The 112,092-nt window shown below is 58.1% G+C and carries 116 protein-coding genes, 3 tRNA genes and 1 riboswitch (2 of these 120 running past the window's edge); of the genes, 56 read left to right on the forward strand and 63 right to left on the reverse strand.

What is annotated here, in order from left to right; translation table 11 throughout:
• Positions 1-872 carry the 3' portion of a DMT family transporter gene (locus AC2FGE_RS07690; RefSeq protein WP_496818623.1) on the forward strand. Its footprint begins 31 nt before the window's first position, so only the last 872 of its 903 coding nucleotides appear in the window; the start codon falls outside the window, past its left edge; it ends in the stop codon at positions 870-872.
• On the opposite strand, the gene glmM is transcribed toward AC2FGE_RS07690, so the two are convergent.
• From glmM to AC2FGE_RS07735, 9 genes are all read right to left on the reverse strand, one after another.
• Positions 869-2,212: a phosphoglucosamine mutase gene (gene glmM / locus AC2FGE_RS07695; RefSeq protein ID WP_496818624.1), complete on the reverse strand. Its 1,344-nt coding sequence runs from the start codon at positions 2,210-2,212 to the stop codon at positions 869-871. The genes AC2FGE_RS07690 and glmM overlap by 4 nt on opposite strands.
• A gap of 33 nt (positions 2,213-2,245) precedes the next feature.
• Positions 2,246-3,244, reverse strand: coding sequence for a dihydropteroate synthase (folP, locus tag AC2FGE_RS07700; protein WP_496818625.1), 999 nt, complete (start codon positions 3,242-3,244; stop codon positions 2,246-2,248).
• Positions 3,241-4,161, reverse strand: a complete 921-nt coding sequence (locus AC2FGE_RS07705; RefSeq protein ID WP_496818626.1) for a dihydroneopterin aldolase — start codon at positions 4,159-4,161, stop codon at positions 3,241-3,243. Before AC2FGE_RS07705 ends, folP begins: the two co-directional genes overlap by 4 nt.
• Before the next feature lie 101 nt (positions 4,162-4,262).
• The gene (locus tag AC2FGE_RS07710; protein WP_496818627.1) at positions 4,263-5,633 is read right to left on the reverse strand and encodes a multicopper oxidase family protein; all 1,371 of its coding nucleotides are present in this window, start codon (positions 5,631-5,633) and stop codon (positions 4,263-4,265) included.
• Between the two features lie 73 nt (positions 5,634-5,706).
• A complete protein-coding gene (locus AC2FGE_RS07715) occupies positions 5,707-6,348 on the reverse strand; it encodes a cell wall hydrolase (RefSeq protein ID WP_496818777.1) in 642 nt (213 codons plus the stop codon).
• Positions 6,349-6,534: 186 nt separating this feature from the next.
• Positions 6,535-9,075: a putative PEP-binding protein gene (locus tag AC2FGE_RS07720; RefSeq protein WP_496818628.1), complete on the reverse strand. Its 2,541-nt coding sequence runs from the start codon at positions 9,073-9,075 to the stop codon at positions 6,535-6,537.
• 64 nt (positions 9,076-9,139) lie between these two features.
• Positions 9,140-11,359, reverse strand: a complete 2,220-nt coding sequence (gene glyS / locus AC2FGE_RS07725; RefSeq protein WP_496818629.1) for a glycine--tRNA ligase subunit beta — start codon at positions 11,357-11,359, stop codon at positions 9,140-9,142.
• 9 nt (positions 11,360-11,368) lie between these two features.
• Complete coding sequence (gene gltS / locus AC2FGE_RS07730; RefSeq protein ID WP_496818630.1) at positions 11,369-12,580, reverse strand: sodium/glutamate symporter; 1,212 nt, start codon at positions 12,578-12,580, stop codon at positions 11,369-11,371.
• Between the two features lie 9 nt (positions 12,581-12,589).
• Positions 12,590-13,111 carry a DUF6446 family protein gene (locus tag AC2FGE_RS07735; protein WP_496818631.1) on the reverse strand — a complete coding sequence of 174 codons (522 nt, stop codon included), beginning with the start codon at positions 13,109-13,111 and terminating at the stop codon, positions 12,590-12,592.
• Between the two features lie 75 nt (positions 13,112-13,186).
• Between AC2FGE_RS07735 and AC2FGE_RS07740 the strand changes: the two genes are divergently transcribed.
• Complete coding sequence (locus AC2FGE_RS07740; RefSeq protein ID WP_496818632.1) at positions 13,187-13,819, forward strand: MarC family protein; 633 nt, start codon at positions 13,187-13,189, stop codon at positions 13,817-13,819.
• Positions 13,820-13,827: 8 nt separating this feature from the next.
• Here AC2FGE_RS07740 and AC2FGE_RS07745 read toward each other — a convergent pair whose 3' ends face one another.
• Positions 13,828-14,757, reverse strand: coding sequence for a glycine--tRNA ligase subunit alpha (locus AC2FGE_RS07745; RefSeq protein ID WP_496818778.1), 930 nt, complete (start codon positions 14,755-14,757; stop codon positions 13,828-13,830).
• Between the two features lie 207 nt (positions 14,758-14,964).
• Here AC2FGE_RS07745 and AC2FGE_RS07750 point away from each other — a divergent pair, with 207 nt between their 5' ends.
• A complete protein-coding gene (locus AC2FGE_RS07750) occupies positions 14,965-16,704 on the forward strand; it encodes a serine protease (RefSeq protein ID WP_496818633.1) in 1,740 nt (579 codons plus the stop codon).
• A 54-nt stretch (positions 16,705-16,758) separates the two neighbouring features.
• Here the strand turns inward: AC2FGE_RS07750 and AC2FGE_RS07755 are convergent, their stop codons facing one another.
• A complete protein-coding gene (locus AC2FGE_RS07755; RefSeq protein ID WP_496818634.1) occupies positions 16,759-18,333 on the reverse strand; it encodes a 5-guanidino-2-oxopentanoate decarboxylase in 1,575 nt (524 codons plus the stop codon).
• Positions 18,333-19,781 (reverse strand): TrkH family potassium uptake protein, encoded by a 1,449-nt coding sequence (locus AC2FGE_RS07760; protein WP_496818635.1) that lies wholly within the window; start codon positions 19,779-19,781, stop codon positions 18,333-18,335. Before AC2FGE_RS07760 ends, AC2FGE_RS07755 begins: the two co-directional genes overlap by 1 nt.
• An 11-nt stretch (positions 19,782-19,792) precedes the next feature.
• Here AC2FGE_RS07760 and AC2FGE_RS07765 point away from each other — a divergent pair, with 11 nt between their 5' ends.
• Positions 19,793-20,434: a hypothetical protein gene (locus AC2FGE_RS07765; RefSeq protein ID WP_496818636.1), complete on the forward strand. Its 642-nt coding sequence runs from the start codon at positions 19,793-19,795 to the stop codon at positions 20,432-20,434.
• A 415-nt stretch (positions 20,435-20,849) separates the two neighbouring features.
• Here the strand turns inward: AC2FGE_RS07765 and folE2 are convergent, their stop codons facing one another.
• Positions 20,850-21,950, reverse strand: coding sequence for a GTP cyclohydrolase FolE2 (gene folE2, locus AC2FGE_RS07770; RefSeq protein ID WP_496818637.1), 1,101 nt, complete (start codon positions 21,948-21,950; stop codon positions 20,850-20,852).
• Positions 21,951-22,149: 199 nt separating this feature from the next.
• Positions 22,150-23,340, reverse strand: coding sequence for an O-succinylhomoserine sulfhydrylase (metZ, locus tag AC2FGE_RS07775; RefSeq protein WP_496818638.1), 1,191 nt, complete (start codon positions 23,338-23,340; stop codon positions 22,150-22,152).
• Between the two features lie 65 nt (positions 23,341-23,405).
• Positions 23,406-23,483: riboswitch (SAM riboswitch) on the reverse strand.
• Between the two features lie 132 nt (positions 23,484-23,615).
• Here metZ and AC2FGE_RS07780 point away from each other — a divergent pair.
• The 5 genes from AC2FGE_RS07780 to AC2FGE_RS07800 all read left to right on the forward strand — a co-directional run bounded on the left by AC2FGE_RS07780 (position 23,616) and on the right by AC2FGE_RS07800 (position 27,458).
• Positions 23,616-24,551, forward strand: coding sequence for an alpha/beta hydrolase (locus tag AC2FGE_RS07780; protein ID WP_480827570.1), 936 nt, complete (start codon positions 23,616-23,618; stop codon positions 24,549-24,551).
• 23 nt (positions 24,552-24,574) lie between these two features.
• Positions 24,575-25,264 (forward strand): glutathione S-transferase N-terminal domain-containing protein, encoded by a 690-nt coding sequence (locus tag AC2FGE_RS07785; RefSeq protein WP_496818639.1) that lies wholly within the window; start codon positions 24,575-24,577, stop codon positions 25,262-25,264.
• A 61-nt stretch (positions 25,265-25,325) separates the two neighbouring features.
• Complete coding sequence (locus AC2FGE_RS07790; protein WP_496818640.1) at positions 25,326-26,153, forward strand: creatininase family protein; 828 nt, start codon at positions 25,326-25,328, stop codon at positions 26,151-26,153.
• 259 nt (positions 26,154-26,412) lie between these two features.
• Positions 26,413-26,736 carry a 2Fe-2S iron-sulfur cluster-binding protein gene (locus AC2FGE_RS07795; RefSeq protein WP_209504265.1) on the forward strand — a complete coding sequence of 108 codons (324 nt, stop codon included), beginning with the start codon at positions 26,413-26,415 and terminating at the stop codon, positions 26,734-26,736.
• The gene (locus AC2FGE_RS07800) at positions 26,736-27,458 is read left to right on the forward strand and encodes an FG-GAP repeat domain-containing protein (RefSeq protein ID WP_496818641.1); all 723 of its coding nucleotides are present in this window, start codon (positions 26,736-26,738) and stop codon (positions 27,456-27,458) included. Before AC2FGE_RS07795 ends, AC2FGE_RS07800 begins: the two co-directional genes overlap by 1 nt.
• A 79-nt stretch (positions 27,459-27,537) precedes the next feature.
• Here AC2FGE_RS07800 and purD read toward each other — a convergent pair whose 3' ends face one another.
• A complete protein-coding gene (gene purD, locus AC2FGE_RS07805; protein WP_496818642.1) occupies positions 27,538-28,800 on the reverse strand; it encodes a phosphoribosylamine--glycine ligase in 1,263 nt (420 codons plus the stop codon).
• A 75-nt stretch (positions 28,801-28,875) separates the two neighbouring features.
• On the opposite strand from purD, the gene xseA reads away from it, so the two are divergent.
• Together xseA and AC2FGE_RS07815 are read left to right on the forward strand one after the other, a co-directional pair.
• Entirely contained in the window at positions 28,876-30,360 is a 1,485-nt protein-coding gene (xseA, locus tag AC2FGE_RS07810; protein ID WP_496818643.1) for an exodeoxyribonuclease VII large subunit, read from the forward strand.
• 3 nt (positions 30,361-30,363) lie between these two features.
• On the forward strand, positions 30,364-31,005 hold the full coding sequence (locus AC2FGE_RS07815; protein ID WP_496818644.1) for a glutathione S-transferase family protein: 642 nt from the start codon (positions 30,364-30,366) through the stop codon (positions 31,003-31,005).
• A gap of 2 nt (positions 31,006-31,007) precedes the next feature.
• On the opposite strand, the gene AC2FGE_RS07820 is transcribed toward AC2FGE_RS07815, so the two are convergent.
• On the reverse strand, positions 31,008-31,403 hold the full coding sequence (locus AC2FGE_RS07820; RefSeq protein ID WP_496818645.1) for a hypothetical protein: 396 nt from the start codon (positions 31,401-31,403) through the stop codon (positions 31,008-31,010).
• A gap of 129 nt (positions 31,404-31,532) precedes the next feature.
• Here AC2FGE_RS07820 and AC2FGE_RS07825 point away from each other — a divergent pair, with 129 nt between their 5' ends.
• The 5 genes from AC2FGE_RS07825 (at position 31,533) to AC2FGE_RS07845 (ending at position 35,782) form a co-directional block, all read left to right on the forward strand.
• Positions 31,533-32,168, forward strand: a complete 636-nt coding sequence (locus AC2FGE_RS07825; RefSeq protein ID WP_496818646.1) for a lysoplasmalogenase — start codon at positions 31,533-31,535, stop codon at positions 32,166-32,168.
• A 57-nt stretch (positions 32,169-32,225) separates the two neighbouring features.
• Positions 32,226-33,365, forward strand: a complete 1,140-nt coding sequence (gene ftsY / locus AC2FGE_RS07830; protein WP_496818647.1) for a signal recognition particle-docking protein FtsY — start codon at positions 32,226-32,228, stop codon at positions 33,363-33,365.
• An 88-nt stretch (positions 33,366-33,453) separates the two neighbouring features.
• Complete coding sequence (locus AC2FGE_RS07835; RefSeq protein WP_496818648.1) at positions 33,454-34,356, forward strand: EamA family transporter; 903 nt, start codon at positions 33,454-33,456, stop codon at positions 34,354-34,356.
• Positions 34,357-34,372: 16 nt separating this feature from the next.
• On the forward strand, positions 34,373-34,978 hold the full coding sequence (locus AC2FGE_RS07840; protein ID WP_480827579.1) for an inner membrane-spanning protein YciB: 606 nt from the start codon (positions 34,373-34,375) through the stop codon (positions 34,976-34,978).
• 135 nt (positions 34,979-35,113) lie between these two features.
• The gene (locus AC2FGE_RS07845; RefSeq protein WP_480827580.1) at positions 35,114-35,782 is read left to right on the forward strand and encodes a Crp/Fnr family transcriptional regulator; all 669 of its coding nucleotides are present in this window, start codon (positions 35,114-35,116) and stop codon (positions 35,780-35,782) included.
• Between the two features lie 195 nt (positions 35,783-35,977).
• Here AC2FGE_RS07845 and AC2FGE_RS07850 read toward each other — a convergent pair whose 3' ends face one another.
• The 8 genes from AC2FGE_RS07850 to rpiA form a co-directional block, all read right to left on the reverse strand.
• Positions 35,978-36,979, reverse strand: a complete 1,002-nt coding sequence (locus AC2FGE_RS07850; RefSeq protein WP_496818649.1) for a DMT family transporter — start codon at positions 36,977-36,979, stop codon at positions 35,978-35,980.
• A 164-nt stretch (positions 36,980-37,143) separates the two neighbouring features.
• Positions 37,144-38,613, reverse strand: coding sequence for a Do family serine endopeptidase (locus tag AC2FGE_RS07855; RefSeq protein WP_496818779.1), 1,470 nt, complete (start codon positions 38,611-38,613; stop codon positions 37,144-37,146).
• 150 nt (positions 38,614-38,763) lie between these two features.
• The gene (locus AC2FGE_RS07860) at positions 38,764-38,958 is read right to left on the reverse strand and encodes a DUF2065 domain-containing protein (protein WP_496818650.1); all 195 of its coding nucleotides are present in this window, start codon (positions 38,956-38,958) and stop codon (positions 38,764-38,766) included.
• Entirely contained in the window at positions 38,958-39,854 is an 897-nt protein-coding gene (gene hflC, locus AC2FGE_RS07865) for a protease modulator HflC (RefSeq protein ID WP_480547863.1), read from the reverse strand. The genes AC2FGE_RS07860 and hflC overlap by 1 nt, the downstream gene beginning before the upstream one ends.
• Positions 39,854-40,999, reverse strand: coding sequence for an FtsH protease activity modulator HflK (hflK, locus tag AC2FGE_RS07870; protein WP_496818651.1), 1,146 nt, complete (start codon positions 40,997-40,999; stop codon positions 39,854-39,856). The genes hflC and hflK overlap by 1 nt, the downstream gene beginning before the upstream one ends.
• Positions 41,000-41,071: 72 nt before the next feature.
• Complete coding sequence (gor, locus tag AC2FGE_RS07875; RefSeq protein ID WP_496818652.1) at positions 41,072-42,430, reverse strand: glutathione-disulfide reductase; 1,359 nt, start codon at positions 42,428-42,430, stop codon at positions 41,072-41,074.
• A gap of 61 nt (positions 42,431-42,491) precedes the next feature.
• On the reverse strand, positions 42,492-43,022 hold the full coding sequence (locus tag AC2FGE_RS07880) for a hypothetical protein (protein ID WP_496818654.1): 531 nt from the start codon (positions 43,020-43,022) through the stop codon (positions 42,492-42,494).
• A 9-nt stretch (positions 43,023-43,031) separates the two neighbouring features.
• Positions 43,032-43,820 carry a ribose-5-phosphate isomerase RpiA gene (gene rpiA / locus AC2FGE_RS07885; protein WP_496818655.1) on the reverse strand — a complete coding sequence of 263 codons (789 nt, stop codon included), beginning with the start codon at positions 43,818-43,820 and terminating at the stop codon, positions 43,032-43,034.
• 168 nt (positions 43,821-43,988) lie between these two features.
• Here rpiA and AC2FGE_RS07890 point away from each other — a divergent pair, with 168 nt between their 5' ends.
• Genes AC2FGE_RS07890 through AC2FGE_RS07905 form a run of 4 tightly spaced genes read left to right on the forward strand, consistent with a single transcriptional unit; the run spans position 43,989 to position 47,466 of the window.
• Positions 43,989-44,690 carry a glutathione S-transferase family protein gene (locus tag AC2FGE_RS07890; RefSeq protein ID WP_496818656.1) on the forward strand — a complete coding sequence of 234 codons (702 nt, stop codon included), beginning with the start codon at positions 43,989-43,991 and terminating at the stop codon, positions 44,688-44,690.
• Between the two features lies 1 nt (position 44,691).
• Positions 44,692-46,068, forward strand: coding sequence for an L-serine ammonia-lyase (locus AC2FGE_RS07895; RefSeq protein WP_496818657.1), 1,377 nt, complete (start codon positions 44,692-44,694; stop codon positions 46,066-46,068).
• A 21-nt stretch (positions 46,069-46,089) separates the two neighbouring features.
• Positions 46,090-46,506, forward strand: a complete 417-nt coding sequence (locus AC2FGE_RS07900; protein WP_496818658.1) for a GFA family protein — start codon at positions 46,090-46,092, stop codon at positions 46,504-46,506.
• A gap of 45 nt (positions 46,507-46,551) precedes the next feature.
• Positions 46,552-47,466: a DMT family transporter gene (locus AC2FGE_RS07905; protein ID WP_480547856.1), complete on the forward strand. Its 915-nt coding sequence runs from the start codon at positions 46,552-46,554 to the stop codon at positions 47,464-47,466.
• On the opposite strand, the gene AC2FGE_RS07910 is transcribed toward AC2FGE_RS07905, so the two are convergent.
• Positions 47,411-48,088, reverse strand: a complete 678-nt coding sequence (locus tag AC2FGE_RS07910) for a thiamine diphosphokinase (protein ID WP_496818659.1) — start codon at positions 48,086-48,088, stop codon at positions 47,411-47,413. The genes AC2FGE_RS07905 and AC2FGE_RS07910 overlap by 56 nt on opposite strands.
• Positions 48,089-48,239: 151 nt before the next feature.
• Between AC2FGE_RS07910 and AC2FGE_RS07915 the strand changes: the two genes are divergently transcribed.
• Entirely contained in the window at positions 48,240-49,763 is a 1,524-nt protein-coding gene (locus AC2FGE_RS07915) for a hypothetical protein (protein WP_496818660.1), read from the forward strand.
• 54 nt (positions 49,764-49,817) lie between these two features.
• On the opposite strand, the gene AC2FGE_RS07920 is transcribed toward AC2FGE_RS07915, so the two are convergent.
• The 5 genes from AC2FGE_RS07920 to nthA all read right to left on the reverse strand — a co-directional run bounded on the left by AC2FGE_RS07920 (position 49,818) and on the right by nthA (position 53,188).
• Positions 49,818-50,054, reverse strand: coding sequence for a DUF2842 domain-containing protein (locus AC2FGE_RS07920; RefSeq protein WP_496818661.1), 237 nt, complete (start codon positions 50,052-50,054; stop codon positions 49,818-49,820).
• Complete coding sequence (locus AC2FGE_RS07925) at positions 50,054-51,349, reverse strand: adenylosuccinate synthase (RefSeq protein ID WP_496818662.1); 1,296 nt, start codon at positions 51,347-51,349, stop codon at positions 50,054-50,056. The genes AC2FGE_RS07920 and AC2FGE_RS07925 overlap by 1 nt, the downstream gene beginning before the upstream one ends.
• Before the next feature lie 218 nt (positions 51,350-51,567).
• Positions 51,568-51,903 (reverse strand): nitrile hydratase accessory protein, encoded by a 336-nt coding sequence (locus tag AC2FGE_RS07930; protein ID WP_496818663.1) that lies wholly within the window; start codon positions 51,901-51,903, stop codon positions 51,568-51,570.
• Positions 51,900-52,577 carry a nitrile hydratase subunit beta gene (nthB, locus tag AC2FGE_RS07935; RefSeq protein ID WP_496818664.1) on the reverse strand — a complete coding sequence of 226 codons (678 nt, stop codon included), beginning with the start codon at positions 52,575-52,577 and terminating at the stop codon, positions 51,900-51,902. Before nthB ends, AC2FGE_RS07930 begins: the two co-directional genes overlap by 4 nt.
• A complete protein-coding gene (nthA, locus tag AC2FGE_RS07940) occupies positions 52,574-53,188 on the reverse strand; it encodes a nitrile hydratase subunit alpha (RefSeq protein WP_496818665.1) in 615 nt (204 codons plus the stop codon). The genes nthB and nthA overlap by 4 nt, the downstream gene beginning before the upstream one ends.
• A 151-nt stretch (positions 53,189-53,339) precedes the next feature.
• Here nthA and secG point away from each other — a divergent pair, with 151 nt between their 5' ends.
• The 11 genes from secG to AC2FGE_RS07995 all read left to right on the forward strand — a co-directional run bounded on the left by secG (position 53,340) and on the right by AC2FGE_RS07995 (position 62,000).
• Entirely contained in the window at positions 53,340-53,705 is a 366-nt protein-coding gene (gene secG / locus AC2FGE_RS07945) for a preprotein translocase subunit SecG (RefSeq protein ID WP_170533101.1), read from the forward strand.
• Between the two features lie 160 nt (positions 53,706-53,865).
• The gene (gene pyrG, locus AC2FGE_RS07950) at positions 53,866-55,509 is read left to right on the forward strand and encodes a CTP synthase (RefSeq protein WP_496818666.1); all 1,644 of its coding nucleotides are present in this window, start codon (positions 53,866-53,868) and stop codon (positions 55,507-55,509) included.
• A 97-nt stretch (positions 55,510-55,606) separates the two neighbouring features.
• On the forward strand, positions 55,607-56,380 hold the full coding sequence (locus tag AC2FGE_RS07955; RefSeq protein ID WP_496818667.1) for an isocitrate lyase/PEP mutase family protein: 774 nt from the start codon (positions 55,607-55,609) through the stop codon (positions 56,378-56,380).
• A gap of 75 nt (positions 56,381-56,455) precedes the next feature.
• Positions 56,456-56,749, forward strand: coding sequence for a DUF1330 domain-containing protein (locus tag AC2FGE_RS07960; protein ID WP_496818668.1), 294 nt, complete (start codon positions 56,456-56,458; stop codon positions 56,747-56,749).
• Between the two features lie 42 nt (positions 56,750-56,791).
• A complete protein-coding gene (locus AC2FGE_RS07965; RefSeq protein ID WP_170532523.1) occupies positions 56,792-57,241 on the forward strand; it encodes a tellurite resistance TerB family protein in 450 nt (149 codons plus the stop codon).
• A 20-nt stretch (positions 57,242-57,261) separates the two neighbouring features.
• A complete protein-coding gene (locus tag AC2FGE_RS07970) occupies positions 57,262-57,699 on the forward strand; it encodes a tellurite resistance TerB family protein (RefSeq protein WP_496818669.1) in 438 nt (145 codons plus the stop codon).
• A 5-nt stretch (positions 57,700-57,704) separates the two neighbouring features.
• Positions 57,705-58,433, forward strand: a complete 729-nt coding sequence (locus tag AC2FGE_RS07975; protein ID WP_496818780.1) for a phosphate/phosphite/phosphonate ABC transporter substrate-binding protein — start codon at positions 57,705-57,707, stop codon at positions 58,431-58,433.
• Between the two features lie 140 nt (positions 58,434-58,573).
• Complete coding sequence (locus AC2FGE_RS07980; RefSeq protein WP_496818670.1) at positions 58,574-59,350, forward strand: ABC transporter ATP-binding protein; 777 nt, start codon at positions 58,574-58,576, stop codon at positions 59,348-59,350.
• A gap of 33 nt (positions 59,351-59,383) precedes the next feature.
• Positions 59,384-60,133, forward strand: coding sequence for a transporter substrate-binding domain-containing protein (locus tag AC2FGE_RS07985; protein ID WP_496818671.1), 750 nt, complete (start codon positions 59,384-59,386; stop codon positions 60,131-60,133).
• Positions 60,134-60,211: 78 nt separating this feature from the next.
• On the forward strand, positions 60,212-61,099 hold the full coding sequence (locus AC2FGE_RS07990; RefSeq protein ID WP_496818672.1) for an ABC transporter permease: 888 nt from the start codon (positions 60,212-60,214) through the stop codon (positions 61,097-61,099).
• Between the two features lie 94 nt (positions 61,100-61,193).
• Positions 61,194-62,000: an ABC transporter permease gene (locus AC2FGE_RS07995; protein ID WP_496818673.1), complete on the forward strand. Its 807-nt coding sequence runs from the start codon at positions 61,194-61,196 to the stop codon at positions 61,998-62,000.
• A gap of 70 nt (positions 62,001-62,070) precedes the next feature.
• On the opposite strand, the gene AC2FGE_RS08000 is transcribed toward AC2FGE_RS07995, so the two are convergent.
• Together AC2FGE_RS08000 and AC2FGE_RS08005 are read right to left on the reverse strand one after the other, a co-directional pair.
• Positions 62,071-62,147, reverse strand: a tRNA-His gene (locus tag AC2FGE_RS08000).
• 47 nt (positions 62,148-62,194) lie between these two features.
• Positions 62,195-62,677 carry a GNAT family N-acetyltransferase gene (locus AC2FGE_RS08005; RefSeq protein ID WP_496818674.1) on the reverse strand — a complete coding sequence of 161 codons (483 nt, stop codon included), beginning with the start codon at positions 62,675-62,677 and terminating at the stop codon, positions 62,195-62,197.
• A gap of 77 nt (positions 62,678-62,754) precedes the next feature.
• On the opposite strand from AC2FGE_RS08005, the gene AC2FGE_RS08010 reads away from it, so the two are divergent.
• The gene (locus AC2FGE_RS08010) at positions 62,755-62,943 is read left to right on the forward strand and encodes a DUF6324 family protein (RefSeq protein ID WP_496818675.1); all 189 of its coding nucleotides are present in this window, start codon (positions 62,755-62,757) and stop codon (positions 62,941-62,943) included.
• A gap of 6 nt (positions 62,944-62,949) precedes the next feature.
• Here the strand turns inward: AC2FGE_RS08010 and AC2FGE_RS08015 are convergent, their stop codons facing one another.
• Entirely contained in the window at positions 62,950-63,381 is a 432-nt protein-coding gene (locus AC2FGE_RS08015; RefSeq protein ID WP_496818676.1) for an MmcB family DNA repair protein, read from the reverse strand.
• 113 nt (positions 63,382-63,494) lie between these two features.
• Here AC2FGE_RS08015 and AC2FGE_RS08020 point away from each other — a divergent pair, with 113 nt between their 5' ends.
• Positions 63,495-63,815, forward strand: a complete 321-nt coding sequence (locus tag AC2FGE_RS08020; protein WP_496818677.1) for an ArsR/SmtB family transcription factor — start codon at positions 63,495-63,497, stop codon at positions 63,813-63,815.
• A complete protein-coding gene (locus AC2FGE_RS08025; RefSeq protein WP_496818678.1) occupies positions 63,812-64,237 on the forward strand; it encodes an SRPBCC family protein in 426 nt (141 codons plus the stop codon). The genes AC2FGE_RS08020 and AC2FGE_RS08025 overlap by 4 nt, the downstream gene beginning before the upstream one ends.
• Before the next feature lie 417 nt (positions 64,238-64,654).
• On the opposite strand, the gene AC2FGE_RS08030 is transcribed toward AC2FGE_RS08025, so the two are convergent.
• The 6 genes from AC2FGE_RS08030 to AC2FGE_RS08055 all read right to left on the reverse strand — a co-directional run bounded on the left by AC2FGE_RS08030 (position 64,655) and on the right by AC2FGE_RS08055 (position 68,587).
• On the reverse strand, positions 64,655-65,125 hold the full coding sequence (locus AC2FGE_RS08030) for a hypothetical protein (protein ID WP_496818680.1): 471 nt from the start codon (positions 65,123-65,125) through the stop codon (positions 64,655-64,657).
• Between the two features lie 246 nt (positions 65,126-65,371).
• Entirely contained in the window at positions 65,372-65,677 is a 306-nt protein-coding gene (locus tag AC2FGE_RS08035; RefSeq protein ID WP_496818681.1) for a hypothetical protein, read from the reverse strand.
• A gap of 59 nt (positions 65,678-65,736) precedes the next feature.
• Entirely contained in the window at positions 65,737-66,219 is a 483-nt protein-coding gene (nusB, locus tag AC2FGE_RS08040) for a transcription antitermination factor NusB (protein WP_496818682.1), read from the reverse strand.
• Entirely contained in the window at positions 66,216-66,767 is a 552-nt protein-coding gene (locus AC2FGE_RS08045; RefSeq protein WP_496818683.1) for a 6,7-dimethyl-8-ribityllumazine synthase, read from the reverse strand. The genes nusB and AC2FGE_RS08045 overlap by 4 nt, the downstream gene beginning before the upstream one ends.
• Positions 66,768-66,769: 2 nt before the next feature.
• Entirely contained in the window at positions 66,770-67,891 is a 1,122-nt protein-coding gene (gene ribB / locus AC2FGE_RS08050) for a 3,4-dihydroxy-2-butanone-4-phosphate synthase (RefSeq protein ID WP_480547840.1), read from the reverse strand.
• A 108-nt stretch (positions 67,892-67,999) separates the two neighbouring features.
• The gene (locus AC2FGE_RS08055) at positions 68,000-68,587 is read right to left on the reverse strand and encodes a riboflavin synthase (RefSeq protein ID WP_496818684.1); all 588 of its coding nucleotides are present in this window, start codon (positions 68,585-68,587) and stop codon (positions 68,000-68,002) included.
• A 162-nt stretch (positions 68,588-68,749) separates the two neighbouring features.
• Between AC2FGE_RS08055 and AC2FGE_RS08060 the strand changes: the two genes are divergently transcribed.
• The 3 genes from AC2FGE_RS08060 to AC2FGE_RS08070 all read left to right on the forward strand — a co-directional run bounded on the left by AC2FGE_RS08060 (position 68,750) and on the right by AC2FGE_RS08070 (position 73,267).
• Positions 68,750-70,048: a capsule polysaccharide biogenesis protein gene (locus tag AC2FGE_RS08060; protein ID WP_496818685.1), complete on the forward strand. Its 1,299-nt coding sequence runs from the start codon at positions 68,750-68,752 to the stop codon at positions 70,046-70,048.
• Between the two features lie 81 nt (positions 70,049-70,129).
• Complete coding sequence (locus tag AC2FGE_RS08065) at positions 70,130-71,263, forward strand: polysaccharide biosynthesis/export family protein (protein ID WP_496818686.1); 1,134 nt, start codon at positions 70,130-70,132, stop codon at positions 71,261-71,263.
• Between the two features lie 3 nt (positions 71,264-71,266).
• Positions 71,267-73,267: a capsule polysaccharide biogenesis protein gene (locus tag AC2FGE_RS08070; RefSeq protein WP_496818687.1), complete on the forward strand. Its 2,001-nt coding sequence runs from the start codon at positions 71,267-71,269 to the stop codon at positions 73,265-73,267.
• Between the two features lies 1 nt (position 73,268).
• On the opposite strand, the gene ribD is transcribed toward AC2FGE_RS08070, so the two are convergent.
• The 10 genes from ribD to AC2FGE_RS08120 all read right to left on the reverse strand — a co-directional run bounded on the left by ribD (position 73,269) and on the right by AC2FGE_RS08120 (position 82,981).
• The gene (gene ribD, locus AC2FGE_RS08075) at positions 73,269-74,369 is read right to left on the reverse strand and encodes a bifunctional diaminohydroxyphosphoribosylaminopyrimidine deaminase/5-amino-6-(5-phosphoribosylamino)uracil reductase RibD (protein ID WP_496818688.1); all 1,101 of its coding nucleotides are present in this window, start codon (positions 74,367-74,369) and stop codon (positions 73,269-73,271) included.
• Entirely contained in the window at positions 74,366-74,836 is a 471-nt protein-coding gene (gene nrdR / locus AC2FGE_RS08080) for a transcriptional regulator NrdR (RefSeq protein WP_496818689.1), read from the reverse strand. The genes ribD and nrdR overlap by 4 nt, the downstream gene beginning before the upstream one ends.
• Before the next feature lie 120 nt (positions 74,837-74,956).
• Positions 74,957-75,370 carry a secondary thiamine-phosphate synthase enzyme YjbQ gene (locus AC2FGE_RS08085; protein WP_496818690.1) on the reverse strand — a complete coding sequence of 138 codons (414 nt, stop codon included), beginning with the start codon at positions 75,368-75,370 and terminating at the stop codon, positions 74,957-74,959.
• Between the two features lie 20 nt (positions 75,371-75,390).
• Entirely contained in the window at positions 75,391-75,789 is a 399-nt protein-coding gene (locus tag AC2FGE_RS08090; RefSeq protein WP_496818691.1) for a hypothetical protein, read from the reverse strand.
• A 77-nt stretch (positions 75,790-75,866) separates the two neighbouring features.
• Positions 75,867-76,409, reverse strand: a complete 543-nt coding sequence (locus tag AC2FGE_RS08095) for a DUF4166 domain-containing protein (RefSeq protein ID WP_496818692.1) — start codon at positions 76,407-76,409, stop codon at positions 75,867-75,869.
• 5 nt (positions 76,410-76,414) lie between these two features.
• Entirely contained in the window at positions 76,415-76,900 is a 486-nt protein-coding gene (locus AC2FGE_RS08100; protein ID WP_496818693.1) for a thiol-disulfide oxidoreductase DCC family protein, read from the reverse strand.
• Between the two features lie 102 nt (positions 76,901-77,002).
• Positions 77,003-78,991 carry an RNA polymerase sigma factor RpoD gene (rpoD, locus tag AC2FGE_RS08105; RefSeq protein WP_496818694.1) on the reverse strand — a complete coding sequence of 663 codons (1,989 nt, stop codon included), beginning with the start codon at positions 78,989-78,991 and terminating at the stop codon, positions 77,003-77,005.
• A 113-nt stretch (positions 78,992-79,104) separates the two neighbouring features.
• On the reverse strand, positions 79,105-81,054 hold the full coding sequence (gene dnaG, locus AC2FGE_RS08110) for a DNA primase (protein WP_496818695.1): 1,950 nt from the start codon (positions 81,052-81,054) through the stop codon (positions 79,105-79,107).
• A 78-nt stretch (positions 81,055-81,132) separates the two neighbouring features.
• A complete protein-coding gene (locus AC2FGE_RS08115; RefSeq protein WP_496818696.1) occupies positions 81,133-81,429 on the reverse strand; it encodes a hypothetical protein in 297 nt (98 codons plus the stop codon).
• 121 nt (positions 81,430-81,550) lie between these two features.
• The gene (locus tag AC2FGE_RS08120) at positions 81,551-82,981 is read right to left on the reverse strand and encodes a Glu/Leu/Phe/Val family dehydrogenase (protein ID WP_496818697.1); all 1,431 of its coding nucleotides are present in this window, start codon (positions 82,979-82,981) and stop codon (positions 81,551-81,553) included.
• Between the two features lie 327 nt (positions 82,982-83,308).
• Here AC2FGE_RS08120 and AC2FGE_RS08125 point away from each other — a divergent pair, with 327 nt between their 5' ends.
• From AC2FGE_RS08125 to AC2FGE_RS08135, 3 genes are read left to right on the forward strand one after another with little or no spacing between them, the layout of a single operon-like run.
• The gene (locus AC2FGE_RS08125) at positions 83,309-85,204 is read left to right on the forward strand and encodes a Tad domain-containing protein (protein WP_496818699.1); all 1,896 of its coding nucleotides are present in this window, start codon (positions 83,309-83,311) and stop codon (positions 85,202-85,204) included.
• Positions 85,201-85,788, forward strand: coding sequence for a TadE/TadG family type IV pilus assembly protein (locus AC2FGE_RS08130; RefSeq protein WP_496818700.1), 588 nt, complete (start codon positions 85,201-85,203; stop codon positions 85,786-85,788). Before AC2FGE_RS08125 ends, AC2FGE_RS08130 begins: the two co-directional genes overlap by 4 nt.
• A complete protein-coding gene (locus tag AC2FGE_RS08135; RefSeq protein WP_496818701.1) occupies positions 85,775-86,368 on the forward strand; it encodes a TadE/TadG family type IV pilus assembly protein in 594 nt (197 codons plus the stop codon). The genes AC2FGE_RS08130 and AC2FGE_RS08135 overlap by 14 nt, the downstream gene beginning before the upstream one ends.
• Here AC2FGE_RS08135 and AC2FGE_RS08140 read toward each other — a convergent pair.
• Complete coding sequence (locus tag AC2FGE_RS08140) at positions 86,365-86,841, reverse strand: hypothetical protein (RefSeq protein WP_496818702.1); 477 nt, start codon at positions 86,839-86,841, stop codon at positions 86,365-86,367. The two genes, AC2FGE_RS08135 and AC2FGE_RS08140, sit on opposite strands and share 4 nt — an antisense overlap.
• Positions 86,842-86,999: 158 nt before the next feature.
• On the opposite strand from AC2FGE_RS08140, the gene AC2FGE_RS08145 reads away from it, so the two are divergent.
• Positions 87,000-87,911 (forward strand): pirin family protein, encoded by a 912-nt coding sequence (locus tag AC2FGE_RS08145; protein WP_496818703.1) that lies wholly within the window; start codon positions 87,000-87,002, stop codon positions 87,909-87,911.
• 23 nt (positions 87,912-87,934) lie between these two features.
• On the opposite strand, the gene AC2FGE_RS08150 is transcribed toward AC2FGE_RS08145, so the two are convergent.
• Positions 87,935-88,522, reverse strand: coding sequence for a TetR/AcrR family transcriptional regulator (locus AC2FGE_RS08150; protein WP_496818704.1), 588 nt, complete (start codon positions 88,520-88,522; stop codon positions 87,935-87,937).
• Between the two features lie 98 nt (positions 88,523-88,620).
• On the opposite strand from AC2FGE_RS08150, the gene AC2FGE_RS08155 reads away from it, so the two are divergent.
• The 6 genes from AC2FGE_RS08155 (at position 88,621) to AC2FGE_RS08180 (ending at position 93,452) form a co-directional block, all read left to right on the forward strand.
• Complete coding sequence (locus AC2FGE_RS08155; RefSeq protein WP_496818705.1) at positions 88,621-88,875, forward strand: hypothetical protein; 255 nt, start codon at positions 88,621-88,623, stop codon at positions 88,873-88,875.
• A 118-nt stretch (positions 88,876-88,993) separates the two neighbouring features.
• Positions 88,994-90,280, forward strand: a complete 1,287-nt coding sequence (locus AC2FGE_RS08160; RefSeq protein WP_496818706.1) for a homoserine dehydrogenase — start codon at positions 88,994-88,996, stop codon at positions 90,278-90,280.
• Positions 90,281-90,351: 71 nt separating this feature from the next.
• Entirely contained in the window at positions 90,352-91,335 is a 984-nt protein-coding gene (glpX, locus tag AC2FGE_RS08165; RefSeq protein ID WP_496818707.1) for a class II fructose-bisphosphatase, read from the forward strand.
• 91 nt (positions 91,336-91,426) lie between these two features.
• Positions 91,427-93,169 carry a single-stranded-DNA-specific exonuclease RecJ gene (gene recJ, locus AC2FGE_RS08170; protein ID WP_496818708.1) on the forward strand — a complete coding sequence of 581 codons (1,743 nt, stop codon included), beginning with the start codon at positions 91,427-91,429 and terminating at the stop codon, positions 93,167-93,169.
• Positions 93,170-93,277: 108 nt separating this feature from the next.
• Positions 93,278-93,352 (forward strand) — tRNA-Glu (locus AC2FGE_RS08175).
• A gap of 25 nt (positions 93,353-93,377) precedes the next feature.
• Positions 93,378-93,452: transfer RNA gene (locus AC2FGE_RS08180), tRNA-Glu, on the forward strand.
• 50 nt (positions 93,453-93,502) lie between these two features.
• On the opposite strand, the gene AC2FGE_RS08185 is transcribed toward AC2FGE_RS08180, so the two are convergent.
• On the reverse strand, positions 93,503-94,285 hold the full coding sequence (locus AC2FGE_RS08185; RefSeq protein ID WP_496818709.1) for a DeoR/GlpR family DNA-binding transcription regulator: 783 nt from the start codon (positions 94,283-94,285) through the stop codon (positions 93,503-93,505).
• A 403-nt stretch (positions 94,286-94,688) separates the two neighbouring features.
• Here AC2FGE_RS08185 and AC2FGE_RS08190 point away from each other — a divergent pair, with 403 nt between their 5' ends.
• The 8 genes from AC2FGE_RS08190 to AC2FGE_RS08225 all read left to right on the forward strand — a co-directional run bounded on the left by AC2FGE_RS08190 (position 94,689) and on the right by AC2FGE_RS08225 (position 102,239).
• A complete protein-coding gene (locus tag AC2FGE_RS08190; protein WP_496818710.1) occupies positions 94,689-96,428 on the forward strand; it encodes an ABC transporter substrate-binding protein in 1,740 nt (579 codons plus the stop codon).
• A gap of 74 nt (positions 96,429-96,502) precedes the next feature.
• Positions 96,503-97,552: an ABC transporter ATP-binding protein gene (locus AC2FGE_RS08195; RefSeq protein WP_496818711.1), complete on the forward strand. Its 1,050-nt coding sequence runs from the start codon at positions 96,503-96,505 to the stop codon at positions 97,550-97,552.
• Position 97,553: 1 nt separating this feature from the next.
• A complete protein-coding gene (locus AC2FGE_RS08200; protein ID WP_496818712.1) occupies positions 97,554-98,630 on the forward strand; it encodes an ABC transporter ATP-binding protein in 1,077 nt (358 codons plus the stop codon).
• Positions 98,627-99,490: a carbohydrate ABC transporter permease gene (locus tag AC2FGE_RS08205; protein WP_085807799.1), complete on the forward strand. Its 864-nt coding sequence runs from the start codon at positions 98,627-98,629 to the stop codon at positions 99,488-99,490. Before AC2FGE_RS08200 ends, AC2FGE_RS08205 begins: the two co-directional genes overlap by 4 nt.
• A complete protein-coding gene (locus AC2FGE_RS08210) occupies positions 99,487-100,284 on the forward strand; it encodes a carbohydrate ABC transporter permease (protein WP_496818713.1) in 798 nt (265 codons plus the stop codon). The genes AC2FGE_RS08205 and AC2FGE_RS08210 overlap by 4 nt, the downstream gene beginning before the upstream one ends.
• 8 nt (positions 100,285-100,292) lie before the next feature.
• Positions 100,293-100,694, forward strand: a complete 402-nt coding sequence (locus AC2FGE_RS08215) for a DUF2160 domain-containing protein (RefSeq protein ID WP_496818714.1) — start codon at positions 100,293-100,295, stop codon at positions 100,692-100,694.
• A gap of 65 nt (positions 100,695-100,759) precedes the next feature.
• Complete coding sequence (locus AC2FGE_RS08220; protein ID WP_170533094.1) at positions 100,760-101,155, forward strand: BlaI/MecI/CopY family transcriptional regulator; 396 nt, start codon at positions 100,760-100,762, stop codon at positions 101,153-101,155.
• On the forward strand, positions 101,142-102,239 hold the full coding sequence (locus AC2FGE_RS08225) for a M56 family metallopeptidase (protein WP_496818715.1): 1,098 nt from the start codon (positions 101,142-101,144) through the stop codon (positions 102,237-102,239). Before AC2FGE_RS08220 ends, AC2FGE_RS08225 begins: the two co-directional genes overlap by 14 nt.
• A 5-nt stretch (positions 102,240-102,244) precedes the next feature.
• Here the strand turns inward: AC2FGE_RS08225 and AC2FGE_RS08230 are convergent, their stop codons facing one another.
• The 11 genes from AC2FGE_RS08230 to AC2FGE_RS08280 all read right to left on the reverse strand — a co-directional run.
• Positions 102,245-103,648 carry an MATE family efflux transporter gene (locus tag AC2FGE_RS08230; protein WP_496818716.1) on the reverse strand — a complete coding sequence of 468 codons (1,404 nt, stop codon included), beginning with the start codon at positions 103,646-103,648 and terminating at the stop codon, positions 102,245-102,247.
• A gap of 94 nt (positions 103,649-103,742) precedes the next feature.
• Positions 103,743-104,870, reverse strand: coding sequence for an alpha-hydroxy acid oxidase (locus AC2FGE_RS08235; RefSeq protein WP_496818717.1), 1,128 nt, complete (start codon positions 104,868-104,870; stop codon positions 103,743-103,745).
• Positions 104,870-105,424 carry a sulfopyruvate decarboxylase subunit beta gene (comE, locus tag AC2FGE_RS08240; protein WP_496818718.1) on the reverse strand — a complete coding sequence of 185 codons (555 nt, stop codon included), beginning with the start codon at positions 105,422-105,424 and terminating at the stop codon, positions 104,870-104,872. The genes AC2FGE_RS08235 and comE overlap by 1 nt, the downstream gene beginning before the upstream one ends.
• Positions 105,421-105,927, reverse strand: coding sequence for a sulfopyruvate decarboxylase subunit alpha (comD, locus tag AC2FGE_RS08245; protein WP_496818719.1), 507 nt, complete (start codon positions 105,925-105,927; stop codon positions 105,421-105,423). The genes comE and comD overlap by 4 nt, the downstream gene beginning before the upstream one ends.
• A 50-nt stretch (positions 105,928-105,977) precedes the next feature.
• A complete protein-coding gene (locus tag AC2FGE_RS08250) occupies positions 105,978-106,388 on the reverse strand; it encodes a universal stress protein (protein WP_496818720.1) in 411 nt (136 codons plus the stop codon).
• A 23-nt stretch (positions 106,389-106,411) separates the two neighbouring features.
• On the reverse strand, positions 106,412-107,389 hold the full coding sequence (locus tag AC2FGE_RS08255; protein WP_496818721.1) for a zinc-dependent alcohol dehydrogenase: 978 nt from the start codon (positions 107,387-107,389) through the stop codon (positions 106,412-106,414).
• Positions 107,386-108,147: an SDR family NAD(P)-dependent oxidoreductase gene (locus AC2FGE_RS08260; protein ID WP_496818722.1), complete on the reverse strand. Its 762-nt coding sequence runs from the start codon at positions 108,145-108,147 to the stop codon at positions 107,386-107,388. Before AC2FGE_RS08260 ends, AC2FGE_RS08255 begins: the two co-directional genes overlap by 4 nt.
• Positions 108,140-109,447 carry a histidinol dehydrogenase gene (gene hisD, locus AC2FGE_RS08265; RefSeq protein WP_496818723.1) on the reverse strand — a complete coding sequence of 436 codons (1,308 nt, stop codon included), beginning with the start codon at positions 109,445-109,447 and terminating at the stop codon, positions 108,140-108,142. The genes AC2FGE_RS08260 and hisD overlap by 8 nt, the downstream gene beginning before the upstream one ends.
• A 12-nt stretch (positions 109,448-109,459) precedes the next feature.
• Positions 109,460-110,788 carry a TRAP transporter large permease gene (locus tag AC2FGE_RS08270; RefSeq protein WP_496818724.1) on the reverse strand — a complete coding sequence of 443 codons (1,329 nt, stop codon included), beginning with the start codon at positions 110,786-110,788 and terminating at the stop codon, positions 109,460-109,462.
• A gap of 11 nt (positions 110,789-110,799) precedes the next feature.
• On the reverse strand, positions 110,800-111,312 hold the full coding sequence (locus tag AC2FGE_RS08275) for a TRAP transporter small permease (RefSeq protein ID WP_170532422.1): 513 nt from the start codon (positions 111,310-111,312) through the stop codon (positions 110,800-110,802).
• A 112-nt stretch (positions 111,313-111,424) separates the two neighbouring features.
• On the reverse strand, positions 111,425-112,092 hold the 3' portion of the coding sequence (locus AC2FGE_RS08280) for a TRAP transporter substrate-binding protein (RefSeq protein ID WP_496818725.1). It continues 478 nt past the right edge of the window; 668 of the gene's 1,146 nt are visible here — the last part of the coding sequence; its start codon lies off the right edge, out of view; the stop codon is at positions 111,425-111,427.

Genomic DNA, 112,092 nt, shown 5'->3' on the forward strand with positions numbered 1-112,092 from the left:
GTGGTGTGATTTCACTCGGCCTTATCTGGGGCGGTACGTTCATGGTGGTCGCCATGGCGCTAGAGGGATATGGACCCGTGACCGTCGCAACGGCACGGACGACGCTGGGGGCGATCACCTTGCTGTGTTTGATGGCTGTAACTGGTCGTCGGATGCCCGGACCGGATCGCAGCCTTTGGGGGGCGATTGTCATCATCGGGTTGCTGTCGACCGCTCTGCCCTTCATGCTGCTCAGTTGGGGTCAACAATATGTTCCATCGGCTTTCGCAGGCCTTTCCATGGCAGCGATCCCGCTGATGGTTCTACCATTGGCCCATTTCTTTTCCGACGAACCGCTGAATGCGCGCAGAATGCTGGGGGTATCTCTGGGGTTTGCTGGCGCTTTGGTCCTGATAGGTCCGGGGCTTGCCCAGATCGGACAAGGGGCCGAGCCTTTGGCCCAGCTTGCCTGTATCACAGCTGCGCTGTGCTATTCTGTGGCCTCGATCTTCACCCGGCGCTGCCCGCCAATCGACCCGGTGACTCTGGCCGCGCTAACGCTTGTGGTCGGCGCAGTTTGCTTGTTGCCACTTATGCTGGTCATAGAAGGGCTGCCGGAATGGGAAGGCGCGCGCTCGGGTCTTGCCATCATCATCCTCGGGCTGGTTCCGACCGCCTTTGCAACGCTTCTGCGGGTCTCGATCATTCGCAGTGCGGGGTCAGTCTTTCTGACGCTGGTGAACTATCAGGTTCCGATCTGGTCGATGGTGTTCGGTGCCTGGGTTCTGTCCGAGGCGCTGCCACTGCGATTCTTCATCGCGCTGGCGATGATCCTGACCGGGCTGGCGATCAGCCAGTGGTTCAGCCTGCGTAAATTGCTGATCGGCCGCTAGCCGGCAGCCGCTTCGACCTCGGCCACGATGCCATCGACCACCTGAGACAGAAGCGCATCATCCTCGCATTCTGCCATCACTCGGATCAATGGTTCTGTGCCTGATTTTCGGATCAACAGACGCCCCTGCCCGTTCAGGCGGGCCTCAGCATCGGCAATAGCCGCTTTAACGTTTTGCGCCTCAAGCGGGGCCTGACCGGCAGCATAGCGGACGTTCTTAAGCAGTTGCGGCACGGTCTCGAACTGCTGTGCCAGGTCCGAGGCCTTGCGGCCCGACAGAACCATTTCCGCCAGAAAATGCAGGCCAGCCATCAGACCATCACCCGTGGTGGCGTAGTCACTCATCACGATATGGCCGGATTGTTCGCCGCCCAGATTGAAGCCGCCCTCGCGCATGCGTTCGACAACGTAGCGGTCCCCAACCGCCGTGCGTTCCAGCTGCAAACCCTGCGACTGCAAATGCCGTTCTAGCCCAAGGTTAGACATAACGGTGGCGACCAAAGCGCCGCCTTTCAACTGGCCAGACTTGGCCCAGGCCGAGGCCAGCAAGGCCATCAACTGATCGCCATCCGCTACTTTTCCAGTCTCATCAATAACGACGACCCGATCCGCATCGCCATCCAGGCAAATCCCCACATGCGCGCCATGCGCCACTACGGTCTCTGCAGCCAATTGCGGCTGTGTCGATCCGCAGTTGAGGTTGATGTTTTTACCGTTCGGGGCAATGCCAACGGGGATCACCTCGGCGCCCAACTCCCACAGCACCTCCGGTGCGGTGCGGTGCGCTGCACCATTGGCGCAGTCGATCACAACCTTAAGGCCATCCAGTCGCACATCGCGCGGCAGAGAGGATTTGATCCGCTCGCCATAGCGAAAACGCGCATCGTCGACGCGGCGAGCGCGGCCGATATTCTGTGCCTGGGCCGGGTTGACACCCTCTTCGATCAGGCGCTCGATCTCGATCTCTGCCTGATCAGACAGTTTGAACCCATCAGGACCAAAGAACTTGATCCCATTGTCGATGGCCGGGTTGTGGCTGGCCGAGATCATCACCCCCAGATCGGCGCGCATGGACCGAGTCATCAGACCCACTGCGGGTGTCGGCACCGGACCCAGCAGCAGCACGTTCATCCCAGTTGAGGTCAAACCTGCTGTCAGCGCGTTTTCCAGCATATAGCCGGACAGGCGGGTATCCTTGCCAATGACCACGCGGTGCACGCCTGAGGCATCGCGGCGGAAATACCGCCCAACCGCAGCCCCGATACGCAAAGCCATTTCTGCGGTCATCGGATGTGTATTGGCCGTGCCCCGCACACCATCGGTTCCGAACAACTTGCGCATCAATGACCCCTCACCAAAATCGTTGAGACCGGATTACCGGACCGCAGCCCATAGACGCAAGGCCTGAGCGGTCTCAGTCACATCATGCACGCGGATGATCTGCACACCTTGGGACAATCCGTCCAGAGCCAGAGCGATTGATCCCGGTGCACGGGCGGTTTTTTGCGGCTCTTTCCCGATGGAACCGATAAACCCCTTGCGCGACACGCCCAGCAGAATCGGGCAACCCAACCCGTGAAACAGGCTGAGATTGCGCAGAAGGTCCAGATTGTGCTGTTCGGTTTTGCCAAAACCGATGCCCGGATCGACGATGATCAGGTCCCGGTTCAGGCCCATCGCCTCAAGACGAGCGATCTGGCCTTCCAGAAAATCGTAAACGTCCAGCACGACGTTATCATATTGCGGGTCGTCCTGCATCGTGGCCGGATCGCCCTGCATATGCATCACACAAACCGGCGCGCCGAGCCCGGCGCAGAACGGAGCAAGCTTGGGGTCGAAAGTAAAGCCCGAAACATCGTTGACCAAACCCGCCCCGGCTGCGCAGGCTGCTTTGGCCACCGCCGCCTTGCGAGTGTCGATTGAAATCAAAGCATCTGTTTCGGCCCGGATCGCTTCGATCAGCGGGCGTGTCCGGGCTATTTCTTCGTCTTCTGGGATAAAATCTGCGCCGGGTCGCGTGGATTCGCCACCGATATCCAGAATGGTTGCGCCATGAGCGACCATATCAGCCGCGCCTGCACGCGCCGCGTCGACGGTGCTATGTACACCCCCATCCGAGAAACTGTCCGGCGTGGCGTTCAGAATGCCCATGATCTGTGGTTGTGCCATATCCAGGCCCGCAATGGATGCGCGAGGACGGCTGAGGCAATCCAACTGATCAGCCGGGACCTCCGCCGCCACGACGACACCTGGTGCGCGATCCCGCGACAAAACCTCGACATGGGTGAACCAAAGCGCCTGACCCGCCAATGGCACAGCGCCATCGGGCCGAGCCGCGCCATGTTGAACGAGCGGGCGATAGTATTCCCTCACAATTGTGCCTGATCGACGGCAACCGCGCGCAACGGGGTCTTGGGCTCTTTCGGCAACTCTCCTCCGATAACCATCATCTCGCTGGCCTCGAATGTCGCGGCAAACCATGCCGCCAGAGCAACCGCGTTCGAAGGCGCAGCCGACGGACCATCAACTGCATCCAACACAATCTTGGACGGGGCCCAAACACAGATTTGGCCGTTTTTCATCGCCCAATCCAACTCGGTTCGAGTTGAAACAACCACACAGCGATGATCACGTGCGGCCAAAACCCATGCGTTTTGTTCGATGGACAGCAGGTCGATCCGGCGCTGAGTCATGGCGTGGCCGGTCTGCGGCACCACCAGATCAGAGGCGCCAACACACAGGATCAGCGGGCGCTGGCGATTTTCCAACTGATCGATCCAGCCTTTCAGATTGCCAGATGCAATGGCCTCATTCGAAAGGAAAACCAGACGCGGATGCGGACGTTCCTCTTCGACGACGTCATGATGCACGGCATCCTTGCCGCGCACGATTTCGACCCCTAATGCGCCGGGGCCGCGATCCAGTTTCTCGATCCGGACAAACACGCGCACAGCTTGTGGCTCAAGCAAGATACGCTCGGCCACACGTTCGGCCAGCGTTTCTAGAAGGTTCAGACGCTCTGCCGCCAGTTCATAGGCAATCGCTTCGGTCACGCGGTCATAGGACAGGATACGATCCACGTCATCGTCAATATCCGCGGTCAGCGGGCGGACTTCGACAACGATGTTAAAGCAGATGCGCTGGGTCGTGCCGCGCTCGGCCTGAAAAGCTCCGATCTCAACTTCGACGATGTGATCGCGAAGCGAGATGCGATCCAGCGGCCCCCTGGGCGAGGTCGCCTCGGACCGTTCAGACGGGTGCGCAAAGGCAAGGCGGATTTCAGAACTCATGGATCAGGCCTTTTCCGGCTCGTAAAACAGTTTGCCCAGTTTAGGCGTTTCGAGGGCCTATAACATCCATACAAACGCCATTCCAACCGCTGATTGCGGCGTCAGGTGACGCGAAACCAGCTCATCATCCCAGCCGCGGCGTGCCCCAGCATGTGGCAATGCAGCAGCCAATCACCCGGATTATCCGCGACCAATACCACCTGTCGGGTTTGCCCACGCTCGACCAAAACCGTATCACGCCAGGGACCCAGCGACCCATCCTCCAGCACCAGACGGAAGTGGTGACCATGCAGATGCATGGCATGTGGGAAAGCGGTTTCGTTTACGAATGCAATCCGGTGAATGCTACCTCGCGCGGCGTCCAGAAACGGATCAGATGGGCGCTCGGCGATACCGTTCAACGCCCAGAACCGCCCAAGCTGCGCCAGTTCACGGCCTGACAATTCAGCACCGCCAAGTCTCGCGCTTTGCAACCAACGCATCGCCCCGCCCTGCAAAACCATCTGGTGCAACGGGGCGGTGCTGATCTGCGTCACCTCGGGCACGGGATTGCGCGGCAGGGAAGCTATGCCATCACGCGGGGCACGGGCCGCGCTTTCTTTCACATCGAACCGCACCAGACCAAAGGCGCCGTCTCGCTCGACGCTGACCAGACTTGCTGTGGTCTGGGCAAGAACATCGACAATCAAATCGACCCTCTGTGCGGGGGCCAACGGGAAAGTGTCGGCGACCCTCAGCGGGGATTCCAGAGGCATCCCATCCAGCGCGACAATCCACCCAGTCAGGCCGTCGAGGTCCAGGTCGTATATCCGGGCGTTTGATGCATTGATCAGGCGGAGCCTGAGACGCTGGTTTCGGCGCACCCGGAAGGCTGGATCAAATACGCCATTGACGGTGACGATATTCCCAAGGCGACCCGCATGGCTCAGATCATGGCCATTGTTGAAATCATCGGAAATCTGAGCTGTTTCCGGGTCCAGACGCCAGTCATCCAGCATCAGGGTCAAGTCCTGATCTACGTCGGCGGCGGCGGCTTCTTCGACAATCAAGGGCCCATAGAGCCCGCGCGCGACCTGTTCGACCGAGCGATTATGAGCATGATACCAATAAGTGCCCGCATCAGGGACGACAAAGTCATAATCGAAGGTCCCATCTGGTGCGACGGCTTGTTGCGTCAGGCCCGGAACCCCGTCCATCGCATTGTCGATACGAATGCCATGCCAATGGATCGATGTTGGCTGAGGAAGCTTGTTTATTAAGCGGCGCTGAACACGATCCCCTTGCCGAAACTTCAGTGTCTGGCCCGGAACCGTACCCTCAAATCCCCAGATTTCCGTTTCAGGAAATCCCTCTGGCGCTAGGCGCTGACGGGCAACGCGCGCTTCGAGCTGTGGGAACTCAGCCTTCACCGCACCCGGCAGCAGCGACGCTGCTGCTGCGGCTTTCAGGAGTTGTCTTCGATTGATTGGCATTGCGGGCCTCCTGACCCGCAATATAGACGGCAATTCGCCTCGCGCCATCAAGCTTCCAGCGCGGGTGCGTCAATCAGTTGCTCGCCGTCCGGTAGTTGTGACGATAGAAAACATGCACACCGATCTTGGCGGTCTGCTTGTAGACCCGCGACCAGGACGGGCTCACAGCCGTCGTGTGATAGTGGGTCGCCCCTTCGGTCAATTCCTTGGACACCCCGTCGATCGCCGCGCGCGCCACTTTTGATACGCGTTCGAACGCTTTCTGTTCGTGGATCACCTCTTTGCGGCCATCGCAGGTGTAGGTGAACTGACATTGATACTTCTTGCCAGTACCCTGACGGATCACCCCACACAGGCTGTCAGGAAAGCGGCTGCTTTTGACCCGGTTCAGGATCACTTCGGCCACGGCAAACTGACCGCGCACACTCTCACCACGGGCTTCGAAATACAGCGCCTCCGCGAGGCAGCGCCAGTTTTCATCCCCGGTGGCCTTCGGTTGCTGGTCCAGCCAGTCCTTGGAGTAGGAGACTTGAATGGGTTCAGCCGATTTGCGCGGCTTGAACAATTTAAAATAGTCACGGAAACTTTGCGCCGGCAGTTCATTGCGGGCGACAAGTTCTTGCTTAGCAGAATCGGTTGCTTCCCTCTCGGCGAAGGAAGCAGTTGGCAGCATGGTTGCTGCCAATGTGGCAACAGCCATTATGTAACGTAGCATCAGATAACCTCGCACAGGCACTTAACGCGCCAAACCCTCCCCCGGCGGGCGCGACGAGGCATTTAGCGCAGTCTGGCGCAAACGTCCAGATCAGAAGAAAAAGCAAGTGGAAAATTGCTCGTGGAGAAGAAAAAATTCTCCACAAGACTGCCTGTAACCCACTATTTCTTGGGTTTCAGGCCGCTGTCAACCCCCAAGTCTGGACGAAATCGCCAGTTGAGCGGCAGCCAGCCGAGCGACGGGCACCCGGAACGGGGAGCAGGAAACATAGTCAAACCCAAGATCACGGCAAATGGCGATTGATTCGGGGTTACCCCCATGTTCACCACAGACCGACAGGGTGACATCGGGCTTGGCCAAACGTCCGCGTTCCGCGCCAAGTTTCAGCAACTCCCCCACCCCATCCGGGTCCAGTACATGGAACGGATCTTCGGTAAACACCCCCTGCCGGACATAGGCCGACATGAACCGACCCGCATCATCGCGCGATAGGCCATACGTCATCTGCGTCAGGTCATTGGTCCCGAAGCTCAGGAAAGAGGTATGTGGTGCAATCTCCTCGGCCCGCAGACAGGCGCGCGGTGTTTCAACCATGACGCCAAGCCGATATTCAAATTCCTGCCCCTGCTCCGACGCGACTGCCGCAGCCACCGAGTCGATGCGGGATTTGACCAGCTCAACCTCACGCTTGGCCGAGACCAGCGGGATCATAACCTCGGGTACAACCGGCGCGCCGTTTTTGCGGGCCTCCAACGTGGCCTCAAAGATCGCGCGCGCCTGCATGTCGTATATTTCGGGAACGGTGACGCCAAGCCGCACACCGCGCATGCCCAGCATCGGATTGTATTCCGACATCTCCTCGACTCGGCGTTCGACGTCAGAAACAGGTAAATCCAAGGCTTCGGCCAGTTCGCGCTGGCCACTGCGTGTGGTCGGCAAAAACTCATGCAACGGTGGATCAAACAGGCGGATACAGACCGGCTGACCCTCCATGATCCGGAACAGCTGGATGAAATCCTCGCGCTGCATGGGCAGCAGCCGTTCCAGCACTGCAGACCGCCCCGACGGCGTCTGAGCAAAGATCATCTCGCGCATTACGATCAGGCGGCCGGGGTCAAAGAACATATGTTCGGTCCGGCACAGTCCGATGCCTTGCGCCTCGAAATTGCGCGCGGTTTGGGCGTCTGCCGGTGTGTCCGCATTGGCCCGGATCGCAATATCCCGCTCGGCGTCTGCCCAGCCCATAAGTGTTTGAAAACAATCGTCCAAAGCGGCTTCCAGCATCGCGGGCTGCCCCGCCAGAACCTGCCCTGACGTCCCGTCGATGGTTAGAACATCCCCGGTTTTGAACGTCCGTCCATCCGGCGCAGTCAGAAGCTTTTTCTTGGTCTGGAAGCGCATCCCCGACGCCCCGACGATGCAAGGCAGGCCCAGCCCGCGCCCGATCACCGCCGCGTGGCTGGTCATGCCGCCCTTTTCGGTCAGAACCGCGACTGCCGCATGCATCCCCCGCACATCCTCAGGCGAGGTTTCGCGGCGGACCAGAATACAGGCTTCCCCCCGTGCCGCACTGGCCTGCGCCTCTGGCGCAGTGAACACGATCTTACCGGTCGAGGCACCTGGGCTGGCCGCAATTCCGGTTGTCAGGATATCGCGTTTTGCGTCGGGATGGACCTGACGGTGCAACAGCTCGTTCAGCGCGTGCGGATCGACACGCATCACCGCCTCTTGCGGCGGGATGATCCCGTCTTCGGCAAGCCTTACAGCAATGCGCATCGCTGCACGGGCGGATCGCTGCACACGCACACCATCCAAAATATGCACATGACCGTTTTCGATCACGAACTCGACCTGCATTTCCTCGCGCAGTTTCTCGCGCATCAGCGCGGCTTGCGCTTTGAGATCGGCAAAGGCTTTGGGCGCCAGTTCTTCCAGCGACTGCCCGCGCGGGTCTTTTTCCAAGTACAGCGCCGCAACACCTTCGCCCAAAGCATCGCGTCCCTGGCTCTGGCTTAGATACCGCCCGGTAATCTGTGGCATTCCGGTTGTGATATCAACCAGTTGCAGCACGCCCGAGCCGCATTCACCCTGCCCGACACCGGGGATCATTTCCTGAATGACCAGCCCAAGCCCTGCATCCGCCGGGGCCCCTTTCGCCTGACGCAGCAACCGGGCCGACGTGCCATCCCACGCCCGCGCCATGGATCGTAAGACGCCGACCAACTGCTCTCCGCGATCCTGCGGAAAGGCCTCGTCGGTCTCATCTTCATAGGCACGCAGAGACAGCTTTAGCCCTTCGCTGCCATCAGCTTCGATGTCATCAAACACATCCGCATCCAGCCGCGCGACATGGATGGCGTAGCTTTGAACAAATCTCAGATATAGCGCGGCGGCGGCTTCGGCCCCCATCTGATCAGACAGGTCCACATAGCGCGCATCGTTCATCCCGATGTTCAGAACCGCACCCGGACCGCCCCAATCAGGGTCTTCGGAACTGGGCCGCACGCACAGCAGCGCCGTGTCGTCAAACTGTTCCAAAATCGCGGTAATATCCGGCACCTGACCATCGGCAATCTGTTGCACAAGATCAAAGGACAGCGCCACAGTGCGCGGCACTGGTAGGTCCAGCCGGACAAGGCGTTGCAAACATTTGGCCCGCCCGCCATGGGTACTGGCGGCAACGGGTGCTTGGGACGTGATGAGCGTGGTATGCGGGTTATTCTGCACTGCGGCACCTTTTAGCTTCGCCGCAGCATAAGCCCTTGCACCAACGGCGCAAGGGCGATCTGGCTTATCCTTCGATCTTGGTCAGATCAGCAACGCTGGAACAGATCGTGCGGATTTGGCTCAGCAGGTTCAGGCGGTTGCGGCGCAGGATGTCATTGTCGGTGTTGACCTGCACATCCTCAAAGAACGCATCCACCGGCCCGCGCAAGCTTGCCATGGCGGCCATGGCGGTCGGGAAATCCTCGGCTTTCAACGCCGGATCAATCTGCGCCTGCGCCTGATCCAAGGCGGCAAATAGCGCCTTTTCGCTATCCGTCTCGGCAAATTTTACATCCGCGCCGTAGGAGTATTCGACCCCGTCTTTCTCCTCGGCCTGCGTCAGAATGTTGTTGGCCCGCTTGAACCCTTGCACAAGGTTTTCCCCATCCTCGGTCGAGATCACCGCATTCAGAGCACGGGCGCGTTTGACGAGCAGGTTAAGGTCATCATTGCCGTCCATCGCGATACAGGCGTCGATGATGTCATGCCGGATGCCCTCATCGCGGAGGAAGACCTTAAGGCGGTCGTGGAAGAACGAGAGGAGATCGTCGGATGCGTCAGGAACCTTATTCTCGAGCTCCAGAAAAGCAGCCGCAGGCAATCCTACAATTTTGTCCTTAACAGTCTGGAATGCAGCGCCAAAGACGCCATGATCCGCGATTTCCTCCAAAAGGTCGCGGACACTCGCATCCGGAAGCGCCTCATTAACAGCGCTCTCCGCGCGAACCAACTGGCTATCAAAGAAGCGGTCCAATCTGATACGCAGATTGTTATCCAAGATCAGTCGAATAGCACCTAACGCCGCACGGCGCAGCGCAAACGGGTCTTTCGACCCGGTCGGCTTCTCATCAATCGCCCAGAACCCGGTCAGCGTGTCCAACTTATCTGCCAGCGCCACGGTCACCGAAAGCGGCGCAGCGGGCACGTCATCCGACGGCCCCAATGGCGAGTAATGCTCCTGCGCCACGGCGGCCACGGCGGCATCTTCGCCCGCGGCTTCGATGTAATATCGGCCCATAAGCCCCTGAAGTTCGGGGAATTCATAGACCATCTCGGAACTCAGATCGGCCTTGGCCAGACGTGCGGCTTTCTCGGCCTGATCCGCATCCGCTCCGACCACCGGGGCCAGTTCGCGGGTCAATGCGGCGATGCGATCGATCCGTTCCGCCTGCGTGCCGAGCTTGTTGTGGAAAGTCACATTCTCCAACGCGCGGGTCCATTGGGCGATGTCTGACTTGGCAACGCGCAGGTCATTCTCCCAAAAGAACTTGGCGTCGGCCAGACGGGCCGACAGCACCTTTTGGTTCCCCGCCAGAATGGTCGCGCCGTTGTCGGCGGTTTCACGGTTGGCGACAGTGATGAAGCGTTCGATCCGGCCCGTTTTAGGGTTCTTCACGGAAAAGAACTTCTGATGCTCTTTCATCGACGTCTGCAGCACCTCGGGTGGCAGTTCCAGAAACTCCTCGTCGATCTGCCCCATCAGCACCACAGGCCATTCGACAAGACCGGCGACCTCGGCCAGCAAGCCCTTGTCCTCGACTACCTCCAGACCGGCGGCAAAACCCATGTTCTGCGCGTCGTTCCAGATATGTTTGGCGCGTTCCTCAGGCGACAGCACCACAAAGGCGCGTTTCAGCTGGGCTGCATAATCCTCGTACGATGTGACCGAAAACCGGTTCGGCGCCATGAAGCGGTGGCCTTCAGTGGTGTCTCCGGCTTTGATCCCCTCGACCTCCAATGGCACAACCTGCGCGCCCGTCTCATCGCTGAGGATGCACAGGATCGAGTGCAAGGGCCGCACCCAGCGCATCGGGCCACTGCCCCAGCGCATCGACTTGGGCCATGGGAAGTTGCGAATGGTGGCCTCAAGCACTTCGGCCACGATCTCAGCCGCCGGGCGTCCAGGCTTTTCGATGGAGGCGAAATAAACAGCGCCTTTGGGCGTGTCGCGTTCTTCCAACTGGTCGCGGGTCAGACCTGCGCCACGCAAGAAGCCTTCAATGGCTTTGTCGGGTGCGCCGACCTTGGGGCCTTTGCGTTCCTCACGGATCGTCGGGCTCTCAGACAGTACCCCTTCGACCGCCAGTGTCAGGCGGCGCGGCGTGGTCAGGGCAGCGGCCCCGGCATAAGTCAAACCGGCCTCGACCAAACCATCGGTGATCCGCTTTTTCAGCTCCTCTCCAGCGCGGGTCTGCATGCGCGCGGGGATCTCTTCAGAGAACAGTTCGATCAACAGGTCGGGCATAGTCGGTCCTTAGAAATTCACAATCGTCTGAATGACGATGGCATTGGCGATATCCACAAAGAAGGCGGATACAAGGGGCAGCACGATAAAGGCAATAGGCGACGGACCATATCGCTTGGTTACGGCTGTCATATTTGCAATTGCGGTCGGGGTTGCGCCCAGGGCGAAGCCACCGAACCCCGCGGCCAGAACTGCGGCGCGGTAGTCCGAGCCCATCACCGGGAACAGAACCCAAAGCACAAAGAGAACCGCAAACAGGGTCTGCGCCGTCATGATCACTGCAATGGCCAACCCCAGTTCGGCGATTGTCCAGAGTTGCAGGCTCATGAGCGACATGGCCAGAAAGGCCCCCAGCGCGAATTCCGAGATCAGTGCCAGCGACGGGGTCCGTGACACTTTGGGCGCGCCCGGAAAGACGGCCGTGCGAAGATTAGAAATGAGAATGCCCATGATCAGGCAGGGCACGAACAGGGGCAGTTTCAGACCCGTAGCACTGATCACCTGATCCAGCCCATATCCCGTGATGATTGCCAAGTTCAGATACAGCAATACCCGCATGATCGTCAGGTGGTTGATCTGGGTTTTTGCTTCCGTGGTGTCTTCGGGAAGGCCGACGCTGTGTTCTTCCTCGGGCCTACTGGGGCTGAGGTTGCGACCTTCGATCAGCAGGCGCGCAATGGGGCCACCCACAAGTGCGGCCAGAACCAAGCCCAAAGTCGCAACAGCAACGCCTAGTTCGGTCGCACCGTCCAGCCCTGTCGCCGCGGCCACTTCGGGCGCCCAGGCAATCGCGGTTCCATGCCCACCGATCAGCGCGGCGGAACCGAACAGAACCCCCGCCTGCGCAGGATAACCAAACAGCGCCGCACCCGCAGCACCGATAACGTTCTGAAACACGATGGTCGCCAATGTCAGGATCAACAACAAAAGCAAAGGCTTGCCCCCCGCGATCAGATCCGACAGGCGCGCGTTCAGACCAATCCCGGCGAAAAACAGAACCAGCAGGAAATCACGGGCTGTCAGGCCAAATGACAGCTCAATGCCAAACAGCAGGTAGAGCAGCAGAACGACAATTGATGCCAGCAGCCCCCCTGTCACCGGCTCAGGGATGTTGAAGCTGCGCAACGCAGAAACCCGTGCGTTGATCTCGGCCCCGATCAGATAGACGGCAAAGCCCAGCGTGGCCGTCAGAAAATCGGGGATTTCGACGACATGGCTCACTGCGTTCCCCTATTCCTGCGGTCGGGGCGGGCATTCTTCACCCACCACGGTACCGTCATAAGCCTTTTCGCCGCAATTGTTGAGCGCGTGCCAGACATAACCCTTGCCGTCCTGCGTCACGGCCACGATGCGATCAACACCATAGTGAATATTCTTGGTGCCCATGAACGCCTGCGCCTGCCCGCCTTTTAGCGCATCCGCCAAGGCGGGCGCGTCATAGCAATCGAACCAACCTGGCGCAGTCAGGGGCTCGGGGTCTTCTACCGGAGTGAAAGCGGTCATCTGATCTAGCATCAGGTCCGTCTCGAAACACGCCCGATAGCGAATCGGAGAGCTATCGGCATCGATTGCCTGAAACGCAGTATAGGCAATCGCTTGGGGCTGATCCGCCCCCGTCGCCAGCAACAGCACATCCTGCCCGGGCTGCGGCTCAACCTCGTAATAGAAGCCATAGACCTGCAGATAATACATCCCTCCGCCCGCCAAAACGGCCGACAACAACAGGATCAGAGCGAGCAATTTTCCGGTCATCTATGACGCCTCTTTCATATTGGCAGAAAATAGGACAGGGTCCGCAGCTGTACAGGATGAAACGAGGCAATACGCATGGATACCACCCTTGCCGTCGGATTTTTTGGCGCGCTGTTTGCGATCATGAACCCGGTCACAAATCTGCCCGTGTTTCTGAGTGTCACACAGGATCTTCCCGTTGCGGATCAGCGCAAAGTCGCCGTGAAAACAGCGACCTACTGCCTGATCCTTGGGTCGGCCTTTGCGCTGATCGGCAATCAGGCGCTGGGACTGTTTGGCATCAGCGTCGATGACCTGCGGGTGGCAGGTGGTCTGGTTGTTCTGATGATCGGGCTGAACATGCTGAATGGGAACGAAAGCAGCTCGCATCACGGAACCGAAGGGGAGAAAAAGTCCTACCCGGCGCCCGAGACGGTGGCGTTTTATCCGCTGGCCTTTCCAATTCTGGTTGGCCCAGGCACGATCACCACGCTGATCCTGTATGCAAGCCACATCAAGAAACCCGTTGAAGCCATTGCTTATGCTGGTGTATTTCTGGTCGTCGTCGCGATGTTGTTCATTACGTTTTGGAACGCATCGGCGCTGGCCAAGCGCCTGTCCGAAAATGCCCGGGTGATCATGAGCCGTTTCATGGGCATGATCCTGTCGGCCATCGCCATCAGCATGATCGCCGACGGCCTGAAGGTGTTGCTGCCCGGATTGGCCTGAGCTGCGCATCAGGCCCCGAACCCGGCGGCCTCGGTCTGGACAAAGGCATCGGCACATTGCTTTGCCAAGGCCCGAACACGGCCGATATAGGCCTGCCGTTCGGTGACCGAGATCACCCCGCGCGCATCGAGCAGGTTGAAGATGTGGCTGGCCTTGATGCACTGGTCATAGGCCGGATGCGCCATGACGATGCGCTTGCCGGTCTTGGGATCATCGTGTTCCTGCGCCAGAATGGTGGCGCATTCTGCCTCGGCCTCTTCGAAATGACGCAGCAGAACCTCGGTATTGGCCACGTCAAAGTTCCAGCGGGCGTATTCTTCTTCGGTTTGCTTGAAGATATCCCCATAGGTCAGCGGGCTGGGGGACTGAGGGTCATTGAACGGCATGTCCATCACATGGTCGATGCCCAGCACATACATCGCCAGACGCTCCAGCCCATATGTCAGCTCGCCCGAGACCGGAGCACAATCATGGCCGCCGACCTGTTGGAAATAGGTAAACTGGCTGACTTCCATCCCGTCACACCAGACCTCCCATCCTAAGCCCCAGGCGCCTAGCGTTGGGCTTTCCCAGTCATCCTCGACAAAACGAATATCATGCAGGTCCATGTCGATCCCGATGGCCTGCAAGCTGCCCAGATACAGGTCCTGCAAATCCGGCGGGCTGGGTTTGATCAGCACCTGATACTGATAGTAGTGCTGCAACCGGTTCGGGTTTTCTCCATAGCGCCCGTCCGTCGGACGGCGTGAGGGCTGAACATAGGCCGCGGCCCAGGCTTTGGACCCCAGCGCGCGCAAGGTGGTCGCCGGGTGGAACGTCCCTGCCCCGACCTCCATGTCATAAGGCTGCAGAATCGCACAGCCTTTCGAGGCCCAATAGGTCTGAAGCCGCAGGATTATTTCCTGAAAAGAACGCGGTGCGCTGGACTGTTCGGTCATGACATTCCCTTTGGGCGCTACATGCACCCGGTTCCGGTCGGTTTCGCCCTTCCTATGCAAGGGGCCAAGGGGCGTCAACGGGCCAATCGGCACATCCTGTATCTGCACAGCCACACAGTGAAATCCGCGTATTCACGCCATGGTATTTGGACCGCGAAATCGCGTATTCTGCGCCAAACGATCAACACTGCATAAAACGGGCAGAATATGACACGAGTTTTGACGGCATTTCTTTTGTTTCTTCTATTGGGAGTGCACACCGCATCTGCACAGCAAGACCAAGGCGTTTGGGTGCAGGTTGAAGCCCAACCATCGCTGCGTGAAGCGCAAGATCGTGCGCAGGCCTATGCCAGTGCTCTGCCCGATGTAAACGGGTTCCGCCTGAACAGCGGCTGGTACGCCATCGTGATCGGCCCCTATGCCCGCAGCGACGCGGAACAGGTTCTTCGGGTCTATCGCGCCGAGGGGCAAATCCCGCGCGACAGCTTCATTGCGTTCTCCAACGATCTGGGTCAGCAATTTTGGCCCGTAGGCGTTAATCTTCTGGATCGAGGGATAGTTGCACCCCCGGTTGAGCCGGAACCACAGCCAGAACAGAACCTGTCAGAGGTTGCCCCACAGGACACAGACGAAACACGCGCCGAAGCGCTGCAGTCCGAGCGTTTGCTGACCGCACAGGAACGCAAAGACCTGCAAACTGCGTTGCAGGCCGCAGGGTTCTATAACTCGTCCATTGATGGCGCATTTGGTCAGGGCACCCGCCGGTCGATGGGCGATTGGCAGCGTTTCAATGGCTATGAGGCGACCGGCGTTCTGACAACGCTGCAGCGTAAGGCGCTGATGGATGACTATAATGCCCCGCTGATCAGTGTCGGGATGGCATCCTATACCGACGACCAGGCGGGCGCATCTTTGGACATGCCACTGGGCGCGTTGGAATTTGACCGCTACGAGGCCCCGTTTGTCCATTTCAAATCAAGCTCCGATATCGGTGCTCTGGCGCTGTTGATCTCGCAGGAAGGCGACAAATCCACCCTGCGCGCGCTGTATGAAGTGATGCAGTCACTGGAAATCGTACCACTTGATGGTGCGCGCGAGCTGCGCGGTGATCGGTTCTCGCTGGAGGGGCGCGGAAACGGCATTGTTTCGTTTACGCAGGCCACGCTGAAAGACGGGCAGATCAAAGGATTCACTCTGGTCTGGCCCGAAGGGGATGAGGCGCGTCGCCTGCGCGTTCTGGCCGCGATGGTGCAAAGCTTTGCGACCACTGATGCGGTTCTGGATTCAGCAGCCGGGGCATCGGCGGACCAGCGGATCGACCTGATCTCGGGCCTGCAGGTGCGCAAACCGCGCCTGTCGCGGTCGGGTTTCTTTGCCGATTCCAGCGGGGCGGTTCTGACCGTGTCCGAAGCCGCAGACAACTGCACCCGGATCACACTGGACGGCGATCAAGAGGTTCAAGTGGCCTGGACCGATGCCGATCTGGGCGTTTCGGTCCTGCGCCCCAGCCAAAATCTCGCGCCCATGAATGTCGCCGCCTTCAGCGCAGACACCCCGCGCATTCAGTCTGAGATCGCGGTATCCGGCTTTTCCTATCAGGGTGCGCTTGGCGCTCCGACCCTGACCTATGGGCAGATCGCGGATATCCGTGGCCTAAACGGAGAAGAAGGCGTGAAACGTCTGGCCCTGAACGCCCAGCCCGGTGACGCGGGCGGCCCTGTCTTCAACGACAGCGGTAATGTGGTGGGCATGTTGCTGCCAACTCCGACCGAAGGGCGCACCCTGCCCGCTTCGGTCAGCCTGGCCGCAACTGCCGCGCGCCTAACGGATGTGTTGACCCAGGCCGGTGTGTCTGGACAGCCCAGTCAGGAAAGCACGCAAATCTCGCCCAACGAGTTAAACCGCAGGGCGACGGGCATGACCGTTCTGGTGCATTGCTGGGATTAAGCTTACCGCATTGGTAAATCTGAAAGCGCCGCGGTTTCCTGCGGCGCTTTTTTTTCACAGGATATCGGGCGTGACGTGGATCAGCGTTGGCCCTTCGGCCTGAAACGCAGCGCGTACCGCATCCTGCAGCCCATCCAGCGTAGAGGGCGCAGCAGACCGCGCGCCAAACGCCTCGGCCAGTTTGCAAAAAACGGGATTGCGCGCCTCAACTGCGTTTGGCGCGATCTGGCTGCGGATCATGCTGTCCTCGATCTCTTTCAGCTTGCCATTGTCCCACAGAATGATGGGCAGAGGCAGGCCAAGTTCGACTGCTACACCCAGTTCCTGCATCGTGTAGTGAAACCCATAGTCACCGGCGATCACCGCCGTTGGTTTCCCCCTGCGCGCAATTGCCCCGCCGATCCCGGCAGGCAGCGCATATCCCAACGTGCCAAAGCCTGTCGGGTGGTGCCAATGGTGGGGATAGGCCATATCCCAGACTTCTTTCGCGACATAGGCGAACTGCGTCATGTCGGAATAAATCATCGTATCGGCAGGCATTGCAGCGCGCAGGGCGTCGACGACCGGCACGATGCCCGGCCGTTCGGCATCCACCTCAGCCCGCCAGCGGGCGCGCGTTTCGGCAACCTCTTCCGCGGTCCAGCCCGTGGCGGGTTTGGCATCTTCGGTGACCGCCCATAGCGCCCGCGCGAAACTTGCACTATCCGCCTGAATTTTGACGGCGGCCCGGTGATGATCCGAAAGCACCTCGGGGTCCAGATCAACGCGGATCAGGGTGGCTTTGTGCCCAAGCTCGCGCCGCCACAGATCGACCTCTCCCAGTTCCGCACCAACCGCGATCACCAGATCGGCCGAGGCGATGACATCGGCGCTGCCGGGTCGGGGCAGCATCGCGCCAAAATCCAGCGGATAGTTTACCCCCGCCATACCGCGCCCGGCATAGGTGGTGAAACAGGCCGCGCCCAGCTGTGTCAGGATTTGCCGCCATTCGTTCGACCGGCAACCGCCCCCCAGAATGAACAATGGCCGTTTGGCAAGGTTCAGCAGCGAGACAACCGGAGCCACATCGGGCGGCTGCGCCTTGGTGCGCAGCGCGGGTTGGTTCGGAAACGGGGCCGGATCAGCATCAGCCTCCAGCTGTGCGATGGGCACCTGAATATGCTTGGGCCGGGGGCGATTGAGCTCAAACTCCTCAAATGCACGTTCCACCAACCCATAGGCAGCCTGTGCCGTATTCGCCTGTGCGGACCAGTCTACGACAGTTCCCGCCGCCGCTTGCTGATCCTTCATCTGATGCAACTGGCCGCGATACTCCTGCGTCTCATTCAGACAGGATGAAAGAACCAGCATCGGCACCGAGTCGCTATAGGCTTGCCCCATGGGCGTCATGATGTTGCACAAGCCCGGCCCGGTGATCACATAGGCCACACCCGGTTTACCGGTCGCACGCGCATATCCATCCGCCATGAACCCCGCCCCTTGTTCATGCCGCGCCAGAACATGGGTGATCCCCGCCTCTTCGATGCCTCGGTACAGTTCCTGATTATGCACACCCGGAATGCCAAAGATCGCATCCACGCCTCGATCCCTGAGCATGTGCGAGAGTTGCGCGCCAAGGTGTCTTTTCATCAGCTTCTCCAGAATTGAACTGTAAAGATTGCATAGACGGCCAACAGCTCCAGCCGTCCCACGAGCATGCCGATGATCAACAGCCATTTCGCTGTATCGTTCAGCCCGGAAAAGTTGCCCGCCGGTCCGATCTGATCACCCAGCCCGGGGCCCACATTGGCCAGTGCCGTCGCCGCACCCGAAACCGAGGTGATGAAATCGAGCCCGGTCAGCGCCAGCGCCCAGGACAGAACGCCCATCGACAGCACAAAGAACATGAAAAAGCTCATGACTGAGGTCAGAACGTCCCGGCTGACGGGGCGGCCATCATACAAGGGTACAAAGACACCATTTGGTGATCTGATACGCCGGATCTGTGTTTTGATCGACGCAAACAGCAGTTGATAGCGGAACACTTTGATCGAACAGGCGGTCGAGCCCGCGCAACCTCCAATCAGGCCGATCAGGAAGAACAGCATGATCGCAAAGCTACCCCAGTTCATATAGTCGACACTGGCGTAACCTGTGCCCGAAATGATCGAGGTAATGTTGAACAGGGATTCCCTGAACGCCTGTTCCCAATGGTGTGGAAACACAGATGTCAGGAACACCGACATGACGACGACCAGAACCAATATCGTGGCTATGAATGCTCTGATCTGACTGTCACGCCACAGTGAAAGCGTATGACCGTTGGCAAGCTGCACGTAGCGCACAAATGGCAGTGCCGCCAAAATCATGAAAACCGATGCGGCATATTCCGTCGGCCCTGCAAACGTCCCGAATGAGGCATCGTAGTTCGAAAACCCGCCGGTCGAGATTGTCGTGAACGCATGCACCAACGCATCAAAAAAACCCATGCCCAGTGCTGCGTAGACCAACATGCAGACAACCGTCAGGAACACGTAGATCAAGGATATCTGGCCCGCGATCTCCTGCGCGCGTGGCAGAATTTTCCCCATGGTTTCAAACCCTTCCGAACGGAAGATTTGCATCCCGCCCACGCGTAGCTCGGGCAGGAACACCATGGCGACAACGATGATACCAATGCCGCCCAACCATTGCAGAATGCCACGCCAAAGCAACAAACCTTGGGGCAGATCATCCAGCCCTGAAATGACGGTTGAACCGGTGGTGGTCAGCCCTGACATCGCCTCGAAATACGCATCGACAAAACGCAGTTCGGTTTCACCAAACAGAAACGGGATCGCCCCGAAGACTGGCAAGGCAACCCAGACGCCCGTGGTCAGCAAAAAGGTCTGGCGAATGGTCAGGCCCTCGCCCACCCCGTTCGAGCAGCTGATGGCCAGGACCGAACCCGCCAGCATGGTAATGATGGCGCTTTCCAGAAAGACATTCCATTCGCCGCGCCCTTCGATCAGGTCGGCAATCATAGGCAGCAGCATGGTCGCCCCAAGAATGGCGACCAGCAAGCCAATCACATATCCGACCGGGCGAAGATCCATCATGAGGCGCAGCGTTGGCGCGCCGACCCGACCGTGTCAAGCAGATGATCCGTGATTATTCGTCGGAACTCTCGGTTGCCTTGGGCATCACGGGCGGTTTTGACGGCGCGCGTGTGCGGCGGGCTTGGGGTTTCGGTGCTTCAGCCGCCTGCGCTGTCTTTTCAGCCGCCGCCTGCCGCGGCTTGGGCGCCGCTTTCGGAGTAGCCGTCGTTTTTGCTGCTGTTGCAGTGGCGTTTGCAACCGCAGACTTAGGAGTAACCGGTTTTGAGGCCCGCGCTTTCGGCGCTGGTTTCACCGCGACGGGTTTCGTAGCAGCGGGCTTTGGTGTTGCAGTCTTTGCTACGGGCGTTGCGGGTTTGGTGACGGCAGCTTCAACTTTGACAGGTGCTTTGGCTACAGCGGTAGGCTTTGCCACCGGCTCGGATTTAGCAACCGGCGCGGGCTTTGCTGCAGGTGCAGGTTTAGCTGCCGTGCGCGGTTTAGCCTTGAATTTCGCTGTTGTTGCTGCTTTGGGCTTCGCTGTAGTTGCCGCCTTAGGCTTTGATGCAGCAGGTTTTTTTGCCGGGGCTGCTTGGGCACGTTTTGCGACAGGCTTTGCAGGTGCAGGCGTTTTCGTAACGGGGGTCGACCCCGTGGTCGTCGCCTGCACTGCCTGAACCTGAGCAAATGGTAACTCCATCGCCGATCGGGCAACGATTTGCATGATCTTGATTTGGCTCACCATGGCGTAACCAGCCACGCGAAATGCCGCTGCCTGAAACTCCAGCGGTTGGGTAATTGGATTCATTACATGTCTCTCCTGTAACAGCGAAGCAGCTTAAAATCTGAGGGTGAGTGTCCCTGTCCGCCCAGATCATCAGGGCAGAGGCTTGGGTATTGCAGTCCAAGGCGTGGCACGTCTCGGTGTCCTTCCGGGGCAGCACGCAGGCCAGGGCCCATCATGCGGCAGCTGCATTCCCCACTACTCTTACATCAAAACATCACGCGATTGCAGCATTTTTGCTGCAATGCGGCGATAGGGCGCTGATACGCGCCCTTTGTGATGAAAATCCAGGCGCTTAGGCGCTGTCGTTACCCGACGTGGAACAGGGTTGTGAATAGTCTGGGGTCCAGACTGACCGCCTCGAAGGTGGGCCCCTCAGTCAAAACCGAAACCGCGTCATGACTGTGCAGACTTTCTTGATGGCTTGCGATCACACGGAAATCTCCGACATGGTGATCGGCCAGCAGCTCAGCACAGAACAGCCGTGCTGCATCTTCGACAAAGATCGGATTGGCCGCGTTCAGTTCGGCAAAGGCCTGTTCATCTTCACGTTTCACCATGACCTGCGTTTCTGTCGGCACCGCTCGGCGGCACAGTTCGATCAAATCCTCGAACCACAGGCAATCTGCATCGCAATCCACAACAACGGAAATCCGCGCGACCGAACGCTGAGAGTGCGGCGTTGCAAGCTGCCCCCGCTGCGACCGGGCATGCTCGCTCAGTTCCAGTGAACAGGGGCAGGTCGAAGAATAAACATAGTCCAGATGCATGATCTTTTGACGCACACCGTTCTGTTCGACCAGTTCCAGCGCGATGTCATAATACTGATATCCTTCCAGCCCCGAGCGCAGGCTTTTGACCTTCGCCGGATAGGAAAACCGCATCTGGATGCGGGCATCGAAACTGTCGAGATCGGTCAGATAGTCGCTCAGCGCGGCCTCAATCACCTCAAAGCTGAACGTCCGTTCCGCATGCTTATAGAAGGAGCGCATGATCCGGGACATGTTGATGCCCTTCTTCTCGGCCTCAAGGCTTACGGTGCCTGTGATCGAGGTCTCAAGCGTCAGGTCGTCCCCGCCCTTGCGATGAAAGCGGATTGGCAGGCGGAAGTTGGAAATCCCGACATGCTGGATCTGCTGCTTTGCACCACGGATCAGGCTGGACGGGCCATTTTGCAGATCGGGCAGCGAGGCGCGATAGGCGGCATCCACCGCAAATTCCTCGGGATATTCCCGCGCAAGCGCCGGATAGTTCTGTGCATCGAACCCCGGGATCAGCCGCGCCACAGCAGGATCAAGCTGCGAAATCTCAAGCGATGATGCAGTTTCGGCCCATTTGCGCAGCAGCTTCAGGGCGGCGGCGGCCTCATCACGGTCCGGAGTATCAATATCGCGCGGATGAACGTTCATTGGCTTAGGGTCCTTGATTGATCATCCTTGATATAGATGACTGCAGTTCATTTGCCAGTGTAGCGTTTTACGGATGCGATACCATTCCGGATTGAAATGAAATGAAAAATACCGGCGCTTTTAGGCCGATACCGACAGCGAGCACAGGGATACGCCGCGTTTCATCATGATAATGGGGGCATTCCCGCCCCCAATCGCCTCAGGTTTGTGACGCCTGCAAAGCGTTTCGGATATCAGTCAGCAGATCATCTGCGTCCTCAAGCCCCACAGAAAACCGGATCAATCCGGGGGTAATGCCCAGCTCATCCTTCTGCTCATCACTCAGGCGCTGATGTGTGGTCGTCGCCGGATGGGTCGCAATGGATTTCGCATCGCCCAGATTGTTCGAAATCACGGGAATCGTCATGGCATTGAGAAACTTAAACGCAGCGTCCTTGCCCCCTTTGATATCCAGCGACAGAACGGTGCCGCCTTTTCCGCCCAGTTGCGACTGTACCAGAGCGTTTTGCGCGTGGGTTTTCAGCCCCGGATAGAGCGTCCGCTCCAAAGCAGGATGCCCTTCCAGTGCTTCGGCGATGTGCTGGGCTGTGGCCGCTTGTGCATTCACACGTAAAGCCATGGTTTCCAGACCTTTCAGCATGACCCAAGCATTGAATGGGCTCAAAGCACCACCGGTGTGTTTTAGGTAAGGCTCAACCGTGCCCCGAATGAAGTCGCGCGTGCCGATAATGACACCGCCCAGTGCGCGCCCCTGCCCGTCGATATGTTTGGTGGCCGAATACACAACCACATCCGCGCCCTGCTCTACCGCACGCGAAAACACGGGGGTTGAGAACACATTATCCACCACGACCAGGGCACCTGCCGCATGGGCCAGCTTGGCAACCGCCTCGATATCGATCACTTCAAGCGTTGGGTTCGACATGGATTCGAAGAATACCGCCTTGGTGTCTGGCCGAATGGCGGCCTCCCACTGCTCCAGATCGGTGCCATCCACAAATGTCACCTCAACCCCAAACCGGGTCAGGATGTTTTCGACGATGTACAAGCAAGAGCCAAATAGCGCCTTGGCCGATACGATGTGGTCCCCGGCCTTCAGCATCGAGGTCAGCGCACCATTGACAGCAGCCATACCAGACGCGGTGGCAAAGGCATCCTCGGCCCCTTCCAGCGCGGCGATGCGCTGTTCGAACATGGACACGGTCGGATTACCGTAACGGGCATAAATGAACTCATCGGGGCCACATTCCAGAAACCGGGCCTCGGCCTGCTCGGCACTGTCGTAAACAAAGCCCTGGGTCAGGAAGATCGCCTCGCTCACCTCGTTGTACTGACTGCGACGAATGCCGCCATGGACGGCCTGAGTGCGTTTGTTCCAGCTCTCGCTCATGTCATTCCTTTCGGCCTCAATCCCCGAGGCGCATCAAAAAAACCCCAGACGCGGTCAAGCGAAAGGGGCCTTTCATCCTGACCTTTTAGCGGTGTTGTTTAGCGTGGCCCGCAATCCGGTAACAAATCGCCACGTGGTGTTGTTGCCCATACGCCGCAGTTGCGAATTCGTCAAGCCCGGCGCCTGCATCGTCACGGTTCTGTAATCGTTCATTCATTGAAACGTCATAGCGTCATGACAAAGCGGCACCACAACATCTTGTATGAGGCAGAACTATGCCAGTGATCAGGATCAATGCTGTCAACGGGCGTGCTGAATTGCACGGTAGTTCCCGCCCCTTGTTCGGGGCTTTGCAAGAGGCCCAGCAATCCGACGGTCCAGTCATTATCATGACCCACGGGTACAAGTACCGGCCGGATGATGCCAATGCCTGCCCACACCGGCATATTCTGTCGCTGCATCCCAAGGCGATGCCCTGGTACAGCCCCAGCTGGCCGCAACATCTGGGCTTTGGCAGCGGGTTTGAAGACGAAGGTTTGGCCATCGCCTTTGGCTGGGACGCGCGCGGCCCGCTCTGGTCAGCGCAGCGCCGCGCCGTTGAAGCAGGTAAGGTTCTTGCGGAGGTCATTCGTCAAGTGCATCACTTGAATCCTCAGCGTCCGATTCATTTCATCGGCCATTCGATGGGCACCGAACTGGCGCTTGAGGCGTTGCATCACATTCCAACGGGTGCACTCAGTCGCATCGTATCGCTCACCGGGGCTGCATATCAATCCCGCACCATTGCCGCCCTGATCACACCCGCCGGGCGCGCGGCCGAGTTCATCAATATCATCAGCCGCGAGAACGATCTGTTCGACTTTCTGTATGAAACCGCCATTCAGCCGCCCCGCCGCGGGGATCTTAGCATTGGCGCGGGCCTGACGGCACCAAACGCAGTCACATTGCAGATCGATTGTCCGGACACGGTGGATCACCTGTCGGCGCTGATCTTCCCACTCGCTGCGCCCGAGCGACGCATCTGTCATTGGTCCAGCTACACACGCCCCGGCGTGCTGCGCGTCTACAACGCCCTGTTGCGCGACCCCGAACGCCTGTGCCTGCACACGCTTAGGCGCGGAATCCCCAAGACGCCGCACCGGCGCTGGTCACGGCTTTTTGCCCTGCCCCGGCCGCAGGCACTCTTGCCGTTTGCGCAGAAAGCTTCATGATCCCCTCAGCTTGAGGAGATATCATGATCGATCTGTATTTCTGGCCCACGCCAAATGGCTGGAAGGTCTCTATCGCTTTGGAAGAGATGGAGCTGCCTTACTCCACCCATTTGATCAATATCGGCAAGGGTGATCAGTTTGATCCTGACTTTCTGAAATTTTCACCCAACAATCGTATGCCTGCCATCGTCGACCCTGACGGCCCGGATGACGCACCCGTTTCCGTGTTCGAAAGCGGCGCGATCCTCATGTATCTGGCGCGCAAGACCGGGCGTTTCTATGGCGAATCCGAACGGGACCGCATCGCCGTCGAAGAATGGCTGATGTGGCAGATGGGCGGTGTCGGTCCGATGGCAGGACAAGCACATCACTTCTTAAAATATGCCCCGCAGATGGACCCACCCCAGGACCTGCCCTATGCCAAGGATCGCTACCGCACCGAGGTCGGGCGACTCTACGGTGTGCTCGACAGACGGCTGGCAGAAAACGAATACGTCGCGGGCGATTTCTATTCCATCGCCGATATGTCGATCTGGGGGTGGGCCAGCCTGTGGGAAGGCCAGCAACAGATGCTCGAAGACAAACCGCATTTCACCCGTTGGCTCAACGCAGTCAGCGCCCGACCGGCGGTACTGGCAGGCCGCGCCCTGCATGCAGAGCTGCGAGGCGACCACCGGGACAAGTCAGCGCAAAGCGTTTTGTTCAAAAGGTAAGTGAGCTTAGGCTGTATTTGACGATCACTCTGCCGCCACAACCATTCATCAGGGAATACGCATGCGACATAAATCAGTCTGGGCAGCCTGTATCCTTGGCACGGGTTTGGCCGCCCTTGGCTACCTCTGGACCGCATCTGGCACCGACCGTGCCCATGACCAACTGTTTCTGGAACATATGACCTGGCCCGAAGTTCATGCGGCGCTGAATGCCGGGTACAAAACTGTTATCATTCCAACCGGCGGCACCGAACAGAATGGCCCCCATGCAGCGCTTGGAAAACACAATTTCGTTGTCACATATACCAGCCGAGAAATTGCCGAACGCTTGGGCGATGCCCTTGTGGCTCCGGTCATTCAATATGTTCCTGAAGGTGATGTAGCGCCAATTCCCACGGGACATATGCGGTGGCCCGGAACGATATCTGTACCCGAACCGGTTTTTGAACAGTTACTTATCGCGACGATCCGCAGCCTGGCTACACATGGGTTCAAAGAAATTCTGCTAATCGGAGACAGTGGTGGGAATCAGGCAGCACAAGACCGGGCTGCTGCCTCGATGACCGTTGAGCTTTCGCCTGCCGGCGTATCTGTGCGGCATGTTTCCGACTACTACGCAGACAATGGGCAAATCACTTACCTGCAAAACGAAGGCTTCAGCGTCGAACAAATCGGAAATCACGCTGCCCTGCGAGACACGTCAGAGCTTCTATACGTCAAACCGGACGCTGCAGGTCGTACAGAAACATCTGCGCCCTCCGGCTGGAACACAGGTTTTGACGGCCGCCCTGATCTTGCGACCTCCAAAATCGGTGAAGCAATGATCCAACTCAAGATCAACACCGCACTAGGTCAAATACGCCGCCTTCGAGCAGAAGAAACAGATTGAACCCGGCCAATCGCGCACCTGCAGCACAATAGGCGCCCCGGCCCGAGAAGCTTCGATTCACCACGCTCGACCGCGCCAATTGCGTCACCGGACCCTCGACCCGATATCGCTGCAAACAAGCATCAAAAAATCGCGAACAAATGGCAAACATCTACCGAGAAAGCCCAGACGCGGCGCGATGCGTCGCAATTGCCACTGGAAACACTTAGCTCCCTTGACTAATGAAGAATCCGAACATCGCAAAAGGAAGACGCACGCAATGGCAAAGATCACCTATGTCGAGCATGGCGGTACCGAACACACAGTCGAGGTCGCCAACGGACTGACCGTCATGGAAGGGGCCCGTGACAACAATATCCCAGGCATCGAGGCCGATTGCGGCGGTGCCTGCGCCTGCTCGACCTGCCATGTGTATGTCCACCCCGACTGGGTCGAGAAGATCCCGGCAAAGGACGACATGGAAGAGGACATGCTGGATTTCGCCTATGAGCCCGACCCGGCCCGCTCGCGCCTGACCTGCCAGATCAAGGTCACCGATGCGCTGGACGGCCTGATTGTCCAGATGCCTGAAAAGCAGATCTGATGTCATCTTGGCCGGTGGCCGCCGTCGCAATCGCATTTGGCGTTTGTCCGTTTCAGGCTCGGTCACAGCAACCATGGCAATATGAACCACTGGGCTCGGCGGAATACGCCGAACCCACTTCGCGGTATCCACATGGCGTTCTCGGCGATCAGATCGAGTACGGCGCGTTGGTTCTGCAATACGCACCTACATGGGCAAAATATACAATCCGGCTACCCAAGGAACGGGTTTTCGAAGACATCCAACCGCGCCTTGTCGACATAGACAATGATAACCGTCGAGAAGCACTTGTAGTCGAAAGCCATCGCGACAAAGGTGCAAGGCTCGCAATCTACAACGGTGGCGGCCTTATCGCTGCAACTCCTTACATAGGTACCCGCTTCCGTTGGCTGGCCCCAATCGGAGCCGCAGATCTGGATGGCGACGGCTATGTCGAAATCGCCTATATCGACCGCCCTCATCTGGCCAAAACCCTGCGTATCTGGCGTTTCAAGGATGACCGGCTAACTGAGATCGCCGCAATCCCCGGCCTGACCAATCACAAGATCGGTGAGGGTTTTATCTCAGGCGGCCTGCGCGACTGTAAAGGTCAACCAGAGCTGATTGTTATTAACGCCAACTGGTCCCGGATCATTGCAGTCTCTTACCAAACGGATTGGGTCAAAACCGATCTAGGCCCCTTCAATGGATCCGAAAGCCTTACCCAAGCCCTGACGTGCTGATCCAAACTTCATCTGGCCCAAAATATCCTGGGGGTGAGGCCGCAGGCCGAGGGGGCAAAGCCCCCTCACCCAGCAGTGCTCAAAGCGCCCGCCAGCCAATATCGCGCCGGTAGAACCCCTCCGGCCAGTCCACCCCATCGACCATTGCATAGGCCCGATCCCGCGCCTCCTGCAATGTGTCACCACGGGCGGTGACATTAAGCACTCGCCCGCCCGACGCTTGAACCTGCCCGTCAACCGCCTTGGTGCCCGCGTGAAACACCATGTTGCTGCTGTCTTCCGGCAGGCTATCCAAACCTTTGATGACCGTCCCTTTCTCATAGGACCCGGGATAACCCTGCGCAGCCATGACCACGGTCATCGCATGATCCTCAGCCCAATTCACACGGGTATCCTCCAGCCGCCCTTCGGCCGCTGCATGCATCAAATCCATCGCTTGCGCACCCAGACGCATCATCAGCACCTGACATTCGGGGTCGCCAAACCGCACATTGTATTCCACCAAACGCGGTTGCCCATCCTTGATCATCAAACCGGCATAGAGCACCCCCTGAAACGGCGTCCCGCGCCGCTTCATCTCGGCCATGGTCGGGCGGATGATTTCAACCATCGCACGGGCCTCAACCTCAGCGCTCAGAACCGGAGCGGGCGAATAGGCGCCCATGCCACCGGTGTTCAGCCCGGTATCGCCTTCACCCACACGCTTGTGATCCTGTGCTGTGCCGATGGACAAGATGTTCTCTCCGTCACACAACACGAAGAGAGAGGCTTCCTCTCCCTCCATGAACTCCTCGATCACAACTTCGGCGCCCGCACCGCCAAAGGCGCCGCCGAACATGTCATCGATAGCCTCCAACGCGGTTTGCGCATCCATCGCTACGATCACACCCTTGCCCGCGGCCAGCCCGTCGGCCTTGACCACGATGGGCGCGCCCTGTTCGCGGATATAGGTTTTGGCCGGTTCCGCCTCAGTGAACCGTGCATAGGCTGCTGTCGGTGCGGCGGCCGCGTCACAAATCTCTTTGGTAAAGCCTTTTGAGGCCTCAAGCTGTGCCGCCGCGGCCGAGGGGCCAAAGACCAGCACGCCAGCCTCTCGCAAACGATCTGCAACGCCTGCCGCCAAGGGCGCTTCGGGGCCGACAATGACGAAATCAATCGCGTTTTCCTCGGTGAAGCTGACCACTGCGCCACCATCCTCGATATCCAGTGCAGCACAATCGGCGATCTGAGCGATCCCGGCATTTCCCGGCGCAACAATCAAGCGGTCGCATTTGGGGTTCTGCATCACCGCCCAGGCCAGGCTGTGCTCGCGCCCACCGCTGCCGAGAATAAGGATGTTCATGAAAGCTCTCCGATCTGCTTGGCCTTGCCTGCGCGGCGTTCTAAGCTGGGTGGGCATTTGACACAAGGCGCTGAAATGTCCGACCTGCTCGACGACCCGATTCCCGGCCAAAACACTCCCGAATATTCGGTTTCCGAGCTTTCTGGCGAGGTGAAACGCACGCTCGAAGGAACGTTTGGACGAATCCGCGTCCGCGGCGAAGTCGGTCGGGTGTTCAAAGCGCGCTCGGGGCATCTGTACTACGACATCAAGGATGATCGGAACGTGCTGGCCTGCACGACATGGAAAGGTCAGATCTCGGGCTTGTCGGTTGTGCCCGAAGAAGGGCTTGAGGTTGTCGTGACCGGCCGTCTGACTGCTTTTGGTGCACAGTCCAAATACAACATGAACGTGGATGAGGTCGCTGTCGCGGGCCAAGGCGCCTTAATGGCGCTACTGGAGAAGCGTAAGAAACAGCTCGACTCCGAGGGCCTGTTCGCAGCCGAACGCAAGAAGCCACTGCCCTATCTGCCGCAGATCATCGGTGTTGTGACTTCACCCTCCGGCGCGGTGATCCGCGATATCCTGCATCGGCTGCGGGATCGCTTTCCCCGCAAAGTTCTGATCTGGCCGGTTGCCGTGCAGGGTGCCAACTGCGCGCCCGAAGTGACCCGCGCTATCGAAGGGTTCAACGCGCTTACACCTGGCGGCGCGTTGCCACGCCCTGACCTGATCATCGTTGCGCGCGGCGGCGGGTCCATCGAAGATCTGTGGGGATTCAATGAAGAAAGCGTGGCACGTGCCGCTGCCGCCTCAGACATCCCATTGATCTCGGCCGTGGGTCACGAAACAGATACAACGCTGATCGATTTTGTCTCGGACCACCGGGCACCCACGCCAACCGCTGCCGCCGAACTGGCTGTCCCTGTCCGGATGGAACTGCTGGCTTGGACCAACGAACAGGGCGCACGACTTTCCCGTGCGGCCAGCGATGCGGTCCAGCGCCGCAGCCAGCGCTTGCGCGACGTGGCCCGCGCGTTGCCGCGCCCGGACAGTTTGTTGAACATTCCTCGGCAACGGCTTGATCTGATTGCAGAACGACTGACGCCCGCATTGACCCGAGGCGTACAAAACCGACGCCTGCAACTGGTCGAGATGTCGGCCCATCTGCGCCCGACAACCTTGCGCGCCGTTGTCGCATCTCGGCAGGAAAGCCTGCGCAACCTGTCTTCTCGCCTGTCCATGCGCCCGATCCAACGCGAGATCGACCAGCAGCGCCAAGCCACTGCCAGACTGGCCGAGCGACTAAACGCCGCTCAACGCACCCGATTGGACCGCTTGCGCCAACAGCTGGATGCCACAGACCGCCTGCGCGAAACGCTCAGCTACAAAGCCACGCTGGAACGCGGCTATGCCGTCGTGCGGGCCGAGGGCGACGTGATCACCACCAAGTCACAAGCCGCCAAGCACCCGGTTCTGGAAATCGAATTTGCCGATGGCCGCCTGACGACCGGAGGTTCCAGCAAGTCGCCCCCCAAAAAGACCAAAACAGATGCACCCGATCAGGGCTCGCTGTTCTAAGCTATGCTGACGATCTGGGGGCGCAAAACATCTTCGAATGTGCAGGCCCTGATGTGGTGTGTCGGCGAATTGGGGCTGGAGTATCATCGCCATGATGTCGGCCATCACTTTGGTGGGCTGGACACGCAAGCCTTTGCCAATATGAATCCAAACCTCACCATCCCTGTCCTGCAGGATGGCATCAACCCACCCCTGTGGGAGACCGGAGCTATTCTGCGATATCTCGCCGACCGCTACGCACCCGACACGTTTTGGCCCAACGCCCCGGTTCAACGCGCCGAAATAGACAAATGGGCTGAATGGGCGAAGATCAATGTCGCAATGGCATTCACGGTCCCGGTGTTCTGGCAGGTGGTGCGAACTGCTCCTGCCGATAGGGATAAGTTCAAGATCAGGAACGCCGTTGAACAGCTTGAAACAAAGCTGGAAGTTTCAGATCGACTTTTGGAGAGTCGCCAATTCCTCACCGGCCCCGACCTGACCCTGGCCGACATCCAGTTCGGCCACATCCTGTACCGATACTACGATATTGATATTTCGCGCGCGCAGTTCCCAAACCTCAAACGCTACTACGGCCGTCTTATTGAGAGACCTGCGTTCAGGCAGAATGTCATGATCAGTTACGAAGAGCTGCGGGTAAGCTGAGATCAAACCCCAACCTCTGGCCCAAGGCAGATCATCTCCTCGCCCAGATCTTCGGCCTCATACAGTTGCGTCGCCTGCGGGTCGCCTTCAAATTGAGCAACCAATCCGTCGCCCATTCGCGTAAACACCCAACATTGCGGATCTGACCTGTCTTCATAGACAAAACAAATCTGATCTTCGCGCTGATACCACACGCCTTCCTTGCAGTTTCCATCAAGAAACGACCAGATCACGCGGCGATTGGGCAAATAGCGTTCTACCCCGTAAACCTCGCCGCTGTACCCGTAGAACAGGGTCTTTCCGCGCGTATAGTCATCAAACTCCGCCCCCGACAGCGCTGTTTGCGCCCCCACCGGTTGGGTCGAAAGCACAAGAAGAATCGCAAAGAACCTCAACATGACGCCATAGTGTCAGATACATGCGGCCGTGGCTATTCGCACTGAGGGTTCACATGCCTCAACGTCACCGGTTGTACCGCAAGAGGATTTTGAAAGACAGTAAAGCCGGGAGATAGGGAGGAAACCAGAGTGACCAGCCTGATATGGATCGCCGCAGCATGTGCTTTGGCCTATCTGCCTCTGTCCCCACGCCCGGCCAGCACAATGCGTACAATGCTCAAAACCGCATCAGTCGCCCTGTTGGCCCTGTACGCCGCCCTCAGCGGCGGCGCGGCACTGCTGATCCTGGCATTGGCGCTCTGCGCCTTGGGAGACGCCCTGCTTTCGCGCGAATCCGAGACCAGCTTCATGGCCGGTATCGGCGCGTTTGCGGCAGGCCACCTTGCCTATATCGCCCTGTTCCTGTCTCATCCCAGCAGCAATGCGACACTTATATTCGACCATCCCGAATATGTCTGGCCCCTCATTTTGCTGGGCATTGTCGCCGCCACCCTCCTCGCCCCCCGCGCCGGAGACCTCAAGGTGCCGGTTCTGGCCTATATCCCGATCATCCTCGGCATGGGCATTACAGTCCTCGCCCTACCTGATACAGGCGCTCTTCGCTGGGCCCTGCCCGCCGCGATGGCCTTCATCGCCTCAGATCTGATTCTCGCAACTGAAAAGTTCCTGTTACCTGCCAACCACCCGGTCCTGAAACTGACCCCCTTTCTGATCTGGCCGCTCTATTGGGGTGCACAAGCCGGCTTCTTGATCGCTTTCACCTGACCCTTTGCAACTGCCGTAAATCCGCATTAGGTGAAAGGATCACCTGCGGAGACCAAAATGGCGTTTTTCTCAAAGCTCAAGGACAAGCTGTTCAAATCCTCTTCACGCCTAGAAGAGGGTTTGGATGCCATTGTCGAGGATGGCGGCAAGGAAACCACGCCTGACCCGGTGATCCCGCAGCCCGAGCCCGAACCGCACCCCGCCCCAGAAGTACCCGGCCCGACCCCCAGCCCCGTGCCATCCGAACCTCCTGCTCCCGCACCTGCAGACCCCACGCCTGCACCAACGCCGCCGGAGGTCGCTGAGCCAAAAGGTCTGCTAGGCCGATTGTTCAGCCGCGGCGATGCCCAAACCGTTGTCCGCCGCACGCTGGATGACGACATGCTGGAACAGCTCGAAGAGCTGCTGATCGCCTCGGACATGGGCGTCGATACCGCCCTGCGCGTCACCGCAAACATGGCAGAGGGCCGCTTTGGCCGCAAACTTTCGACAAGCGAAATCAAACAATTGCTGGCGCAGGAAGTCGCTCGCGTAATGGAGCCTGTGGCGCGCCCGCTACCGATTTATCCAAAACGCCCGCAGGTGGTTCTGGTTGTCGGCGTGAACGGATCAGGAAAAACCACGACCATCGGCAAGCTCGCCAGCCAATTCAAATCAGCAGGCAAACAGGTCGTCATCGCCGCCGGAGATACGTTCCGCGCCGCCGCCGTCGAACAACTCCAGGTCTGGGGCGAGCGCGCTGGTGTCCCGGTCCTGACCGCACCGGAAGGCTCTGACCCCGCGAGCCTCGCCTTTGATGCCCTAACCAAAGCCCAGGAAGATGGCGCCGACCTGTTGATGATCGACACGGCAGGCCGCCTGCAAAACCGCGCCGATCTGATGGAGGAACTGGCCAAAATCGTCCGAGTGATCCGTAAGGTCGACGACACCGCCCCACACAACACCCTGCTGGTGCTCGACGCCACCACCGGACAAAACGCGCTCAGCCAGGTGGAAACCTTCCGCAACCTCGCCGATGTTTCGGGCCTTGTGATGACAAAACTCGACGGCACAGCCAAGGGCGGTGTTCTGGTGGCGCTTGCGGACAAGTTCGGCCTGCCGATCCACGCCATCGGCGTCGGCGAACAAATCGACGACCTGGCCCCCTTTGATCCCGAAGAATTCGCCGCCGCCCTGACCGGCCTGGATCAAAGCTGATCCAAGTCTTCATCTGGCCATAAATATCTTCCGGGGGTCTGGGGGTGGAAAACCCCCAGCCTCTCCCTCCAGCAAAAAGATCTGATACTTGAGCGACTGGCTGATCTCACTTGAAGGCACCGAAGCGGGCCACCAGCTTGCCCTTGGGCTGGCGCTCATGGCCGCTTTTCTGCACGCGGTCTTCGGGGCACTTCAGAAAGGCCGCCATGATCCCTGGCTGTCGCGCGGAGCGATAGACGCCTGCTATTGCCTGATGGCCGCCCCTTTTGCGTTCTTCGTCGTACCCTGGCCCGAACCCTATATGTGGCCGATCTTCGCCGTCGTTTGGATGATCCACATCGCCTACAAGACTCTTCAGGCGATGGCCTATACCAAAGGATCCTACACGGTTGTTTATCCCGTCGTCCGGGGCACCGGCCCGCTGTTTACTGTGATCGGCGCCTATCTGTTGTTCGGCGAGATTTTCAGCGGCATGCAATGGTTTGGCGTCGCGGTCCTGCTGGCGGGAATATTCGGCCTTGCCCTCTACAACCTACGCTTTCTGGAAACCAACCGGGAAACCCTTGGGATCGCACTGGCGCTGGCGGTTGCAACCGGCCTCTTCGTGGCGCTCTACACTACGTATGACGCCTACGGCATCCGCGCCACTGCCGATCCATTCACCTTTCTGGCCTGGTTCTTCATGATCGACGGCGCGGCCATGCCGATCTACGCCTTCCTCAGATGGCGCGCCATGATCAACCGCCCGGCCATTGGTCCCCTCATGCTGCGTGGGCTTGCCGGCGGCATCATCGCGCCCATGTCCTTCGGTGCCATTATGTTGGCCACACGGCTCGACAAAGTGGGCGAAGCGGCCGTTCTGCGCGAGACCTCAACAGTCTTTGCGGCCCTGATCGGTTGGCTTGTTTTGAAAGAAACGGTCGGCCCCAGACGCATTGCTTTGATGGCATTGATTGCATTGGGCGCCGTAATCGTTGAAATGGGCGGGTAAGCAGCAGGAAGATACGATGACAGGCAAAAAAGACATCAACCCGTTTCTGAAACAGGTGCTCGAACTCGGCCCCCCACTGGCCTTTTTCTTCATCTATCTGCGCCTGCGCGATGACAGCTTTCTGATCGCCGGTACAGAATACTCCGGCTTTATCATCGCGACGATCATCTTTGTGCCCCTGATGCTGGCCGCGATGGGCATCCTGTGGTTTCTGACCGGTAAACTCAGCAGATTGCAGATTTTTACCGCCTTCATGGTCATCTTCTTCGGTGGCCTGACCGCCTGGTTCAATGATGAACGGTTCTTCAAGATGAAGACCACTCTGGTCTACGGCGTCTTTTCGACCATCCTGGGGATCGGTCTGCTTCAGGGAAAATCCTATCTGGCCTATGTGCTGGATGAGATGCTGCCCATGAAACACGAAGGCTGGATGATCCTCACACGCCGGCTCTGCGCCTGTTTTGCCGTTCTGGCCATCGCCAATGAACTCGTCTGGCGCACCATGTCGACCGATTTATGGGTGAAGATCGAAACCTTCGCTTTCCCGATCGCCCTGATGGCGTTTTTGATGCTGCAATTCAGCCTGCTGCAAAACTATATGGAAGATCCGGATCAGCAATGAGCGCCAACGCTGCGTTGATGCACCACCATCACACCGCGCAAGTAATCCGTAAGCTGCAAAAGAACTTGGCTTAAGCCCGAAGCTATGAAAGGTTAAGGCACCACTCAGCACCTAAATCCGGAGTTCACCGCCCGTATGACGGCCTTTCCTTCTAGTGGCTTTCTATCAGAAGCCTCTGACGAGCTTCGAGAGATGCTCTCTGATCTTGCGTCCGAACTAACCCTTGAACAGGGGGAAACCCTGTTTGAACAGGGCGACGAGGGCGACGCGCTCTACGCGATACTGTCAGGCACGCTCGAAGTGTCGTTTCTGGCCATGAGCGGGCGAAAGCTGACGCTGACCCTCATGCGGCCCGGCGAAGTTTTTGGCGAGATTGCCCTGTTTGACAGCGGCCCACGCACAGCGACAGTCGCCGCTGCCGAGCCATCGCGCGTTCTGCGTGTGCGCCGCCGCGATGTGATGGGCCAAATCCGCGAACATCCCGATCTGGCCGTTGATATGGTCCGTCTGGCCGGTTTGCGCATGCGCTGGATGGGATCACAGCTGAACGAGCAGGTCTTTCTGCCTATGCCGATCCGGCTGGCGCGCAAACTGCTTCATCTGTCCAACCTGCAGGATGACCCATCGGAACGAATCACGCTGTCGCAAAGCGAATTAGCCGAATTTGTCGGCGCCACGCGCGAGGCGGTGTCAAAAACCATCTCGACCTGGAAACGCGACAATGTGGTCGAAGCCTCGCGCGGAGGTTTGCTGATTCAGGATTTCGAAGCCCTGCGCGAATTGGCCGAATCCGATCTGATCTGACGATTTCGTAGTTTGGTGTGATCTGGTTCACAGAACGACGGGTCGAACCTGACCTAAGGTGAGCTTGTTACCGTAGGAGGTCAGAGAATCATCCCCGATATCTGTCCACTGATCTCTCCCTGTATCTGAGCCATATGTCGTCCCGGCATATGGCTCATTTTCTTTGCAAACCCAGACCTTGCATACCCACGCGTGTCAGTACCTGCGATGCACGTGCTTGCCACGGACAACCATTCGGTTCTTTTGTTTTTCCCGCAGGAAGACAAACAAACCCGCCCCCAGGATCAAGAGTATCCCCAAAACAACCGGTAGGCCCGGTAGCTCGCCCCAGATCACCCAGCCCCAAAAAATCGCCAAAGGCAGGCCCACATATTCGAACGGGGCCACCGTGGCGGCATCTGCGATGCGATAGGCCTGTCCCAGGCAATACCCAATAAGGGCTGCGTTCAGCCCCAACCCTGCGAACAACCAAAGGTCATGACCTTCGGGCCAGACCCAAGCGCGGAACAGAAACAACAGGCTTTCATTCTCGACACCCTCGGCAAGTCGCCCATCTCCGGCGACCAGCCAGAAGACAATGCTGACAACAATGAAGGCGGATTGAATATAGACCGCCATGGCAGACGCCTTGGATTTGGCGCCCAGATACCGCGTCATTACGTTGTTCAGCGCATAGGTGAAAGCGGCGGCAATGGGCAGGACATAGATCCACAGGCTGATCGTGCGCTCTGCCCCGCTTTCCCAGGGGCGCGTCATGATGATCACCCCTGCAAACCCAACCAGAACCGCACCGATGCGCATCGGGCCGACCTTTTCGCCCAGGATCGGGATGCTGAGCAAGGTGATCATCAATGGGGCAACAAAGAACACAGCCGTCGCTTCGGCCAGAGGCATAACCGCAAGCGCGGTAAAAAAGGTCAGGTTCGCAATCACTAGGAACATCGCTCGAAGAACATGCAGGCCCGGCTGATCGGTTTTCAGGATATTCCATCCACCCTCCAACTGAACCAGGGCGAGGCTAAAGCCGATCCCTATCAGTGAACGAGTGAATACCATTTGGTGCAAAGGATACCCGCCAGACAAAAACTTGATCAGCATGTCGTTGAGGGAAATCCCCAGCATGCCGATCAGGATAAAGACGATAGCCAAAGTAGGGTTTTGTAAAATCTTGTTTTCCGACACGATTTGCCCTTTCACCCGGCCCGTAACATGGGTTTCGGATCAGGTCCGCTCTGTTTGCGACATGATGTTAGACATTGATTCCAGCCCCGGTTCAGAGAGCCTGACCTAGGCTCAGCGGACAAAAAAGAGGCCCCTGATCGGAGCCTCTTAGATCATTGCTTGGCAGATCAAAACCGGTGTTATTCTTCCAGGCTGAGCGCCACAAACCGTGGGTCACCTCCACGACGCACCAGCAACAGCAGAGACTTGCGTCCGGCCACCTGTGCCTCTTCCATCCGGTCTTCCAGGTCTTCGATTGTGGCAACCTTTTGCTGGCCCGCTTCGGTGATCAGATCTCCGGCACGCAAGCCCTTGGCATAGGCTTCCGAAGCCTGATCCACATCAGAAACCACCAGCCCTTCGGCATCCGCGTCCAGCCCCAGTTCTTCGCGCAGCGTATCGGTGAGCGGAGAAATAGTCAGCCCCAGAACATCCGTGTTTTCATTGGCAGGTGTGTCTTCGGCTTCTTCTTCGCCATTCTCGGTACGTTCCGCATCTTCGCGGCGGCCCAGCGTGACCAAAACGGTCTGGGTGCTGCCATCCCGGCTCACCACGACGCGGACGGCTTTGCCCACGGTTGTTTCACCTACCTGACGGACAAGGCCGCGCGTATCCTCGACATCGACGCCGTCAAAGCTGAGGATGACGTCACCCGCCAGCAGGCCCGCCTCTTTCGCTGGACCTTCGGGCACATCACTGATCAGCGCGCCGCCCGGTTTTTCAAGGCCCATGGCTTCGGCCATATCTTCGGTCACGTCCTGAATACGGACACCCAGCCAACCCCGGCGGGTTTCCCCGAATTCGCGCAGCTGATCGACAACTTTGACAACTACGTTCGAAGCCATCGAAAAACCAATCCCGATCGACCCACCATTGGGCGAAAGGATCGCGGTGTTCACCCCGATCACCTGGCCATCCATGTTGAACAGCGGACCGCCCGAGTTGCCCCGGTTGATCGCCGCGTCGGTCTGGATGTAGTCATCATATGACCCGCTCAGTGCGCGGTTGCGCGCAGAAACGATCCCGGCCGAAACCGAGAACCCCTGCCCCAGCGGGTTGCCCATGGCAATCACCCAATCCCCGACGCGCGCAATGTCGCTGTCGCCGAATTGGACGTATTTTAGCGGGCCAGAAGCTTCGACCTTGAGCAGAGCAATGTCGGTTTTTTCATCGGTGCCGATCACTTTGGCGGGTAGCTCTTTTTTAGGCTGACCATCGCCCGGGAAGAACTCCACCAGGATTTCGTCCGCTTCGGCAATGACGTGATTGTTGGTCACGATGAACCCGTCTTCCGAGATCACAAACCCCGAGCCCAGCGCATTGCTGCGACGCGGAACGTTTTCGCCATTGTCCCCACGGTCCTGGAACTCACGAAAGAAATCCTCGAACGGTGATCCTTCGGGCACGATGCCCTGCGGGCCGGTTTGTCCTTCGATCAGGGTCGATGTGGTGATGTTCACCACAGCCGGGCTGATCTGTTCCGCAAGCGGTGCCAGGCTTTCGCCACGCGCATACGCCGCCACCGTCTGCGCAGCGATCAGAACCATTCCCGCAAATGCCAGCCACATCAGCCGCATAAAACCAAACCCTTCGTTCTGCCGAACGGACATACTGCGTGCTTGTGCCTGCACCTGGGAACTCCTTGTCGTCACTCTTGGCGAACCGCCCTATGGCCGCCCTCTTGGCATCCAATGTAGTCGGTTTGCTGCGGCTCGCAACTCAGGATCGCGGGGAAATCACCAGCGCGTGAAGCCCTAACGTTAAAACCCGACCTGATAGGCACCCCAGATCAGAGCCAGTCCACTGACCACGCACAGCAATCCTGACAGCCGTCGCGCCTGTTCCGGAAGGGACCGGAGCGCCTCGAGCATCCGTTCAATAAGCGAAGGGGCCAGCGCATAGGCCAGCCCCTCAACGATCAGCACCAGCCCAAGGGCCAGAAGGATCATCCCCATTACTCAGACGCCGGAGCAGCCGGTGCCGGACGCCCGGTAGGCGACGACAGGTAGTTGAAGAACTCGGAATCCGGGCTCAGGATCAACGAGCTGTTGCTGCCCTGCAAGGCGTTCTCGTAGGCGGTCAGAGAGCGGTAGAATTCAAAGAACTCTGGGTCCGCACCATACGCTTCGGCAAAGATCGCGTTGCGTTCGGCATCAGCTTCACCGCGAATGATCTCGGCCTCACGATTGGCGTCCGAAACCAATTCGACCACAGTCCGGTCGGCCTGCGCACGAACTCGCTGCGCCGCTTCGTTACCGCGTGCACGTTCGTCGGTGGCTTCACGTTCCCGCTCGGCCTTCATCCGGTCAAATGTGGCCTCAAGGTTGGCCTGCGGCAGATCGGTGGCTTTCAAGCGGACGTCGATCACGCTGACACCCAACGCCTGCGCTTCGGCAATCGCGCTGTTGCGGATACGCAGCATCAGTGCCGCACGATCCGAACTCAGGATATCACGCGACGAAACCGAACCCAGCACTTCGCGGGTTTCGGCCCGCAGGATGCGATCCAGACGATCCTCGGCCACGGGGATACCACCGACACCAACGGCCTGACGGAACTGCTCCAGATCCGAAATCCGGTAGCGCGCGAAAGCGTCGACAACAAGACGACGGTCATCCAGAGGTGTCACTTCAAGCGGTTGCACGTCGATCGATAGGATGCGGTTGTCGTAACGCACGACTTCTTGAATAAGGGGGATTTTGAACGCAAGGCCCGGTTCTTCTTTCACCGTAACAACGCGGCCGAATTGCAGAACCAGCGCCCGTTCACGCTCGTCCACGATAAAAATCGATGACAAACCGGCAACGGCCAGAATAGCAACGATGATCAGGATTATAGGTGACTTACGCATCAGTTGCTCTCCCCTGCAGGGCTGCGACGCAGTTCGTTCAGCGGCAGATAAGGCACAACGCCCTGCCCTGAGCCGGTCGAGTTCTCGTCAAGGATGATCTTGTCAACATCGCCCAGTACCTGCTCCATACGTTCCAGATACAGACGTTTTCGTGTCACATCAGGGGCTTTGCTATATTCTTCCAAAACCGCGCTGAAACGGCTGGCTTCACCCTGCGCGCTATTGATCTGCTGGGCGCGATAGCCTTCGGCCTCTTCCAGAACCTGCGCGGCTTCACCACGCGCCTCAGCGAGAACCCGGTTGGCATAAGCGTCAGCGACGTTTTGCAGACGGTCACGCTCCTGCGCGGCGGCCTGAACATCGCGGAAGGCTGCAATAACGTCCTGCGGCGGGTCGGCCTTGTCGAAGTTCACACGGACGATGTTCACACCGGAATCATAGCTGTCCATCGTTGACTGAATCAGCTCCTGCAGGCGGTCGGCAATGACACCACGATCCCGGTTCAGAATCGGTGCCAGCTCGCTTTGTGCAATGATCTCACGCATCGCCGATTCCGAAACGGCGCGAATCGTTTGGCGTGGGTCGCGCAGGTTAAAGAGATACTTGGCAGGGTCACTGATGTTCCACACGACCTGATAGTCGATATCGACGACATTTTCATCGCCGGTCAGCATCAGGCCATCGTCGCTGCCACGAGCACCACCCATGTCTTCGTTCTGTTCGCGTGTGACCGGAATGACTTCGGCGGTCACAAGCGGCCAAGGTGCAAAGTTCAGACCCGGATTCCCGACAGCGGAAAACTCGCCCAAAAACAGCTCTACAGACTGTTCTTCGGGTTTCACGGTGTAGAAACTGGCAGCCGCCCAAAGGCCAATGGCGACCAATGCACCAATCGCCACAGTCCCTTTGGTAAACAACGGGCCACCGCCACCGCCGCCTGAACCATTGGAGCCACGGCCACCGCCACCACGACCGCCCATCAGAACGCGCAGCTGCTCCTGGCCTTTTTTCATCAGCTCATCGATCTCGGGGATCTGCGGACCGTCGCCTTCGGGTGGCTTTCGACCATCCCCGTTATTTCCCCGATTTCCTCCACCACCTGAAGAGCCTCCGCCCCCCCAGGGGCCACCGCTGTTGCCCGCCATATGTCTCAATTCCTTTATCTTGGCCCGTGTGATCACGGAGTCCCTTGTAACTTGTGTGCGCGCAGTTGCAAATCAAGCCGTGCGTACAGGTTGCCGCATTGTCACCAATTCCTCGGCCATCACCGGATGAACGGCAACCGTGCGGTCAAAATCTTCCTTGGTGGCGCCCATTTTCACGGCGATCCCAGCCAACTGAATCATCTCACCCGCGCCGGGGGCTACGATATGACAACCCAGCACCTTGCGCGTTGCCTGGCTGACGATCAGCTTCATCAGAACCCGCTGCGTGCCACCAGCGAAGGCCTTCTGCATGGGTTTGAACGAGGTGGCATAGACCTCAATTGGTTCCTGAGCCGACGCCTCTTCTTCGCTCAGTCCAACTGTACCGAATTCCGGCTGCGTGAAAATCGCGGTTGAGATTAGCTCATGATCCACGGGTGTTGGGTTGCCTTTGAACACGGTTTCGACAAAAGCCATGCCCTCGCGGATGGCGACCGGAGTCAGGTTCACCCGGTCTGTCACGTCACCAATAGCGTAGATCGAAGGCACGCCGGTTTGGCTGTATTCGTCCACGACAATCTCACCCTTACGGCCCCGCTCGACACCCACGGCTTCCAGCCCCAGATTATCGGCATTCGGTGCGCGACCGGTGGCGTACATCACGACGTCAAACTGATCCTCGGTCCCATCCGTGGCTTTGACGCGAATCTTGTCGCCCTGTTTGGTCATCTCCAGCACATTGGTGCCCAGACGCACATCAATCCCATTCTGGCGCATCTCTTCACAGATCAGCCCGCGCGCTTCTTCGTCGAACCCACGCAGGATTTGTGCGCCGCGATAGAATTGTGTGGTCTTGACCCCCAATCCGTTCATGATGCCTGCGAACTCGCTTGCGATGTAACCGCCACCGACGATCAGAATGCTTTCGGGTAGTTTCGGCAGATGGAAAATCTCATTCGATGTGATTGCCAAATCAGAACCGGGGAAATCCGGCACCACCGGGCGGCCACCTGTTGCAATCAGTATGTGCTTGGCGGTTTTGCGGGTTCCATCGGTCAGCTCAACCGTATGCGGATCGACAAGATGGGCGCGCTGATCAAAGCTTTCGACGCCGTTGTTCTTTAGGATATTGCGATAGATGCCTTCCAGGCGGTGAAGTTCGGTGACCAGCTTGCCATGGAAGGTGTTCCAGTCGAAGGCACCGGGCTGGATGTCCCAACCATAAGCCTGTGCATCCCCGACCATGCCCGAATACTCGCTGGCAAAGACCATCAGCTTCTTCGGCACACAGCCCCGGATCACGCAGGTGCCGCCATAGCGGTCCTCTTCGGCCAGCGCCACCTTGGCACCGTTTTCTCCTGCCGCCACGCGCGCCGCGCGCACCCCGCCAGAGCCGCCTCCGATGACAAACAGATCATAGTCAAAGCTCATTTTCCGTGCCTCTTTCAGTTTTATGACAGCACCGATTAGGTGCCGCAAAGAGTGTATCTTATCACTCGACGTGGTTCAGATCGTCATTGTCAGACAGTTGATCTTGCCAAGACGCATTCAAATTGGGCCGATAGTACTCTATTGTTTTCACGAAATGCTCAGATATGGGCTTCGGCATGGATTGCAACGGAATTGGCCAACTCTCATGCGAGCCATCCGACTTTTTGAAACTGACATAAAAAACCGGGCGTTGTTTCCGCTCGATTTCGTCATACGCCTCAATGTAACGCACTTCCGACCAAGCAATGTCTTGGATTTTTCCGCTGTTTCCACGCAATTTCATTCCCTCTGCGTCAACGAGTGCCACAAGCGATGGCATGTTCTCTAAGCGTAGATAGTTCAAAAACAACCCGACGGATCCAAGGATAGCTAGCACCAAGACCAAGGCTGCTCCACCACCCCATCCCGTAGATGCAAAACCCCACACGGCCACCACGGCGGCAATCCCGATCTTGATTAGATTGCCTTTGAAGGCTCGAGTTCTTGCGCGCACATCTGCATCGGTTTCACGGTATTCTGCGGTCGGACACACAGGCACTCTTCAATCCGCCAGATCCGAAAACAGATTCTCGCGCACGCCGCTCAGCAGCTGATCCATCTCGATCGTGCCTGCGTTGATGTCCCTCAACTCGACCCGACCATCCCCATGGCCCACGATGACCTTGTCGCAAATATCGATGAACAGTCCATTCTCGACCACGCCGGGCACCTGATTGAGCACCAGCGCCATCTGGCGGGCGTTGCCGATGCGTTGCAGATGCAGGTCCAGGACATGGTTACCCTCGTCCGTCACATAGGGGGCCTCGCCATTCATCCGCAGCGCACAGTTGGTGCCCAGCACATCCATCGTATCCAGAACTTCTTCGATCAGGGTGCGCGTAGTCTGCCAGCCGAAAGGGATCACCTCGACTGGCAAGGGAAACGCACCAAGGGTTTCGACCTCTTTGCCTGCATCTGCAATCACCACCATTTGATCGCTGGCGGTCGCCACGATCTTTTCCTGAAGATGTGCCCCGCCGCCACCTTTGATCAGGTTCAGATCGCCATCGAACTCATCTGCTCCGTCAATTGTCAGGTCCAGCCACCCGGCCTGATCCAAAGAAACGACCTCGATCCCGACCTCACGCGCCAGCTGCGCCGTTCGGGTCGAGGTAGGAACACCCTTGATCCGCAAACCGTCCTGCGCCACCCGCTCGCCCAACCGACGCACCAGCCAGGCTGCGGTTGAACCGGTTCCCAGCCCGACACGCATTCCGTCTTCGACCATGTCAGCCGCGCGCCTTGCCGCGACATATTTTGCGGTATCGATTGGCGACATCTCGGCGGTCATCGGCAGCTTTCCCGAATTGTTTTTTTTTGAGTTATACGGAATGCAAAACGCAACTGCGAGACCCAATTCATGCCAGAGCCCCAGGAAAGTCTGCTGAACTACGCGTTTCCCATCGGATACGTCGCAATCATGCGTTCCCCTGCTCGCTTTGCACCATAGATACGCGCCATGACACAGCCCTATCGCCTGCATTATGCCCCCGACAACGCCTCACTGGTGATCCGGCTGGTGTTGGAAGAGATGGGCTTGCCCTATGAAACCCTACTGGTCGATCGCAGCCAGAACGAACAGGACAGCGCCGCCTATCGTGCGCTGAACCCAAACGGTCTGATCCCGGTTCTGGAAACGCCGCAGGGAGCGATTTTCGAGACCGCTGCCATCCTGCTGTGGCTTGCCGACACCCAGGCACACCTTGCCCCAGCCGCCGATCACCCGGATCGCGCGGCATTTCTGAAATGGTTGTTCTTTGCGTCGAACACGCTGCACGCCGATCTGCGCATTCTGTTCTATGCCGAGAAATACATCGCCCCATCACAGGCCGAGGCCCTGCGCGCCGGCATACGGCCCCGGTTGCAGGCACATCTGCAAAATCTCGACGTCGTCGCAAAACAAGCCCCCGATTGGCTGCATGCCGATCAACCCTCGGTCCTGACATATTACCTGGGATGCATGATGCGCTGGATGGCGCTTTATCCTGCGAAAGCCGATCGTAGCTGGTATCAACTGGCAGATACGCCCTATTTGCAGAGAATCCTGATGCAGCTGGAATCGCGTCCTGCGACCCGTGCCGCCATCGCCGCCGAAGGGCTTGGGGCCAATCCGTTTACTTCGCCTACTTACGCCACTCCTCCAGAAGGGTCAGCTGTCTGACATGTTCCTCTCGGTTTTTGATATGTTCAAGGTGGGCATTGGCCCGTCTTCCTCGCACACGATGGGCCCGATGGTGGCTGCGGCGCGTTTTCTGGACATGATGCGCGCATCGCCATTCGAATTTGCTGGCCTGCGCGGGTCGCTACACGGGTCGCTGGCCTTTACAGGGGTTGGTCACGCCACTGACCGGGCCACCATTCTGGGCCTCGCCGGATTTGTGCCCGAAACCTACGACCGAGACAAAGCCGAGGCTGCGCTGGCTTCAATCGCCGAAACCCACACGGTTTCGCCTGACAATCTGCCAACCCTGAATTTCGACCCCAAAGCTGATTTGGTCTTTGACTATGACCACACCCTGCCCGGTCACGCCAACGGGATGATCCTGATGGCAACCGACGCGCAAGGCGATGTGATTTTGCGGCAGGTGTTTTATTCCATCGGCGGCGGCTTTGTCTTGACCGAAGAGGAACTGGCCGATGGCAAAGCCACGGATGAAGGCGCCCCGCCCGTTCCGTTCCCCTTCAAATCTGCCGCTGAGATGTTGGAGATGTCCAAAACCAGCGGAAAATCCATCGCACAGATGAAGCGCGACAACGAGGTCGTGCGCGGCTGTGCAGACAGTTTCGCCAAGGGATCAGCCCGGTTGTGGCAGGTCATGAACGATTGCATCGAGCGTGGCCTGGCGACCGATGGCATTCTTCCCGGCGGCCTGAAGGTACGAAGACGGGCCAAAGGCATCTATGATGCGCTGATAGCCGAGCGTGGCATGAACCTGACCGCCCCCCACACGATCAATGACTGGATGAGCGTCTACGCGATGGCTGTTAACGAGGAAAACGCCGCTGGTGGCCAGGTTGTAACCTCGCCGACCAATGGTGCGGCAGGCGTGCTGCCTGCGGTCATACGCTACTATCTTGACCACGTACCGGGTGCATCGGAAAGCCATGTCGAAGATTTCCTTTTGACCGCCGCCGCGATCGGTGGATTGGTCAAGTTCAACGCCTCGATCTCGGGCGCCGAAGCGGGCTGTCAGGCCGAGGTTGGCAGCGCCTCCGCCATGGCCGCTGCTGGATTGTGCGCAGTGATGGGAGGCACGCCTGAGCAGGTGGAAAACGCCGCAGAAATCGCGCTGGAACATCATCTGGGCATGACCTGCGATCCCGTTGCAGGCCTTGTGCAGGTTCCCTGCATCGAACGGAACGGGTTGGGCGCGATCAAAGCGGTCTCTGCCGCGTCACTGGCGCTGCGCGGTGATGGGCAGCATTTCGTGCCGCTGGATTCGGTGATCGAAACGATGCGCCAGACCGGCCAGGACATGCACGAGAAGTATAAGGAGACATCGCTTGGCGGTCTGGCCGTCAACGTGCCAAACTGCTGACGGAATAACGGAGGGGATGTAATGCGCGGACAGTGCCTGTGTGGCAATATCAGCTACCACGTCGACCCTCCGGTTCTGTCCTGCGTCACTTGCCATTGCGACAGCTGCCGCCGTCAATGCGCCGCACCGATGACCACATATTTCGGGATCCGCGACGGTCAGTGGCGCTGGACCGGTGAAGAGCCCAAGCGCTTCAACTCTTCTCCCGGAGCAGAGCGCAGCTTTTGCCCCCATTGCGGAACCCCGATCTCATTTCGATCGCGCAAGATGTCCGATGTGCTGCATCTATATGTTGCAACCCTGGACAACCCCGAGGCGTTGCAGCCGACCCTGCATGTGGCGCATGAGGAAAAGCTGAACTGGCTCAAGCTTGGTGATGGTCTGCCCACCTGCATCGGACCGGATTACACAAAAGTTCAACCTCTGCCCGACGCCTGAGAACAACGCTTTCCACAGTGATCCGAAACGGTTAGCGTCGCGCCCATGACACAGGATCGTCCCGTTTTCGGCATCGTTCTGATGCTTGGTTTCTGCGTGCTCGCACCGCTTGGCGATTCAATCGCCAAGCTGCTGGGCGAATCCACTCCGCTGGGGCTGCTGGTGCTGGTCCGCTTTGCGATTCAAGCGGTGATCCTGATCCCGCTGGTGGCCGCAACGGGCCGACCCTGGCGCATGCGGGGGCGCGTGCTTCGTCTGACCGTGTTCCGCACCGGTCTTCATATCATCGGCATCACAGCGATGTTCAGCGCGCTGCAATTCCTGCCACTGGCAGATGCGGTCGCTATTGCATTCGTGATGCCCTTCATCATGCTGCTGCTTGGAAAGTATGTGTTGAATGAAGAGGTCGGCCACCGGCGTCTGATCGCATGTGTTGTCGGATTTGCTGGCACTTTGTTGGTGATCCAGCCAAGCTTTGCCGAAGTAGGATTGCCCGCCTTGCTACCACTGATCGTTGCCGTGGTTTTTGCGCTGTTCATGCTGGTCACCCGACAGATCGCTAAGGAAACCGATCCGGTATCCTTGCAGGCGGTTTCGGGAGTGATGGCTACGATCTTTCTGCTCCCCCTCATACTGTGGGGAACCCAATCCGGAATTTGGGAGCTGTCTTTGGTCATGCCAACCGGCAACGCCCATTGGTTGTTGCTGGCCATCGGCATTCTAGGAACCGTCGCCCATCTTTTGATGACATGGTCGCTACGCTTTGCGCCATCGGCAACGCTGGCCCCAATGCAATATTTGGAAATCCCGGTGGCAACCCTGTTTGGTTGGCTGATCTTCTACGATCTGCCCAACGGGATCGCAGCGCTTGGCATCCTGATCACCATGGCCGCCGGGCTGTATGTCATTCTGCGAGAGAGGGCCACCGCCCGGTCTGCCCCGACAGAAACACCTGCATGACCTGATCCAGTGCGGCGCGCGGCACCATGACCAGCAGCCCGGGCCCATCCAGGCTCAGCTGAACCTGCGACACCACTTGGTTCGAGGTTCCAACTTGCCCATCCGGCTCAAAAACCAGCTTATCGATGGACCATTCCAGACCCTGGCTTTGTCCCGTCACTCGGCGCAGCGGGAACAGAGAGATAACATCGCCCGGCGTCAGATCCAGAATGATCGATGGAGGCGCGTGAAACACCACCTCATGTTCCCCCAACAAGATACAAACCGGGCTGGGTCGTGTGACCAGAGCATTGAGCACCGCCAGTTGGTGATCCAGACGTCCGCCCAGAAAACCAGCCCCAATCACAAGCGGGGCGTCGATGCTGCGCAGGGCTTTATCAAAATCCGTGCTGTCCTGTTCATCAATCTGAAACAGACGGTCCGCGGGTATATGCCCGCGCGTAGCCATGCTTATTGAATCAAAATCACCGATCACGGCCTCGGGCATAACGCCCGAATCAACCAGAATCGATGCGCCGCCATCCGCAGCGACCACTGAATTGACACGTTTCAGCACCAAACTCAGGTCGGAAACCCCAATTTGCCCCCCTCCAACCAGGCCAATTGGGCCGTTTGAACGCACAATTGGCTTATTTTTTCTCAGATTGATCATTTTTTCCGGATTTGGACACATTGAGACCACAAATTGATAGGTTCATGTAGAGCTGTAAGCCAATGTGTGCGCCCGATTCTGGGTAAGTTGGCTTTGTTAGTTTGTAGAGGACGTGTGTCTGATGGTACAGAATAAGAAGGTGTTAACTGTTTCTTATGGGGCCTTTTCCTGCACTTTAGAAGGGTTCGACAATTCGTTTGAAACACTCAAAGCCATTGCAGACTACTTCCGCGAAATCGCAGCAGATGATCGGTACTTCGGTTCGGAACCCCCACGACTGGATGCTGAAATGCTGTCGCGCATTGCCCAAGGCGACAAAGCCCAACACGTAGAGGCCCGGCAAGATGAAACCGGCCTGCTTCTGCGCGCCACAAAAACCGCGCCGGACACTGCGCCCGAGACTGCCACAAAGGATGCAGCCATGTCCTCGCCCCGCCCGCCATCGCCTTCGACCGTTGCCGCCCCCTCTTCGGTTGAACACCCCGCAACTGACGTTGAGCCCCTTGCGGCTGACAGCATCTCAGCCAAGTTGCAGCGCATCCGCGCTGTGGTCACGCATTCGAACACAGCCCCGATGACTGATGCCGAAGACGATGATAACTCTCTGCTTGGCGCAAACCCGGCCCCTGTCGATGCGGTAGCAGCCGCGTTTGAAGCCGGCGCTCTGACCGAGGAGGATTTGGAGCCAGCACCGGCAGCAGCGAAACCTGCGGCGAAAGAAGATGCTCTTTCCGCCGTTGCCGAGTTCTTCGAAGACGAAGCGGTAGCGGATGTCCAACCCGGCGATGCTTTGCAAATTGAACCCGAAACCACCACCCAGGATGACACGGTCACCGATGACATCCTGAACATCATGAAAGATCAGAGCGCGGCAGAGCAAGCAGAAGAGACCACCGCCCAGGGTGTTCTGTCCGCCGAGGATGAGAGAAACCTTCTGGATGATATCTCAAGCGTTGAAGCCGAAATGGCAGGCGGCACAGATGCCAAATCCAAAGAAGAAAGCACGTTGGATCAGGACGTTCTTCGCCTGATGGAAAAAGCCGACCAGCAGATGGGCACTCCATCGGCCAGCGACACGCGCGAAACCTATTCGCACCTGCGCAATGCTGTTGCGGCTGCCGAGGTTGATGGCAAGACCGATATGGCAGCGGCAGATCAACCCTATCGCGGCGATCTGGCCTCGGCCGTCAGCCCGCGCCGCCCCGAAATTCAGGTCACCAGCATGCGCCCCGAATCCGATGCAGCGGCGCCTTTGAAACTAGTTGCAGAACAGCGCGTCGATCAGAGCGAGGCGATTTCGGGCCCGGTTGCCCCCCGTCGGGTCAAAACTGATCAAGAGGGCAGCACGGCAGAGGAAAGCGGGTTCGCCCAGTTCGCACACGAACAAGGGGCACAATCTTTGCTGGATCTGCTTGAAGCAGCGGCATCTTATCTGTCCTTCATCGAGGGTCAGGAACAATTCTCGCGCCCACAATTGATGAACAAGGTCCGTTCGTTGAAACAGGATGAGTTCAATCGCGAAGAAAGCCTTCGCTCTTTCGGTCAATTGCTGCGCGATGGTAAAATCCAGAAAGCCGGAGGCGGTAGGTTTGCCGCCTCGAACCTGATCGGATTTCGACCCAACAATGAACGCGCAGTAGGCTGATCACCCCCTAAACGCAAGGGGCCGAGACATGTCTCGGCCCTTTCTCGTTTCGGATCAGTGGTCTTGCGTGTCTTCCTTGCCGACCCCGCGGAAGACAAATTTGAAGGGCAAGGCCCAGACGATCCCCAGGACGACATAAACCAGCAACTCGGCCAGAATAGACGGGCGGTCCAGCCAGTTCACAACTGTCACCACCGCCACGATGTAAAGCGGCAGCCCCACCAACAAGATTACCAAGGACCAACGGCGGCGGGCCTTGTAGCTAAGGCCAGGGGCTTTATCGTCGCTCATCAGTCTGCAAACGGGTCGGTCACCAGAATGGTGTCATCCCGCTCCGGACTGGTGGACAGAAGGGCCACTGGACATTCAATCAGCTCTTCGACCCGACGCACATATTTAATCGCATTGGCGGGCAAATCCGCCCAGCTGCGTGCACCTTCGGTGGATTCGCTCCACCCCGGCATTTCTTCGTAGATCGGCTTGCAGCGCGCCTGTTGATCGGCAGCAGTGGGCAGAAAATCCAAACGGTCCCCGTCCAAGTCATAGCCGGTGCAGATCTTGAGTGTCTCAAATCCGTCCAGAACATCAAGTTTGGTCAGCGAGATACCATTGACGCCGCTGGTGGCACAGGTCTGGCGAACGAGGCAAGCGTCGAACCAACCGCAGCGGCGTTTACGCCCGGTGGTCGTTCCGAATTCATGACCACGTTCACCCAAGCGCTGTCCATCCATGTCTTCCAGTTCGGTCGGGAACGGGCCTTCGCCAACACGGGTGGTGTAAGCTTTGACAATCCCAAGTACAAAATCAATCGAGCCCGGCCCAATGCCCACCCCCGTCGCCGCCTGCCCGGCGATCACATTCGATGAGGTCACAAACGGGTAGGTCCCGAAATCAATATCCAGCAAAGCGCCTTGGGCGCCTTCGAACAGGATGCGCTTACCCGCTTTGCGCTTTTCATTCAGCACTTTCCAGACGGGTGCTGCAAACGGCAGAATCTCCTGCGCGATCTCCTTCAGTTGCGAAATCAGCGCATCACGGTCGACGGGTTCAATGCCCAAGCCTTTGCGCAGCGGATCATGGTGCTGCAACGCTCGATCGACCCGGGCCTCTAGCGTTGCTTCATCCGCCAGATCAGCGACACGCACGGAACGCCGCCCGACCTTGTCTTCATAAGCTGGGCCGATTCCTCGACCCGTCGTCCCGATCTTGGTGCCCTTGCTGGCGGCTTCCTCCCGCGCCCGGTCTAATTCTCCGTGGATGGGCAATATAAGAGGCGTGTTTTCGGCGATCATCAGCGTTTCTGGTGTAATCTCAACGCCCTGCGCTTGGATCGTCCCAACTTCCTTGAGCAGGTGCCAGGGGTCCAGCACGACGCCATTGCCAATGACGCTCAGCTTACCTCCACGAACGACACCCGAAGGCAGAGCGTGCAGTTTGTAGACCTCACCATCGATCACCAGCGTGTGACCGGCGTTATGCCCGCCCTGAAAACGCGCGATCACGTCCGCCCGTTCGCTGAGCCAGTCGACAATCTTGCCTTTTCCCTCGTCGCCCCACTGAGCGCCGACAACAACCACGTTGGCCATATCCGGTCCTTTTCGTGCTGAGTAATCAAACTCGGCTCGTATACCGGGGCTCTGGCGGCAGGGAAACTGGTATTTCGCCGCAGATGAAAATCTCGCTGACGCGCGATGCCTCCGGCGGGGATATTTTTAGCCAGGTGAAGACTGGACCCCTGTTCATCTGGCCAGAAATATCCCGGGGGAGTCGCCCGGAACGGGCGGCGGGGGCAGCGCCCCCTTTTCTAATCTTGCCGCAAATGCACCGGCTGCCCATGAGGCGTGGTCATATAGGCCTGTTCCCACTCCCGTTCAAGGCTACACAGATCATCAGGCACCGCCGCGCCGCGTTCTGTCAGCAGAACTTCGAGTGTTTCAAGCCAGGCGTGAAAATAATCATCCCCACCATCCAATTCGCGGCTCAGACCGTTGCGTTTCAGCGTATCCGAAAAGCGCCCTGCCCAGTCGGGCCAATCAAACCAGCCAGCTTCATTCAACGCCACGGTCACGGCAAAGACCTGTGCGTGCCACGGTTCGGCAAAGACCGGTTCGGGAGCAGTGACTTCTAGGCATGTGTTCATGCGGGCTCCAGATAACTTTGCCAGAGGTCCAGCACCACTTCATCCTCGGGATGTTCCAGGTTGGCCCAAAGTTCTGACGAAGGAAACAGAACGGCATAGAGCGGCTCGGGGGCCTCACCCAATCCATGCGCGTTTGAATCGGGCAGGACATGGGCCCCGTGCAGGCGCAGGATTCGTCCCCGTGCTCCTGAAGCGTAGACAGGCAGACGGGTATGGCCGCCTTCAACCAGACGATTGGCTGATGGATGTGCAGTGACAACATTCTGCCCCGGCGCAAAGCGTGGGGCGATGGTCGAAGGACGATCTGCTGGCCCACCTTTGGCCAGTGCCGCTGCAACCGCATCCTTCCGCAAGCATTTCACGGAAAGAGGATGCGGTTGGTCCCCGCTAGCGCTTTTCAGATCGTCCAAGGACAGCACGCCTTGTTCAACCAACAGATCGGCGAGACCGGATATCCATTTCTCATAGTAAGAAAACCGCGCGTAGTCCTTGGGCGAAAGACGCTCACGCGCGTGGCGCGAGATATCTATGTTCCACTGCCCCAGAAACCCTGCCGCCAAAGTGACCGCCAGAGCCCGGGCGTGCCAGTCTTCGGCAAAAACCGGGGTGTTTTCGCCGTCCGGCTGGATTGGCCCATCTCCGAAGCGCCCGCCCATATCGTGAACGCGGGTCATGATGGCACCTTTGCCAGCCCCGTTCCGACCATGCTGTCACGCGTGACCAGTGCCGCCAGTTCTTGTTCATTCAAGTCTTCCGAGCCCGCAGGCCGCATGGGTAGAACAAGATAGCGAATCTCGGCCGTCGAATCCCAGACCCGTACCGCAGTGCCTTCGGGTAGTTTAACGCCAAACTCAGCCAGCACTTTGCGCGGTTCGCGCACGGCGCGGGCGCGATAAGCGTCGGATTTGTACCAGCCCGGCGGAATGCCAAGCAGAGGCCACGGATAACAACTGCATAGGGTGCACACGACCATGTTGTGCCGTTGGGGCGTATTCTCGACCACTACGATATGTTCGCCCTGCCGCCCGTAATAGCCGAGATCCGCAACTACGGAGGTGGCGTTTTCCAACAGCGCAGTTTTGAAGTCAGGATCGCTCCAGGCCTTTGCGATCACATGCGCGCCGTTCTGTGGGCCGATCTTGTTCTCATAAGTATCAATGATCTCATCCAGCGCAGCCGGGTCGATCAGCCCTTTGCGGGTCAGAATCGTTTCAAGCGCTTTGACACGCAAAGCAGGTTCAGGCGGCAATAAGGCATGCGGGTGGTCAGGATCGTCATGGGGCATGGGCCGCAGCCTGCGTCACGTACCAGCGTTCTGTCCAGTCCCTTTGCCGTGATATGAGACATCACGCAGGGTGATGCGAACTCCTGACTTGCCCCCGCTGGCAAACTTGCATAAGTACCACGCGATACACGCTACGCTGTTCGGGACCACCATGGAAAACGTCGTTCTCATCATCCACCTTCTGTTGGCTTTGGGCCTGATTGCCGTTGTGCTGATGCAGCGGTCCGAAGGCGGTGGCCTTGGGATGGGTGGCGGCGGTGGTGGCGCCATGACCGGGCGTGCAGCGGCGACCGCGTTGGGTAAGCTGACCTGGATCTTGGCTGCCTGCTTTATCGTGACCTCGATCACGCTGACGATTCTGGCGGCGCAGAAGTCTTCGGGCAGTTCGGTGATTGACCGTTTGGGTGTTCCGGCCCCGGCCGCGACTGAAGAAAGCACACCGGCGGTTCCGTCGGCGGATGACCTACTGCCCCCCGCACAGGGCGACAACGCACCGCTGATCCCGCAAGCCGACTGATACACAAAACCTAGAAATCTTAAAGAGAACTGCAACAGCATCTTGCGGTTCTCTTGCGCTATGGGCGCGAATCCTTTATATGTGAAGTCCCGTGGTGCTGCGGTTTTTTTCAAGCCGCCGGGCAGCTGATAATGACGTCTCACGGGAGCAGCCGAAAAACATGGCGCGATTTATTTTCATCACTGGTGGTGTGGTTTCATCCTTGGGCAAAGGGCTGGCTTCGGCGGCTTTGGGTGCTTTGCTGCAAGCCCGGGGATATTCGGTGCGTCTGCGCAAGCTGGACCCCTATCTGAACGTAGACCCGGGCACGATGTCGCCGTTCGAGCATGGCGAAGTCTTTGTCACCGATGATGGGGCCGAAACCGATCTGGACCTTGGTCACTACGAACGTTTCACCGGTGTGGCCGCGCGCAAGACCGACTCGGTCAGTTCGGGGCGGATTTATTCCAACGTGCTGGAGAAAGAGCGCCGCGGAGACTACCTCGGCAAGACCATTCAGGTGATCCCCCACGTCACCAATGAGATCAAGGATTTCATCGCCATCGGTGAGGATGAGGTTGATTTCATGCTGTGCGAAATCGGTGGCACCGTAGGTGACATCGAAGGCCTGCCTTTCTTTGAAGCCATCCGTCAGTTCAGCCAGGACAAACCGCGCGGCCAGTGTATTTTCATGCACCTGACGCTGCTGCCCTACATCAAAGCCTCAGGTGAGTTAAAAACCAAACCAACCCAACACTCGGTGAAAGAGCTGCGCTCAATCGGTCTGGCCCCCGACATTCTGGTTTGCCGGTCCGAGGGGCCGATCCCGACCAAGGAACGCGAGAAGCTGGCGCTGTTCTGTAACGTGCGCCCCGATAGCGTGATCGCGGCCCAAGACCTGTCCACAATCTATGACGCCCCGCTGGCCTACCACCGTGAAGGTTTGGATCAGGCGGTTCTGGACGCGTTCCAGATCAGCCCCGCCCCTAAGCCCGATCTGGCGAAATGGGAGGACGTCAGCGACCGCATCCACAACGCCGAAGGTGAAGTGAAGGTCGCAATCGTCGGCAAATACACCCAGTTGGAAGATGCCTATAAGTCGATTGCCGAGGCGCTGACCCATGGTGGTATGGCCAACCGGGTTCGGGTCAAAGTCGAGTGGGTCGATGCCGAGATTTTCGATACCGAAGATGCGGCCCCGCATCTGGAAGGCTTCCACGCGATCCTCGTGCCTGGCGGGTTTGGTGAGCGTGGCACCGAAGGCAAGATCAAGGCGGCGCAATATGCGCGCGAGCACAAAGTGCCGTATCTGGGTATCTGCCTCGGCATGCAGATGGCGGTGATCGAAGCCGCGCGGAATGCAGCAGGCATCACAGAGGCCGGTTCTGAGGAATTCGACCACGAAGCCGGTAAAAAGCGTTTTGAACCCGTAGTTTATCACTTGAAGGAATGGGTTCAGGGCAACCATAAGGTGGAACGCAAAGTCGGCGACGACAAGGGCGGCACCATGCGTCTGGGAGCGTATAACGCGGTTTTGGCCGAAGGTTCGAAAGTGGCCGCGGTTTACGGTGGCACTCAGATCGAGGAGCGGCACCGCCACCGCTATGAGGTGGACATAAAATATCGCAAACAGCTTGAAGGTGCTGGCCTGAACTTCTCGGGCATGTCGCCGGATGGACGTCTGCCGGAAATCGTTGAATGGACAGATCACCCGTGGTTCATCGGGGTTCAATATCACCCTGAACTGAAATCCAAACCCTTTGATCCGCATCCGCTGTTCCGCGACTTTGTACGCGCGGCCAAGGACACCTCACGCCTGGTCTGATGCGGCCGTTGCAAAGTGATGTATTGACACAATTAAGCGCTTAGCGATTGCCCGGCATGGGGTTAACTGTTGAACAAGCTTCGACAGGAGAACCCCCATGACCACCCAATCCCAACGCGCCGAAACTTTTTCCAGCCTGCACAAAAAGGGTGATCCCGTCATCCTGTTCAACATCTGGGATGCCGGCAGCGCCGGTGCGGTGCGTGACGCCGGTGCGCAAGCGATCGCAACAGGTAGCGCACCTGTCGCCATGGCGCGAGGCTATTCCGATGGGCAGGATTTCCCTATGGAAGCTGCCTTGGATAATGTCAGACGCATTGTCAATGCGGTTGACCTGCCCGTGACGCTGGATTTCGAATCCGGCTATGCCGTTGATGCGGAAGCAATTTCAGACAACGTTGCCCGCGCGCTGGACTGCGGCGTGGTCGGGTTCAACTTCGAGGATCAAATCATTGGCGGAGATGGTCTTTACCCCATCGCAGTCCAAACCGCTCGGGTCGAAGCTGTACGCAAAGCCTGCGACGGGGCTGGTATACCGGCCTATATCAACGCCCGCACCGATATATTCCTGAAAGCCCCGGCTGAAACCCATGACGCAGCCATGCTGGACGATGCAATCGCACGTGCCGCCGCGTATCAATCCGCTGGGGCCAGCGGTTTCTTTGCCCCCGGCCTGAAGGATGAGGCGATGATTAGACAGCTTTGCGAAGCAACCGACCTGCCCGTCAACATCATCGCCCTGCCCGGCACGCCGGACACCCCACGCCTTGCAGAACTTGGGGTCGCGCGGGTCAGCTATGGCCCTGTGCCCTACCGGCAGATGATTGCGTGGCTGACAGAACAGGCGCGCGCGGCAATCAACTACGGCTGATCCCTCTTACGGATCGGGATTGCTATTTTCGTCAATTCTAAGCACCTTTCCCGGGAAACTGGGCAGGAGGCTTTGATGAGCAAAGGCTATTGGGTGGCCCATGTCGATGTGGACGACATGGAGAGATACAAAGACTATATCGCAGCAAATGGTGAGGCATTCGCCGCCTATGGCGCCCGATTTCTGGTGCGCGGCGGCACGCGCGAGCTCAAGGAAGGCGGCGCACGTGCCCGCACTGTAGTAATCGAATTTCCCAGCTATGAAGACGCGCTCGCCTGTTATGAAAGCGAAGGGTATCAATACGCCAAAAGCCTGCGTGACCCGGTGTCGAACGGCGATCTTGTGATCATTCAGGGCTATGACGGGTAGTCATCGCTTGGCGTGCCACAAAATATGGGATAATCTGCGCTTATGTTGAAGAAGTTCTTTCAGGCGTTCCGACCGCCCCAAACCGAGCATTTGCCCGATCCTGATGCTGAATTGGCGTTGGGCGCTTTGATGGTGCGCGTGGCTCAGGCGGACCGGGACTATAAGCTGGAAGAAATCAGCCTGATCGACCGGATTCTGGCACGCCTGTACGAACATAATGCTATTGAGGCCGCCAAAGTGCGTGCCACCTGCGAAAAACTCCATGCCGCCGCGCCAGAAACGGATACGTTTGGCAAACTGATCCGCGAAACTACCGATCTGCAGGAACGCCTCGCGGCGCTTGATGCGTTGTGGGAGGTCGTGCTGGCCGATGGAGATTCGGATGAGGGTGAGATTAAGATCGTAGAAGAAGCGCGCGCAGCGATGGGCCTTAGCTTCAACGACAGCAAGGCAGCACGCGAACGGGTGCAAAGCCGCTTGGAAGCCAGCTAACCCGCGTCTATATCTATGTCATGTTTAGTGATTTTCTGTCCCGGCTGACACAGCCCGCTCCCGACCCGCTTCCCGATCATGATGCCCGTCTTGCGCTAACGGCTTTGCTGGTGCGCATCGCCCGGTCCGACAATGATTATGCCGATTCCGAGATGGCACGGATCGATAAGATCTCGACCCAACGCTATGGTCTGTCCCCGTTCGAAGCGGCCGGACTGCGCGCACGTGCCGAAGATCTTGAGGCTGAAGCCCCCGATACCGTTCGCTTTACCCGTGCCATTAAGGAGGCCGTTGCCTACGAGGATCGGCTGGCCGTCGTGCAGGCCATGTGGTCAGTCGCCTTGGCTGATGGGCAGCGCACAGGCGAAGAAGATTCCCTGCTGCGCCTTGTGGTTAGCTTGCTGGGCGTTAGCGATGTGGATTCGGCGCTGGCCCGGCAAAAGGCTGCACAATCGTGACAGCGATGCTGGGCATGTATGACATGCCTGCCCTGCAGGCCGCCAATGATCGATTCTGGTCACTGATCCGCACCCATCTTGGATTTGGCTGGGCGCAACTGGATCGGCATCGAGATGTTTGGGAGATCTGGCAGGACCCTGGTCTGGTATTCGCCCAGACCTGCGGCATGCCCTACCGCACCCGCCTTCATGGCCACGTTCAACTGGTCGGAACGCCGGACTATGGATTGCCGGGCTGTCCGGCTGGTCACTATTGCTCGGTCTTTGTGGCGCGATGCGACGATCCGCGCGACCTTGCCGACCTAGTGATGGGACGTTTCGCCTATAACGAGGCGCTGTCGCAATCCGGTTGGGCTGCGCCGATCACCCATCTGGATGATTTGGATTTGAAACCCGCCGAGCTCATCCAAACCGGCGGGCACGCCCTGGCCGCCCAAGCCGTTGCCGACCACGACGCTGATTTTGCCGCCTTGGATGCACTGACATGGGCGCTGTTGAAGAAGCATACGGATCTGGGCCGGTATCTGCGCGACGTTGTCCACACATCACCAACCCCCGCGCTGCCCTACATAACATCGCTTACCCAGGACCCGGATCAGATTGCAGATGCCGTTCGCGCAGCCATCATCGCTCTCTCAGAAGAAGACCAGCGCCTCCTTCACATCCGTGGGTTGATCAATATTCCCGCCGAAGAATATCTGGCCGTTCCCACACCCCCTCCACCTGCAGCCTGATTGCACAGTCTCTACTCATTTTGACAATAACCTCTGGTCAATTCGGCAGATTCGATCCCTGATTCTGTGATTTGCGCATTGCATTGTGCCGGATTTTCCGTCCTATTAGCGCATCAATACCAGCAACAACGGGATCCTTCGTGTCAGACCCATCAGCCGTCATCGAGATCAAGAACCTTCATAAAAGCTTCGGCAATCTCGAGGTGCTCAAGGGTGTCGACATCACCGCAAGGCGCGGGGATGTAGTCTCGCTCATCGGATCATCCGGATCGGGAAAATCAACCCTGTTGCGTTGCTGCAACCTATTGGAAGACAGCCAGCAGGGCGAAATATTGTTCAAAGGCGAACCCGTGCAATGGGCTGGCAAAGGCCATGCCCGCCACCCCGCAGACCCAAAGCAGGTTCTGCGTATTCGGACCAACCTGTCCATGGTGTTCCAGCAGTTCAATCTTTGGGCACATATGACCATCCTGCAAAATGTCATGGAGGCCCCGGTCACCGTTTTGGGCCGTGACAAGGCCGAAGTCGAAGACAGTGCGCGAAGGTACCTTGATAAGGTTGGCATCGGTGACAAATGCGACGTCTACCCGGCACAGTTATCCGGTGGTCAGCAGCAGCGTGCCGCAATCGCGCGCGGATTGTGCATGGAACCCGAGGCATTGCTGTTTGACGAGCCAACTTCAGCCCTGGACCCCGAACTGGAACAGGAAGTGATCAAAGTGATCAAAGACCTGGCCGCCGAAGGCCGGACCATGATCATCGTAACCCATGACATGCAGATGGCTGCCGATATCTCAAGCCACGTGGTATTCCTGCATCAAGGGCTGATCGAAGAAGAAGGCACGCCCGAGGATATCTTTACCGCCCCTGAATCCAAACGACTTCAGGGTTTTCTGTCTGCTACCAAAGCGGCATAATTTCGAAAACAGAACCAAACTGGGGAGTAACCAATGAAAAACCTGATTCTGTCCACCGCAGCACTGGCGCTGACCGCCGGTATCGCCATGGCCGACACTGTGCGCATGGGTACCGAGGGCGCCTACCCTCCGTATAATTTCATCAACGATGCCGGCGAGATCGACGGGTTCGAGCGTGATGTAGGCGACGAGCTGTGCAAGCGCGCCGGTTTGGATTGCGAATGGGTCAAGAATGACTGGGATTCGATCATTCCAAACCTGGTTTCGGGTAACTACGACACCATCATCGCGGGTATGTCGATCACCGACGAACGCGATGAGGTCATCGACTTTACACAGGACTATTACCCGCCAACCGCGTCGGCCTATGTCGCGACCTCTGACGCAGCCGATGTGACCGGCGGTGTTGTTGCTGCGCAAACCGCCACCATTCAGGCGGGCCACGTCGCCGAAACCGGCGCGACTCTGGTTGAATTCGCGACCCCGGAAGAAACCATCGCAGCCGTCCGCAACGGCGAAGCCGATGCCGTTCTGGCCGACCGCGACTATCTGGTGCCGCTGGTCGAAGAATCGAGCGGTGAGCTGGTCTTTGTCGGCGATCCGGTTCCACTGGGCGGTGGCGTCGGCATGGGCCTGCGTGAAAGCGACGGTGAACTGCGCGGCAAGTTCGACGAAGCCATCACGTCGATGAAAGCTGACGGCACACTTAACGAGATGCTAATCAAGTGGTTCGGTGAAGGCACCGCCACATACGGAGCTGACGGTTCGGTCGTCACCAACTGATACTGACCTGTTACGGCCCGGCGTCCTTGCGCCGGGCCCATTCCGGCCTTGCCGGACCAGACGTTCGAAAGACGCCTTATGTTCTCCTACTGCGCTGATCCTGACACGCTGGGCACGTTCCGCTGGTTCTCGTGCTATCTGACCAATGGCGTCCACTGGTCGTTCTACGTCTCATTCATCAAAGTTCTGGCCTTGCTGGCTGTGACCGCACCCGTCGCGCTCGGATTTGGCTTTGCAGGCGCGATGGCCGCACGGTCTCACTTTCCGCCTCTCAGTTGGCTGGGCAAGGCCTATATCGCGATTGTGCGCGGTGTGCCTGACATTGCCTTTTTCCTGTTCTTCGTCATCGCGCTGGATCAGGGGTTCGAATGGATCCGCCACAAGATCCTCTGCCCCGACTGGACAGATCCGATCCGTCAAGGCAACGACTTTCTGGTGTGTCAGGCCGCCAAGTTGCCGCTTGGGACCTCGCCAGAATGGGTGCATGAGACCTACGGCTTCTTCCTTGCGGTAATCACATTCTCCATCGTGTTCGGCGCTTTCGCTGCCAATGTCCTGTTCGGCGGAATGCGCGCTGTGCCGCATGCGCAGCTTGAAACGGCCGAGGCTTATGGCATGACCCGCAGCCAGACCTTTTGGCGCATCCTTGTTCCGCAAATGTGGGTATACGCGCTGCCCGGCCTGTCAAACCTGTGGATGGTTCTGATCAAGGCCACGCCGCTTCTGTTCTTACTGGGTGTCGAAGACATCGTCTATTGGGCCCGCGAACTGGGCGGCACCAAAACATCGCGCTTCACCGACTATCCCCATGGCGACTGGCGTATGTGGTACTTCCTCGCCCTGCTGGTCTTTTATCTTAGCATGACCCGCGTGTCCGAAATCGGGCTCGAAAGACTGATGCGCCGCCTGTCCCACGGTCAGGCCACCTCGGGCGGAGAGCTTCTGCGCAAGGAAACCACGGCATGACACTCGCGCCTCAAGACACCAACCGGGTGGTGCAGCACGCCATTGCGCTGCAATCGTTTTCTCGCGCGCCGTCTCCTTTTGAGGGAGCCCGAGCATGAGCTGCATCCAGACCATTCAGGACTATGGCCTGCGTTCCCTTGGATATGGCGAACGCCTGCTGCCCAAGACCGATTTCACACTATGTGAGCACTTCACCCTGATCGGTTCAGGCATGATCTGGAATATCTATTTCGGCATCATGGCAATGGTGACAGGGTTCTTTCTGGCTACCGCGCTGGCGGTCGGAAAAGCATCGCCCAACAAATGGCTGCGCAAACCGTCCGAATGGTTCATCTTTTTGTTCCGGGGCTCACCGCTCTTTATCCAGTTCTTCTTCGCCTATTTCTTCTTCCTGTCGTTGAAGAAACCCTATCCGATGTTCGACGCGTTCACCTCGGCCTGGTTGGGGGCTTTGATCGTGCTGTTCCTGAACACCTCCGCCTATTCGGGTGAGATCTTCTATGGTGCACTCCGCTCCATCCCAAAGGGCGATCTTGAGGCTGCAGATGCCTACGGCATGTCCGGCTGGGCCCGGTTCCGCCGCATCGTCTGGCCGACCATGTTGCGGCTAGCATGGCCTGCCTACACAAACGAAGCGATCTTTGTGTTCCAGTCAACAACACTGGTCTTTTTCTCGGCCTTCCCGGCTTGGCAGCAGCGTGGAGACGCCTTGTACTATGCCAGCTACTTTGCCGACAAAACCTTCAACCCGTTTGTACCCTACCCGATTTTGGCCTTTTATTTCATCCTGTTGACACTAGTCATCGTGTGGGGCTTTGGACAGGTGAACAAGCGCCTGAACCGCCATCTGCCCGTCGCAAGACAGAGCAAGATGAAATTCAGATTAAATCTGGCGCGCTGACCAAACGCGCTGGACTCTGTAGATCAAACAGGTTTGATCACGCAGCAATTTGCTTGCTATGTGGGGGAGATGGTACCGCCTCCCTGGCTTGAACAGGGGACCTCTGGATCCACAATCCAGCGCTCTAACCAACTGAGCTAAGGCGGCACTCGTGAAGGGCGATGTACCGAACGCGTCCGGGGATTGCAAGAGGATTAAAGCTGAATTTTCCAGCTTTGTTCGACAAGATCGACCCCAAAAGAATGCACCGGTTTACTGCCCGTCAGCTGCCATCCATTGGCCCGATACAGCGCACAGGCAGCCCGGTGGCTTTCATGGGTCCAAAGCTGCATTTGCTGGTATCCGGCCTGTTTGGCAAAGCCCATACAGGTTTCCAGAAGCCGCTTACCCAACCCCAGCCCGCGCGCCTCGGGCACCAGCAGGAACAGCCGCAGTTTCGCAGTCTGTGCGTCCAGCCTGACACAGAAGATACTGCCCAGCCTTTCACCTGCGCGTTCGGCGATCCATCCAGTTTCACAGGATGGATCGTGATCAGCAATGAAATCGCGAAGGATGTTGGCGACCAGCGGTGCAAAACTGTCGTCGAAGCCTTCGTCGCGCGCATAAAGCGTGCCGTGCCGTTCGACCAGCCAGGGCGCATCATCGGCCCGAAACGATCTGAGAACTACTTCTTCCATTCCTTATCTGACAGCAAAGGCGGCTTGATTCTCAACCCTTTGCGCGCTAGCACAAATGCTCAGTCCCGGAGGCGAGTATGGGTATCAACACCGAACGCGAGATTCAGGCCAACCTGCAGATCGGTCCAACCGATCAGGGTATGGTGCGTCTGTTCATCGAGGCTGATGGCCTTGAAGTCCCCATGGATTTCGACCCGGAAGAGGCTGAGGAAATCGCCGAGGAACTCCGCGCCGCAGCGCAAGCCGCCCGCGCCGTTGGTGGCTGAACCTTTTTAAAGTCGCGGATCACGCAGCATGTGCAGACGCCGTGCCGCATCGGTTGCAAATTTCTGGATCATCTTCTTACGCCGCGCCGGGGCCAGTTTGTCTTCTGGCGCCATTCGAATGATTTCGGCGTCATAGGCATCAGCAATGATCAGGCCAGTTTCGTCCGGCAATAGTTCCGTCGGAAAATCTGTATCAACGGCCCAAAAGAATCGATCACACCACTCCAGATACCCCTGCCACTTTGCGTCTGACTGATAGTCCGCGCGGCTGGACTTGCACTCGATCACCCAAAGCTCACCTTTGGGGCCCAGCCCCATAACATCGACCCGCAAACCACGGGCTGGCACGAATTCCTCAACAGAAACAAACCCATGCGCCGCAAGGTGGCGCGCGACGCCGCGTGCGAGTTTCTGTCCAGGTTGCAAATCCAAAGTCATGAAAAAAATGTGAACAATCAGTGAACAAATGTAAAGCACAGATCCAGACTTGACATGATACCTTTTGGTATTCAATTAATATAACACCGAAAGGTACTACTTATGAGGCACCGATGGAGAACCTAACTCAAAACGCGTTTCGTGCGCTGGCCGATCCAACCCGTCGAGACATCGTCAAACTGCTGGCGTCCGAGGACATGACGATCGGCCAGTTGACCGACCGGTTCGACATGACCCGCGCCGCCGTGAAAAAGCACCTGACAGTCCTGTCTGATGGCGGGTTGATCACGGTGGAAGCTCGCGGCCGGGAACGCATCAACCGAATAGAACCACAGGGCATGGCGCCTGTTCTGGACTGGTTCAGCTATTTTGACCAGTTCTGGGATGATCGCCTTAGCTCTCTTAAAGAAGCAATTGAAAGGAAAGACAAATGAGCAATGCTGTGTTGAAAAAATCCATTTTCCTGCGGGCCGAGCCGGACACGGTCTGGGCCTACCTGACCGAGCCCGAACGGCTTGCCGAATGGTTTCACAAACCCGAACGAAAACTGACCAAAGGCCAGAAGCTTGAGATGTTCGGAACCACCAGCGGCGATCTGCTGATCTGGGGTGAGGTCCGGGAAGCGCGCGCGCCAGAATATCTGGAATACACGTTCACCGTCAAACCGATGGGCGATGCTGTCAGCGTAGTCAAATGGACACTGACACCCGTTGCGGGCGGCACGCGCCTGAGCCTGTTACATGAAGGCCTACCCCAAACCGCCGAGGCCTTTGGCCTGATCCTGGCGTTGGACAATGGCTGGGACGAGCATTTTGGCAAGATGCGCGCTGCCCTGCACGAGCCGGTCGACGCCTGATCTGTCCACAAACCCCTTGTACGAACCCGCCCGACGCCCTAACTAAGCGCTTGGCGGGTTCTGCCCTTCTTGTGACTGGTAGCATTCTGGTGGCCTTAAGCAATTCCGAGGGGGCTGGCTCTGTTCAGGTCCTGGCCTGATTACCTGGCGCCCACCTGTACATACAGGTCCTCGGGAATCAAACCGCACGGTTGACTGGTGGTCCCGCCGCATACCAGAACTGGCTCAGAACGCCACCCACGTTCGCCTTCTAGGGTTCGGATTTCAGACTGAATTAGCGGCAGGTTCAACGATTACACTCTGATAGCCTAGTACTTCCTACCTCAACAATCGCTTTGCGGACAAACCGGACTTACATCGTCTCTGATACAATGACCGCTTTGCGAGCAGGAGCTTCGTGCCGATCAGATTTAATTGTTATCGTCGCTGACGACTTGAATAACGACGCCACCCAAAAAAGGTGAAGCCAAGTAGCGCAAAAACTCCACCGATCCTCATAAAACCGCTACCCATGAATCGGGACTGTTTCAACATTACATCACTACGGATTACGCCCGATGCTTGATCATAGTAAGCAGGTACGATGTCTCCAGCTTCATGCGGCTTTGGCGCGACCCACGTGTTTCCAACATATTGAATTCGATTTCCGTTGTGCGCTGCTTCAAAGGTCGGTCTGTAGACTATCCCGTTGTCTCCACGACGTTCTTCTACAGTAACGACCAGAGCTTCTACTGCGAACGAATTTGCCGAGAAATTGGCGGCAGAGTAACTCATCCACAGACCAATGCAGAAGAACAACGGGCCCATCGTCACCGCTAAGTACGGAAGCGTCTTGATGCTTCGGACAAGAAAATCTGAAAAACTTGTTGGCATCGAAAACATCGACATTCTATGAGTTTACCTAAGTTGACATAGCTAGATTAACTGGTGAAGCGCACGGCCCATCAACCGGCACTCCTTTATGCCAATTTCCCAAGGCATTTGGAAGATACACCAGGCTTCGTCAAACCGGACATTCGCAGAAGCCGCAGCATCCGACACTCAGGGCTCACAACGGTCAATTCCAGTGCCATCGTCTACCTCTCGATCAGAAAGAACATGAGGGGCTCAGGGTGATTTGGCCTAACACCCGATTCAGCGTGAAACACTCGCCTCTTGCTTGATCACGACCGGCTCAAATTCATGTACAACCGGCTTGCCCCCGCGTGGGCCTTTGGGTTTCTCGGCCATGCTCATGATCTTGTAGCCAAACTGGACGCCCGCGAAGACGATCCCGTTCATAAACCAGATCATCAGCAAGGCGATCAAGCCGACATCTGAGCCAATCATCAGGCTCCGCAGATTGGCCACGTTGAATGCCAGCAACACCCCGACAAACACCGCCGAGATTACAAATCCCCAGACAACCTGCGTGATATATAGACGGATCAGTTTGGGCATGGCAGACCTCCTTGCGCTGTGGACATGATTCTAGCGCCTCTCAGCCTGCGGTAAAGGCGTCAGAACGCCTCGGGCTGGGCCTCGCGCGCCATGTGATCCAATACGGCGTTGACGAATTTGGGCTCTTTGCCGTCTGGGAAAAAGGCGCGCGCCACGTCGACGAATTCGGTGATGACCACTTTGGGGGGTGTGTCGCTTTGGGTCAGCTCGGCCCCGGCGGCGCGGAACAGGGCCCGTAAGGTCGGGTCGATGCGCGCAATCGGCCATTTGGCGACCAGCGCACGGTCGGTCATCTGGTCAATCTGGGCCTGATAGTTCACCGCATTGTCGACCAGCGACCGGAAGACGCCGATATCGCCATCCAGCATCTCGTCCCCTTCATAGACAGCGCCAAACCGGTGATCCAGAAACTCGGTCACGACCGCCTCAGTGGTCTGGCCCGATTGCTCCATCTGGAACAGCGCCTGCACGGCATAAAGCCGGGCCGCGGATTTCATCAGGCGTTTCTGGTTGGCCGGTTTCGGCGCGTTAGTCTGGTTCATGCTGTCGTGGGTCCGTTGCTGTCGCCCGCCACAAGGATGGACTCGGACGGCGGCTTGAATCCGACGCCCTTTTTGGAAGAGCCCCACTTACGGCTGAGCGCGATCAGATGCAAGGCCGCAGCAGCCGCGCCACCGCCTTTATTCATCTTTTCTGGATTGGCGCGCACCTCGGCCTGTTCGTCATTCTCGACCGTCAGGATACCGTTGCCGATGCACAGGCCTTGCAGGCCCATCAACTGAATGGCACGGCTAGAGTCGTTGCAAACGGTTTCGTAATGCGTGGTCTCGCCTCGAATGACACAGCCCAGCGCAACATAACCATCGAAATTGCAGTGGCGATCAGCCATGGCGATAGCGGTAGGAATTTCCAGCGCACCAGGAACCTCGACAACCTCGCAGGTCCCGCCAGCCGCTTCGATTTCGGCCATGGCGCCTGCGATCAGGTTGTCGGCAATCGCACGGTAGAAAGGGGCTGCCACGATCAGAAGTTTGACCGGCTTGTCAAATTTGGGTGTCGGCAGGATGCCATGTTCGTCTTGAGCAGCCATGATCAGTCTTCCTTCAGGATCGAGCGGGTGCCGACGATGGACAGGCCAAACGCGTCGAGCCCCAGATATACGGTTTCAGGTGAATCTGTCAGCAGAACCAGTTCCTGAACGCCCAGCTTGGACAGGATCTGAGACCCGAGACCCGTTTGCTTGATTGTCCGTGGACCTTCATCCTCAACCGCGTAGAGCGAATTGCGCGGCTGGCGGAACAGGCAGACGACCCCCCGACCCTCTTCCGCGATCTTCTCCATCGCGCGCGGCAATTCACGTGAAGACTTGGGGCCGAGGCCCAGAATATCCGGCGCTTCGTGCAAAGCGTGGGTGCGGGTCAAAACGGGCTCGGGCGTGGTGATGTCACCTTTGATCATGACGACATGTTCGATGCCGTAAAGCTGATCGGTGAACAGGCGCATTTCCCATTCGCCGCCATATTCCGAGGTTACGGTTTCGCGTGAGGTTTCAACCACCAGATTATCATTGCGCGACCGGTACGCGATCAGATCACTGATGGTGCCGATCTTCATATCATGTTCTTGCGCGAATTCGACCAGATCCGGCAGGCGCGCCATGGTGCCGTCAGCCTTCATGATCTCACAGATCACGCCCGACGGGTTCAGCCCCGCCAGGCGCGAGATATCGACAGCAGCCTCAGTATGGCCCGCGCGCACCAGCACCCCGCCCCGCTTGGCCCGCAGCGGGAAGATGTGGCCCGGGGTGGCAATATGGGCCATCGTATTCTGTTCGTTGATCGCGGTGGCCACGGTCAGCGCCCTGTCGGCGGCAGAGATACCCGTCGAAACTCCCTCGCGCGCTTCAATCGATACGGTGAACGCAGTTTCGTGACGCGATGAATTGTTCACCGCCATCATCGGCAGGCCCAGATTGTCGATCCGTTCCGCCGTCATCGGCAGACAGATCAGCCCGCGTCCATGGGTGGCCATGAAGTTGATCGCCTCGGCATCCGCGAATTCAGCGGCAATCACCAAATCGCCTTCGTTTTCGCGATCCTCGTGATCGACCAGTATATACATCCGGCCTTTGCGCGCCTCTTCGATGATCTCTTCAATCGGGCTGATCGCGTCGCGTAGCTGGGCCTCGACCGGACCGGGGGTTTCAAAGCTCATGGGGCAGCCTTTCACAAGAGCATTTCTGCAACGCGGAATAGACCACACCGCGCCCAAAGACCAGAGCGCAAACGGCGTGCGCGGGTCAGGACGCGACGTATATTTACCTCAGGACATCTCGGCCAAGCGTGCGACATAGCGGGCCAGCGTGTCGATCTCAAGGTTGATCTGATCCCCAACGGTGACATCACCCCAGGTGGTCACTTCTTTGGTATGAGGGATAAAGTTGATGCCAAATTCGCACCCCTCAACATCGTTCACGGTCAGAGATGTTCCGTTCAGAGCAACCGACCCTTTGGGGGCTATGAAGCGTGCCAATTCCTTGGGCGCGCGCAATGTGACCCGCGTGCTGTCGCCCTCATCCTGAACCGCTACAACCTCGGCCACGCCATCCACATGGCCCGAAACGATATGGCCACCCAGTTCGTCGCCAACCTTCAGAGCGCGTTCCAGGTTGACACGTTTGCCAGGCGTCCAGCTGTCCAGATTTGTTTTCGACACCGTCTCGGCGCTGACTTGCACATCATACCAGTCATCGCCCAGTGCAATCACTGTCAGGCAGACACCGTCGCTGGCAATAGAGGCACCGATATCAATGCCAGCGGTTTCATAAGCCGTCTGAATGCGCGCTCGCAGATCGCCTTGCTGCTCTAACTCGGTAACGGTGCCGATATCCGTGACGATCCCTGTAAACATTCTGTTAACCCTCGATCCCTAACCTGATCCTGACTTTAATCGCTGGGGTACGACCTTCACCAAGCGCGGGCAAGGACCGACCGCTCAATTAAGGCACAAATGAGTAAAAAACTGAGACAATCAGGCATAGTTTCGCCCAAAAGATTGGATAATATGTCAGGGATGACCCACTCCGCCACTTCATCAAGCGACCGCGTTTTTCTGTTTCTACAGGGGCCACATGGCCCGTTCTTCAGCGCGCTTGGGCGCATGCTGCAAGATGCCGGCGCGCAGGTCTGGCGGGTCGGGTTCAATGCCGGGGATCGGGCGTTCTGGTCTGACACATCTACCTATATTCCGTTCCGCTACAAGCCAGAGCTTTGGCCCGAGACCCTGATCGATCTGATCATCCGCAAGGACGTAACCGATATCGTTCTGTACGGCGATACACGCCCGGTTCATGCCCGTGCTGTTGAAATCGCGCGATCCCGTGGCATAACGATCCATGTCTTTGAGGAAGGGTATCTGCGGCCCTGGTGGGTAACTTATGAGCGTTGGGGGTCCAACGGGAACTCCAGACTGATGTCGCTGGACGTCGCGGATATGCATCAGGCGCTGGAGCAATCCGATACGGCATCACCGCCGCCACCTTCGCATTGGGGAGATATGCGCCAGCACATCTTCTATGGCGCGCTATACCATTGGTTCGTTCTGTTCATGAACCGCCGCTACCGCAACTTCCGCCCGCATCGCGACCTTTCGGTCGCCAAGGAATTCAAATTGTATTTCAAGCGCTTGGCCCTGATGCCGTTTCACCGCCTCCAGCGCGGCTGGTCCACTTTGCGGGTACGCCGGGGTGCGTTCCCCTACCATCTTGTGCTGCTTCAACTGGGTCACGACAGCTCAGTCCAGTCGCATTCCGACTACGCAAGCATGAGCGCGTTTCTGGAACAGATGATCGAAGGTTTCGCCAAGGGCGCACCGGGCCATCACCGATTGGTGATCAAGGAACACCCGCTGGAAAACCATCGTGAACCGCTGCGCCGTCGGGTTCGCGATCTGTCCCGCAAGCACGGGATCGAGGGGCGCGTTCACTATGTGCCTGGAGGCAAGCTGGCCAAGTTGCTGGATGAAGCAAACTCGGCCGTCACCATCAATTCAACTGCAGGTCAGCAGGTACTGTGGCGCGGCATTCCGCTGCGGATTTTCGGCAGATCGGTTTACGACAAGCCTGAATTTGTATCGCAACAACCGATTGAAGACTTCTTTGCAGACCCCGAAATGCCGGATGCAAAAGCCTATCGCATCTACCGTCAGTTCCTTTTGGAAACCAGTCAGGTTCCCGGTGGCTTTTATTCGCGGCGGGGGCGCCGACAATTGCTCCGCCGTGCCGCGGATATGGTCCTGCGCGCGCATGATCCCTACCAGGCGGTTCTGAGGAACAACGAGGCACGCACGCCACAGTTGCGACTTGTCGAGTGAAATAAGGCATCCTCTGCTGGATGTTGCTGCCCAATCCGGGTAGTTTGCCCCCAACAAAAAGAAGTTTGAGGATCAGAGGCAGTGCAACGCTTTTCTACCCGAGCACTACGGGGGGTTACCCTTTTGGTTCTTTGCGGCCTTGTCGCCGCATGCCAGCTTCCCAAATCCGGCCCAAATAAATCAGAGATTTTGGCGGGCTCAGTCGAAAACGGCGGCAACGCCTTTGTGGTCGAAGTGGATGACCGCGTCACCAAGGCCACCTCCAGCATCCCGCAATTTGGGTTTTCTTCATCCTTCCGCAGCGCATCGAACGTGGCAGCAGATACCGTGCGCCCGGGCGATGTTCTGGGCTTGACGGTATGGGAAAACGTGGATGATGGCTTGCTGTCAGGAGAAACCGGTGCCGCCACCGCCCTGGAAGAGGTGCAGGTCGACAGTGACGGGTTCATATTCGTCCCCTATGCGGGCCGTCTGCGCGCGGCGGGCAATACGCCTGAACAATTGCGCGTGCTGATCACAAACGAGCTGAAAGAACAGACCCCTGATCCACAGGTCGAAGTGCGCCGCGTTGCCGGTGACGGTTCGACCGTGTCTCTGACCGGAACAATCGGCGCGCCCGGTATTTACCCGATCGAACGCCCGACCCGCACGTTGCTGGGTATGTTGTCCCAGGCAGGGGGAGTAGCCGTTGGATCGGACATCGCACTGGTGACGCTGATCCGAGGCGACCAGAAAGGCACTGTTTGGTACGAAGACCTGTTTAAAAATCCCAATCTGGATGTCGCGCTTCGCGGTGGTGACCGCATCCTGGTTGAGGCTGACAGCCGCTCTTACATCGCGCTGGGTGCGACGGGTGGGCAGTCGCGGATTGCGTTTGACAGTCAAGATCTTTCGGCGCTGGAAGCGCTGGCGCAGGTGGGTGGTTTGCAGGGCCTCTCCTCAGATCCGACGGGGATTTTCATCCTTCGGAAAGAAGGTCAGGACATCGCCCGCAGCGTAACAGGTCGCGCGGAATTGCAAGGGGATCAGCGCATGATCTACCTGCTGAATCTGACCGCGCCCAACGGTCTGTTCATCGCCCGCGACTTTGTCATCCGCGATGATGATACGATCTATGTGACCGAAGCCCCCTATGCACAGTGGAGCAAGTCGATCTCGCTGATCGCGGGTGGTCTGACACCGGTCGCAAACGTCGCCACACTGACCGGAAACTAACCCGTGTATCCAGAAACGGACACCGCAGCCGGGGCAAATCGCACCCGGCTGTTTGTTTATAATGGGGGGTTTCTGACCAACCGTCGCATACGGCGCATCCTGTCGTTGACCGGCTATGACATTCGCCTTGGCCTACCCAAACAGGCCGATACCGTTGGGGTCTGGGGCAACAGCCCAACCGCCCATCGCGGCCTGAGCATGGCCGAAAAATACGGCTCCCCGGTCCTGAGGGTTGAAGACGCCTTTCTACGCTCTCTAAATCCCGGGCGCGCGGGCGAGCCACCTTTGGGGTTGCTACTGGATCAAACCGGGCTGCATTTCAACCCGTCCGCTCCCTCAGACCTTGAAACGCTACTGGCGACACATCCTCTGGACGATACCGCGCTGCTGAACCGCGCGCGCGGTGCTATTGCGCGGATAAAGGACCTTCATCTCAGCAAATACTCGGCTTTTGACACTGACATCGCGCCGCCTGATCCCGGATATGTTCTGGTCATTGATCAAACGCAAGGCGACGCCGCCGTGACAGCGAGCGGAGGCGACTATGCCCGGTTCCGCGAAATGCTGGTGATCGCGCAGGAGGAAAACCCGGGCGCGCGTGTCCTGATCAAGGCCCATCCTGAAACCCAAGCGGGCCATCGCCCGGGATACTTCAGCGATCAGGACCTCTCTGATCGTGTCTCGTTTTTGCATGATGCGCTCAGCCCGTGGTCCCTGTTGGATGGCGCGGTTGGTGTTTACACGCTGTCCTCGCAGCTGGGGTTCGAGGCAATACTGGCCGGTCACAAACCCAGGGTTTTCGGGCAGCCCTTTTACGCCGGTTGGGGTTTGACGCTAGATGAGGTGCCGATCCCGCGCCGAACCCGGAACCTGACGCGCGCGCAGTTGTTTGCAGCGGCCATGCTGCTGTATCCCACATGGTACGATCCTTATCGGGACAGGTTGTGCGAGTTGGAAACTGTTCTGGACACGCTGGAGGCCACGACGCGCGCTTGGCGTCAGGATCGGCAAGGTTGGACAGCCTCAGGCATGCGGCTCTGGAAGCGAAAACATCTGCAGCAAATGTTTGGCAGACATCGCAAGGTTCAATTCAAAAGCACTGTGCCCACCACCCGCGATCGGCCGCATATGGTGTGGGCCAGTCAGTCGCGAGATGCCGAGGGGGTCATTCGTGTCGAAGACGGCTTTCTGCGTTCACGCGGGTTGGGTGCAGAGTTAATCCCGCCCCTGTCGCTGGTGACCGATGATCTGGGGATTTACTACGACCCCACGCGCCCAAGCCGCTTGGAAGAACTGATTGCCCAACGCGAGACCTTGCGCCCAGACCAGGAACTGCGAGCGGAGCATTTGGTGGCGCGCCTTTTGTCGGGTGGACTCAGCAAATACAACATTGGACACCCTGCTCCGACCTTGCCCGAGGGGCATTGCATTCTGGTGCCGGGACAGGTGGAGGATGACGCCTCAGTCCTATTGGGCACCAGCAACATTCGCACCAATCTCGAACTGCTGCGTGCCGCAAGGGAAGCGAACCCGAACGCCGTTTTAGTCTATAAACCCCACCCGGATGTTCAGGCGGGGCTGCGAGAGGGGAAGGTCGAGGCTGAAGGTCTGGCCGATCTGGTTCTGGACGATTGCGATCCGGCCTCGGTGCTGGCGCATGTGCAAGAGGTCTGGACCATGACCTCGCTGATTGGATTCGAGGCCCTCTTGCGTGGGGTCAAGGTCACGACCTTGGGGGCTCCGTTTTATGCCGGATGGGGTCTGACCCATGATCTGGGCACAGTTCCCGCGCGTCGCGGTGCACGGCCATCGTTGATGGGGTTGGTCCACGCAACACTTATCGATTATCCGCGCTATATGGATCCGCTGACGGGTCAACCCTGCCCCGTCGAAGTCGCGGTTGAGCGTCTGGCTAACGGAGTACCAGCGAAAACAGGCCTGCTGAACCGCCTGCTGTCAAAGCTGCAGGGGGCTCTTGCCACGCATGCGCGCTTGTGGCGCTAAGTCACTGTGTGGATCGTCGCCAGCGGTGCAGGATATCCGCACCAATCGCGCGTGTTTCGATCAGCTCAAACCTCGGCGCGGCCTCAAGTGTCTCAAGACCCAATCGACCGACCGCAGCAAGCCCTTCGGCGCCAATGGTCAAACCAGCGGTGAAACCGACCAGTTCATCCACCATATCCGCCTCAAGCAGTGATGCGGCAAGGGCCGCACCGCCCTCGCAGAACACCCGTGTCAAACCAGCCTGACCCAATTGCTGTAACAGATCTGTGGCGTCGATATGGTGATCCCGCAGCGCGCAAGGGATCAGCCGGGCGCCGAGCCCTTCCCACGTGCGAGCGCGATCGGGATCGGGGCTTGGACCATGGCATATCCAGACGGGAACATCCTTGGCCGTGCGTGCCAGTTGGCTCATCAGAGGCAAATCCAAATGCCGCGATACGACAATCCGTGCAGGCTGATGTAAGACGCCCAAATCCCGCACGGTCAGCGAGGGGTCATCTGCACGCGCCGTCCCTGCCCCAACCATCACCGCATCATGGCGCGCGCGCATTGCGTGCACAGCGCGGCGGGCGGTTGAGCCCGTGATCCACTGGCTATGGCCGCTTTGCGTCGCGATCCGCCCATCAAAGCTGCTGGCCAGTTTCAGGGTGACAAAGGGGCGGCTTTGTTCTGTTTTTAGGAAGAACCCCGCCAAATCCTGCGCCGCCTGATCCGCCAGCACACCGGTCTCGACCTCAATCCCGGCCTCTCGTAGCATCGCGAAACCCTGCCCTGACACACGCGGATCGCTGTCTTCAAGCGCGGCCACGACGCGCGACACCCCGGCCTCGATCAAAGCGGTTGCGCAGGGGGGGGTCTGGCCGTGATGCGCACAAGGTTCCAGCGTCACATAGGCCGTGGCACCCTTGGCCGCCGATCCAGCCTGCGCCAACGCAACAGGTTCTGCGTGAGGCCGTCCACCCGGCTGGGTACAGCCCCGCCCGACAATGCGCCCTTCGCGCACGATAACACACCCGACGGCCGGGTTGGGCCAACACGACCCTTGACCACGCTGCCCCAATGACAGGGCCAGCGCCATAAATCGCCTATCTGTTTCGCTCACTCGTCCGTCAGAGGTTGCGGCGGTCGCAACTCGTGGACAAACTCCTCGAAATCATCGGCCGCCTGGAAATTCTTGTACACGCTTGCAAAGCGAACATAGGCAACGGTGTCGATCCGCGCCAGAGCTTCCATGACGATTTCGCCGATTTTGCTGGATGGGATATCCGTGTCGCCCATGCTTTCCAGCCGACGCACGATGCCCGAGATCATCTGATCGATCCGTTCAGGATCGACCGGCCGTTTCTGCATCGAGATACGGATCGAACGCTCCAGCTTGTCGCGGTCGAAATCTTCGCGCTTTCCATTGGTCTTGATCACCACAAGATCGCGCAGTTGCACGCGTTCATATGTGGTGAACCGGCCCCCGCAGGCCGGGCAAAACCGGCGTCGGCGGATCGCAACGTGATCCTCTGCCGGGCGTGAATCTTTCACCTGAGTGTCGATATTTCCGCAAAACGGGCAGCGCATCCGCCGTCTCCTCGTCCCAAGTTCGGCCTCTTTTTGTAAGCACTTTGGCTTACTTATCCACAACTATAGGGCAGCCGCTAGGATTTGGGTAGTCGGAATTTTCAACCCCTAGATAAAGGGTTATCCAAGATGCGCCGCAATCAAACGACGATGCGGTGCAGAGCGGTGTTCGAACAGGTAAATCCCCTGCCATGTCCCAAGACACATGCGACCCGCCGAGACCGGGATCGACAGCGAAACGGGCATAAGCGCGGATTTGATATGCGCGGGCATATCATCCGGCCCTTCATAGGTATGGCGCAGATAGGACATCGCGGGATGATCCGATGGCGGCACCAGTCTTTCGAAAAAAGCCTTCAGATCAGTCTGAACCTCGGGGTCGGCGTTTTCCTGTATCAGCAGCGAACATGAAGTATGGCGCACGAACAGTGTCAGAACGCCATCCTTCAAAGATGGGCCAAGCCAGCGATGCACATCATTGGTGAACTCATACAGGCCCGCGCCCTGAGTTTGGATCGCGAATTCAGTGCGCATCTATTCTGGCTCAGACCTTATTATCTAAAGAACGGGCGGGTATCGCATTTCGCATTTGCCCCTTGGACTGATATGCTGGAGCCTGCGGCAAAGCTTGATAAGACAAAACTGGGTTGTACTGGAGTCTCTGATGGCTCTTTGATTGTAAACTGTACCGCTGTTCTGCGTCCGGTGGTGACGCTAGGTCCATAGCCGCGCAGGACATAGATGCGGTCTTGCCAGCCCAAGCCCAGCTTTCGGCGCGCAAAATCTGCCGCCGCGCACCAATAGCCATCTGTGAACTGCTGAGCGCGCGGTATGACCTCAAAATCGGTGCTATTGATCGGCTCGGTTCGATACCCGTTCGGCGCCGCATTTGTTTGTGCCGCCAAGCCAAGGGTTGCGGCCACCGACAGTGCACATAAGATCGTCTGTTTCATCGTTTTGTCTTTTCGTTGTTGCCTATAGGCCTAAGATAGGCCCCGGTGGTCCAATAGCTGCTGGGTTCACGATCAATTTAGTCGATTTCATCGGCGGCGTGAACAGGCGTCAGCCAGCCGTGATAGCGGATCAGCCGCCCAAGAAACGGAACCCGAGCGGACACATCAAAGACGTACCTTCCCTGATCGTCCTGCATCTCGAACGTCGAAGAACGCGGAAGAAGAATGGTCGGTACCGGCAGCCCCAATAGAGTCAAACGCTGGATGTCGACCTGCAACTTGTCCTTTACAATCAAGGCCTTAAGCCAGATGGATACATGGCCGAACCTTTCTCGCACGCACCTCGTATTGGGGTCATAACACAAGCGAGAACGCGTGATATGGCCCGCAAAATCGCGGGTCCAAAGCCAATGTTGACCGTCGCGCATCACCGTCACCCGAACCGGCACGTCACGTCCATTCCGGGGAAACCCAGCAAGGTTCAGCACAATGCTCGCCAAACGTCCACGCCCCCGCTGGATATCACAACGCCCTTCGTAAACGCCTTCGGCACTGTGCAGCTGCCGTACCGCCTGCGGCAGATCCGATTGCGGCGGCAGCGCTTGCAGAAACGGGTCCATTCGCCTCAGAATCCGCACGCTGTAAAACGCGACTGGACATCCGCATCCGGGACCATGCAGCTGTCGGTCCGCCCAAAGATGGCATAGCGATTGCGCGCGATGGCGTGATAAAGTGGGTCCTTTACAAAGCGCGGCAAATAACGGCACAGCGACAGGGCGCGCCAAGGGCCCGGCAGCTGCGCCATCGCAGCCGCAAAGGCATCCAGACGCTGATGTACCTTTTGGTTCACGATCACCAAGTTGGTTTCGAAGTCTTCTGTGGGCAGATTTAGCTGTCGGTATAGCTTTTGGCCCAAGGGTGATTGCGCTGTTGCAAACTGAAACACTTGCGCCCGGTCATGCCGTAGCATGAACCGAAAGAAGCCCGAACACAGAACACATTCCCCATCGAACACGATCAGGTTTCCAACATCCCATTCTTTTGAAATTTCAGAACCTTGCATAGGGTGGTTTCTTTCGGTCGAACCCGGCAAGGCAACGGTGTCATGCATCCTGGCGGTGGGCAATGCGACATGAAAGAACAACGGAAGATTCCGCCCGGACGCATCTGACGGACAAAGAAAAAAGGCGCCGTGTGCTCGGCGCCTTTGACTTTACTGATCCAGGAAAGATCGCAGTTTTCGCGACCGGCTGGGATGTTTCAGTTTCCGCAGCGCCTTCGCCTCGATCTGACGAATACGTTCGCGGGTCACGCTGAACTGCTGGCCGACCTCTTCCAGCGTATGGTCGGTGTTCATGCCAATGCCAAAACGCATCCGCAGAACCCGTTCCTCACGCGGGGTGAGCGAGGCCAGAACCCGGGTCGTCGTTTCCTTGAGGTTCTCCTGAATGGCGCTGTCGAGCGGCAGCACGGCATTCTTGTCCTCAATGAAATCGCCCAGCTGACTATCTTCCTCGTCACCAATCGGCGTCTCAAGGCTGATCGGCTCTTTGGCGATTTTCATCACCTTGCGCACTTTCTCAAGCGGCATCTGCAGCTTTTCGGCCAGTTCTTCCGGCGTCGGCTCGCGGCCGATTTCATGCAGCATCTGACGGCCAGTCCGAACCAGCTTGTTGATCGTTTCGATCATGTGAACCGGAATACGGATAGTCCGCGCCTGATCCGCAATCGAGCGGGTGATGGCCTGGCGAATCCACCAGGTCGCATAGGTCGAGAATTTATAGCCGCGGCGGTATTCGAACTTGTCCACCGCCTTCATCAGGCCGATGTTCCCTTCCTGAATAAGATCAAGGAATTGCAGGCCACGGTTCGTGTATTTTTTGGCAATCGAAATCACCAGACGCAGGTTGGCCTCGACCATTTCCTTCTTGGCCTGCCGAGCTTCTTTCTCGCCTTTCTGAACCTGCTGTACGATGCGGCGGAATTCTGAGATATCAAGACCGACATACTGACCGACCTGAGCCATATCGTTGCGCAGTTCTTCTACCTTGTCGGTCGAGCGTTCTATGAACATCTGCCAGCCCCGGCCTGGCTTTTCGGCCATATCCGCCATCCAGTTCGGATCCAATTCGCGACCACGATAGGCGTCGATGAATTCACGACGGTTGATCCGCGCCTGATCCGCCAGTTTCACCATCGAGCTGTCCAGCGACATGACGCGGCGGTTGATACCGTAAAGCTGGTCAATCAGCGCCTCGATCCGGTTGTTGTGCAGGTGAAGACCATTCACGAGCTCAACAATTTCGGACCGCAACTTCTGATAAGTCTCTTCGTCCTTGGCGCTGAACGTGCCATCTTCGTTCAGGGTGGCCGAAATCCGGCTGTCCTGCATTTCCGACAACATCGCAAAGTCGGTCGAGATGCGCTCCAGCGTGGTCAGAACCTGATCTTTCAGCGCCGCTTCCATAGCGGCCAGCGACATGTTGGCCTGATCGTCTTCGTCATCATCGTCGTCATTGGCGATCGGGTTACCGTCCGCATCCAATTCCGGGCCAGTATCTTCTTTTGGCTTGGCAGCCTGTACTACAGCGGTATCAACGACGGGTTCCTCAACATCGCCGTCCTCGTCCAACTGGTTGCCAAAGGTGGCTTCCAGATCGATGACGTCGCGCAGCAAAATGTCTTCGGACAGCAATTCATCATGCCAGATGGTGATCGCCTGGAAGGTCAGCGGGCTTTCGCAAAGCCCTGCGATCATCGTGTTCCGACCCGCTTCGATCCGCTTGGCGATGGCAATCTCGCCCTCGCGGCTCAGCAACTCGACGCTGCCCATCTCACGCAGATACATGCGGACGGGATCGTCAGTACGGTCCAGTTTTTCGGTGGCGGCACCGGCCAGCGCGACTTCACGGTTGCTGTCTGTCGTGGTCAGTTCGGTCGAGCCTTTGTTTTCTTCTTCCTCGGCCTCTTCATCTTCGATGATGTTAATGCCCATTTCGGACAGCATCGACATCACGTCTTCGATCTGTTCCGAGCTGACCTGATCAGGCGGCAGAACCTGATTGAGCTGATCGTAAGTGATGTAACCTTTCTCGCGGGCCTCGGCGATCATCTTCTTGACGTTGGCCTGGCTCATGTCCAGCGAGATTTCCTGTTCCTGCTCGTCGGATTTGCGATCTTCGTTTGTATCCTTGGCGGCCATTCAATGCTCCTGCAGGGATGGGTGATTCGTTGGAACCGAATCATTAGCGCGTGAAACTGATTCGGCCACCCGTTTACCTGTTTTTCTTTTCTAGTGCCTTACGAAAACATCACTTATCGACGTTTCCGCTCGAATTTGATCCCAGACATGATTGCTTTGAACGCGTCCTTCTCGTCGCGGTTGATTCGCGCGCCGTTGTCGGCGATGTCGAAAAGGGCTTTGTCCTCGTTCTGGCTGCGGCTTGCGCGGTTACGCTCTTCGGCGGCCTGACCCACCCGATACGTCAATGACTCGTCAGCCAAGTCGGACAACTCCTCGGTCGCTTCAGCAATCTCTGCATCCAATCCCCGGAGCGCTTTGATTTTCGCGAGTTCCTCGGCCAGCGTCATCTGGGCCTTTTCAACGTCGCCTGGTTTGAACACACAAGGGATCACAGCGACATGGCGAAGGCTCAGCAGGTTTTCAAGGGGCTCGGGGCCCAAAGTTTCGATGATGTGGTCTTTCAGGTTGTCCGGATCATCGATCGCATGACGCAGAATGGCGTGGCGCAGCGCCGCGTGATCGGGATCATGGCAATCCATATCGTCCAACTGCGTTTCGAACTGCACCACCACATGCGGGTTCAGAACAGCGATGGCCAGAATGGCTGCTTCACGCATGTGGATGTCGGCATTGTCCGCAGACGCAAGGAATGACGCCCTCGCCCCGGCAGTCGCGGGCTGTTTGGGGGGCTGCCACTTGCCCCGTGGTTGCCATGTTCGGTTCTGTGGCTGGCGCTGCGGGCGGAACAGCTGCCAGCGCAAGTCTTTGATTTCCTGCCCATAGTGAGAGCGTATCGAAGGATCGCGGATCAGTTTGATCTTGTCGCGCAGCACCTTGTCCAATGCGGCCTTGCGTTCCGGGCTGTCAAAGACTTTGCCTTCGGTTTCACGCTGCCACAGCAGCTTAACCATCGGAATAGCCCCGTCCAGCACCTTTTGTACGGCCCCTGCCCCTTCGGCGCGCAGCAGGTCGTCTGGATCTTTGCCCTCGGGCATCAGCGCAAAGCGCAGGGACTTTCCGGCCTCCAACAAAGGAAGGGCCAAATCGACCGCCCGCATCGCGGCACGCAGGCCCGCCGTATCGCCATCCAAAGCGATGATAGGTTCATCAGAAATCCGCCAGAGCAGCTGCAACTGATGTTCGGTTATCGCAGTACCCAGCGGGGCCACAGACGCCCCGAAACCAGCCTCGGCCAGCGCGATAACATCCATGTAACCCTCGGCCACGATTAGCGGCTGGCCCTTCCCAGCCGCCTGCCGTGCGGGGCCGTGGTTGTACAGGCTCCGGCCTTTGTCGAATAGCGCCGTTTCAGGTGAGTTCAGATATTTCGCGTTGTCACTTGGGTCCAGCGCCCGACCGCCAAAGGCGATGCATCGCCCACGCGGGTCGCGGATCGGGTACATGATGCGGTTGCGGAACGTATCATAGGGCTTTTTGCCCTTGTTCGACGGTTTCGCCAGCCCGGCATCCAGGATCAATTCCTCTGCCACGTTCTTACCGCGCAAGTGATCCCAAAGTGCTTGCCAACCATCGGGGGCAAAGCCGATTTCCCACCGGTCCAATGCTTGCGCATCCAAACCCCGGCGCGTCAGGTAATCGCGTGCGGCACCCCCCGCCCCGGTTTTGAGTTGCAGACGGAAGAATTGCACTGCCTGCTCCATCACCTCAGCCAATTGAGACCGGCGATCCTGTTTCTCTTGCGCCTTGGGGTCGCGCGCGGGCATCGGCATCCCGGCTTCACGCGCCAAAATCTCAACCGCTTCGATGAACGAGACATTCTCGGACTCTTTCACAAAGCTAATCGCATCCCCTTTGGCGTGGCAGCCAAAGCAGTAATAAAACCCTTTCTGATCATCCACATGGAATGAGGCGGTTTTTTCATGATGGAACGGGCATGGCGCCCACATATCCCCTTTGCCCTGATTGGACTTGCGCTGATCCCACATGACCTTGCGCCCGACGACCTGAGACAGGCTGAGCCGGGTGCGCAATTCATCCAGAAATCCGGGGGGCAAAGACATCTATCAAACCTGCCAGAAATGAAAACGCGCGCCAAGGGGATGGCGCGCTTATCCACAGCGAAATGATCCGATTGTGGATTATTGCTGCAGGCAGAGCTCCAGCCAAGCCGCGCCAAGGTCCTTTTTGCGGACATCGCGCATCTTCTGTTCGTATACCCAAGGCGTGATCAATGGAACCGCAGCATTGTAGTTTTCGGGCCAGGTGGGGCTGCTATCCGCGACCGCTTGTGGAACGTCTCGCTCTTTCACCTTATCCAATCGCGCTTGCTGGATCGCGGCCACCACATCCGCCTGATACTGGCAGCTTTGTTCCTTGGTTTCTGCCGCGGCCAGAGGTGTGGCAAGAACGGCGGCAGCGATGGCGATACGCAACATTGGGGTCTCCGGGAATCGTTGAACTAGCGGTAGCTTAGCCGCCCTGCGCCAGGCCTGCCATTGCCCATTTTCGGACCGGCAGTTCAGGATGGAGCGAGACGCCCGCCCCATCCATATGCAATCAAAGGCCCTTGGCCCGATAGCTGTTTGCAACACGATCAATCGAAACGATATAGGCTGCGGTTCGCAGATCCTCGACATCGTCACGGCTGTGCCAGACTTCACGCATCGACTGATAGGCAATGCGCATGGTGTCATCGAGGCCCGACCGAACAAGCTCCAACTCATCCGCGCCTTTCAGATATTTCGACTTGAAATCCGGAGACATCGTCCAGGCATCGCCAAGATAGCGATCCAGCCGCTCCAACTCGCTGACGATCAACTCATGCCGCGCCTCTTCCTGACGCCGCTGCATCCGGCCAAAGCGAATATGGCTGAGGTTCTTGACCCATTCGAAATAGGACACCGTCACACCACCGGCGTTGGCATACATATCCGGAATGATCACCGTACCCTTCTTTCGCAAGATCTCATCCGCACCAGCGGTGACCGGGCCGTTCGCAGCCTCGATGATCAGCGGGGCCTTTATACGTTCGGCATTTTCCAGATTGATCACACCTTCCAAGGCAGCCGGGATCAGAATGTCGCACTCCGCCTCAAGCACAGCGCCTCCTTCGGCCGAATGCGTCGCATCCGGATAGTCTTTCACGCCACCATGTTTGACGATCCATTGGCGCACAGCTTCGACATTGATGCCATCGGGGTTATAGAGCGCCCCATCCCATTCGATGATGCCCACGATAGTCGAGCCGTCTTCTTCGCTCAGGAACTTGGCCGCGTGGTAGCCCACATTGCCGAGCCCCTGAACCACAACGCGCTTGCCATCCAACTTGCCCGACAGACCGGCCTTGGCCACATCTTCGGGATGGCGGAAGAATTCGCGCAGCGCATATTGGATGCCACGCCCGGTGGCCTCGACCCGCCCGGCGATTCCGCCGGCATTCAACGGCTTACCTGTCACACAAGCCCGCGCATTGATGTCGGTTGTGTTCATCCGCGCATATTGGTCAGCCATCCACGCCATCTCACGCTCGCCCGTGCCCATGTCGGGCGCGGGTACGTTCTGGGATGGGTTGATCAAGTCACGCTTGGCCAGTTCATAGGCGAAACGACGGGTGATCTGCTCCAGCTCATGCTCTTCGTATTTTCGGGGATCGATGCAAAGCCCGCCCTTCGAACCACCAAACGGCGTTTCGACCAGCGCGCATTTGTACGTCATCAGCGCTGCCAGTGCCTCGACCTCGTCCTGATTCACCGCCAAAGCATAGCGAATACCGCCTTTCACCGGCTCCATATGCTCGGAATGGACCGAGCGATAGCCGGTGAAGGTATGAATGTCGCCCCGCAGGCGCACACCAAAACGAACTGTGTAGGTTGCGTTACAGACCCGTATCTTCTCTTCCAGCCCCGGGGGCAAATCCATCAGGGACGCCGCCCTGTTGAACATCAGATCAACACTCTCACGAAAGCTGGGTTCTTTGATACCGGTCATAAAATCCTCCATACCGGGAACTGACAAACGTCATGACGTTTTGTCGCACCACTTGCAGCGGGCTGCAATCAACAACTGCACTTTTTTTCATCACTTTATGAACGCGGGATTACCAAGACCTGCCCTGAGTCGCCCGGTTAAGACTTTTGACCAAATTGTCCACCTCAGCGAAACAAAACTGCGCACGACCGCGGAACTGAGGCTGTTTTCCATTCAATAATAGCATCATAGTGACATAAGTGCCCAATTCTCGCCACGTTCCAAGGCTAAAAAATTAAAGTTGCGAACGACTGGAAGCAGTGTGCCTAGCCGGCAGAGGAACGCGGGATGAAGATGTTAAAAGGGAAGTCGATTCTGGAGAAATCAAAGCGAGCAAACGAGCGTGGTTTGCCGTCGCGCGATTTTGCCCGGTCCGAAGATGGAACGATGACCATCTTTACACTTGGCCTGATCATGATCGTGTTTGCCGTCGGCGGCTTCGCAGTTGATATTCAGCGTTTCGACCACGAGCGCGCACGCCTGCAATATTCCATGGACCGCGCAGTGCTTGCGGCCACTGATCTTCGACAGGACCTTTGCCCAACTGTCGTAATCAAAGACTATCTCGAAAAAGAGAATCTGGGCCAGTTCCTTGTTGAAGAATCTATCGTTATCGAACCAGCAAATCTTTGCGGTTCGAGCGCTGTGACCATCGAAGGTTTCCGCCGCGTTCAAGCTCGCGCTGAAATGGACGTGGCAATGCATTTCATGCAGTGGTGGGATGTTGACTACATCACAACTTCTGTATTTAGCGCGGCAGAAGAAGCCCTTGGGAATGTAGAAATCTCTATGGTTCTCGATGTGTCAGGCTCGATGAACAGCAACAGCCGACTGACGACACTGAAGCTTGCGGCGCAGGAATTCGTGCAGGAAATGGTCGACAAATCCGAAGACGGCAAAATGTCGATCTCTATCGTTCCTTATGCGACCCAGGTCGCCCTGCCCGACTCGATGATGGACTATATCAACACGTCTGGTGTGAACCCGCATGCCAACTGCATCAACTTTACCAGCAGCCAGTTCCAGAACGGCGAGTTTGATCTGAACCTTGTTTATGATCGCACGCTTCACTTCACCGCCTGGGGTGACTACGACCAGCGTCCGGTAAACGACAACCTCGTCTACAGCGAAATCTGTGAGTCAGACGAGAACCGCGAAGCAATGGTGTTCCAGAAAGACGCCGATCTTCTGAAAGACAAAATCGCGTCGTTCCAGGCGGCGGGCAACACGTCGATTGACCTGGGCGTTAAGTGGGGCATGGCGTTACTTGATGACAGTATGCAACCTGTGATCGCCCAGATGGCTGCCGCAGGTGACGTACCGGCCGAATTCGCCACGCGCCCGGACAACCCGCACAGCGGCGACACACTGAAAGTCATGATCCTGATGACGGATGGTGCGAATACGACTCAGTATTGGACCAATGACCCCTATCGTGACGGTAAGTCCGGGGTTTGGTGGAATGAGCGCATCAACGACTATGTGTCTTACGCCGAGCTTGATTCAAATGACGAAATCACAATCGAGTTTGGTACCGACTACATCTGGCCAGATGTAGACATGATCGAGTGGGACTCGTCAGATGGCGGGAATTATTGGGTCAGAGACCAATTCCAACCCAGCGGGTATGGCAACACGATTGTCAACAACGCCACCGTCACCTACGAAAACGTCGCCAGCATCGACGAGGCATTGGTTGGCGACCCCACAGGTGACTATGTGCGCGGGTACATTCAATATCGTTGCCTGTCGTTCTCTTCTGGTACCTGCTACAACGTGGATAGGGATACAAAACGCGTCAAAACCTATCTGGAACTGGACGTAGAACCCTCTGAACACCTGACATGGGCGGATCTTTGGGAACGGACCACGCGCTACGAACTCTATCAGCAGTTCTACGACCGCTACGGTTCAAGCTGGGCCTATGACTTTTATTACGACGCCGTTGAATCAGCTGGTCGTAGCACCAAGGATCCGCGCGTCAGATCGATGTGCGACTATGCTAAACAGCAGATGGGTGTCGTGATCTTTACGATCTCGCTGGAAGCGCCATCCGCAGGCCGCGCTATCATGCAACACTGCAAAACAACCGACGCGACCTACTACGAGGCCAGCCCAGACGATCTGCCCAATGTCTTTGCTTCGATTACATCGAGCATCCGGAATCTGAGGTTGACGCAATGATCAAACGCCTGACCCAAAAACTGCGCCGGTTTCGCCGTAATGAAGATGGCATGGCCACGATCGAGTTCGTATTCTGGTTCCCCATCTTCATGATCACCACCTATTCAGGCGTCGAGATCGGAATCGTGGCCTACAACCATGCAAACCTTGAGCGTGCTCTGGATGAAACCATCCAGGATGTCCGCATGAACCGGATCGAAGTCTACGACCAAACGCCCGGCGCGCAGTGGACGCACACCCTGCTAAAGCAAATCGTTTGTGATAAGGCCGGAGCTATCCCGAAATGCTTTGACAACCTGGCAATCGAGATGACCTCGATCAATCCATTCGCCGCCAGCACGGTTCTAAACGGTAGCTTTCAGCAACCCTACTGCGTTGACACGCCTGAAGATATCCGTGGTGGCGACGGGGATGAGCCATTTTTTGATCCAGGCACTTCGAACCAATTGATGATCATTCGGGCATGTGCCGAGATTGATCCTCTGTTCTTCGGGACCACTCTGGGCCGACTGGCACGCCATGATCCCATTGATGACCAGTATGAACTGCATGTAGCAACGGTGTTTGTCCATGAACCGTTTTAACGCATCCTTTCCCCGTACCGCCGCCAGCTGGCTTGGTCGCTTCTGGCGTAAGGAAGACGGCATCGTCAGTATTGAAGCGGTAATGGTCTTTCCGCTTCTGTTCTGGTCGATGTGGACGTCATACACCTATTTCGACAGCTACCGGCAAAGCGCCAGCAACCTTAAGGCTGCATTTGCTGTTGCGGATATTATTTCGCGTGAAGATCAGCAGATCACGAAGCAGTACATTACAAACCTGTACGAACTTCAAAAGTTCATGATCTCCGACCGCTCGGCAGTATCGATGCGTATCTCATTCGTACGGTATGATCAGGACCAAGATCGCCATTTTGTGCTTTGGACTTGCCCGCGCGGCGAGAGCTTTGAGAAACTCGACAATGCGACACTGCTGAACGAATACAAAGACAGAATACCTGTCATGGCCGACAGAGCGGTGATGATCCTTGTTGAAACAAAAGACTGGTACACCCGTCCGTTCAAAATCGGCTACGGAGACCATTCCTTTGCGATTAACAAATTCATGTTCACTCAGCCGCGTGGGCTGACCAATATCACAGTGGCCGACCCAGACGACTGCTAAGCCTCGTCCCTCTCAAGCAATAGGGCCGAAAGTATCTCTGACATAAACTTAGCCTCAGAGGCGGCAGTCATGCCGCCTACGCCAACGCGGCGTCCGAGACGCCACCAAAGTCCCGGCGCCCAACTGTTGGAGGTTTTTGCCCGCGTACGCACCAGAAACCCATTGGAGGGTTTGAAGGCGAACACGCCCCGGTCGACAGCCTCAATCTCATCGACACGCGCAATTAGACGCCCTGCCCCGGTGCGCAGTTCCGTGCGCGTCAGCTCGATCCGGTCTTGGGTCGCCTGCCAGACACTATAGGCCAGCCACAGCGCCACACCACCGACAACAATCAAGAACACCTGCCAGACCAGCTCGGGCGGTGTGGACAGCGCGACGTACAAAACCAAAACACCAACCGTGCCAAGCATAAGAACCCCGATCCAACGTCTTGGCGCTGAGGCCTCAATTGTGGCCAGTACTTCGTCCTGCATTCTGTTCTCCTGTAAGCTCGGGCCTTCCTTTACCCGCATTCGCAGCAGAACAACAGGGGCCTGATACACGCGCAAAATCGCACAAAGCCGGTGAATCCGTGCGAATTGACCGCGACCAAGCAAAGGTTACATGCTGGGCAAAGGAATAGGAGGCACCCATGTCCCTGAGACCCACATTGGAAACCCGCAAAGCCATGCCCACCACGGAAGGCGCTGGCGTCAAACTGCATCGCGCGTTCGGCTTTCAGGATCCGTCCGAACTGGACCCGTTTCTGTTGTTTGATGACTTCCGCAACGAACGCCCACAGGATTACCAGGCCGGTTTTCCCTGGCATCCTCATCGCGGGATCGAAACCATCACTTATGTGCTGGCTGGAACGGTCGAGCATTCGGATTCGCTGGGCAATAGCGGTTCGCTGGGTGCTGGCGATGTGCAGTGGATGACCGCTGGCTCTGGCATTCTGCATCAGGAGATGCCACACGGAAACAGTACAGGTCAGATGCACGGTTTCCAGCTTTGGGGGAATCTGCCCTCGGCCCAGAAAATGACCGCGCCGCGCTATCAGGATGTGCAAAGCAAGGATATCCCTGAGATCATTGATGATGACGGTACAATCGTGCGCGTGATTGTCGGAGAGTTCTGGGGCAGAACCGGCCCGGTGGATGGCATCGCGGCGGACCCTCAGTACCTGGACATACAGATACCGGCCGGCGTCAAAAAGACCTTTCGCATAGACACTTATCGCCGCGCTTTTGCCTATGTCTTTCAAGGACAAGCTGCCTTTGCCGATGCGTCTCGGCCAACCGGCGTGCTGCTTGAGAAAGAGGTTGCCGGGGAAGAGGTAAACATCCGCGACATGTCCGGGGATCGTACGCTGGTGCGCTTTGGCACAGGAGACGAGGTCACCGTTCAGGCCGGGCCTGAAGGTGTGCGTTTTTTGCTGATATCAGGCGCGCCAATTGATGAGCCTGTCGCCTGGCATGGTCCTATTGTGATGAACACGCGGGCCCAGCTGGAACAGGCTTTCAAGGAACTGCGCAACGGCACTTTCATTCGTCCGGCGCATTGATCAATGGGGCGGCCTGATCCCCGTCAGGCCGTCACCGCGCGGCGCACCATGTCCCAATAGACCTGCTCGACCTCATCCAGCGACAAGCGCCCACCAGCGCGATACCACGTCATCACGCCGTTTAGCATGGCGATAACAGCGAGTGTGGCGATCTTGGTATCCGCAATGGCAAAAAGCCCGGACCGCTGCCCATCACGCAGGATCTTTTCCACCGCGTCCTCATAGCTTCGGCGCAAATCCTCGATCTCTGCAAAATTCTCAGGGGTCAGGTTGCGCAACTCCATATAGGCAATAAAGACCTCATCTGGGCGCTCCAGATGGAAACGGATATGGAAGCCGACAAAGCCGCGCAATGCCTCTTGCGGATCAGAGGACGTATTCAACGCGGCATAGGCCTGCAACAGGTCGTGCATATGCTCGCGCATCAGGCGGAACAGCAGGCTCTGCTTATCCGGCGTATAGTTATACAGCGCCCCGGCCTGCACGCCGACCTCTTTGGCGATCTGCCGCATCGACACCGCCGCATAGCCGTGGCGGGCAAAAAGCCTGAGCGCCGCGCTGCGAATACGCGGGCCTGTGATGTCGGAGTGAGAACCCTGGGTACGTGCCATAACAGATACCGTATCTGAACAAATGTTCAGATAGAAGCCCGCTTGAAACAATGCGTTAAAACGTGCATCACGGAACCAGACTGTGACCGCGAGAGCCTATGCCAACCAAAGCCCTGCCCCTGCTGATCCTGACGCTGACCCTAACGGGCTGCGCGGATATTCCTGAGCTGGACGGCTCTGAGTCGCGTTCGGTGCAAAAGGCCGCTTACCCGCCCCTGATCCCGCTGCAGGACTCGCTTGGCACACCGGTTGATCCGGCCCTCGAAGCAACCGAGGTCGAGGAAGACTTAAACGCGCGCGCCGAAGCGCTCAGGAAAAAGGCCGAAGCGCTTCAAAACGCGCCAACCAACTGACACGTGACGCCTTGGCAACCCTGTGACGGATTGCACCCCCGGCCTGAACCCGCTAAGGCAGCGCTGACCGGATGACAGTCCGGTTTCAGAGTATGTCATGCGGAAAGGAACCCACGGAATGACACAGGCGCTGCGGCTTGGAATTGCGGGCTTGGGAACAGTTGGCGTGGGTGTCGTCAAGATCATCCGTCGTCATGCCGATCTGCTTGAGGCGCGCACGGGGCGTCGGATCGAAATCGTGGCTGTGGGCGCACGCGACCCCAACAAAGACCGGGGCGTGAACCTGTCCGACTATGCATGGGAGACCGATCCGGTCGCCTTGGCCCAGCGTGATGATGTCGATGTCTATGTCGAGCTGATGGGCGGCGAAAACGGCGCCGCGAAAGCGTCGGTCGAGGCCGCTTTGGTCAGTGGCAAAGACGTCGTCACCGCAAACAAAGCCCTGCTGGCCATCCATGGTCAGGCGCTTGCTGAACAGGCCGAAGCCGCGGGTCGGGTGATCCGGTTTGAAGCGGCTGTTGCTGGTGGAATTCCCGTCATCAAATCCCTGACCGAGGGTCTGGCGGGCAATGAGATTACGCGCGTTATGGGCGTCATGAATGGCACCTGCAACTACATCCTGACCCGGATGCAGTCTCAACGTCAGGGCTATAACGCGCTGTTCGATGAATGCGCTGAACTGGGATATCTTGAGGCCGATCCGAACCTGGATGTCGGTGGCATCGACGCAGCACATAAACTGGCGCTGCTGTCGTCAATTGCGTTCGGCACCAAACCGAATTTCGACGGGATCGAGATCGAAGGTATTCAGCAGATCAGCCTGGATGACATCGATCAGGCGCATGACATGGGCTTCCGCATCAAACTGCTGGGTGTGGCGCAACGCACCGCGCGCGGTCTTGAACAGCGCATGCAGCCCTGCCTGGTCCCCAGCGACTCGCCGCTGGGCCAATTGGAAGGCGGCACCAATATGGTGGTGATCGAAGGCGACGCAGTGGATCAGGTTGTCCTGCGTGGCCCCGGTGCTGGTGAAGGCCCCACCGCCAGCGCGGTGATGGGCGATGTCTGCGATCTGGCACGCGGCCTTCAGATTTCGACCTTTGGCCGACCCGCAAGCTCGCTTGAGGTCGCAACCCCCGCCGTCACTGGCCTGCCTGCGCCCTACTATCTGCGTCTGGCCTTGCTGGACAAACCCGGTGCGTTGGCCAAGATCGCCGCCATTCTGGGCGATGCGGGCGTCTCGATCGACCGGATGCGCCAGTATGGACACAGTGAAAGCACCGCACCGGTTCTGATCGTAACGCATAAGACAACACGGGCGACACTGGATGTGGCCCTGGACGGGTTCCGGGCAACTGATGTTGTTGCGGGAGAGCCCGTCGCGCTGCGGATCGAACAGGTCTGACCCCTTGCAGCCTGCGCCCCGTGCAGGCTATGCCAGACGTAACGTCATTGCCGACCAAAGGAATACATCGCATGAGTGCTGCCAAGATCGATTTTAACGACCGCCTGTTGTCATTGGGGCTTGCGCGCGTCGCAGAACAGGCGGCGCTTGCCTCTGCCTCGTTGGTGGGGCGCGGGGATGAGAAAGCTGCAGATCAGGCCGCAGTCAATGCGATGCGTGAGCAGTTGAACCTGCTGGACATCGCAGGCGTCGTCGTCATCGGCGAAGGTGAGCGCGATGAGGCTCCGATGCTGTATATCGGTGAAGAGGTTGGCACCGGGAATGGCCCCGGCGTGGACATCGCGCTGGACCCGCTGGAAGGGACCACTTTGACCGCCAAGGACATGCCCAACGCGCTGACCGTCATCGCCATGGGCCCGCGCGGTTCGATGCTGCACGCGCCCGACGTTTACATGGACAAGCTGGCCGTGGGTCCGGGTTATGATGACGGCGTTGTTTCGCTGGACATGTCCCCGCGCGAGCGTGTGGAAGCCCTGGCCAAGGCCAAGGGGTGCGAGCCCGCCGACATCACCGTCTGCATTCTGGAACGCCCGCGTCATGAAGCGATGATTGCCGAAGTGCGCGAAACCGGCGCTTCGATCCGCCTGATCACCGATGGCGATGTGGCTGGTGTGATGCATTGCGCCGAAAGCGAAACCACAGGGATCGACATGTATATGGGCCAGGGTGGCGCGCCCGAGGGCGTGTTGGCCGCAGCGGCACTGAAATGTATGGGCGGTCAGATCTTTGGCCGGTTGCTGTTCCGCAATGATGACGAACGTGGGCGCGCCGCTAAGGCGGGTATCAAGGAACTGGACCGCATCTACACCCGCGATGAGATGGTGACGGCGGATGTGATCTTTGCCGCAACCGGCGTGACCGGCGGATCGCTTCTGCCGCGCATCAAGCGCGAACCCGGCTGGCTTGAGACAACAACCTTGCTGATGCGGTCCAAAACCGGATCTGTGCGCCGCATGTCCTACCGCACGCCGATGTGGTCGCACACCGACGCCTAAGCGGCTTGCGCCGCCACCTTCGGCGAGAGTATTTACAAAAGATGAAGAGGCCGGATCCACATGGGTCCGGCCTTGGCATATGAGGGGCAGGATGAGTTTTCTAGGGGTTGAGCATTCATTGACAGGTCGGCGATGGGTTGGCCCCTCGCCCGAGGTAGAGCGCGCGACCGAAATGCTGGTGCAACAGGCCGACCTGCCGCGCGCAGTGTGCCAGGTTCTGGCACGACGCGGCGTGCCTCCGATGGAAGCAGTTGGGTTTCTAGAGCCAAAGCTCAAGGAGCTCTTGCCAGACCCGCGCAACCTAAAAGACATGGAGGTCGCGGCGGCGCGCTTTCTGACAGCGGTGCGCGAAAGGCAGCGGATCGCGATTTTTGCAGATTATGACGTGGATGGCGGCAGTTCAGCGGCGTTGCTTTTGGTCTGGCTGCGTCAGATGGGGTTGCAAGCGACGCTTTATGTGCCGGACCGGATCGACGAAGGATACGGGCCGAATGTGCCTGCCATGCAGGAACTGGCGGTAACGCATGACCTGATCATCTGCGTCGACTGCGGCACCCTCAGCCACGAACCCATCGCAGCAGCCAAGGGAGCGGATGTGATCGTGCTGGATCACCATCTGGGCGCTGAAACGCTGCCTGACTGCGCCGCCGTCGTGAACCCGAACCGACAGGATGAAAACGGTGATCTGGGCTATCTCTGTGCGGCTGGGGTGGTTTTTTTGATGCTGGTCGAAGCCGGGCGGCAAATGCGCAAATCAGGCGCTAAAGGGCCGGATTTGGTCGCTCTGCTCGATCTGGTCGCGCTGGCCACCGTAGCCGACGTTGCCCCGCTGATCGAGGCCAACCGGGCGTTGGTCCGGCAGGGGCTAAAAGTCATGGCCGGGCGACAACGCCCCGGTCTGGTCGCCCTATCCGATGTCGCTCGCATGGATGCGGCGCCAAACAGCTACCATCTTGGATTTCTGCTGGGTCCACGCGTCAATGCCGGGGGGCGCATCGGTCAGGCCGATCTGGGTGCCCGGCTGCTCAGCACCGACTCAATGTCCGAGGCCGAAGCTCTGGCGCAACGGCTGGACACACTGAACACCGAGCGGCGCGACATCGAAAACGCCGTGCGCGCTGCCGCTTTGCAACAGGCCGAGGATCGAGGTCTTGATACCCCCCTGGTCTGGGCGGCTGGCGAAGGCTGGCACCCCGGTGTTGTCGGCATCGTCGCCTCGCGCCTGAAAGAGGCGGCAAACCGGCCAGCGATTGTCATCGGATTTGACGGAGATGAGGGCAAAGGTTCGGGCCGATCAGTCTCAGGCGTCGATCTGGGAGCCTCTATCCAACGTCTGGCAGCCGAGGGGTTGCTGGTTAAAGGCGGCGGGCACAAAATGGCGGCAGGTCTGACGGTGATGCGGGATCAGTTGGAGCCTGCAATGGCCCGTCTCTCGGAACTACTGGAGAAGCAGGGCGCCGGCCAAGGTGGGCCGGCGGATGTTCGGCTGGATGGTGCCCTGATGCCCGGCGCGGCTACGGTGGAATTGATTGAACAGATTGAAAAGGCAGGGCCTTTCGGGGCCAGCGCCCCTGCCCCACGTTATGCCTTGCCCGATTTGCAGGTGCGATTTGCCAAGCGCGTAGGTGAGACACATCTGAAACTGTCCTTGTCGGACGGAATGAGCGGCGGGCTGGATGCCATTGCCTTTGGTGCCTTCGACGGGCCGCTTGGTGAACGGCTTTCAAACCACGGCGGCGCACGGTTTCACTTTGCCGGTCGACTTGAGGTGAACACTTGGGGTGGACGACAAAATGTGCAGCTTCGGCTTGAAGACGCCGCCGACGCCAATTGATCGGGGTTCTGACCGCCTTTTCCTTCGTTCAAAAACTTTCACATCCTTGCGTTTTTCGGCTTGCGGGGGTCGGGGCGAAACCGTAAAAGGCCCTCCACAAGCCAGCGTGGCCCGTTCGTCTATCGGTTAGGACGCCAGGTTTTCAACCTGGAAAGAGGGGTTCGATTCCCCTACGGGCTACCACTTGTGCTTGCGCCAGATACCAAATGGCCCGTTCGTCTATCGGTTAGGACGCCAGGTTTTCAACCTGGAAAGAGGGGTTCGATTCCCCTACGGGCTACCATTTGGCTAGACTTTGGATACCGTAGTTCTGAACTTTGCCAGCCAAGCTGGCTAAGACTCCGACGTAACCTGCAGCTTGATCCCCCAATTCGTGATTTGGTCGGCAAATGCCTCCTTTGGGGCCCTGTCCGTAACCAGCAGATGAACCATCCGAGGATCCGGCCCGACATAAGGCGCAGACGCATCGAATTTGTGCTGATCAGCTGCCATCACCACGTGATCGGCATGATGGACAACTGCGGACGCTAAGTCCGCCTCGGCCGCACTTTGGTACAAAAACCCTTTGCTATCCGAAATCGCATCAGTGCTAAGAACCGCCAGATCAAAGGCATAGCGTTGCAACTGCCTGTGCGCGACATGGCCAAACGTGCCGCGTTCATCGCTTTGCATCTCACCGCCCAGCAAATGCACCCGATTGCCGTTAACCCCGACCAATGTAAGCGCCACGACGATTGAATTGGTGACAATTGTCAGGTTCTGGGCCTGACGCAACTCTTCCGCGACAAAGGCGGTCGTTGATCCGACGTCCAGGAAAACGGTCATCTGATCCTTGATCATCGGCGCGAGATGCTGCGCGATAACGCGTTTTTCATCAGCGTGTTGCGAAATCCGGCGAAAGAAGCCCGGATCGCCCTGCGCACCGGCCAAAAACACGCCGCCATGGACACGTTCCACGGTCCCGGCTTTGGATAGGGCTTTGATGGTGCGGCGCACGGTCTCTTCCGAGACGTCGAGCATTGTGGCCAGTTCGGTATTTCGGGCTGTGCCACCAAGACGTTTCAGCGCCTCAAGCAATTCAAGCTCCCGATGGGTGTTGAGTGCGTGCTTTTTCACATTCCGCTCCGGAGAATCGAACTGGCTCACAAACTACAAACCAGGGTCGGTAAATCCAGCATCTTTGCCTTTAATCGGTCATATCAGGCACAGGCCTTGGTTGTTTTGGCAACAGCAGGATCAACGGAGGCAACAGCGGATGGCGCACGCCAAATGCGCAGAACCAGATGGTAGAAGCGTGCCACGAGCGCCAATGATCACTGTATAAGGCCATATATTTAATGATTTTATATCATAATGTTACCCTACATTCTTTAATTAGATTTTCGCATCTCGTCGAGCGTTTCAGAATGCCCGAAGGTCAATTACTAAAAATTTAGTTTGACACATACGCAAGAAATCGCTGATGCTTCCCCTCATCCGGTTTGCGCCGGACACAACCAAAATCTTTGGGAGGAGACAGATGCGGAGACATCTACTTTCCGCAGTGGCGGCGGCTGCCGTCATTGCGGGGCACGGTCCTGCGTGGGCCGACGAAGCCGCAGCACAACGTTGGATTGACGACGAATTCCAGCCATCGACCTTGTCGAAAGACGAACAGATGGGTGAGATGCAGTGGTTCATCGAAGCTGCACAACCCTATGCGGGCATGGAGATTAACGTCCTGTCTGAAGGCATTCCCACCCACTCGTATGAATCCGAGGTTCTGACCAAGGCGTTCGAGGAAATCACCGGCATCAAGGTCAACCACCAGATCCTGGGTGAAGGTGAAGTGGTGCAGGCCGTTCAGACCCAGATGCAAACGGGTCGAAACCTGTATGACGGCTATGTCAACGACAGCGACCTGATCGGCACGCACTCGCGCCTGCAGCTGGCCTACCCGCTGACGGACATGATGGGCGGCGATTGGGCGGCGACAACCTCGCCGACGCTGGATCTGGATGACTTTATGGGCATTCAGTTCACCACCGGTCCGGATGGCAAACTGTATCAGTTGCCCGACCAGCAGTTCGCGAACCTCTACTGGTTCCGCAAGGACTGGTTTGACGACGAAGCCAACAAGGCCGCGTTCAAAGAGAAATACGGCTATGATCTGGGTGTTCCGGTCAACTGGTCGGCCTATGAGGACATCGCCGAGTTCTTCACCAACGATGTGAAAGAAGTCGATGGCGTCGCGATCTATGGCCACATGGATTACGGCAAGCGTGCGCCTGACCTTGGTTGGCGTATGACCGACGCCTGGCTATCCATGGCCGGTGCCGGTGACGTGGGTGAGCCGAACGGTGTGCCCGTCGACGAATGGGGCATCCGGATGGAAGCGGGCACCTGTAACCCGGTTGGAGCCTCCGTCTCGCGCGGTGGTGCGGCTAACGGTCCGGCTGCGGTCTATGCGATCCGCAAATGGGACGAATGGCTGCGGAACTATGCGCCTCCGGGTGCAGCGTCTTATGACTTCTACCAGTCGCTGCCAGCGCTCAGCCAAGGCAACGTGGCCCAGCAGATCTTCTGGTACACCGCCTTTACCGCCGACATGGTGAAGCCGAAGTCCGAAGGCAACAACACCGTGGATGACGAAGGCACGCCACTTTGGCGCATGGCGCCCAGCCCGCATGGCCCCTATTGGGAAGAAGGTCAGAAGGTTGGCTATCAGGACGTGGGGTCCTGGACCTTCCTGAAATCGACCCCATCGGATCGTGCTCAGGCAGCCTGGCTCTATGCCCAGTTCGTGACGTCCAAGACTGTTGATGTGAAAAAGTCCCATGTGGGTCTGACCTTCATCCGCGACAGTTCGGTCAATCACGAGTCGTTCACAGAACGCGCACCCAAGCTGGGTGGTCTGGTCGAGTTCTACCGCTCGCCTGACCGTGTGGCATGGTCGCCGACCGGCATCAACGTGCCGGATTATCCGAAGCTGGCCCAGATCTGGTGGCAGCAAATCGGTGATGTGAACTCGGGCGCGTTCACCCCGCAAGAGGCGATGGATCGTCTGGCCGAAGAGATGGACATCACCATGTCCCGCATGCAGGCCGCAGATGAAGCCGCCAACGTCTATGGCGGTTGTGGTCCACGCCTGAACGAGCCGCAGGATGCAGCCTTCTGGTTGGAACAGCCGGGCTCGCCCAAGGCCAAGCTTGAGAACGAAAAGCCGCAAGGCCAGACCGTCAACTATGACGAACTGGTTCAGCGCTGGCAGTCTCAGTAAACGCAACGTCGTAGGCCGGGCTTCAGCCCGGCCTGCCGATGAATACCCACCGGATTTCCCGACGAGTTTCCCCGATGATCGAACTACAAGATGCCACCAAACGGGTTGGCAACGCCATCCATATCAAACCCACGACCCTGACCTTGCGCACTGGCCATTTCAACGTGCTTTTGGGGGCGACCGGATCGGGCAAGACCTCTCTGATCAAGATGATGGCGGGGCTGGACCCTATTGCCTCGGGCAAGGTCTTCATGGATGGGCAAGACGTCACACGGCTGAACACGCAAAAGCGTCAGATCAGCCTCGTGCACCAGTTCTTTGTGAACTACCCCCACATGACCGTTTTCGACAACATCGCCTCGCCTTTGCGCGTGGTCGGCATGGCAAAATCAGAGATCGAAGGCCGCGTGGAAGAGGCTGCTGACCTCTTGCAACTGCGCCCGATGCTGCACCGCCGCCCGCATGAGCTTTCGGGTGGCCAACAGCAACGAACCGCATTGGCGCGTGCGATTGCGAAAGAGAGCCGCGCTGTATTCTTGGATGAGCCGCTGGCAAACCTCGACTACAAGCTGCGCGAAGAACTGCGTGAGCAGTTGCCGGATCTATTCGCCGGGCGCGGCGCCGTCGTCGTCTACGCGACTTCTGAGCCCGAAGAGGCGCTGCTTTTGGGTGGTTACACTGCGTTGATGGAAGACGGTCGCGTCACGCAATTCGGACCGACCGCAGATATCTATCGCAATCCTGAAAACATCGCGGCCGCTCGCGTGTTCTCAGACCCTCCAATCAATGTTGCCCATATCACTGTATCAGGTGCTCAGGCGCAGCTGGCTGGCGGCGGAGGCTGGGTGGTCAGCGATATGGCAGATGGTGACTATATGGTCGCCGTGCGCCCTCATCGTGTAACGCCATTCCGCACATCGGATGCGGATGTTGAACTGACGGGCCGCGTGATCGTGACCGAGCTGTCTGGCTCAGATTCCAGCGCACATTTCCGGCATGGATCGGATGACTGGGTGTCCTTGGCCGCAGGGGTGCACCCCTATGAGGTCGGCGAAGATCACAGTTTCTACATGAACCCGGCCCATTGCCGGTATTTCGGCCAAGACGGCCAAAGGGTGGCCTGACATGGCACAGATCAAGCTTTCAAACCTGCGCCACAGCTATATACCCACGCCCCAAGGCCCCGAGGATTATGCGCTGAAGGAAATCGACGTCACGTGGCGCGATGGTGGTGCCTATGCTTTGCTGGGGCCGTCGGGCTGCGGCAAGTCCACGCTGTTGAACATCATATCCGGCCTTCTTACCCCCTCGGAAGGTCGGATTCTGTTTGATGATCAGGACGTCACTGCCCTGCCCCCCGATCAGCGCAACATCGCGCAGGTGTTCCAGTTCCCAGTGATCTACGACACGATGACGGTGGGCGAGAACCTGGCGTTTCCATTGAAGAACCGCGGCGTCGATGCCGCGACGATCAAGCGCCGCGTCGATGAGATTGCCGAAATGCTGGACGTCACGGACATGCTGGACACCCGCGCCAGCGGCCTGAGCCCGGATAACAAGCAAAAGATCTCGATGGGGCGCGGATTGGTGCGGGACGACGTGAACGCGGTTATGTTCGATGAACCCCTGACCGTGATCGACCCGCATCTGAAATGGAAGCTTCGGTCGAAGCTGAAGGAACTGCACCAGCGCGTTAAAGCGACGATGATCTATGTGACCCACGACCAGACCGAAGCGCTAACCTTCGCCGACGAAGTGGTCGTGATGCAGGAAGGTGAAGTCGTTCAGATCGGCACGCCAGTTGACCTGTTCGAACGCCCTCAGCACACATTTGTTGGCCATTTCATCGGCTCGCCCGGCATGAACGTTCTGCCGTGTGAGGCCAAAGGTGACCGTGCCGTGTTCGAAGGCCATGAGGTGCTACTCGAAGGTCCAACCCATGGAGACGGCGGGCGCACCGATCTGGGTATCCGCCCCGAATATGTGGGCTTCGGCGACACTGGCATCCCGGCGCAGGTGACCAAAGTGTCCGACATTGGTCGCCACTACGTGGTCAGCGCCATGGTCGGCAACACAGCCCTTAAAGCCGTGACCGAACACAATGCGCCCAATCCGGGCTCGCAAGTGTTCCTGCAATTCAAACCAGAACACTCTCGCGTTTACCGCGACGGCTGGATCGCAACTGAGGGACGCGCGCAATGAGAACAGAAAACCAAAAGGCATGGTTCTTTGTCCTGCCGGTTCTGGCGCTGGTCGCGTTCAATGCGCTGGTGCCGATGATGACGGTGGTCAACTATTCGGTGCAGGAAACCTTTGGCAACAACCAGTTCTTCTGGGAAGGGCTGGGCTGGTTCGAGCAAATCCTACGCTCGGATCGCTTTCAGGCCGCGCTGGGACGGCAGTTCCTGTTCACCTTCCTGATCCTTCTGATCGAGGTACCTTTGGGCATCATCGTGGCCCTGTCCATGCCTCGCAAAGGCTTCTGGGTGCCGGTCTGTCTGGTCCTGATGGCGCTGCCGATGCTGATCCCGTGGAACGTGGTTGGCTCAATGTGGAACATCTTCACTCTGCCCAAAATCGGCCTGCTAGGCTATTTCCTGAATGACGTTCTGGGTATCAACTATGACATGACGCAACAGCCCCTTTCGGCCTGGATCACAGTTGTCGTTATGGATGTCTGGCACTGGACGTCGCTTGTTGTGCTGCTGTGCTATGCGGGCCTCGTGTCTATACCGGACGCTTATTACCAAGCGGCCAAGATTGACGGAGCCAGCCCGTGGTCAGTATTCCGCTATATCCAGCTGCCCAAGATGAAAACCGTTCTGACCATCGCCGTTCTGCTGCGCTTCATGGACAGTTTCAACATCTATACCGAGCCCTTCGTGCTGACCGGTGGTGGCCCCGGCAACTCAACCACCCTGCTGTCGATCGACCTCGTGAAGATCGCGCTGGGACAGTTCGACCTTGGCCCTGCGGCGGCGATGAGCCTGATCTACTTCGCCATTACGCTGCTGGTCTCTTGGGTCTTCTACACTCTGATGACAAAGGATGACGCGCAATGAAGAAGCGGTCTCTTATTCCGATCCTCTATATCGCGTTCCTGATGTTGCCGATCTATTGGCTGGTGGCGATGTCCTTCAAGACCACGAACGAGATCCTGTCGGGCTTTTCCTTGTTTCCCCAGACCTTTACGCTGGAGAATTACATCACCATTTTCACCGACCCGACATGGTACTGGGGCTACATCAACTCAATCATCTATGTGACTTTGAACACGGTGCTTTCAGTCTGCGTGGCGCTGCCTGCGGCGTATGCGTTCTCACGCTATCGGTTTCTGGGCGATAAGCAGTTGTTCTTCTGGCTGCTGACCAACCGGATGGCCCCGGCGGCGGTCTTCGCGCTGCCCTTCTTCCAGCTTTATTCATCGATCCAACTGTTCGACACCTATCTGGCCGTAGCGCTGGCTCACACGTTGTTCAACGTGCCACTTGCGGTCTGGATCCTGGAAGGTTTCATGCGCGGCATCCCGAAGGAACTGGATGAGACGGCCTATGTCGATGGCTATTCCTTCCCGCGGTTCTTCGTGACGATCTTCCTGCCCAACATCAAAGCGGGCGTGGGTGTAGCAGCCTTCTTCTGTTTCATGTTCTCGTGGGTCGAGATGCTGTTGGCCAAGACACTCACGGCGGTCGAGGCCAAGCCCATCGCCGCGGTGATGACTCGCACTGCATCGAGCGCGGGGTATGAGCTGGGCCTGCTGGCAGCAGCCGGAACCCTGACCATCATCCCCGGCGCCATCGTCATCTGGTTTGTCCGCAACTACATCGCGCGTGGTTTCGCGATGGGACGTGTGTGAGGTTCGATATGCGTAAACTTCTTCTCACCCTCCTCTTCCTTCCTTCGATGGCCTCTGCCCAACAGGCCGGTTGGGGCAGTGTTGGGCAGCAACCAGAGAAAGGCTTTTCGTGGACTGATCCTCTATGGCCCGATTTCTGGATGGCCTGGACCCCGGCCACGCTGGCCTTGTTCGTCGGTATATTCTCAGCCATCGCGCTAATTGGCCTGCTTGAAGGGTTCAAGTTCCGCGATGGAATCGAACGGCGCGGCGTGTTGGGCCTGACAACCACGCTGGGCGATCGGCTGTTCATTACCCTTCTGGGTTCAGCCTATATCTTCCTCGCCTGGCTCGGGCTGGTCGGTCAGCCCGTCTGGACGCCGCTTTTCCTCTCCATCGGTTGGGGCATCTTCGTCTTCTGGAAAGTTTAAGCTTTGCGAAACAGCGAAAGGATGCTTGTCTGACAGGCAGACCAAACATGACGACACCGAGATCAATGCGTAAGAAAAAGACGACAAACCTGCTGACCGAAGTTGAACTGGAGTTCATGAACGAGCTCTGGGCACTTGGGCAAGGTTCGGTGCGTGATGTTTTGGGTCGCCTGCCCCCGGAACGGAATCTGGCCTATACATCAGGCGCCACGATCCTGCGCATCCTCGACGAAAAGGGATTTGTCGAAAGTCGCAAGGACGGCAAGACGCTGATCTATCGGCCGCTTCTGGACAAGGACAGGTATCAGGCACGCTCACTTCAGAACCTGTCGCGGACGTTGTTTGACAACACGCCCGCCTCTCTGGTCGCCCGGCTGGTGGATGATGAAGGTCTGAGCGAAACCGATCTGGAGGAGATTCGAGCACTGGTAGAGAGGAGACTGCAACATGACCGCGGTTAAACCGGTACTCGACGCTTATCTGGAAATGAATATCGTTTTGGGCCTGTCCGCTGTGATCTGGATGATCGCACGGGCGGCATTGCACCGCACATCGCTGCGCGGCGGCTATATCGCTCAGTTGCGCGCGTTCAAAGTGCTGTGTCTCTGCGTTCTGGTCAGTCCGCTGCTGGCGCTTGGTGTGTCCGCACTGGCCAGCATGATCTGGCCGGATCGGGCTGTAGCACTTGGAGATATTGCAGTCGCGGCCTATCTGCGCGGCGAGATTGCAATGCCCGCGACCCAATTTGAAGCGTTGCTGAACACCCGCGAACGCTGGTTGGATCAGGTCCTGTCCGGTCAGTCGACCGCCATCACTTTTATGTTGGCCATATTGGCCTGTGTAGCCGTTATGCTGGCGCTGCGTGTCGCGCGCGACGCGCTTGCCATCCGCGCCACGGTCGAGACCAGCTTTCTCTGGCGGCAGTCAAACAAGGTGGATATCCGCCTGTCTGATGGCATCACCGTTCCGTTCGCCGTGCGCGGCCTGCGTCGTCGTCACGTGGTATTGCCCAGCCATCTTTTGGATACCCCGCGCGAGTTACGCTTTGCGCTGGCACACGAATTTCAGCACATCCGCGCGGGCGATGTGGAATGGGAGCTCGGGTTCGAACTGCTGCGTCCGCTTCTGTTTTGGAATCCGGCCTATCTGATCCTGAAATACCAGTTCGATCGCCTGCGCGAGCTGGCTTGCGATCAGTCTGTCGTCGCACGCAAACGGATCGACTCGCGCGAATACACAACCTGTTTGCTGGACTATTGCGCACGCACCGTCTCGATGGGTCACCCGCGCGTTCTGAACGTTGCGCTGGTCACCGGTGGCAAGGCCAAACATGTACTGCGTCAGAGGGTTCTGGCCCTGACCGAAGCGCCGCAGGTCGTAGCCCCCCTGCCCGTGTTCTTTCTGGGTCTGACGCTGATCTTTGCCAGCCTGCTGGCCATCGGTTCTGCCTCTGTTCAGCAAAGGCACGACTGGAGCCATGATCGGCTGATGCTGTCGACCGTTGTGAATCTTGAGCGCCTGCAAGCGCGCAATCAGGGGAACTGAAGCAGCTACCAGCCCCGTCGACCAAACAGCGAATGGATGCGGTTCTGATCCGCGAAGGGCTCGGCCGTTTGCGTCCGCTGCAAACCGGACACCACGCGCATGACCAGACCCCAGCTGATCGCGGCGAAAATGACGCCTCCGAACGCTTGACCCAGCAGGACCCCTGATGCCCCGGCAAAGCTTGACCCGATCGTCGCAAATATCCAGGTGCCCACCGTGTGACGGCCCCAGTTGATCCAGGTTGAATAGATCGGATGACCCAGATTGTTGAAACTTGCGTTCGCGACAAAGATAACCCCATTGAAGAAAGACGCTAACGCCAATGGGCCGCAGAACAGATAAATCAAGGTGCGGGTTTCGCCTTGGGCTGCAAATAAATCCGCGATTGGCGCACGCAGCAGAAACAGGATCGCGGCCATACCCAGAACATAGATCGCGGTGAATTTGATGCCCGCCAGATATGCGGCGCGAACACGGTCGAATCTCTCGGCCCCGTAGTTCTGTCCGATAATGGGACCAATGGCCCCCGACAGCGCAAAAATCACCGAAAAGGCCACGGGTAACAACCGTCCGATCACTGCCATACCGGCTACGGCGTCTGTTCCGTATTGTGCAATCTCGCGCACAACAATGGCGTTGCCAATTGGTGTGGCTACGTTGGTCAACACTGCCGGGATCGCAATGGCCCGAACAGGCCGGATATCCTGTACCACTTGTCTCAATGAGGGGCGCGCAAAGGCCTGATGCACGCGCAAGGCGGGCCACAGAGCGGCGGCCAGCATACATACGCGCGCGATCACGGATGCAATCGCAGCACCATCCAGCCCAAGCCCAACCCCGAAAATCAGGAGCGGGTCCAAAACCGCGTTCACCACGCCACCATAGATCGTCGCCATCATTGACCGGCGCGCATCCCCATGGGCCCTAAGAACCGCCATCGACGCCATCGCAATCGACATCACCCACATCGTGGGCAGAATGATCGAGACATAGCGGGTTGCCAGCCGCAAAACCTCACCCTTGGCTCCAAGCAGGGACAACAAAAAACTGATGTTTAGCAGCACCAAAGCAGAGACAACTAAACCTAGGATCAACCCAATCACGGCCACACTGGACGCATAGTTGCGGGCCTGTTCTGACTGGCCAGCGCCAAGCTCTCGCGCGACAAGAGCGCCAGCTGAAATCGACAGCCCGATATTGATCGCGTTGGTAAAAAACAGCAGCGTACCGGCATACCCAACGGCCGCTGCCAAGGCGTCATTTCCCAGCATTGAAATGAAGACCATATCTACGAAATCAACGGCGAAAATGGCCATCAATCCGATGCTGGTGGTCAGCGACATGCGCGTCACATGGCGCATCAGGCTACCGTTCAGGAAAATCGCTTCGTTTGCGGATGAGTTCGCCAAACCTGTATCCTGTTGTCGTTGCCACCGGACCACCCGATCAGGGGCGTTCCGCTTGACCAGACACGCTATTCCAGCCTGGCACAATGGCCGCCGTTCAAATTTGATGTGCAGAGTGCGTGTTTATGCCCCCCAGAGACGCCACATCCACCGTGCCAATCTGTGCCATGGCAATACTCATCTCGTCACTCAGAACCTGCCATAGCTGGTGCAGCCCCTCTTCGCCCCCCGCTGCGATAGCGAATTGCAGGATACGGCCGAAGAAGGTGAAGTTCGCGCCTGTAAGAAGGGCTTTCAACGCATCCTCGCCGGAACGCAAGCCGCTATCATAGAAAAGCGGAAATGTTTCTCCGACTGCGGCACGGATTTCGGGCAGGACGGAAAATGAGGCTGGCGCGCTTTCAAGTTGCCGGGCGCCGTGGCTTGAGACCTGTATCGCATCCACGCCGGCAGCCTTAAGCGCAACTGCGTCTTCAACGTCCAGCACGCCTTTGACCACCAGATGCCCCGACCACTGATCCCTGAGCCTTGCCAGCGTGTCCCAATCTGCTTTGGCGCGGCTTTCGGTTCGGTCAAACTCGTACCCGTCCATAAGGAAATTGGCTATTTGCGGCTTACCATGCGCGAGGGTCGACAAGGACCAGCGCGGATGCAGCGCGAAGTCCAGAAACTGACGTGGACCCAACCGGAACGGCATGCGGAACCCGTGCCGCAACTCTCGGGGCCTGCGCCCAACCTCGGGGACATCGACAGTCAGAACAAGGGTGTCGTATCCCGCAGCCTTGGCTCGATCCACGAGCTTAGTGGTTCCTGATCCATCCCCGCTGAAGTACAGCTGAAACCAGGCATTGCCCTCGGAGACCTCCAGCATCTCTTCCATCGGGGTTGAGGCCACGGTCGATACGCCCAACGGTACCGAATAGCGCGCAGACAGACGGGCCAGCATCAGATCAGCACCCGGGCCGGACAGGTTGCACATCCCCATTGGCGCTATGCCAAAGGGGCGTTGTGTGGATTTGCCAAAGACAGAGCTTGCCAATGACCGCTCACTCACATCCCGCAGAATACGCGGGCGAAGGGTCATCGCATCCAAGGCGTCCCGATTACGCGCGGCTCCGACCTCAGCCCCCGCGGCGCCATCGATATAGTCGAACACCATCCACGGCAAACGCCGCCGCGCGAGGCGGCGGGCGTCTTCTGCGCTGTGAATGTCGCTTGCGGCCATCAGGCCTCGACAGCTTTCATAAAGCGGTCACGGATCACCACCGGGTCCTTTGTGATAACTGGCATCTTGGCGTTGCCGCTTTCACATTTGCTGACGATAATGGTCATCTGTTTGCTGTCCAGCGCTTCTTGTAAGACGCGACCGGTATCTTCCGCGGCACATTCGATTACCCGCTCACACCCGGCAGCTTGCGCCATTTTCGTCAGCGAGGTTTTCTGGCCCGCATAGGTTGGCTGGTCTCCGGTCGAGCCGTAAGAACCGTTATCGACGATCAGCAGGATATAGTTATCCGCCACGTTATTGGCGATGGTCGGAAGCGTGCCCAGATTGGTCAGGACAGAGCCATCCCCATCAATCACGATCACCGGTTTCGGCTGCGCCAGTGCAAGCCCCAGACCAATGGACGAAGCCAGACCCATGGTGCCCAGCATGTAGAAATTCGTCGGCTGGTCGTCGATGGCATGCAGTTCCTGGCTGGGGATGCCAATGTTGCAGACCACCAGTTGGTCGCGCAGGATCGGGGCGATTTCTTTCAGAATCTCGGAACGGATCATTGGTCGCCATAGCCTCCCCAGAAGTTCGCATCGGTCAGAATGGCAACCGGTTTGTTGCACATGAATGTGTATTTCAGGATCATGTCGAGTTCTTCGACATCGGATTGTTTATGGAAGTGGTAGGTAGGGATGTTCATCTGTGACAGTAGCGCCTTGGTGTGCACAGCCATCTCGACCTGACAGGCCACCGGTTCACGCAATTCCCCACGATATGAGATCAGCATGGGCAGCGGCATCCGGTAGTACTGTATCAGCGTTGCCAGCGTGTTGATCGTCACGCCGATGGCGGTGTTCTGCATGATAATCGCCGGGCGTTTCCCACCCATCCACGCACCGGCGCACAGGCCCATACCTTCGTCTTCCTTGTTCGACGGGATGTGAAAAATCTCGTCGCGTTGGTCGATCTCTTCTATCACTCCAGCCAATTGCTTGCAGGGGACGGTGGTCACGAACGAGATGTCGTTCGCCACCAGATCGTCAGTGATCTTCTTGTCTATGTTCATGGTCCAGCTTTTGGTCCTGTTTAGGGCGCGGTATGCGCGATTGACGATATTTAGGTTCTGCGGTGTACATGCACCGCGCAATGGGCGTGGCGAACGACGCGCGAGGCGGTCGATCCCAAAAAATAGTCGCTCAGATCCGGCTTATGCGAGCCGATCACGATGCAGTCGATACCGTTGCTGTCGGCATAGTCGATGATGGTTCGCGCTGTATGCCCTTTGACAATCTCAGCAGTCACGCCGTCGAGCCCTTCGACCTTATCCAACAACTGGCGGCGGGCACGCTCGAACCCTTCGGCAACCAGAGTTTTGTCCAGATAGGCACTGACCGAGCCCTGAGGCATCTCATAGACATGCAAGGCAATGATCTCGGCCCCATCTTCAGTCAGGGCGCGGGCAACCTCGAGCGTATGCTGCGATATGCCGTGATCCAGCGCCATAGGAACAAGAACTTTCTTATACATATCAAACTCCTTTTCAGCCCGGTCTATTCCCACGGGTCCAGGATAATCTTTGGCGCGGCTACCGCGCCAGAGCGCAGGTCGCGAAACGCCTGCGTACCTTCAGACAGGGGTCGGGTTTCGGTCCAATCCAGTGCACCCAAACGCCCGTCGAAAATAGCCTGCGCCGTTTGGCGGAAATCCTCAGCTGTGTAGGTATACGTGCCGATAAAGGTGATTTCCTGCAAGGTCATTCGACGGATATCCAGCCCGCCGGTATCCTCACCCAAACCGACATGCGCAATCACCCCACCGGGTTCTGCACTGGCCGAAGCCGTCGTTCGCGTCGTTGCATAACCGACCGCATCAATCACAATCGGATAGGTTCCGGTGGCCTCACCTACAACGCGCAGACCAAGCTTTTTCAGAAAAGCGCGCCGTCCGGGGTTTGGCTCGGCCAGGGTCACATCATTGACGCCCATCGCACTCAAAGCCAGTGACGCAGCCAGACCGATGGCACCGCCGCCCAGAACCAGGGCGCGTTTCTCGCAGGCTGGATGCAGCGCTTCGATGGCCAATCGCACAGTGTGCCAACTGACCGCCAAAGGCTCCGCCAAGGCGGCTTTTTCCAGCGGTACACCCTCAGGCACTTCGACCAGATTGCGGTCGGGCATCGACACATATTGCGCAAAAGCTCCTTCGCGTGGAGGCATCGAGATGATCTGGCGCTGCGGGCACAAGTTTTCCCGGCCCGAGGTGCAAGCCGGACACAGCCCGCAGGACACCAGCGGGTTGATCGTCACGCGCGTACCATCACGCGGGCCGCCGACGATTACACCCGCGGCCTCGTGGCCGAGGATCAGCGGTGCCGGACGCCGGGCATCATGCCCCAGATAGGCATGCATATCCGAGCCGCAGATGCCAACCGCCTGGACACGGATCAGATACTCGTCCGTGCCGGGTACAGCGTCGGGCATATCCCGATACGCAACCTCTTCGACCCCCTCATACACAAGCGCTTTCATTTCGCAGTGAACCCCCCATCGACCATGAGGACCTGCCCAGTGACATAATCCGAGGCTTTCGAGCACAGAAACAGGATCGGCCCGTCGATATCTTCCATACGGCCGTTGCGCCCAGTGCAGGTTTGAGCGGCGTTTCGCGCGGCACGATCCGGGTTATCAAACACAGCCTGCGTCAGCTCAGTCGGGAAGAACCCCGGCCCAATGGCATTGGCGGTGATGCCGTAGGGCGACCATGCCTCGGCCATCGCGCGGGTCAATTGCCCGATCCCAGCCTTGGTCGCGCCATAGGCGATGCCGCCGGGAAAAGCGCGCGTGGTTTGAAGCGAGGCGAAATTCACAATCCGACCCCAGCCTTTTTCCTTCATCGCGGGCACCATCGCCTGGCTCAGGAAAAACGGCGCGCTCAGGTTTAGGGCCAGTGTCGTGTCCCACCCCTGCCCGGTCACATCATCCGCCGCCTCCCGGGTATTCACACCAGCGGCGTGGACGATGATATCGGGCGCGCCGAAATGGGATGAGACATCACTCACCAGTGCGCCCATATTCTCACGATCCGCAACATTCCCTGTTACAGCGGCGGCCATTGGCCCGATCTCATCGCACATTTGAGAAAGGGCATCGCCCCGCCGCGCAACGCCGACGACTTTGGCACCAGCTTGCGCCAACACCAAAGCAACGCGACGCCCCAGCCCCGAGCTTGCTCCGGTGACGCAGGCCACGCGCCCTGTTAGATCAAAGAGCGCGCGTGGGTCATCCATCTGCAGTCAGGTCGAATTGCTCATCCGGGAAATACTTGGCCAGACGCACATCGGCGGCGCGGGCGTGACCCTCCATCCCTTCCAGACGCGAAATGCGGGCGGTAGCGACCGCGATGGGCTTGGACCCTTCACGCGTTGCCCGCTGCCATGTCACGATCTTCATGTATTTATGAACGCTCAGACCCCCAGTATAGCTGGCCGCGCCCGAAGTTGGCAGGACGTGGTTGGTGCCGGTGGCTTTGTCACCATAGGACACGGTGGTTTCCTCACCCAGAAACAGCGAGCCATAGCAGGTCAGCCGGTCCAGCCACCAATCCAGATCCTCGGCCTGAACAGTCAGGTGTTCGGGCGCGTAATCGTCAGAACAGGCCGCCATTTCCTCGCGATCTGCACAGACGATCACCTCGGCATAGTCGCGCCACGCGGCAGATGCGTTTTCGCGGTTCAGTTCGGGCAGATCCTCGATCAGGGCCGGCACAAACTCCATCACCTTTTGCGCAAGTTCCCGATCGTCAGTCACCAACCAGACGGGAGAGTTATACCCGTGTTCCGCCTGACTAACCAAATCGGTCGCAACCACATGCGCATCAGCAGAGCTGTCGGCAAGGATCAGGCTGTCAGTGGGCCCTGCGATCATGTCGATACCAACCTTGCCGTATAGAATGCGCTTCGCCTCGGCCACGAATTGGTTGCCGGGACCCACAAGTATGTTTGCGCGCGGCAAACCAAACAGACCATAGGTCATGGCAGCCACGCCCTGCACACCGCCCATCGCCAGAATGCTGTCGGCCCCGCAGATATGCGCGGCGTAGACGATCGCAGGTGCGACGCCCTCACCCGGACGGGGTGGCGAGCATGCCGTGATGTGTCGACACCCGGCCACCTTGGCTGTGGTTACCGTCATAATCGCACTGGCGATATGGCTGTAGCGTCCACCAGGTACATAGCACCCTGCCGCATCGACGGGGATGGCCTTTTGACCAGCGACAACACCTGGCACGATCTCGGTCTGCACATCCGACACGGTGGCTTTTTGCATTTCAGCAAAGCGGCGCACGTTATCGTGTGCAAAGCGGATATCTGCCTTCAGTTTCTCTGACACCAGGGCAATGGCTGCGTCGATCTCTTCCTGAGTCATAAGGACATTGCCTTCGAACTTGTCGAATTTGGCGGCATATTCCAGCGCTTTGGCGTCACCCCCTGCCTCGATATCGGACAGGATGGTTTTGACCGTATCGTGCACCTCGGACGCATGAGATTGCGCCGTCAGGGTTGCCTTTTTCAGATAGTCACGCGGCATATTCAGCAAATCCTATTGGTAGATTTCAGGGAGCAATGTGGTTGAAACTGCGGGTACATACGCGATCAACAGAACCACAATCAGCATGGTCAAGACAAAGGGAACGGCGCGGGCTGCAATTTTTAGAATTGATTCTCCGGTTATCCCGGAAACAACAAACAGGTTCAGACCTAGCGGCGGGGTGATAAAGCCCACACCCAGGGCAGTGATCATCATAATGCAGAACTGAATCTCGTTCATGCCGATATTGTCAGCCAGAGGTTTCAGGATCGGTGCAAGGATCACGATGTTCGGCGTTGTTTCCATCACACAGCCTGCCGCGATCAGAATGCCGATCATCAAGAGGATCAGCAGGTACGGGTCATCGGTCAGGTTGGTAACCGAGGTCACAAAGCCCTGCGGCACACCCATGATCGCCAGCGCCTCGGCCAGCGGGGCCGAAAAGGCGATGATCGGCAGGATCACCCCGTTCACCTTGGCTGAACTGACCAGCATCGATGGAAAATCGGCCAGCGACAGCGTGCGCATGATGAAACCCATGATGATCGTAACAACAACGGCGGTCGCACCGGCCTCGGTCGGGGTCAGGCGACCCGAGAAGATGCCGTAGAAGATGATGCCCGGCACGATGAAAGCATACCAGCCGGACTTCAGCGCCTTGCCCAGATTGGCCACCCACTCACCCATCGTCATCATGCCGCCGCCCTCGTAAGAATACAGGCGGTTCATGATGATATTGGTGATCAGGATCGAGACCAGAATGGCCAGCCCCGGGATCAGCGCGGCCAAGAACAGGGTTGAGGCGGAAATTCCCAGCACAAGCCCGATGATGATATAGGCAATGGAAGGCGGGATCAGGATGCCGGTACAGGCCCCCGCCGCAACCAGCGCGCATGCATAGGGGCGCGGATAGCCGCTTTCGACCAGACGGTTGATCGTCATGCGCCCCACCGCGGCAGCGCCCGCCGCGTCCGAGCCCGAAATGGCCGCGAACATACCGCAGACCAGAACGGTCGCTGAGCCAAAACCACCCTTGGCGAAACAGGTCAGCGCCTCGGCCACGTCCAGGAACTTTCGGGACAGTCCAGTGCGGACCAGCACGTCTCCGGTCAAGATGAACAGAGGCACAGCAGTCAGGGCAAACGCGTCAATGCCGGTGAACAGGCTCTCGCCCACCAAGCTCAGCGGCAGGTCGCCAGACATGACCAGCATCAGGATCGCTGCCGACCCGATCGCTGCCCAGACGGGCACCGCCATGGCGATCAGACCTACGAATAGGATCACCGGCAGATAAAAATCCCAGCCCAGTTCAACTGTTTGATTGAGGGAGTTCCAAAGCATCTCAGATCTCCTCAGTCAAACAGCTTGTCGCCTTCGAAAACGGGCGTGCCGTCACGAAGTGATTTCAAGTCGCGCATCAGGGATTGGATCAAGCGCCAGATCATCAGCGCAAAACCGGTCGGAACGGCCATCAGGAACCAGACTTTCGAAATCCGCAGCCCATCGGTGACCGAGCCGAACTTGGCCGAGACATGCACCGCCTCGTAAGACCAATAAAGCGCGATGATCGCGACAACGAACATCACCAGATCGCCAAAGATATACAGCAGCGCCTTGGGGCGCGGCCCAAGGTAATGCATGATCACATCGATACGGATATGCGCACGCTCTTTCACAGCGGCAGCGGCACCGATCCATGCGAGGTAGATAAAGGAATACCGGACGATCTCTTCGCCCCAGATCGAGGAATAGGCAAAAATCTCGCGTCGCAGCACCTCGATCGCCATGGTGATGACCAGCATCACGTAGAACACCAGCAACAGCCAGCGCTCGGCATCCCGGTCTATTTTCTGAAGTACAGTCATGTCCGGTTCCAAATACTTGGCAACACTTCAGAATGCGGTTGCAAAAACCACTGCCAAAGGCTGCATGTCGTGGAGCAAACGGGCGCGCCACTGCGCACCCGCCTAGATCGCCTTAGGCGTCGTGGACGTAGTATTTGCCCTGCGTACCCGCCGCTTCGACCAGTTTCTCGAAATTGTCCATCGAACCGGCCAGCTCGGTCTTGAACGGATCCCAGTCGGCATTCTGATAACCGCCTGCGTCCTGCCACTCGGCCAACTGATCGTCGCTGAGTGAGTGGAACTGCACGCCCGCCTTGTTCAGCTCGGCCATGGCATAGGCGCGGGCCGACGGCACTTTGGACAGGTTCTGGTGGCTGGTCATCTCTGACCCCCACATGATGCCTTCCTGCACGTCAGCGGGCATCGAGTTGAACCATTCCAGATTACAGGAATAGACCTGACTGTCCGGCACCGCCTGGGTAAAGGTCACATGGCTGAGGATGTCCTTGAAGCCAAAGACATAAAGCGCGCCGACCGAGGGATCGAGCGCATCTGCAACGCCCTGCTTGATGGCCGAGGGGGTCTCACCCCAAGCAACAGGTGTCGGGTTGGCACCGACCATACGGTAGTACTGTTGCAGCATTTTCGAACCCGGTACGCGGAACTTGATCCCGCTCATATCGCCCGGTGTGATGACAGCATCGCCGCCTTGACGCACCGCAACGACCCGGGGGTCGATGACAACGTAAAACAGCGCCTTGAAACCCGCGGCCTCGACCTTTGGGTGAACCTCATTCTTCC

Source organism: Ruegeria sp. YTSA075, assembly GCF_059610245.1.

Excerpts from the sequence above, each read along its gene's own strand:
- glmM (WP_496818624.1), bottom strand. The coding sequence starts at position 2,212 with ATGCGCAAGTTGTTCGGAACCGATGGTGTGCGGGGCACGGCCAATACA.
- AC2FGE_RS07705 (WP_496818626.1), bottom strand. The coding sequence starts at position 4,161 with ATGAGTTCTGAAATCCGCCTTGCCTTTGCGCACCCGTCTGAACGGTCC.
- AC2FGE_RS07710 (WP_496818627.1), bottom strand. The coding sequence starts at position 5,633 with ATGCCAATCAATCGAAGACAACTCCTGAAAGCCGCAGCAGCAGCGTCG.
- AC2FGE_RS07715 (WP_496818777.1), bottom strand. The coding sequence starts at position 6,348 with ATGCTACGTTACATAATGGCTGTTGCCACATTGGCAGCAACCATGCTG.
- glyS (WP_496818629.1), bottom strand. The coding sequence starts at position 11,359 with ATGCCCGACCTGTTGATCGAACTGTTCTCTGAAGAGATCCCCGCGCGC.
- AC2FGE_RS07735 (WP_496818631.1), bottom strand. The coding sequence starts at position 13,111 with ATGACCGGAAAATTGCTCGCTCTGATCCTGTTGTTGTCGGCCGTTTTG.
- AC2FGE_RS07740 (WP_496818632.1), top strand. The coding sequence starts at position 13,187 with ATGGATACCACCCTTGCCGTCGGATTTTTTGGCGCGCTGTTTGCGATC.
- AC2FGE_RS07745 (WP_496818778.1), bottom strand. The coding sequence starts at position 14,757 with ATGACCGAACAGTCCAGCGCACCGCGTTCTTTTCAGGAAATAATCCTG.
- AC2FGE_RS07750 (WP_496818633.1), top strand. The coding sequence starts at position 14,965 with ATGACACGAGTTTTGACGGCATTTCTTTTGTTTCTTCTATTGGGAGTG.
- AC2FGE_RS07755 (WP_496818634.1), bottom strand. The coding sequence starts at position 18,333 with ATGAAAAGACACCTTGGCGCGCAACTCTCGCACATGCTCAGGGATCGA.
- AC2FGE_RS07760 (WP_496818635.1), bottom strand. The coding sequence starts at position 19,781 with ATGATGGATCTTCGCCCGGTCGGATATGTGATTGGCTTGCTGGTCGCC.
- folE2 (WP_496818637.1), bottom strand. The coding sequence starts at position 21,950 with ATGAACGTTCATCCGCGCGATATTGATACTCCGGACCGTGATGAGGCC.
- metZ (WP_496818638.1), bottom strand. The coding sequence starts at position 23,340 with ATGAGCGAGAGCTGGAACAAACGCACTCAGGCCGTCCATGGCGGCATT.
- AC2FGE_RS07780 (WP_480827570.1), top strand. The coding sequence starts at position 23,616 with ATGCCAGTGATCAGGATCAATGCTGTCAACGGGCGTGCTGAATTGCAC.
- AC2FGE_RS07785 (WP_496818639.1), top strand. The coding sequence starts at position 24,575 with ATGATCGATCTGTATTTCTGGCCCACGCCAAATGGCTGGAAGGTCTCT.
- AC2FGE_RS07790 (WP_496818640.1), top strand. The coding sequence starts at position 25,326 with ATGCGACATAAATCAGTCTGGGCAGCCTGTATCCTTGGCACGGGTTTG.
- AC2FGE_RS07795 (WP_209504265.1), top strand. The coding sequence starts at position 26,413 with ATGGCAAAGATCACCTATGTCGAGCATGGCGGTACCGAACACACAGTC.
- AC2FGE_RS07800 (WP_496818641.1), top strand. The coding sequence starts at position 26,736 with ATGTCATCTTGGCCGGTGGCCGCCGTCGCAATCGCATTTGGCGTTTGT.
- purD (WP_496818642.1), bottom strand. The coding sequence starts at position 28,800 with ATGAACATCCTTATTCTCGGCAGCGGTGGGCGCGAGCACAGCCTGGCC.
- xseA (WP_496818643.1), top strand. The coding sequence starts at position 28,876 with ATGTCCGACCTGCTCGACGACCCGATTCCCGGCCAAAACACTCCCGAA.
- AC2FGE_RS07815 (WP_496818644.1), top strand. The coding sequence starts at position 30,364 with ATGCTGACGATCTGGGGGCGCAAAACATCTTCGAATGTGCAGGCCCTG.
- AC2FGE_RS07820 (WP_496818645.1), bottom strand. The coding sequence starts at position 31,403 with ATGTTGAGGTTCTTTGCGATTCTTCTTGTGCTTTCGACCCAACCGGTG.
- ftsY (WP_496818647.1), top strand. The coding sequence starts at position 32,226 with ATGGCGTTTTTCTCAAAGCTCAAGGACAAGCTGTTCAAATCCTCTTCA.
- AC2FGE_RS07840 (WP_480827579.1), top strand. The coding sequence starts at position 34,373 with ATGACAGGCAAAAAAGACATCAACCCGTTTCTGAAACAGGTGCTCGAA.
- AC2FGE_RS07845 (WP_480827580.1), top strand. The coding sequence starts at position 35,114 with ATGACGGCCTTTCCTTCTAGTGGCTTTCTATCAGAAGCCTCTGACGAG.
- AC2FGE_RS07855 (WP_496818779.1), bottom strand. The coding sequence starts at position 38,613 with ATGTCCGTTCGGCAGAACGAAGGGTTTGGTTTTATGCGGCTGATGTGG.
- AC2FGE_RS07860 (WP_496818650.1), bottom strand. The coding sequence starts at position 38,958 with ATGGGGATGATCCTTCTGGCCCTTGGGCTGGTGCTGATCGTTGAGGGG.
- hflC (WP_480547863.1), bottom strand. The coding sequence starts at position 39,854 with ATGCGTAAGTCACCTATAATCCTGATCATCGTTGCTATTCTGGCCGTT.
- hflK (WP_496818651.1), bottom strand. The coding sequence starts at position 40,999 with ATGGCGGGCAACAGCGGTGGCCCCTGGGGGGGCGGAGGCTCTTCAGGT.
- gor (WP_496818652.1), bottom strand. The coding sequence starts at position 42,430 with ATGAGCTTTGACTATGATCTGTTTGTCATCGGAGGCGGCTCTGGCGGG.
- rpiA (WP_496818655.1), bottom strand. The coding sequence starts at position 43,820 with ATGACCGCCGAGATGTCGCCAATCGATACCGCAAAATATGTCGCGGCA.
- AC2FGE_RS07890 (WP_496818656.1), top strand. The coding sequence starts at position 43,989 with ATGACACAGCCCTATCGCCTGCATTATGCCCCCGACAACGCCTCACTG.
- AC2FGE_RS07895 (WP_496818657.1), top strand. The coding sequence starts at position 44,692 with ATGTTCCTCTCGGTTTTTGATATGTTCAAGGTGGGCATTGGCCCGTCT.
- AC2FGE_RS07900 (WP_496818658.1), top strand. The coding sequence starts at position 46,090 with ATGCGCGGACAGTGCCTGTGTGGCAATATCAGCTACCACGTCGACCCT.
- AC2FGE_RS07905 (WP_480547856.1), top strand. The coding sequence starts at position 46,552 with ATGACACAGGATCGTCCCGTTTTCGGCATCGTTCTGATGCTTGGTTTC.
- AC2FGE_RS07915 (WP_496818660.1), top strand. The coding sequence starts at position 48,240 with ATGGTACAGAATAAGAAGGTGTTAACTGTTTCTTATGGGGCCTTTTCC.
- AC2FGE_RS07920 (WP_496818661.1), bottom strand. The coding sequence starts at position 50,054 with ATGAGCGACGATAAAGCCCCTGGCCTTAGCTACAAGGCCCGCCGCCGT.
- AC2FGE_RS07925 (WP_496818662.1), bottom strand. The coding sequence starts at position 51,349 with ATGGCCAACGTGGTTGTTGTCGGCGCTCAGTGGGGCGACGAGGGAAAA.
- AC2FGE_RS07930 (WP_496818663.1), bottom strand. The coding sequence starts at position 51,903 with ATGAACACATGCCTAGAAGTCACTGCTCCCGAACCGGTCTTTGCCGAA.
- nthB (WP_496818664.1), bottom strand. The coding sequence starts at position 52,577 with ATGACCCGCGTTCACGATATGGGCGGGCGCTTCGGAGATGGGCCAATC.
- nthA (WP_496818665.1), bottom strand. The coding sequence starts at position 53,188 with ATGCCCCATGACGATCCTGACCACCCGCATGCCTTATTGCCGCCTGAA.
- secG (WP_170533101.1), top strand. The coding sequence starts at position 53,340 with ATGGAAAACGTCGTTCTCATCATCCACCTTCTGTTGGCTTTGGGCCTG.
- pyrG (WP_496818666.1), top strand. The coding sequence starts at position 53,866 with ATGGCGCGATTTATTTTCATCACTGGTGGTGTGGTTTCATCCTTGGGC.
- AC2FGE_RS07955 (WP_496818667.1), top strand. The coding sequence starts at position 55,607 with ATGACCACCCAATCCCAACGCGCCGAAACTTTTTCCAGCCTGCACAAA.
- AC2FGE_RS07960 (WP_496818668.1), top strand. The coding sequence starts at position 56,456 with ATGAGCAAAGGCTATTGGGTGGCCCATGTCGATGTGGACGACATGGAG.
- AC2FGE_RS07965 (WP_170532523.1), top strand. The coding sequence starts at position 56,792 with ATGTTGAAGAAGTTCTTTCAGGCGTTCCGACCGCCCCAAACCGAGCAT.
- AC2FGE_RS07970 (WP_496818669.1), top strand. The coding sequence starts at position 57,262 with ATGTTTAGTGATTTTCTGTCCCGGCTGACACAGCCCGCTCCCGACCCG.
- AC2FGE_RS07975 (WP_496818780.1), top strand. The coding sequence starts at position 57,705 with ATGCTGGGCATGTATGACATGCCTGCCCTGCAGGCCGCCAATGATCGA.
- AC2FGE_RS07985 (WP_496818671.1), top strand. The coding sequence starts at position 59,384 with ATGAAAAACCTGATTCTGTCCACCGCAGCACTGGCGCTGACCGCCGGT.
- AC2FGE_RS07990 (WP_496818672.1), top strand. The coding sequence starts at position 60,212 with ATGTTCTCCTACTGCGCTGATCCTGACACGCTGGGCACGTTCCGCTGG.
- AC2FGE_RS07995 (WP_496818673.1), top strand. The coding sequence starts at position 61,194 with ATGAGCTGCATCCAGACCATTCAGGACTATGGCCTGCGTTCCCTTGGA.
- AC2FGE_RS08005 (WP_496818674.1), bottom strand. The coding sequence starts at position 62,677 with ATGGAAGAAGTAGTTCTCAGATCGTTTCGGGCCGATGATGCGCCCTGG.
- AC2FGE_RS08010 (WP_496818675.1), top strand. The coding sequence starts at position 62,755 with ATGGGTATCAACACCGAACGCGAGATTCAGGCCAACCTGCAGATCGGT.
- AC2FGE_RS08015 (WP_496818676.1), bottom strand. The coding sequence starts at position 63,381 with ATGACTTTGGATTTGCAACCTGGACAGAAACTCGCACGCGGCGTCGCG.
- AC2FGE_RS08020 (WP_496818677.1), top strand. The coding sequence starts at position 63,495 with ATGGAGAACCTAACTCAAAACGCGTTTCGTGCGCTGGCCGATCCAACC.
- AC2FGE_RS08025 (WP_496818678.1), top strand. The coding sequence starts at position 63,812 with ATGAGCAATGCTGTGTTGAAAAAATCCATTTTCCTGCGGGCCGAGCCG.
- AC2FGE_RS08030 (WP_496818680.1), bottom strand. The coding sequence starts at position 65,125 with ATGTCGATGTTTTCGATGCCAACAAGTTTTTCAGATTTTCTTGTCCGA.
- AC2FGE_RS08035 (WP_496818681.1), bottom strand. The coding sequence starts at position 65,677 with ATGCCCAAACTGATCCGTCTATATATCACGCAGGTTGTCTGGGGATTT.
- nusB (WP_496818682.1), bottom strand. The coding sequence starts at position 66,219 with ATGAACCAGACTAACGCGCCGAAACCGGCCAACCAGAAACGCCTGATG.
- AC2FGE_RS08045 (WP_496818683.1), bottom strand. The coding sequence starts at position 66,767 with ATGGCTGCTCAAGACGAACATGGCATCCTGCCGACACCCAAATTTGAC.
- ribB (WP_480547840.1), bottom strand. The coding sequence starts at position 67,891 with ATGAGCTTTGAAACCCCCGGTCCGGTCGAGGCCCAGCTACGCGACGCG.
- AC2FGE_RS08055 (WP_496818684.1), bottom strand. The coding sequence starts at position 68,587 with ATGTTTACAGGGATCGTCACGGATATCGGCACCGTTACCGAGTTAGAG.
- AC2FGE_RS08060 (WP_496818685.1), top strand. The coding sequence starts at position 68,750 with ATGACCCACTCCGCCACTTCATCAAGCGACCGCGTTTTTCTGTTTCTA.
- nrdR (WP_496818689.1), bottom strand. The coding sequence starts at position 74,836 with ATGCGCTGCCCGTTTTGCGGAAATATCGACACTCAGGTGAAAGATTCA.
- AC2FGE_RS08085 (WP_496818690.1), bottom strand. The coding sequence starts at position 75,370 with ATGCGCACTGAATTCGCGATCCAAACTCAGGGCGCGGGCCTGTATGAG.
- AC2FGE_RS08090 (WP_496818691.1), bottom strand. The coding sequence starts at position 75,789 with ATGAAACAGACGATCTTATGTGCACTGTCGGTGGCCGCAACCCTTGGC.
- AC2FGE_RS08095 (WP_496818692.1), bottom strand. The coding sequence starts at position 76,409 with ATGGACCCGTTTCTGCAAGCGCTGCCGCCGCAATCGGATCTGCCGCAG.
- AC2FGE_RS08100 (WP_496818693.1), bottom strand. The coding sequence starts at position 76,900 with ATGCATGACACCGTTGCCTTGCCGGGTTCGACCGAAAGAAACCACCCT.
- rpoD (WP_496818694.1), bottom strand. The coding sequence starts at position 78,991 with ATGGCCGCCAAGGATACAAACGAAGATCGCAAATCCGACGAGCAGGAA.
- dnaG (WP_496818695.1), bottom strand. The coding sequence starts at position 81,054 with ATGTCTTTGCCCCCCGGATTTCTGGATGAATTGCGCACCCGGCTCAGC.
- AC2FGE_RS08115 (WP_496818696.1), bottom strand. The coding sequence starts at position 81,429 with ATGTTGCGTATCGCCATCGCTGCCGCCGTTCTTGCCACACCTCTGGCC.
- AC2FGE_RS08120 (WP_496818697.1), bottom strand. The coding sequence starts at position 82,981 with ATGACCGGTATCAAAGAACCCAGCTTTCGTGAGAGTGTTGATCTGATG.
- AC2FGE_RS08125 (WP_496818699.1), top strand. The coding sequence starts at position 83,309 with ATGAAGATGTTAAAAGGGAAGTCGATTCTGGAGAAATCAAAGCGAGCA.
- AC2FGE_RS08130 (WP_496818700.1), top strand. The coding sequence starts at position 85,201 with ATGATCAAACGCCTGACCCAAAAACTGCGCCGGTTTCGCCGTAATGAA.
- AC2FGE_RS08135 (WP_496818701.1), top strand. The coding sequence starts at position 85,775 with ATGAACCGTTTTAACGCATCCTTTCCCCGTACCGCCGCCAGCTGGCTT.
- AC2FGE_RS08140 (WP_496818702.1), bottom strand. The coding sequence starts at position 86,841 with ATGCAGGACGAAGTACTGGCCACAATTGAGGCCTCAGCGCCAAGACGT.
- AC2FGE_RS08145 (WP_496818703.1), top strand. The coding sequence starts at position 87,000 with ATGTCCCTGAGACCCACATTGGAAACCCGCAAAGCCATGCCCACCACG.
- AC2FGE_RS08150 (WP_496818704.1), bottom strand. The coding sequence starts at position 88,522 with ATGGCACGTACCCAGGGTTCTCACTCCGACATCACAGGCCCGCGTATT.
- AC2FGE_RS08155 (WP_496818705.1), top strand. The coding sequence starts at position 88,621 with ATGCCAACCAAAGCCCTGCCCCTGCTGATCCTGACGCTGACCCTAACG.
- AC2FGE_RS08160 (WP_496818706.1), top strand. The coding sequence starts at position 88,994 with ATGACACAGGCGCTGCGGCTTGGAATTGCGGGCTTGGGAACAGTTGGC.
- glpX (WP_496818707.1), top strand. The coding sequence starts at position 90,352 with ATGAGTGCTGCCAAGATCGATTTTAACGACCGCCTGTTGTCATTGGGG.
- recJ (WP_496818708.1), top strand. The coding sequence starts at position 91,427 with ATGAGTTTTCTAGGGGTTGAGCATTCATTGACAGGTCGGCGATGGGTT.
- AC2FGE_RS08190 (WP_496818710.1), top strand. The coding sequence starts at position 94,689 with ATGCGGAGACATCTACTTTCCGCAGTGGCGGCGGCTGCCGTCATTGCG.
- AC2FGE_RS08195 (WP_496818711.1), top strand. The coding sequence starts at position 96,503 with ATGATCGAACTACAAGATGCCACCAAACGGGTTGGCAACGCCATCCAT.
- AC2FGE_RS08200 (WP_496818712.1), top strand. The coding sequence starts at position 97,554 with ATGGCACAGATCAAGCTTTCAAACCTGCGCCACAGCTATATACCCACG.
- AC2FGE_RS08205 (WP_085807799.1), top strand. The coding sequence starts at position 98,627 with ATGAGAACAGAAAACCAAAAGGCATGGTTCTTTGTCCTGCCGGTTCTG.
- AC2FGE_RS08210 (WP_496818713.1), top strand. The coding sequence starts at position 99,487 with ATGAAGAAGCGGTCTCTTATTCCGATCCTCTATATCGCGTTCCTGATG.
- AC2FGE_RS08215 (WP_496818714.1), top strand. The coding sequence starts at position 100,293 with ATGCGTAAACTTCTTCTCACCCTCCTCTTCCTTCCTTCGATGGCCTCT.
- AC2FGE_RS08220 (WP_170533094.1), top strand. The coding sequence starts at position 100,760 with ATGCGTAAGAAAAAGACGACAAACCTGCTGACCGAAGTTGAACTGGAG.
- AC2FGE_RS08225 (WP_496818715.1), top strand. The coding sequence starts at position 101,142 with ATGACCGCGGTTAAACCGGTACTCGACGCTTATCTGGAAATGAATATC.
- AC2FGE_RS08235 (WP_496818717.1), bottom strand. The coding sequence starts at position 104,870 with ATGGCCGCAAGCGACATTCACAGCGCAGAAGACGCCCGCCGCCTCGCG.
- comE (WP_496818718.1), bottom strand. The coding sequence starts at position 105,424 with ATGATCCGTTCCGAGATTCTGAAAGAAATCGCCCCGATCCTGCGCGAC.
- comD (WP_496818719.1), bottom strand. The coding sequence starts at position 105,927 with ATGAACATAGACAAGAAGATCACTGACGATCTGGTGGCGAACGACATC.
- AC2FGE_RS08250 (WP_496818720.1), bottom strand. The coding sequence starts at position 106,388 with ATGTATAAGAAAGTTCTTGTTCCTATGGCGCTGGATCACGGCATATCG.
- AC2FGE_RS08255 (WP_496818721.1), bottom strand. The coding sequence starts at position 107,389 with ATGAAAGCGCTTGTGTATGAGGGGGTCGAAGAGGTTGCGTATCGGGAT.
- AC2FGE_RS08260 (WP_496818722.1), bottom strand. The coding sequence starts at position 108,147 with ATGGATGACCCACGCGCGCTCTTTGATCTAACAGGGCGCGTGGCCTGC.
- hisD (WP_496818723.1), bottom strand. The coding sequence starts at position 109,447 with ATGCCGCGTGACTATCTGAAAAAGGCAACCCTGACGGCGCAATCTCAT.
- AC2FGE_RS08270 (WP_496818724.1), bottom strand. The coding sequence starts at position 110,788 with ATGCTTTGGAACTCCCTCAATCAAACAGTTGAACTGGGCTGGGATTTT.
- AC2FGE_RS08275 (WP_170532422.1), bottom strand. The coding sequence starts at position 111,312 with ATGACTGTACTTCAGAAAATAGACCGGGATGCCGAGCGCTGGCTGTTG.